We start from the raw sequence: 112,899 nt of genomic DNA on the forward strand, positions 1-112,899 counted from the left end.
TCAACAACCCGGATGGCAGGCGATAATGTGTCCACCATGTCCCCGTACATGTGTCCACCATGTGTCCGGTCCATACACCTATCTTTTTGTGTCGTTGCGGATCTCGCGATCTGTCTTTCGAAGATAACGCCAGTGCAGGCGCCGCCCCTAACTTTGCGACGTCAGGAAGGCGCCGTAGCGAGGGGACCCGTAGCGCAGCGGAGGGCCGGATGCAGGAGCAAGCGGTTTTGTGCAACATTTTCCAAGAAAAAAGTTGCCCGCCGTAAAGGCGGAAGGGGCCAGTAGCGCCGCTACACACAATGGATCAGCTCACGATCTAAATGCCAAGCCAAGCCAGCTCCCCCCGACAATCCAAAAAGAACCCGTTTTTGGCACAAGCGCGGCCTGCAGCCTGGGTTAACATCCTTGCCAGACCATCTTTCCCACAGGAGTGCCGCCCGTGTCTGACTACAGTGCGTTCAAGGTCGAACTGATCGACAGCATCGCCCATGTGCAGATCAACCGCCCGGACAAGATCAACTCGATGAACGCCGCCTTCTGGGAGGAAATCATCGCCATCTTCCGTTGGATCGACGACACCGATGCAGTCCGCGCAGTGGTGCTCAGCGGCGCCGGCAAGCACTTCTCCTCGGGTATCGACCTGACGATGCTGGCCAGCCTGGCCGGGCAGCTGGGCAAGGATGCAGGCCGTAATGCACGTCTGCTGCGCAGCACCATCCTGCGCATGCAGGCTTCGTTCACCGCCGTGGACAAATGCCGCAAGCCGGTGCTGGCGGCCATCCAGGGCTACTGCATCGGCGGCGCCATCGACCTGGTCTCGGCCTGCGACATGCGCTACTGCAGCCAGGATGCGCAGTTCTCGATCAAGGAGGTCGACATGGGCATGGCGGCCGATGTCGGTACCCTGCAACGTTTGCCACGCATCATCGGCGACGGCATCATGCGTGAGCTGGCTTTCACCGGGCGGCAGGTGGCGGCCGACGAGGCGTTGCGCATCGGCCTGGTCAACCGGGTCTATGATGATCAGGCCGCGCTGCTGGACGGGGTCTTTGCCATCGCCCGGGAAATTGCCGCAAAATCACCGATTGCCGTGGCCGGCACCAAGCAGATGCTGAGCTACATGCGTGACCATCGCATCGACGATGGCCTGGATTACATCGCCACCTGGAACGCCGCGATGCTGCAGTCCGAGGACTTGCGCGTGGCAGTGGCGGCGCACATGAGCAAACAGAAACCGACGTTCGCCGACTGACCGCGCGGGGGACGCGCAGTCAGGAAGCCGTTTTATGTCAGCACGTTGGACTACCGCAGTACTCGACCCGCAAACCCCCGGCGGCCTGGCCGTGGCCCGCAGCCCCGAGGGGTTCCTGGTCGATGGCAATGGTGCGCTGTTTCCACGCCAATGGCTCAAGGAGAGGGGGCTCGATGTACTGAGCGAGCATGGCATCGGCCATCTCGACGGTGAGCCGGTGTTCCTGCTCGAGCTGCGGGCTGCCGGCGAGGTGTCAGGCTGCAGCTGGCGTGGGCTGCGTGCGTTCATGCTGGAAGGCGACTTCGACACCTACAAGGTGTTGGGTTACGCAGCGCAGATCGGCACTTGGGCGCGCGAGCACCGCTTCTGCGGCAGTTGCGGCCAAGCCATTCACCAGATCCACTGGGAGCGGGCGATGTATTGCCAGGCCTGCGACCTGCGTAGCTATCCGCGCATTTCGCCGAGCATGATCGTGCTAGTGACCCATGGCGACGAGATTCTCCTGGCCCGCTCGCCGCGCTTCGTCACGGGGGTGTACAGCACCCTGGCGGGCTTCGCCGAGCCCGGCGAGTCGGCAGAGGATTGCCTGGTCCGCGAGGTCCGCGAGGAAGTGGCGGTCGAGGTCCGCAACATACAGTACGTCGGTAGCCAATGCTGGCCGTTCCCACATTCGATGATGCTGGGCTTCCATGCCGAGTACGCCGGCGGTGAGATCGTCATGCAGCCGGACGAGATCGAGGATGCCAAGTGGTTCAACGTGCGCGACCTGCCGCCGCTGCCGGCGGGGCGCTCCATCGCCCGCTACCTGATCGACTTGTATGTGGCCCGTCGCCTGGGCCAGCCTGAGCCGCAGCTGCCGCGCTAAGCGCCCTTGCCTAGGCCTGGCCGAACCAGTGCTGCCAGGCCAGGCGCACGGTGAGCGCCAGCACCACGCTGATGAAGACCGGACGGATGAACTTGCTGCCGCCGCTGATGGCCGTGCGCGCGCCGAAGAACGCGCCCACCATCACCGACAGGCCCATGCACAGGCCGACGATGTAATCCACCTGCCCAGAGGCGATGAACACGGTCAGCGCCGCGATGTTGCTGACGAAGTTCATGCTGCGCGCTACGCCGCTGGCGCGGACCAGATCGATGGGATAGAGCAGCAGGGTGCTGACCGTCCAGAATGCACCGGTCCCTGGGCCGGCCACGCCGTCGTAGAAGCCGAGGGTGAAGCCCTGCGGCGCCTGCCACTTCTTCTTGATCGGTGCGTCGGCATCCAGCGGCGCCTTGGGCGTGCCGCCGAACAGCAGGTAGATGCCGCAGGCGAAGACCACCACCGGCAGCATCTTGTTCAGCCACTCGGCGGGCATGTAATGCGCCACCACCGCGCCGATCAACGCACCGGCCAGTGTGCCGAACAGCGCGGGACGCCATTGCGCCGGGTGGAACAGCTTGCGCTTGTAGTAGGTGAAGCTGGCGGTGGCCGAGCCGAAAGTGGAGCTGAGCTTGTTGGTGCCCAGTACCAGGTGCGGCGGCATCCCGGCAGTGAGCAGCGCCGGGGTGGTGAGCAGGCCGCCCCCGCCGGCGATGGCGTCGATGAAACCGGCGACGAAGGCGACCAGGGCCAGGATCAGTAAGGTAAGCGGTTCTACGGTGAGTTCGAAAGGCATGGGGTTCAGGAGGGCAGGAGGAGGAGGCGCGACAAAGGGCCGCGCTGAAACGCTACATGTTAATCCTGGGACGGACGGGTTTCCAGTGTTGGCCTCATCGCCGGCAGATCGGCGATGAGGCCGCTGGCCTCAACTGCGAATGAACGCCAGCAAGTCGGCGTTGATCACGTCGGCATGGGTCGTCGGCATGCCGTGCGGATAGCCGGCGTAGGTCTTGAGCGTGCCGTTGGGCAGCAACTTGGCCGACAGCGGCCCGGCATTCTCGTAGGGCACGATCTGGTCGGCATCGCCATGCATCACCAGCACCGGTTGGCTAATACCCTTGAGGTCGTCGGTGAAATCGGTCTGCGAGAACGCGACGATGCCGTCGTAGTGGGCCTTGGCGCTGCCGATCATGCCTTGGCGCCACCAGTTGGCGATGACGCCTTCGGAAGGGGTGACGCCTGGTTTGTTGTAGCCGTAGAACGGGCCGCTGGGTACATCACGGTAGAACTGTGCCCGGTTGGTCGCTACCTGGGCCTGGAAGTCGTCGAAGACTGATTTCGGCAGACCGCCAGGATTGGCCGGGGTCTGTACCATCAGAGGTGGCACCGCTGCGATCAGCACCGCTTTGGCCACCTTGTCGCCAGGGTAGCGGGCCATGTAGCGCACCACCTCGCCACCGCCGGTCGAATGCCCGACATGCACCGCGCCCTGAATGCCCAGATGCTCGACCACTGCCGCGACGTCATCGGCATAGTGGTCCATGTCGTGGCCGTCCCAGACCTGGCTCGAGCGCCCGTGGCCACGGCGATCGTGGGCCACTACGCGAAAGCCCTGGCCGAGGAAGAACAGCATCTGCGCATCCCAGTCGTCGGCACTCAGAGGCCAGCCATGGTGGAAATGGATGACTTGCGCATCGCGCGGCCCCCAGTCCTTGTAGAAGATCTGCACGCCATCCTTCGTCGTCACGTAGCTCATGGTCCTGCTCCTCTGTACAGGTGGTATTGGCGAAGAGCTATTGAGAATAGGAGGTATTTGGCACGCCATTGCCGCTGATGCATCTGTGCCAGGGGAAAGCCGACGGTCGGCATCTGGCAGGGCCTTGTCCAGCAGACGGTAGCCAGCGGACAAGGCACTTGAGCAGGGTGTGCGAGGGTGTCTGGGGCCTAGGGCGCTTTGGCCAACTGCCGGACGGTCTGAGCATCGCTTGCCGGCAACTGGTCGAACTCACGCAAGCCATTCTTCGCATAGGGGTCGCCGATCCAGCGGGGCGCGGCCACGAACTGCTCGCTTACCAGACTCTTGGCGGGTTCAAAACCGTCATAGCTCAAACCGGCCAGGTCGGAGAGGGTGTGGATCAGGTGCGAGCTGCTGTAGGGCCGCGAACTTACCGCCTGCAGGTTTCGCGGGTGCGCCTGCTGCCAGCTCGGGGAGGTCCAGACCAGGAACGGAATGGTGTACATGGGGCGGGTCGGGGCGCCCTCGTTGCGGCCCAGACGATCGTGCTTGCCGCTGCTGTAGACGTCCTCGCCATGGTCCGACAGGTACACCAGGAAGCCGTTCGGGGCGGTAGCGGCATAGTGCTTGATCAGGTTCGACACCACCAGGTCATTGTGCAGCACGGCGTTGTCATAGGCGTTGTAGGTTTCCACCTGATCGTCGGACAGGCTCGACGGTGCGCCCTGACGGTCCTTGAACTGGGCGAGCTCCTGGGGATAGCGGTAACGGTAGTCCATGTGCGTGCCCAGCAGGTGCACGATGATCAGCTTTTTCGGCGCCGGGTCGGCCAGCACCTTGTCGAACGGTGCCAGGACCACATCGTCGTATTGGCGGGCATTCTGGTTGCGCTGGTTGTTCAGGTAGTACTGCTCGTCCGTCTGTTGCGAGAAGGTGGTGAGCATGGTGTTGCGCTTGGTCATCGTCTGCTGGTTGGTGATCCAGAAGGTCTTGTAGCCCGCCTGTTTCATCAGGTTGATCAGCGATGGCGAATCGAGGAAGCGGTCGGGGTGCTGTTCGTCGCCGAAGGTGAGGATTTGCTGCATCACTTCGATGGTGTAGGGCCGCGGCGACACCACATCCTGGAATACCGTGAGCTGATGGTCGGCGCTCGCCAGGGCATCGAGATTGGGCGTGGTCTGGCGCCCGTAACCGTACAGGTGCATGTGTTCGCGGGTGGTCGACTCGCCCAGCACCAGCACCAAGGTGCGGGGGGCGGTGCCACTGCTGTCCTTGAGATGGTTCAGCGGCGGCAGCGCGGCATTCTGGTCGAGCAGCTTCTGCATGTTGCCAAGCTGCTGGCGGTACTGGGCGTAGCCGACCGCCAACTGCCATGGCACCGCCGGTTCCATGCGCTGCTGCACCTTGTCCAGGGCATCGGCGAAGTTGCGGTCCTGGCCGACCATCTGTTTGTAGAACGGATACACCAGGTTCGCCGCCACCAGCACCACGGCCAGCGCCACGCGCGGCAGTGCCGGCATGCGCAGGGGCCGCACGCGACGCCACAGCAGTATCGCCACCAGGCTGTAGAGCACCAGGGCCAGGCACAGGCCAAGGCTGAAATACTGGCTGAAGTATTCCCCAGCTTCGGCGCTGTTCGATTCGAACATCACGAAAATGACGCTCTGGGAAAACTCCTGATGATAAATGCCGAAATAGCTCAGGCCGACCAGCGACGCAGCCCACAGCACCACGCCGATCACCGCCGCCACACCACGGGTGAAGCGTGGCAGCAGCAGTGCCGGTGCCAGCCACAGGCTACTGAGGAAGAAGGCGTCGCGGAAACCGGCGAAGCCGCTGGTGCCGCTGAACAGAATCAGCGCCTGGGTGACGCCGGAGAAGTACCAGAAGAACAGCAGCAGCCAGCCCAGGCCGGCCCAGTCCACCTTGCGGCGGGAAGGGGAGGAAGTCGACACGATTTATCCATATCCAGAGGGCCGCGGTGGTGCGCGAAGGCGCGTGCGGCCGAGGCGGGCAAAGCTAGCAATGGAATTGTGATGAAATCGTCAAAAATGCGTACAGAGATCGTCTCTGCAGACCTCTTCGCGGGCAAGCCCGCGAAGAGGCCAGAACAGAACGCCGTCGATCAGCCCTTCTTCAGTACCAAGGTCAGGATGTCGTAGCTGGCAACGATGTCCCCCAGCTGATTGGTCACCTCCACGTCCCAGGCCACCACGCCCTGGGGCTGTCCCAGAGGGCTGGTCTTGCCCTGGTCGATCTTGCGCTTGCAAGTCAGCCGCGCCTGAATCGTGTCGCCGATGCCCACCGGGTTGATGAAGCGCAGGGTATCGAGCCCATAGTTGGCCAGCACCGGACCTTCGCCCGGGGAAACGAACAGCCCGGCCGCTGCCGACAGCACGAAGTAGCCGTGGGCGATGCGCTTGCCGAACTGCGATGCCTTGGCCGCGATCTCGTCGAAGTGCATGTAGAAGTGGTCGCCCGACAGGCAGCCGAAGTTGACCAGGTCGGCTTCGGTCACGGTGCGGCGATGGGTCAGCAGCGACTCGCCGATGCGCAGTTCCTCGAAGTGTCGGCGGAACGGGTGGACCTCGGTCTCGATCACCTCGGCGCCGCGCACGTACTCACCGGTCACGGCGCTGAGCATGCTCGGCGATCCTTGTACCGCCGCACGTTGCAGGTAGTGCTTGACCGCACGCAGGCCGCCCAGCTCCTCACCGCCACCGGCACGTCCAGGGCCACCGTGCTTGAGTTGCGGCAGCGGCGAGCCATGGCCGGTGGACTCCTGGGCGGCTTCGCTGTCGAGCACCAGCAGACGGCCGTGCCAGGCGGCTGCGACCGGGATGGCCTTGGCCGCCACCGCACGGTCGGCGGTGACCAGGGAGGCGACCAGGCTGCCTTTGCCGCGTGCGGCCAGGGCCAGAGCCTCGTCCAGGTCGTCATAGGCCATCAGGGTGCTGACCGGGCCGAACGCTTCGATGTCGTGGGCACCGCCCTCGGCGTGCGGGTCGCGGGCCTGGAGCAGGGTCGGGGCGAAGAACGCTCCCTCGGCCACGCCTTCGCCACGTGGGGCGAAGCCATCGCTGGCACCGAACAACTGCTCGCAGCTTTGCAGCAGGCTTCGCACGCGCTCGCCGACGTCGCGCTGCTGATCGTGGGAGGCCAAAGCGCCCATGCGCACGCCTTCGACCGATGGATCACCGACCACCACCTTGCTCAGGCGCTCGCGCAAGCGGGTGGCAACGGCGTCGATGTGCTTGGCCGGCACGATGGCGCGGCGGATGGCGGTGCATTTCTGCCCGGCCTTGGTGGTCATTTCGCGCACCACCTCCTTGATGTACAGGTCGAACTCCGGGCTGTCCGGGGTGACGTCCGGGCCGAGAATGGCGCAGTTGAGCGAGTCGGCCTCGGCGGTGAACGGCACCGAGTTGCGGATCAGGTTGGGCGTGACGCGCAGCTTGGCGGCGGTGTCGGCCGAGCCGGTGAAGGTCACCACGTCCTGGCCGTGCAGGCGATCGAGCAGGTCGCCGGTGCTGCCAATCACCAATTGCAGGCTACCGGTTGGCAACAGCCCCGATTCATCCATCAGGCGAACCACAGCTTCGGTCAGGTAGCTGGTCGAGGTGGCGGGTTTGACGATGCACGGCATGCCGGCGAGAAAGGTCGGGGCGAACTTCTCCAACATGCCCCAGATCGGGAAGTTGAAGGCATTGATGTGTACCGCCACGCCTGCGCGCGGCACCAGGATATGGCTGCCGGCGAACTTGCCCTGCTTGCCCAGGGGAATGGCCGGGCCTTCGTGCACCAGATTCCCCGACGGCAGCTCGCGGCTGCCGATACCGGCATAGGAGAACAGCGTGGCATTACCGCCTTCGATGTCGATCCAACTGTCGGCGCGGGTCGCGCCACTGTGATGGGACAGGGCGTATAGCTGCTCCTTGCGCTCGGCCAGATACAGTGCCAAGGCCTTGAGGCGTTGTGCGCGTTGCTGGAAGTCCATGGCCAGCAGTTCGGCCAGGCCACGGGCGCGGGCGAAATCGACCGCCTCGGCGAAGTCCGGGCGCTCTTCGTGGCTGTAGGCCAGGACATGGCCGTCCAGGGCGCTGCGCAGGGCTTGCGCACCGTGTTGGCCGAGCCAGCGGCCGCCGATGAAGCTCTGCAGGGTAGGGGCGATAGACATGTGATTCTCCTCCAGGGGCGCGATTACCACAGCGCCAGGGTGTAGCCGATGATCAGGCGGTTCTCGTCCACGGCGTTGGTCAGGCCGTTGCCGGAACGGAAGGTGACGTTGCGCCAGCGCAGGCTGACGTCCTTGAATGGGCCGCTCTGGATGACGTAGGTCAGGTCGGTGTCGCGCTCGCGTTCGCGGCCATTGCTGACGGTCGCAGTTTCGCCATGACGGCCGTCGGTGTAGCGGGTCATGAAGGTCAGGCCAGGGATACCGAGGGCGGCGAACGAGTAGTCGTAGCGCAGTTGCCAGGAATCCAGGCCGGCGCGGGTGAAGGTGTTGTAGGTCACCAGGTTGACGGTGAACGGGTCGCCGCCATTGACGAACGGGAAAGCACTGTCGCCGGACTGCTGTTGCCAGGCGGCGGTGAATTTGTGGGCCCGCACGCCGAGGGTGAACATGGCGTTGAAGTTGCGGTTGTCGATGCTGCCGGCGCGTTCGGCGCCATCTTCGCGGCTGTCGAAGTAACGCAGGTCACTGCGCAGGCTCAGGCCTTCGCCCAGGGCGCGGGTATCGACCAGGCCGACGAACTGCTGGCGGTAGATGTCCTGCAGCTTGGCGTAGTAGTAGCTGACGCTGGTTTCGGGGCTGAGGGCGTAGCTGGCGCCGCCGAAGTCGAGGTGGTCGCTGACGGCGGCGCCGTAGCCCATGTCGTCGCGCCCTGACGAGTCACGCAGGTTGACCCGGCTCAGGCGCCCGGCGTTGACGGTCAAGCCGTCGATGTCCTGGCTGGTCAGCAGGCCGCCCTGGAAAGTCGAGGCCAGCAGGCGGGTATCGTTGTACACCACCACCGGCAGGTTCGGCTGCAGGGTGCCCAGGCGCAGGGTGCTCTGGCCCAGCCGCAGCTTGCCGGTCAACCCTAGCTCGCTGTAGTCGTCGACGGGCTCGTGGCTGTTCGGGCCGAAGGGCAGCAGGCCGGTGTTGCGGCGGTCACGGCTGGAGTCGAGCTTGATGCCGAGCTGGCCGAGGGCATCCACGCCAAAGCCCAGCGGGCCTTCGGTGAAGCCCGATTCGAACTTCGCGGTGAAGCCCTGGCCCCACTCCTCGGCCTTGGCCTGTGGCGCGTTGTTCTGGCGAAAATCGCGGTTGATGTAGTGGTTGCGCAGTTCCAGCTTGGCGTGACTGTCGCCGATGAAGTCCGCCAAGGCCGGCAGGGGCAGGGCGAGAGTGGCCAGGCAAGCGGCCGATGTGAGGTGCGTGCGGTTCATTGTTGTTATACCCGACAGGTTCATGGATCAGTGCTTGCTGGCGCCGGCGGCGCCGATACCGGTCATGGAGCGGATGAACTGGGCCAGGTAGCGACCCCGTTCCTCGGCCGCGCGCGCCGAACCATCGGTGACCGAGAACCCCCAGGCAGCGATGAACGCCAGGCTCATGGAGAACAGCGCCGGGTTGCTATAGGGGAACAGTGCCGTGTCGTTGTGCAGCACGTTGACCCACACCGCCGGGCCCAGCACCACCAGCACGATCGCCGAGGCCAACCCGGCCATGCTGCCGCACACCGCGCCGCGGGTGGTCAGGCCCTTCCAGAACATCGAAAGCAGCAGCACCGGGAAGTTGACCGAAGCGGCCACCGCCAGCACCAGGCCGGACAGGAATGCGATGTTCTGCGACTCGAACGCCAGGCCGAGCAGCACCGCCAGCAGGCCGATCACCAGGGTGGCGATCCGCGACACGCGCATTTCTTCGCGCTCGCTCGCCTGGCCTTTGCGCACGACGCAGGCGTAGAGGTCGTGGGATACCGCCGAGGCTCCGGACAATGCCAAGCCCGCCACCACCGCCAGGATCGTGGCGAACGCCACGGCCGAGATGAAGCCGAGGAACAGGTTGCCACCCACCGCTTGGGCCAGGTGCACTGCGACCATGTTGCCACCGCCGATGATCGCGCCGCTGGCATCGCGGTAGGCCGGTTCGGTGCCGACCATGACGATGGCGCCGAAGCCGATGACGATCAGCAGCAGGTAGAAGTAGCCGATGAAGCCGGTGGCGTAGAACACGCTCTTGCGCGCTTCCTTGGCGTCGCTGACGGTGAAGAAGCGCATCAGGATATGCGGCAGGCCGGCAGTGCCGAACATCATGCCCAGGCCCAGGGAAATCGCATCCACCGGGTTGGACAGCAAGCCGCCCGGCGCCATGATCGCCTGGCCCTTGGCATGTACCGCCACGGCATTGGCGAACATCGCCTCGGTGCTGAAACCGAAGTGCTTGAGCACCATGAAGGCCATGAAGGTGGTGCCCGAGAGCAGCATCACCGCCTTGATGATCTGCACCCAGGTGGTGGCGAGCATCCCGCCGAAGGTCACGTAGGCGACCATCAGCACGCCGACCAGCATCACCGCGTACAGGTAGTCGATGCCGAACAGCAGTTCGATCAGCTTGCCAGCGCCGACCATCTGCGCCACCAGGTACATCAATGCCACGGCCAGGGTGCCGAAGGCCGAGCTCAAGCGTACCGGGGTCTGCGCCAGGCGGTAGGAGACCACGTCGGCGAAGGTGTACTTGCCCAGGTTGCGCAAGCGTTCGGCGATCAGGAACAGGATGATCGGCCAGCCGGCCAGTACGCCCAGGGCATACAGCAGGCCGTCGTAGCCGTTCATGAACATCATCGCCGAGATGCCGAGGAAGGAGGCGGCGCTGATCATGTCACCGGCGATCGCCAGGCCGTTCTGCATACCGGTCAGGCCGCCGCCGGCGGTGTAGAAGTCGCTGGCCGAGCGGGTGCGCAGGGCGGCCCAGCGGGTCACCAGCAGGGTGAAGCAGACAAACACCATGAACATCGAGATGGCAGTCCAGTTCATTGCGCGCACTCCTGCTTGACCTTGTCGTTGAGCGGGTCGAGCACGTTGTTGGCGCGGTGCACGTAAAGGCCGGTGAGGGCGAAGGACAGCAGCACCATGAGCACGCCGACCAGCATGCCGACGGTGGTCACGCCGCCGCTGAGCGACTGGCCGAGGGTGCTGGGCGAGAAGGCCACCAGCAGCACGAAGCCGTAGTAGCTGACCAGCATGGCCAGGGTCAGGCTGCCGTTGAGGCGGCGCTTGCGCCGGACCAGGTGCTGGAAGTCGGGGTGGTTGGCGATGCTCTCTATGCGTTCGGGGGTCATGGGTTGCGATCTCGGAGTGTTGTAGTTGTTGTGTTGAGGTCACGCGGGTGTTGCGATGAGGTCTCAAAGCTGGTCGAAATCCAGGACCACCTTGTCGCTCACCGGGTAGGTCTGGCACGACAGCACGTAGCCGGCAGCCACTTCGTAGTCTTCCAGGACATGGTTGCTGTCCATCTCCACCTCGCCCTCGATCACACGGCATTTGCAGGTCGAGCAAACACCGGCCTTGCACGAATAGGGCAGTTCGGCACCGATGGCGTTGCCGGCGTCGAGAATGTTCTGGCTGTTGCGTGGCAGGTCGAAGCTCAATGCCCGCCCGTCGCTGATCACGGTGATGTGGCTCAGCGCCGAGTCCACCTGACGCGCCGCTTCACGCGCTTCGCGCCGGGCGCTGTTGTCGGCGGCGGCGAACAGCTCGAAGTGAATACGTTCCTTGGCCATGCCGTTGGCTTGCAGGCTGTCGCGCACGGTTTCGGTCATCGCCTGGGGACCACAGATGAACGCGGCGTCCAGGCCCGGTACGTCGAGCCAGCGGGAGAACAACTGGCCGCACTTGTCGGCATCGATGCGGCCGTTGTACAGGTCGACGTCCTGCTGCTCGCGGCTGAACACGAAGATCAGGTTCAGGCGGTCGAGGTAACGGTTCTTCAAGTCTTCGAGCTTGTCGCGAAACAGCGCGCCGGAGCTCGAGCGGTTGCCGTAGAGCAGGGTGAAGCGGCTGTGCGGCTCGCTGGCCAAGGTACTGGCGACGATCGACAGGATCGGCGTGATGCCGCTGCCGGCTGCCACGCCCAGGTAGTTGCCCTGGCGCGCCGGGTCGAGCGGCACGAAGAAGCTGCCTGCAGGTGGCATCACTTCCAGCTGCTGGCCGGCCTTGAGCACTTCATTGGCGAAGGCCGAGAAGCGCCCGCCCGGTACACGTTTGACCGCCACCCGCAACTCGCCGTCCTGCACAGCACTGCAGATGGAATAGGAGCGGCGGACTTCCTCGTCGTCCAGGCGGGTGCGCATCACCAGGTACTGGCCCTGGGTGAAGCGGAAGGTCTGCTGCAGGTGCGGGGGCACGTCGAAGGCGATCGATACAGCATCGCGGGTTTCGTTGCGCACTTGCTTGATGGTCAGGCTATGAAACTGGCTCATGGTGATCTCCACGGCTCAAATGCATTTGAAATAGTCGAACGGCTCCAGGCACTCGCGGCAGCGGTACAGCGCCTTGCAGGCCGTGGAGCCGAACTGGCTGAGCAGTTCGGTGTGGGCGCTGCCGCATTGCGGGCAGCACACTTCGGGCGCTTCGCCGAGCAGGCTGCGCTTGCTGGCGCTGCCGTGCGGCGGAGCGATGCCATAGGCGCGCAGGCGTTCACGGCCCTCGGCGCTGATCCAGTCGGTGCTCCAGGCCGGCGTCAGCCGGCGTTCGAGTTCCGGGGCGGCGAAGCCGGCGCGCTCCAGGGCCTGGCGGATATCGCCCTCGATCACCTCGGTGGCCGGGCAGCCGGAATAGGTTGGGGTAACGACCAGGTGCAGGTGCCCGGCGCGCCAGTCGACGTCGCGCACGATGCCCAGGTCGACCACGCTGACCACCGGTACTTCCGGGTCCATGACTTCGCCCAGCACCGCCCAGGCCCGTGCCAGGTCGTCGCCACGGGCTGCACGGGCGCCGCGATCACCGGCGATCAATTCACCAGGTTGCATCGGGGTAGGCCCTTGGCAAGAACTGCATCTCGGCCAGCAGCAGGCCCAGGTGCTCGGTGTGCAGGCCCTGGCGGCCGCTCAGGTAGAAATGACTGGCGGCTTTGGGCAGGGGCAGTTCGACCGAATCGAAAATGGCCGTGACCTGTTCGAGCCAGGCCGCGCCGACCGCCACCGGGTCGGCAGCGATGCCAGCCGCGGCCAGTTGCACTTCGTTGTCGCTGCCAGTGGTCAATTCGACGGTGAAGCGCCACAGCGCCGGAATGGCGGCGAGCATGCGCTGACGGCTTTCGTCGGTGCCGCCGCCCAGGCGTTGCACCCACTCGCTGGAACGACGCAGGTGGTAGGTGACTTCCTTCAGCGCCTTGGCGGCGATACCGGCGATGCGTTCGTCGCAGGACTCGCTCAAGCCTTGGAGTACGGCGAAGTGCCAGGCGTCGTAGAAGAACTGCTTGGTCATGGTCACGGCGAAATCGCCATTGGGTTGCTCGACCAGCAGCAAGTTGCGAAACGCCCGCTCATCACGGCGAAACGCCAGGGCGTCGGCGTCGCGGCCATCATCGGCCAGCTCGGCGGCGTACTCGAGCCAATTGCGGGCCTGGCCGACGAGGTCGAGACCGACGTTCATCAGGGCCAGCTCTTCTTCCAGCGCCGGCGCGTGGCCGCACCACTCGCACAGGCGCTGGCCCTGGATCAGGGCGCTGTCGCCGAGCAGCAGCAGGTAAGGGATCAGATCGTGCTTGTGCATGGCCAACCTCACATGTGTCCGACTTCGTCGGGCAGTTCGTAGAAGCTGGCGTGGCGATAGACCTTGTCGTCCGAGGGCGCGAACAGCGGGTCTTTCTCGTCGGGCGAGGAGGCGGTGATCAGTGCCGAGGGCACCACCCACAGGCTCACGCCCTCGCTGCGGCGGGTGTACAGCTCACGGGCATTCTCGATGGCCATGGCGGCATCGGCGGCATGCACGCTGCCGACGTGCTTGTGGTTCAGGCCGTGCTTGCTGCGCACGAACACTTCGTAGAGGGTCCAGGTTGACATACTCGATCTCCGCATCGGTCGCCGTTCAGGCGGCGTTCTTGTTCTGTTGCTTGCGTGCATAGGCCACGGCCGCCTCGCGTACCCAGGCGCCATCCTCGATGGCCTGGCGCCGGGTGGCGACGCGCTCCTGGTTGCACGGGCCGTTACCCTTGATGACTTCGTAGAATTCGTCCCACTGGATCTCGCCGAAGTCGTAGTGGCCGCGTTCGGCGTTCCACTTCAGTTCCGGGTCCGGCGCGGTGCAGCCGAGCAGTTCCAGTTGCGGTACGGTCTGGTCGATGAAGCGCTGGCGCAGTTCGTCGTTGGTCTGGCGCTTGATCTTCCAGGCCATCGACTGAGCGCTGTTGGGCGAATGTTCGTCGCTGGGGCCGAACATCATCAGCGCCGGCCACCACAGGCGGTTGATGGCGTCCTGGACCATGTCCTTCTGCGCCTGGGTACCGTGGCGCATCATGGTCAGGAGCATCTCGTAGCCCTGGCGCTGGTGGAAGCTCTCTTCCTTGCAGATGCGGATCATCGCCCGGGCATAGGGGCCATAAGAGGTACGTTGCAGCACCACCTGATTGACGATGGCGGCGCCATCGACCAGCCAGCCCACTGCACCCATGTCCGCCCAGCTCAGGGTTGGGTAGTTGAAGATGCTCGAGTACTTGGCCTTGCCGCTGTGCAGCTTGGCGACTTCTTCGTCGCGGTCGGCGCCGAGGGTTTCCATGGCGCTGTACAGGTACAGGCCGTGGCCGGCTTCGTCCTGGATCTTGGCCATCAGTTGCAGCTTGCGCTTGAGGCTCGGGGCGCGGGTGACCCAGTTGCCTTCTGGGAGCATGCCGACGATTTCCGAATGGGCGTGCTGGGAGATCTGCCGGATCAAGGTCTGGCGGTAGGCCTCGGGCATCCAGTTCTTGGCTTCGATCTTGATTTCGGCGTCGATCTTTTCCTGAAAGTTGCGCTCTTCGGGCGACATTTCTTCCAGCGACTTGACGCGCTTGACTCCGGTTTCCACTAGCTGTGCGTACATGGCTCGACTCCTGCGAAAGCATGAGTCATTTGTAAGCGATACAAAATTAAACGTCAAACATAATTGTGTGTATCGAATAGAATTTGTGTATCGCTTTGGGTTGGGATGTTTAGGGGGGCAGAAATCGAGCGCCGCGCGGGCGGCGCTCGATCTCACATACCCTAAAAAACCTTCGCCAAACGCTCAGCCAGCCAACCGCTTGTCGAACACATGGCACGCCTTGCCCTCGGAGCGCTTCAGCGTGCCGCAAGGCTGCAGGCGCACCTGGGTGCTGATGCCGATGTAGGTCTTGATCTGCTTGCCCAGCTCGGCTGTCAGCAGCTTGCACTGCGCGTCGTCGAGCCCGCGGCACTCGGCACGCAGTTCCACGTGCACCTCGACGCTGTCCAGATTTCCATTGCGATACAAATGTATCTCGTATAGCTCTGAAAGCTGTTTTATTTTAAGAACCTGCTCCTCGATCTGCGTCGGGAACACGTTCACGCCGCGGATGATCAGCATGTCGTCGCTGCGTCCGGTGATCTTGCCGATGCGCCGCATCGGTCGCGCCGTGCCCGGCAGCAGGCGGGTCAGGTCGCGGGTGCGGTAGCGCACCATCGGCAGCGCTTCCTTGCTCAGCGAGGTGAACACCAGCTCGCCCAGTTGCCCGTCTGGCAACACGGCACCGGTCACTGGGTCGATGATCTCGGGGTAGAAGTGGTCTTCCCAGATGGTCGGGCCGTCCTTGGTCTCGATGCACTCCATGGCCACGCCCGGGCCCATGATTTCCGACAGGCCATAGATGTCCAGGGCATCGATGCCCAGGCGTTGCTCGATGGAGCGGCGCAGCTCGTCGGTCCAAGGCTCGGCGCCGAAGATGCCCAGGCGCAGCTTGAGGTCCTGCGGGGAGATGCCCTGGCGTTCGATCTCGTCGGCCAGATTGAGCATGTAGGAGGGCGTGACCATGATGATGTCGGGTTGGAAGTCGCGAATCAGCTGGACCTGCTTCTCGGTCTGGCCGCCCGACATCGGGATCACCGTGCAGCCGAGGCGTTCGGCGCCGTAGTGGGCGCCCAGGCCGCCGGTGAACAGGCCATAGCCGTACGACACATGCACCTTGTCACCCTTGCGCCCACCAGCGGCGCGGATCGAGCGGGCCACCACGTTGGCCCAGGTGTCGATGTCGTTCTGCGTGTAGCCGACCACGGTCGGCTTGCCGGTGGTGCCGCTGGAGGCATGCAGGCGCACCACTTCCTGCTGGGGCACGGCGAACATGCCGTAAGGGTAGTTGTCGCGCAGGTCGTTCTTGCCGGTGAACGGGAACTTCGCCAGGTCGTCGAGGGTTTTCAGGTCGTCGGGGTGGGCGCCGCATTCGTCGAAGCGTTTACGGTACAGCGGTACGTTGTCATAGGCGTGTTGCAGGCTCCAGCGCAAGCGCTCCAGCTGATGCTGGCGCAGGGCATCGACACTGGCGGTTTCCATCGGGTCCAGCAGGGCACGATCGGCATCATGGTACATGTTCATGGCTTCACTCGAATTGTTCTTGTACGTCGGCCGCCCGATGTGCCGGACGGCTTACCGTGAGTGTCATGGACGCAGCATAACCGGCGGCGTCGCGTTCAGTAACAGGCCATTGGTCAGAGGCGTTCGATGACCATGGCAATGCCTTGGCCGACGCCGATGCACATGGTGCACAAGGCGTAGCGGCCGGAGGTTTCCTCCAGCTGATGCAAGGCCGTGGTGACCAGGCGCGCACCGCTCATGCCCAGGGGGTGACCCAGGGCGATGGCTCCGCCGTTGGGGTTGACCCGTGGATCATCGTCGGCCAGTCCCAGTTCGCGCAGCACGGCCAGCCCCTGGGCGGCGAAGGCTTCGTTGAGCTCGATGACGTCCATGTCGGCCAGCGACAGGCCGGTCAGCTCCAGCACCTTGCGCGTGGCCGGCACCGGACCGATGCCCATGATCCGCGGTTCGACCCCGGCCACGGCCATGCCGACCACGCGGCCACGGGCCTTCAGACCATGGCGGCGTGCCGCTTCGCTGCTGGCCAGCAACAGTGCGCAGGCACCGTCGTTGACGCCAGAGGCGTTGCCGGCGGTGATGCTGCCGCCCTGGCGGAACGGCGTGCCGAGTTTGGCCAGTTGTTCGAGGGTGGTGTCGGCGCGGGGATGCTCATCCTGCTCGACGCGAAGGGGCGGGCCTTTGCGCTGCGCAATCTCCACCGCCACGATCTCCCGGGCCAGGCGGCCACTGGCCTGGGACGCGGCGGCTTTGTGCTGGCTACGCAAGGCGAAGGCGTCCTGGTCGGCACGCGAGATGGCGAATTGCTCGGCGACGTTCTCGGCGGTTTCCGGCATCGAGTCGATGCCAAACTCGGCCTGCATCAGCGGGTTGACGAAGCGCCAGCCGATGGTCGTGTCGAACAGCTCGGCACTGCGACCGAAGGCCTGTTCCGACTTGCCCATGACGAACGGCGCCCGCGACATCGACTCGACGCCGCCGGCCAGCATCAGCCCGGCTTCGCCGCAGCGCAGGGCGCGGGCGGCGTTGCCGATGGCGTCCAGGCCCGAGCCACACAGGCGGTTGAGCGTGGTGCCCGGCACGCTGGTCGGCAGCCCGGCCAGCAGGCTGGCCATGCGCGCGACGTTACGGTTGTCTTCGCCGGCCTGGTTGGCGCAGCCGAGGATCACGTCGTCGATGGCTTGCCAATCCAGTTCCGGGTGGCGCTCGATCAGCGCCTTGATCGGCACGGCGGCGAGGTCATCCGGGCGTACCCGGCTCAGGGCGCCGCCGTAGCGGCCGATCGGCGTGCGCACGGCATCGATGATCAAGGCGTCGAAAGGCTTGTGGTCACTCATCTGTGGTCTCCTGCGCGAGCACCGTGCCGCGCACTTGGTAGGATTTGCCCCGGAACAGCGCGATCAGCTCGCCGCGCTGGTTTTCGATGCGTACGTCGTAAACCCCGGTGCGGCCTTTGCGGCTCAGCTCGACGGCGTTGGCGTAAAGCACGTCGTCGAGCAGTGCCGGAGCCAAGTAGTCGATGCTGCAGCCCTGGGCGACAGTGGCTTTGTCGTGGCTGTTGCAGGCGAAGGCAAAGGCCGAGTCGGCCAGGGCGAACAGAAATCCCCCATGACAAGTGCCGTGGCCCTGGATCATGTCGGCGCGCACCGGCATGCTCAAACGGGCCTGGCCAGGGCTGGTCTCCAGCAGGCGGATGCCCAGAGCCTGGGTAGCGCGGTCGCGGGTGAACATGGCGTCGGCGCAGGCCTGAGCCAGCGCCTCGGGGGTGCGTTGCAGGTCGGTCATGGTTTTGCGCTCTCGGTGACGGTCGCCGCACCCTCGGCGTGCAGGCGGCGCAGCAGAAGGGATGGGCGGTAGCGGCTTTCGCCGTAGCTGCGTTGCAGATGGTCCAGTACGCGCAGGCTGTGGCCGATGCCGATCTGTTCGGCCCAGACCAGCGGCCCTCGCGGGTAATTGACCCCGGCGCACATGGCCAGGTCGATGTCGGCGGCGCTGGCGACGCCTTGCAGCACAGCGTCGGCTGCTTCGTTGGCGAGCATGACAACCGTGCGCAGCACCACCAGCCCGGGCAGGTCGGCGACAGCGGTGACCCTCAGGCCTGCCTGTTGCAGCAGCGCCACGGCCTGGTCGCGAGCATCGGGTGCGGTGTCTGCGGACCAGCTGATGGCGATGCGCGAAGCGCTTTGATAATCCAGGGCCAAGTCGAGCAGCACCAGATTGCGCAAGCCATCCTCGACGGCGCGCTGGCTGGCCAGGCGGCCATCGGAGAGCGCCAGGGTCGCGTCGCCGACGCGGATCAGGCCACTACCGGCGCGTTCGGTGATGGTCACGCCGCTGTCCTTCAGACGTTGCACCAGCGGCTGCATGACGCCAAGGTGGCCTTCGATCACGCAGGCTCCTGCGTGCGTCTGGCTATGCATTTCGGCAACCGCGGGACGCTCGGCGTCGTCACTGTAGCGATAGAAACCTTGGCCGCTCTTGCGCCCCAGGCGTCCAGCGTCGACCAACTCCTTCTGCACCAGCGACGGCTGGAAGCGAAAGTCGCCATAGAAGGCCTCGAATACCGAGCAGGTCACCGCATAGTTGACGTCGTGGCCGATCAGGTCGGTCAGTTCGAAGGCGCCCATGCGAAAGCCGCCGGCATCGCGCAGCAGGGCGTCGAGGGTCGCACAGTCGGCTGCGCCTTCTTGCAGCAGGCGCAGGCTTTCGGCGTAGAACGGCCGGGCCACGCGGTTGACGATGAAGCCTGGCGTGGAGCGGGCGTGCACCGGCTTCTTGCCCCAGGCCTTGGCCGTTTCGTACAGCGTGTCGGCCAGTGAGGGCGCGGTGGCCAGCCCCGAGACGATCTCCACCAGGGCCATCAGCGGCGCCGGGTTGAAGAAGTGCATGCCGATGACCTGCTGCGGCCTCTGCAGGCCGGCAGCCAGGCTGGTGATCGACAGTGATGAGGTATTGCTGGCGAGGATGCAGTCCGCGGCGCACAGGTTTTCCAGCTGGCGCAACAGGTCTTGCTTGACCTGCAGGTTCTCGACGATGGCCTCGATGACCAGGCGGGCATCGGCCAGGGCTTCGATCGCTTCCACTGGCTCCAGGCGGGCGACGATCGCCACGCGAGCCTCGGCCTGCAGCTTGCCTTTTTCCACCAGGCGGCCGAGTTGGCGATCGATGCCGGCAATGGCCTGGGCCGCGGCGCCGGGGCGGTTGTCGTAGAGCTTCACTGGATGACCGGCCTGCGCCGCCACCTGGGCAATGCCGGCACCCATGGCGCCAGCGCCGATCACGGCGACCTGGGCGTTGCTGTCGAGTGCGTTCATGGTCAGCGGCCCTTGAAGACGGGGGTGCGTTTGTTCATGAAGGCGCTCACGCCTTCGCGGTAGTCCTCGCTGCGCCCGGCCAGGCGCTGCAGGTCGCGCTCCAGTTCCAGTTGCTGGTCGAAGCCGTTGTCGAAGCTGGCGTTGAGGCTGCGTTTGATCAGGGCAAGGCCGTAGGTTGGCTGGCTGGCCAGATGGCGAGCCAGGCTGAGTGCCTCGTCGCGCAACGCGGCATCGTCGACCACCCGATGGATCAGCCCCCAGCGTTCGGCCTGTTCGGCGCTCAGGCGCTCGCCGAGCATGGCCAGGGCCTTGGCTCGCGCCATGCCGATCAGGCGTGGCAGCAACCAGGTGCCGCCGGAGTCCGGCACCAGGCCGATCTTGCAGAACGCCTGGATGAAGCTCGCCGAGCGAGCCGCCAGCACCAGGTCGCAGGCCAGAGGGAGGTTGGCGCCGGCCCCGGCTGCCACGCCGTTGACGGCGCAGATGACCGGTAGCGGCAGATCGCGCAGGGTGCGCACCAGAGGGTTGTAGAACTTCTCGATGGACTCGCCCAGATCCGGCATATCGGCGCCCGGTGCGACATTGCGGTCGGACAGGTCTTGGCCGGCACAGAAGCCGCGGCCTTCGCCGGTCAACAGCAGTACGCGGGCTTCGTCGCTCTGGCGTACCTGCTTGAGGGCCTCGCGCACTTCCAGGTGCATTTGCGTGTTGAAGCTATTGAGTTGCTCGGGACGGTTCAGCGAGAGGAGGGCGACACCGTCCTCGATGGAAAACAGAATGTGCTCGAAAGTCATGGCGGGCTCGCTCGGTCAGTCGATGGGAAGGGCTCAGCAACCTTTGAAGTGCGCCGGGCGTTTTTCCTGGAAGGCGCGGATGCCTTCGTCGCGGTCGGCGGTGCCGGCCAGCAGGGTGAAGGCGTGGCGCTCGAAGCGCAGGCCGCTGGCCAGGTCGGTGTCGCCGGCCTTGAGCACTGCTTCCTTGGCCAGGCGCACCGCCAGCGGCGCCTTGGCGGCGATGGCGCGGGCCACTTCGAGGGCGCGTTCGACGGTGAACTCGGGCTCGGTGGTTTCGCTCACCAGGCCGGCCTGCAGGGCATGCCGGGCGGTGATGGCTTCGCCGCTGAGGATCATCTGCATGGCCAGCGGCTTGCCCACGGCGCGCAGCAGGCGCTGGGTGCCGCCGGCACCAGGGATGATGCCGAGGTTGATTTCCGGTTGGCCGAAGCGGGCGTCGGTGCCTGCGATCACGATATCGGCGCACATCACCAGTTCGCAGCCGCCGCCGAGCGCGTAGCCGTTGACGGCAGCGATCAGCGGTTTGCTGAACGCGGTAATGCGCTGCCAGTGGACGATGCGAGGGTCGTTGAGGATGCCGACCAGATCCCGCTCGGCCATTTCGCGGATGTCGGCGCCGGCGGCGAAGGCCTTGCGGCTGCCGGTGATGACCACGGCGCGGGTGTGCTCGCAGTCTTGGGCGGCGCTCAGTTCGGCGGCGAGTTCGGCCAGCAGTTCGGTGCACAGAGCGTTGAGCGCTTCCGGCCGGTGCAGGGTAACCAGGCGAACGCCGTGTTCGGGCGGCTGTACTGCGATGAAGCGTGGCATGTCGGGTTCCTCTGGCTGCACGCACGGCACGGGTTGGCCGGCTTTTCTTGGAGTTGTCTGCAGGGGGCAGCGCCGAGCGCGCCCAGGTGGGATCAGTATAATCATTATGCGATACAAAAAATCAACATCAGCTATGCATAAATGTATCTCTAGAGTTGTCAGGTATTTTCGGTTCATCTGGGTTTTCCAGCAAAATTAAGGGCTTTGGCTGGATTGACGTCGGGATGTATTGCGATACAAGATCGCTGAAGATATAGAATCATTTTCGGAGATTGACCATGCCTTGCTACCGCCTCGATGGCCTGACCCCGGTCGTCCACCCCAGCGCCTACGTGCACCCGAGCGCCGTCCTGATCGGTGATGTGATCGTCGGCCCAGGTTGTTACGTAGGCCCATTGGCCTCGCTGCGCGGCGATTTTGGGCGGATTGTCCTGGAGGAGGGGGCGAACCTGCAGGACACTTGCGTGATGCACGGCTTTCCAGGCGGCGACACGGTGATAGAGCGCAACGGCCACGTCGGGCATGGCGCGGTGCTGCACGGTTGCCGGGTGGGTGAGGATGCGCTGATCGGCATGAATGCGGTGGTAATGGACGGCGCCCATATCGCGCCACGCTGCATCGTCGGGGCCACGGCCTTCGTCAAGGCTGGCTTCGAGTGCCCGGAGCAAAGCCTGGTGATGGGCGCCCCGGCCCAGGTCAAGCGCCCGCTGAGCGAGCAGGAGCTGAGCTGGAAGCAGCGCGGCACTGCCGAATATCAGCGCCTGAGCGAGCGCTGTATGGCCAGCATGGTCGAGTGCTCGCCGCTTACCGAGGCCGAGGCCCAGCGCCCGCGCATGGGTGACGACGGTTTCCGGCCCAAGGGCGAGGCAGGCGCATGAACCTGCCTGCGTCCCACCATGGCCAGGCGACCCGCCGCACAGGTATAGTCGGGACTTTCTCCGCGCACAGTTCCTCCATGAGCAACCTCGCCCCGCTGAATACCCTGATCACCCGCTTCCAGGAGCAGACCCCGATCCGCGCCAGTTCGCTGATCATCACCCTCTATGGTGATGCCATCGAGCCCCACGGCGGCACGGTGTGGCTGGGTAGCCTGATCAACCTGCTGGAGCCGATCGGCATCAACGAACGGTTGATCCGCACGTCGATCTTCCGCTTGACCAAAGAAGGTTGGCTGACCGCCGACAAGGTGGGCCGGCGCAGCTACTACAGCCTCACCGGTACCGGCCGGCGGCGTTTCGAAAAAGCCTTCAAGCGTGTCTACAGCCCCAGCCAGCCGGCCTGGGATGGCGCCTGGACCCTGGTGCTGCTGTCGCAGCTCGATGCCGCCAAGCGCAAGGCGGTGCGCGAAGAGCTGGAATGGCAGGGCTTCGGCGCCATGGCGCCCAACCTGTTGGGTTGCCCTCGCGCCGATCGTGCGGACCTCGCGGCGACCCTGCGAGAGTTGGAAGCCAGCGATGACAGCATCGTCTTCGAAACCCATACCCAGGAGGTACTGGCGTCCAAGGCCATGCGCGCGCAAGTGCGTGAGAGCTGGCGTATCGACGAATTGGGGCAGCAGTATAGCGAGTTCATCCAGTTGTTCCGGCCGTTGTGGCAGGGGTTGAAAGAGCAGGCCGAGCTCGATGCCCGGGACTGCTTCCTGGCGCGCACCCTGCTGATCCATGAATACCGCCGGTTGTTGCTGCGTGATCCGCAACTGCCCGAGGAGTTGCTGCCCGGGGATTGGGAGGGCCGGGCGGCGCGGCAGTTGTGCCGGAATCTGTATCGGTTGGTGTGCGCCAAGGCGGAGGCGTATCTGGGCAGTGCGCTGGAGACGGCGGATGGGCCGTTGCCGGATGTGAACGAGAGTTTTTATCGGCGCTTTGGTGGGTTGAAGCTGGATTGAGTGGGGGCGCACTGCAAATCCCCAGTCATACCCCCTGGCCCACCGCGATCCCCCACCAACTACTTGCTGGCAACCGTCTGATTCGCCGCCGGGCAGCTCTGGGCATTGAGGAACTGCGATTTCTTCAGCCACTCCTGCTGCGGGTAATAGGCGAACACATAGCTGCCACGTTGCAGGGTATCGATCAATTTGCCGGCAATGGCTGGCCGAACGGCAGGGCAGCCTTGACTGCGCCCCAGGCGGCCGAGTCCGGGCACGACCTTGGGGTCGGCATAGGCAGCGGCATGCATGACGATGGCCCGCGACATGCTGTTGTCGTTGAAGCCCGGCTCCAATCCTTGCAAGCGCAGTGAGCGGCCGTGTTTGCCGCGGTAGGTCTGGCCGGTTTCGTACAAGCCGATGGAGGACTGGTAGCTGTTCGGGACGTTGGAGAACGTCGTCGGCACATCGGCGCCGCTGTTCTTGCCATGGGCAACCCACTCCTCGAACAGGAGCTTCCTGGCCTGCAGGTCGAACACCCACAGGCGTTTGTCACGCGAGGCCTTGGAGTAATCGATCACCGTGAGCAGCTTGTCTCCATCGCTCTGGCTGGCGCACTCGTAGGCAGTGAGCGCCAGGGTGAGGGCTGACAGGTTGGCATTGGGCGCCAAGCGTTGAAGTTCCGCGGCGCTTGGCAGCGATTGGGCGTGGGCGGCAGACCACGCACCGAGAAAAAGCAGGCCAAGGCTGGCCGCCGAGAGCCGCATGGCTCCCCACAAGGGTTCGAGCATCGACATGAATTGCCCCATTGGAAAACAGCCTGAACTCTGCACTGAGGATTAGCAGATTGCAGGCGAAAAGCCGCTACTTTGCTGGATTTTTAGTGAGTTGCCGATCACTTTTTGACCAATGGTTTAGCTTCTTCACCTTCTTCGCCGGTGATGACCGTGAATTTCCCGTTGCTGCGCGTCTCCCGGGTGGACGCCCAGTCGGTGATCACCAGTGTCGTGCCGACGTCCATCGCCTCGCGTAGATGTTGTCGGAAGTCCGGGGCCAGGGTCAGCTCCCCCAGTTGTTCATAAGGTGTATCGCCGTACTCCGGATTGCTCACCGCAACCGCCGACCAGCGCAGAGGCAGGGCAGCCTCGACTGGCAAGGCCGAGGGCTTTTGCAGCAGGGAATACACTGCCATACCGCTGCGATGGTGGCTGTTCTCGAGCGACAGGGCCGGCGCCGAGCCCACCAACTGGCCTGCGCGATAGACGTAGGCACGCAGGTCGGCGCGACTGATCAGGATGGAAAGCGGTCCCGCCGTTGGATCCGGATCGTTCCAGAACTGCTGGTTGCTCAACACCAGCGGGCCTTGGGGCTTGCCATCGCTGACGGTGGGCGCCAGCACGCCGGGGTGGGTGACCTCCACGGGGGCGCTATGGCTATCGGAAACGATGACGGTGGTGGAACTGAATCCGGTGACTTCGTAGAGCTTCTTGGCAAAGTCCAACGGCAGGCGCACGCACCCGTGGGAGGCGGGGTAGCCTGGCAGGTGGCCGGCATGCAAGGCGATGCCGTCCCAGGTCAGGCGCTCCATGTAGGGCATGGGCGCATCGTTGTAGAGGCTGGATTTATGTTCGACCTTTTTCTGCAGGATGCTGAAAACCCCGGTGGGGGTTTCCCGCCCTGGTTTGCCGCTGCTCACGGTACTGACGCCAATGGCGATGCCATTGCGATAGACGTAGGCTCGCTGTTCGGTGAGGCTGACCACCACGGTTACCGGCCCTACCGGCGAGACCTGCGGGTACCAGAGAAACTGACCAGGCTTGAGGCTTTCGACCTGAGTCCTGAGTTGGGTAGGGCCTGGGATGTGCAGCGGCGCTGCTTCGAGCAAAGTGGCGGTAAACAGCAGAGTCAATGCGAGCGTTGCATGCGACATCCAATCGATCCTCCTTGAACCCTGTCGCCAGCTTAGTCGCAACGCTCGCTCTCGGGCAAACCCGCACGTCAGCTGGGCTGCGCCGCCAGGTTGTTGCTCACGTTACGTCCCAACACCAGCACCGTGATCATTCCGCAACCGACCAAGGCAGTGGCCAGACTCAACAATACCGAGCTGCCCATCTGGTCGACGATACGTCCGCCGAAGAACGATCCCAGTGCGATGATCACCTGGAACATCGCCACGAACAGCGGCATACCGCGTTCCACGTCCTTGGGCGCGACGACGAACATCCAGATGCTGGCGCATGCCGGGAAGGCGCCAAAGGCGAAGCCCCAGAGCGCGATCAGCATCGCTGCGCCGGTCATGCCGGCGGCGAAGTAAGGGAACAGCGCAGTGCTGATGGCGATCATCAGCGCGACCAGCAGCAGGGTATGGCGCACGCTGCGGTTGGCGGCGAAACCGGCGAACACGTTGCCCAGCACCCCGGCCACGCCATACAGCAACAGCAGCGAGCCAATGGTCGGGCCATCGAAACCTGCGCGCTCCTTGAAGAACGGCGCGACATAGGTGTACGCGGCAAAGTGCGCCAGGCCGATCAGCAGCACGGCGATCAGGCCGACCCGTGCTTGCGGATTGATGAACAAGGCCGGCAGGTCACTGATGCGAATGGCCTTGTCCGGGTTCAGCCGCGGCAGCAGGAACACCTGCGCCAACAGCACCGGAATGCCCAGCGCCGCCGTGACCAGGAAGGTCATGCGCCAGCCCATCAGGCCGCTCAACCAGGTGCCGACGGGCACGCCGAGCACGGTGGCCAGGGTCACGCCGACCATGATGATCGAAGTGGCCTGCGCCACGCCCACGCCTCTGGGGGCCAGGCGGCCGCTGAGGGCGATCGCCGTGGCCCAGAAACCGCCGATGCTGATGCCTAGCAACACGCGCCCGAACAACAGCAGGTTGAAGTCGCTGGCGTAGGCTACCACTGCGTTGGCGATGATCATGATCAGCGTCAGGCCGACCAGCAGGTAGCGGCGGTCCAGCGCACCGATGCCCACCGACAGCAGCGGGGCGGCGAGCGCGGCCATGATCCCGGGCAGCGTCACCATCAGGCCGGCGTGGCCGGCACTGATGCCCAGGTCGGCGGCGACATCGTTGAGTACACCTACCGGCAGGAACTCGCTGGTCACCAGGGCGAAGGCGCCCACGGCAACCGAGAGAATGGCCAGCCATTGCTGTGCGACGCTTCGGTGGGGTGGATCGGGGAGGCGATGGGCCTGAGTGGGGCTTGGCATGGTATCGGGTTCCGAAGGGGTGTGCCTGTAACAGGCAGGTAGAGCGGGGGGAAATTTCGTTGGGATTATAGGGGCGGCCTTGGCCCGTACCGATGTGAGCGTTTCGATAGTAATCATCAGTGCAATCGATGGCGTCCCGTCTGACGCTGCAAACATGGACGCACAGCGGATCAGAGAGACTTGCCGTCACCCGTGCGCAACAAGGCCACGAACGCGCTCGCTGCAGGCGATGGCACCTTGGGCCAGACCGCGTAAAGAACGCGCTGCGGCGCGTCCTGCACCGGTACGGCCACGACACCGCGCAAACGCCCCGCCACCGACTCCGGCACCAAACCGACAGCCAGGCCGCGCATGACGAAGTCGGCCATCAATTCCACGTGGTTCACTTCGAAGCGTACCTGGTGGGCAAGGCCTGCGGCGGCGAACGCCTTGTCGGTCTGACGCCGGGCGCTGCTGTCCTGCGGATAGTCCACCAGCGGCAACGTCGACAATTGCTCGAGCTTCAAGCGCTTGCGCTTGGCCAGTGCATGTTCTGGCGGCAGGAGGGCAACCAGGCGTTCGCGGTTGATGGGCAGGTACGCCAGGTCGTCTATACGCTCATCCGGCCACAGGCCGACCAATGCCACATCCAGCCGTCCTTGGCGCAAGTGTTCGAGGGACATCTCGCTGCCGCGTTGGCTCAAGCGCACTTCGACCTGGGGATGACGGGCGTGGAACTGCGCGATGAGCGCGACGATATCGAGGCTGCCCAAGGCGCTGATACTGCCGACCGACAGCTGACCACGAACCTGCCCGGTGGCGGCCGCCACTTCGTCGGGAATCCGCCGTGCAGCTTCCAGCGTGAGGTAGGCCTGGCGCACGAACGCCTCGCCGGCCGGGGTCAGGCGAACCTGGCGCGAGGTGCGCTCGAACAGCGGGGCGCCGAGTTCTGCCTCCAGGCGTGCCACCTGATGGCTCAGCGCTGACTGGACCGTATGGCAGCGGCGTGCGGCGCGCGTGAAGCTGGATTCCTCGGCCACGGCCAAGGCGAATTCGATCTGTCTGAGATTCATCATCTATCTCTATTCAAGATGGATTGCATGAGAACAATACATTGGATTCATGGTTGGCTTGAAGCGAAGCTGAGGCAAATTCACTCAGGGAATGAATCATGAACGCGATATCCCAGCGTCTTCCCAGCAAGGCGCTTGCGACGCCATTGTTAGGATTGATGGCCGTGTCCACGGGCCTGGCCGTGGCCGGCAACTACTATGCGCAGCCGCTGTTGCCCACCATCGCTGCGCAATTCGGAACGACCGAAGCGGCGACCGCCAGCCTCGTCACCATCGCGCAGCTCAGTTATGGCGCCGGCTTGCTCCTGCTGGTGCCGCTAGCGGACTTGTGCGAGCGGCGCAGCCTGATCGTCTTACTGACCTTGCTGGCTGGCCTAGGGCTGATCCTCAGTGCCCTGGCGCCGAGTTTGCCGTGGCTGCTGATCGGCACTGCGATCACGGGTTTTTACTCGGTCGTGGCTCAGGTGCTGGTGCCGTTCGGTGCCACCCTGGCCACTGCAGAACAACGCGGGCGTGCTGTGGGCGCGCTGATGAGTGGTCTGCTGCTGGGTATCCTGCTGGCACGCACCGTGGCGGGCGGGTTGTCTTCATGGCTGGATTGGCGAGCCGTGTACGGGGTGGCTGCGGCTTCGATGGTGTCGTGTGCCTTGGCCCTGTGGCGGGCTCTGCCACAACACCACGCCCAGACCAGAGCCAGGTATGGAGCCTTGCTATGGTCGGTACTGACCTTGTTCGTGGAAGAGCCGGTGCTGCGTGTACGTGCCTTGCTGGGCATGGTGTCGTTCGCATTGTTCAGCCTGTTCTGGACGCCACTGGCGTTCCTCCTCGCTGCGCCTCCTTATGGCTATTCGGATGGGCTCATCGGCCTGTTCGGGCTGGTCGGTGCCGCTGGGGCGCTGGCGGCCTCCTGGGCCGGGCGGCTGGCGGATAAAGGCAAAGGAGCGATCGGTACCTGGTTGGGCTTGTTCGGGTTGCTGCTTGCCTGGTTGCCGCTGGGATTTGCCGAGCGCTCGCTGGGCGCGCTGATAATCGGGGTATTGGTGCTCGATCTGGCCGTGCAGCTGGTGCATGTGAGTAACCAGAATGCGATCTATGCGTTGCGACCGGAGGCGCGAAATCGGCTTAACGCCGGGTACATGACCTGTTATTTCCTGGGTGGGGCGGGGGGATCGGTATTGGCGGCTTGGCTTTACGCGAGTGCGGGGTGGGGTGGGATCGTGGTGGCTGGGGTCGGCATCGCGCTGTTGGGGATTGGCGTGGGGCTGTGGGCTGCGAAGCGCGGGTTGCGTTGAGCGCATCCGGAATCTTCAGGGGCCTCACCGGCCTTTTCGCGGGCAAGCCCGCTCCCACAGGATCAGCGCCGCGCTTTGGTTCGGCCCAGTGCCTGTGGGAACGGGCTTGCCCGCGAAGAGGCCCAGGAGGGCGACGCACGGTCGCATAACGCCTTTCGGAAGATGGCCTAAGCTCGTTGAGGCGTCCGCGGCAGCCCTGCCGTATCCCCGGTGAGTGTTCAGCGGGTTGGGCCACGCGACACAGGACAGCTATTCATTCAGGAGCTACCAACATGGCAACGATGAAGGCAGCGGTTTTCGTGGAGCCAGGTCGAATCGAACTGGCAGACAAACCCATCCCCGAGGTCGGCCCGACCGACGCGCTCATCCGCCTGACCACGACCACTATCTGTGGCACCGATGTGCATATCCTCAAGGGTGAATACCCGGTCGCCAAGGGCCTCACCGTCGGCCATGAGCCGGTGGGGGTGATCGAGAAGCTCGGCAGCGCGGTCAAGGGCTACACCGAGGGTCAGCGGGTGATCGCTGGGGCGATCTGCCCCAACTTCAATTCCTATGCCGCCCAGGACGGCGTGCCCTCCCAGGACGGCAGCTACCTGATCGAGCGCGGCCTGTGCGGCTGCCATGGCTACAAGGCCACCGCGGGTTGGCGTTTTGGCAACCTGATCGACGGCACCCAGGCAGAGTACGTGCTGGTACCGGACGCCGAGGGCAACCTGGCGCCGATTCCCGATGGCCTGACCGACGAACAGGTGCTGATGTGCCCGGACATCATGTCCACCGGCTTCAAGGGCGCGGAAAACGCCAACATCCGCATTGGCGATACCGTGGTCGTCTTCGCCCAGGGCCCGATCGGTCTGTGTGCCACCGCCGGGGCGCGGTTGCTGGGGGCATCGACCATCATCGCGGTGGATGGCAACGACCACCGGCTGGGCATCTCGCGCAGCATGGGCGCCGACATCACCTTGAATTTCAACCAATGCGACGTAGTCGACGAGATCATGAAGCTGACCAAGGGCAGGGGCGCGGACTCGTCCATCGAATGCCTGGGCCTGCCCAGCACCTTCGAGCAGGCGATCAAGGTGCTCAAGCCGGGCGGCACGTTCTCCAGCCTTGGCGTCTATTCCAGTGACGTGAAGATTCCGCTGGCGGCCTTCGCCACGGGGCTGGGCGATCACAAGATCAACACCGCGCTGTGTCCGGGCGGCAAGGAGCGCATGCGCCGGTTGATGAGCGTGATCGAATCGAATCGTGCCGACTTCGGCTCGTTGGTCACCCATCACTACGCGCTCGATCACATCGTCGAGGCCTATGACCTGTTCGCGCATCAGCGCGACGGTGTGCTGAAGATCGCCATCAAGCCATAGTGGAAGCAGAACCAGGATGATGTTGCAGTCGGTCCTGTTCGGCGTCATGGGTATCACAGTGCAACGCCATTTGGGTATCGTGGGAGCTGGGGCGCGAACGCTTTACGCCCCATTCCGAAGCCAGAGCGAGCCCCACAACAATGTCCTTGCGCGCCCTTCGTACACTGCTCGCCATCGCCCAGCACGGTTCGTTCGTGCGTGCCGCGGAGGCCGTACACCTCACGCAGTCCGCTGTCAGCCTGCAGGTCCGTGCGCTCGAGGAGGACTTCAACGCCACATTGTTCGACCGCTCCCGACGCTTGCCGGTGTTGACCGACGCCGGGCACGTTGCGGTGGAGCGAGCCCGGGAAATCATCGGCCTGTACGACAGCATCGCCAGCGAAATCGGCGGTGACACCGAGCTGCGTGGCCGCCTGCGCATCGGCGCGGTACCGACCGTGCTGGCCGGTGTGTTGCCCGCGGCGCTCGCGGCCCTTGGTCGAGAACACCCGCACCTGCGCCTCACCGTCAGCTCTGGCATGTCCGCTGAGCTGTCGACGCGGGTAGAGGCCGGTGAGCTCGATGTCGCCATCACCACCGAGCCGGTGAGGCCGCACCCCTACGGTTTGGTCAGCACCGTGCTTTATGAAGACGGCTTCTGGATCATTGCGCCCGCGAGCTATGCCGGTCAGGAACTGCAACCACTGCTGCAATCGCAGCCCTTCATCCGCTTCGAGCGACGCGCCTGGGCTGGGCGCACCATCGAACGCGAGCTACGCAAGATGCGCCTGCGGGTGCAGACAAGCATGGAGCTCGACAGCCAGGAAGCGATCATCCAGATGGTCGGCAACGGCCTCGGCGTGTCCGTGGTACCCATGGCCAGGGAACGTTTAGCCAGCCTGCCACAACTGGCTGCGCAGCCCTTTGGCACGCCACAGAAGACGCGGCGCCTGGTGTTGCTCGAACGCGAAGACCGCCCCGTGCGCAAGCTGGCGGCGGTGTTGGCGGAGGCGGTTCAGGCCCATGCGCCGCACTGACGATCCATGAGAAAAACTCGTGGATCACGAAAGTTTAAAACGATTTTCTTTGTAGGTTGCCCCCCGTATCGTGAAGCCTTCATCGACAAACAGAGGGCAATCGATGACCTACGCGCTGCTGATGGCTCTGTTGCCGATCGCGCTGCTGATTGCATTGGGCGCCTGGCTCAAGCATCGCCAGTTCGTGGCCGACAGCTTCTGGCCGCAGGCCGAGCGGCTGGGCTACTACGTTCTGCTGCCGTCTCTGTTCTTCCATGGGCTGGCGACTGCCAAACTCGATGGCGTGCCAGTCAAAGGCATGATCTCGGCGCTGGTGTTGTCGACCGTGGCAGTGGCGATCCTGGTGATCGTTACCAGGGCCTTGGTCAAGGGCGACGATGCCGCGTTCACCTCGGTATTCCAGGGAGGCGTGCGTTTCAATAACTACGTCGGCGTCTCGGCGGCGGCCGGCTTGTTCGGTGCCCAAGGCATCGCCCTGGCTGCGGTCGCCAACGCGGCCATCGTGCCCACTGTGAATATTCTCTGCGTGCTGGTGTTCGCCTGGTATGGCTCTGCGGGCCGCATGTCATTGGGCAAGGTACTCCGGCAACTGGCGATCAATCCCTTGGTAGTGGCCTGTTTCGCCGGCATCACCTTGCAAGCGTTGGGCGCCGGACTGCCACCTGGGATAGAGCCGCTGCTCAAGGCCCTGGGTCAGGCTTCTTTGCCGCTGGGTCTGCTGTGCGTGGGGGCGGCCCTCGAACTGGGCAGCGTGCGCCAGTGGTTGCGCCCGGTGGGCTATGCGTCGGTGGTGAAGTTCCTGATCATGCCGGTGGTCACCCTGTACGCATGCCACCTGTTCGGGCTGGACGGCAAGGCCGCCATCGCTGCGCTGTTGTTCCAGGCGCTACCGACGGCCTCATCGTCGTACATCATGGCGCGTCAACTGGGCGGTGACGCGCCATTGATGGCCGGTATCATCGCCTGCCAGACTGTGCTGGCGGCAGTGGCGCTCCCGGTAGCGGTGATTGCCCTGACGCCGTTGATCTGAGCGATCAGAGAACGGCGAGACCAGGCACATCGCTTCCCGTACGACTACACCCCAGAGCACGAGCGCGGCGATGACCGGCCAACGCTGGCCAACTCATCTCACCCCGCCGGTCAGCCCAGCATGGCACCTCGCTTTGAGGGGGCTATCTTTGCTGGTCTGGACAACGGCTACGGACTGAGGACGACGCCATGAATACCAGCGATCTACTCGAACAGCTGCTTCGGGCCGGGCAGGGCAGGCAAGCGCAACAAGGGAGCGGCGGCGTTTCATCGCAAGGTGGCCTGGGCGATCTGCTCGGTGGCCTGCTTGGTGGCGCCAACACTGCCGGCGGCGGCCTGGGGGATCTACTGGGCGGCTTGTTAAGAGGCGGTGCGGGCAGCGCAGGTGGTGCTGGCCAGGGCCGCTCCGCTGGAGGCATCAATTAGGCTGCCTTGGCGTCGTTGGGCATGATGGCGTTCAAGGCCTATCAAAGCTGGCAGCGCAGCCAGGCGACAGCCCCGCAACAGGCGCTGCTGACCGTCGATCAATTGTCCGGCCCCGAGGCTGAAGATCATAGCCATGCCATCTTGCGTGCGCTGATTGCCGCGGCCAAGGCCGATGGCCGTATCGACGAGCAGGAACAACAGTTGATCTACGCCGAGATCAAGCGTCACACCAGCGATGCACAGTTGCAGCAATGGCTGGATGAAGAAGTCAGCAAGCCTCTGGATGCTGCCGAGGTCGCTCAGTCGGCAAAAGATCCGGCCATGGCAGCGGAAATGTACCTGGCCAGTGTGATGCTGGTGGGTGACCAGCAAGGCGCGGAGCGCGCCTACTTGGATGAACTGGCCGCTGCGCTGCGCCTCGATCCGACCTTGCAGGTGCACTTGGAGCAGCAGGCCACGGGCGCTGCATCACCGGGCTGAGAGACCGGGCGCTGGATGGTCAGCCTTGTCGCGGCACGATTTCAGGGCAGCAGTGCCGGGAGCTGTGTCGAAATCAGGCCCGCTGCGGTGGCCTTGAGCATCGACGGACTGAGCTTGTCCCTGGGCACCCATCTGCACGCCACGATCTCGTTGGAAGCCACGGGTTTCTCGTCATCGTGAAAATGGGTGGTGAATATGTGGTGCACGGTCGTGCCGACTTTCAAGGTGCAGAGCGAAAGCAGGCCATGCCCTTCGATGGACGTTTCCTCCCGAAGCTCCCTGGCTGCGGCCGCGATCGGTGTTTCACCGGTTTCGATGACGCCCCCCGGAAAATTCCACTTGCCACCTTTCTTGCGCACCAGAAGCACCTTGCCGCTGCGCAGGCAGATGATCGTGGCCCTGGCTTTCAACCCTCGTTTTTTCTTGTCCTGCATGCACACACCCAGCTGGCAATCACTCGTTCGATATCCGTCTTGCCTGCTGCAAGATCAGGGCCTCTTCTCTCCAGACCCTTTTCTGTGACGACTCGTTCAACCGTTGAGCCACAGCATGGGCGGCGGCAGTCCTCGCTGATCGATTCGGCATCCTTGACGCCCCCGGTCGACGGAGGGCTTGCGCATTAAACCGTGAGATACCGCTCTTCGAAATCTTTCGCCAACGCCTGCAGCGTCACGCTCCCCAGCTTCTCCAACAGCAGCGCTTGCGCAGCATCGAAGGCGTCCGTCAGCGCTGCGTTCACCGCCTGTTCAACCAGGCATTCCGGGTGGTCGGTCGAAAGCCCGATGGCAAATATTGAAGCCCCGCCGAGTGCCCTATGGATATCCAGCAAGGTGATGTCCGCCAACGGCTTGGCCAGTCTCCAGCCGCCGTGATGCCCCTTCACTGAACCCACGTAGCCCTGTTCCTTGAGCAGCGCCATGGTCCGGCGCACTACCACCGGGTTGGTCCCGAGCATCTGCGCGATGGTTTCGGACGTTGCGGGTTTCTCGTGCCGCGCCATGTGGATCAGCACATGCAGCATGCGAGACAGGCGGGTGTCATTTCTCATCGGAACTTGGCTCTGGCAGAGGTTGCTGCCAGCCTCACATGAAACAACAAAAGTTACAAGATCGTTGACGGACGGGTTCATGTAACTTACGTTGTGTCATGAGTTCATGAGGCTGGCCTGGTGCCAGAGGAGGTTGATGTCATGTTTGAAGTGATCATCGTGGGAGGCAGTTATGCAGGTATCTCGGCGGGCATGCAGCTGGCACGGGCACATCGAAAGGTATTGGTGATCGATGCGGGTAACCGGCGTAACCGTTTTGCCGAGCATTCCCACGGTTTTCTCGGACAGGACGGGCGTAGCCCGGCGGTGATCGTGCAGGAGGCCCGTGAGCAGTTGCTGGCCTACCCAACGGTGCAGTGGATGGTGCAATCAGCTGTGTCGGCAGAGACGCTGGGCAATGGGTTCGTCGTCACTACCGCCGATGGCATGCAGCACAGCGGGCGGCGATTGATCCTGGCTGGCGGAGTGACCGATGAGTTGCCCGCGATAGCGGGGCTGCAGGAGCGTTGGGGGCGAAGCGTGTTCCATTGCCCCTATTGCCACGGCTATGAACTGGGTGGTGGCCCCATCGGCGTGCTTGCAGCCTCGCCGCTGGCCATGCATCACGCCATGATGCTGCCCGACTGGGGGCCGACCACATTGCTTCTCAATGGCGTCTTCACCCCTGATGACGACCAGTTGGCGCAGTTGCAGCGACGCGGTGTTCGGGTCGAACAGGAGGCCGTGGTGGCGGTGGCAGGGGAGCGCGCCGATATCACCCTGGCTAGCGGCAGGGTGATTGAATTTGCCGGTCTATTCACCCAGCCGCGCACGCGCATGGCCAGCACGTTGCCAGAGGAATTGGGTTGCGCCTTCGAGGACGGGCCACTGGGGCGCTTCATCAAGGTCGATGCAATGCGCGAGACCAGCGTTCCCGGGGTGTTTGCCTGTGGCGATGCGTCGGTGGCGGCGGGCAACGTGGCCATCGCAGTTGGGGATGGCGCGCGCACGGGCGGGGCCGTGCATCATTCGTTGATCTTTCGGTAGGAAAAAGCAAGGCAGCGAGTGAACATTTACCCGACACCAGCCGTCGTTAGCAGTGACCTGCCAATGCGAGAGCCGCCATGCGTATCTACCTTGCCTTGATCCTGGCCCTGGGGGGCGCCTGTGCCTTTGCCCAGCCAGCTCTGAAAGACAGTTGGACACTGCACGATCAGTTCGACCAGGCCTTCACCTTGAACGCCAGCACCCGGGTGGTGATGATCGCCCGCAGTATGTCCAGCGCGAAACTGGTCAACAGCGCGGTGGAACACACCCCTGACTGTTATCTGGATGAACGTGGTGTGGTCTTCGTCGCCGACATCGAACGGTTGCCATCGGTGGCGCAGGCGGTGTTGGTGCCTGCCATGCGCACGGCGCGCTATCGCATCCTGCTGGATCGAGAAGGCAGCGTCGCCCCGCGTTATGGCGGTGATCGCGACAGCGTGCAGTGGCTGGAGCTCGACCACGGCAAGGTGGCCCGGGAGCGGCGCTTCAGCGATCTGCCTAGCCTGCGCCAGGCGCTGGCCGGGCAGACGCCTGGACGTTGAGGCTGACGTTCAGCGAGCAGGCGTTCAGAGCGGCTGTTGCGCCAGCAGAAAGTCCACGAATACCCGCACCCGGGCAGGCATCGAAGGGCCGCCGACGAAGACGGCATGGATCGGCTCTTTGTCGCCGGGGTTGAAATCTTGAAGCACTGGGACCAGGGTGCCGCTGCGCAATTCGTCGACCACGGTGAATTCACCGATACGGGCGATGCCGGCTCCAAGCCTGGCCAGTTGCGCCAGCGCCTCGCCACTGCTGCAGGCGATGTTGCCATTGATCTTGAGGGTGAATGCCTCACCATCGCGACGGAACGGCCAGTCGGGAGAGGCTCGCCGAAAGTTGAAGCGCAGGCAGTTGTGCCGCAGCAGGTCTTCGGGTTGACGAGGCACGCCGCAGCGTTCAAGGTATTCGGGCGAGGCCACTATCACCTGACCGGTTTCGCCGATCCTGCGGGCGCTCAACGCGCTGTCCGGCAGGTCGCCGAAACGTATCCCGACATCCGCCTCGCCCCCCAGGATGTCGACCACTTCGTCGCCCAGCGACAAATCCACCACCACCTCCGGGTACAAGGCGCTGAACGCCGCCACCAGTGGCACCACCGTCAGCCGGCCATGGCCCAGCGCCGCACTGACCCGCAACCTGCCTCTTGGCACTCCTTGGTCGGCAACGGCCTGTTCGACCTCATCGATGTCCGCCAGGATCCGCCGCGCACCCCGTAAATAGGCTTCGCCTTCGGTGGTCAAGGTGATCGCCCGGGTGGTGCGCAACAGTAGCCGACTGCCCAGGCGTTGCTCGGCGCGGGCAATGATGCGGCTGACTGCCGAGGGCGTCAGCCCCAGTTCCCGCGCCGCGCCCGACAGGCTCCCTGCATCCATCACTCGCACGAAAACCGCCATTTCTCCCGATCGACCGATGTAGTCCATTTGTGCCTCATGCGCAAAGGTGATTGGCGTTAGCGCCGTCTAGTGCTTTCACGAAGGCGATCGTAGCATTCGCCGCATAGATAAGGAGTTATTACCATGCGTATCAATCTACCGCTGATAGCACTCGCCATAGGCGCCTTCGGCATCGGTGTGACCGAGTTCGCGCCCATGGGCATGCTGCCCAGCATCGCCACCGGCCTTGGGGTGTCGATTCCTGCTGCCGGACTGTTGGTCAGCGCCTATGCCTTAGGCGTACTGATCGGCGCGCCGCTGATGACCCTGGCCACGGTGAAGATACCGCGGCGCTATCTGCTGATCGGCCTGATGGCCATCTTCACCCTGGGCAACCTGATGTCTGCCGTGGCCAGCGATTATCTGAGTCTGATGCTGGCCCGTGTGGTCACTTCGCTGAACCATGGTGCGTTCTTCGGCGTGGGTGCGGTGGTGGCGGCCAGCGTGGTGGCCCCCGAAAAGCGCGCCGGCGCCTTGGCGGCGATGTTCATGGGGCTGACGCTGGCCACCATCGGCGGCGTGCCGCTGGCGACCTGGTTCGGTGAAATGTTCGGCTGGCGCACCGCGTTCTGGGGCATTGCAGGGCTTGGCGTGGTCGCGATGGCGACCCTCGCTTATGCCTTGCCTAACGTGCCCCTGCCCAAAGGTGATGGTGTCATGGCCGAGATCCGTGTGCTGGGCCGTGGCCCAGTCCTGGCGGCCTTGGCGCTGACCGTGGTCGGTTCCAGCGCGATGTTCACGGTCTTCACCTATATCGCGCCGATCCTGCACGACCAGGCCCAGGCGTCGACCCGCTTCATCACGGGCATGTTGGTACTGTTCGGGGTCGGCCTGACCTTGGGCAACATGTGGGGTGGCAAGGCGGCGGACCGCTCGATCGACCGCACCTTGATCGTCTCGCTGGTGGTATTGATCGCCGTGCTGCTGGTGTTCCCGCTGGTACTCGGCTGGGCCGTGCCGACGGCACTGGCGATTCTGCTCTGGGGCGCGGCGAGTTTCGCGCTGGTGCCGCCCTTGCAGATGCGCGTGATGGAAGCCGCCAAGGATGCGCCGAACCTGGCCTCTGCGGTGAACATCGGAGCATTCAACCTTGGCAATGCCGTGGGTGCGGCGCTGGGCGGGGCGGTGATCAATGCGGGCTTGGGTTACCCGGCGATCTCGTTTGCCGGTGCGACGATGGCGGCGCTTGGGCTAGTGATGGTGCTGGGCTTGGCATGGCGTTCGCGCAGTGCGGTGGTCGCCTGCAAAGCCGCAGCTTGAAGCCCGGGGCCTATCGGCGGTAATGCCGATGGGGATCGTCATAGTGGTGATCCATCGCCCGGTGATGGCGGCGCTGCCACTCGCGCTGGCGCTCGATCTCGCGGCGATGCTGCTCGCGGCGCCATTGTTCCCTGCGCCATTCTTCCCGGCGGTGATCCCAGCGGTGATCATGGCGATAGCGGTCGTCATGGGCCAGCAACGGTGCGGCGTGGTCGTTGGCCACGCTGGCCAGGTTCGGCCATGGTGTGGCGGGAGCCTGCTCCTTGGCCGGGGGGATGACCAAGGCAGGGCCCGTGGCCTGCATCTGCGTGGCTGAGGCCGAACCCACCGCCGCGAACGCGAACAGGCCAAACAGCACCATCCGGGGGACATGGAATTTCATAGGCGATGACAACCTCTTGCAAATTAATGGCTTAGCCCATTTTCTCCAGGCCTCTACATAGACCTGAAAATTCGAAAAAGTTCTGATCCCCCGTTGCCCCATGCCGAAGCGTTATGGGCGCGATCCGAAGACGCTATTTGTTGCCCTTTCGCCATCCTCCCTAATATCGGGCTGCACGCAGGTGCTCCTGCCCTGACGCTGCCCAGACAGACCTCAATTTCAAACAAAACCAAGAGGTTGATCGTGATAGAACCCATTGCGCGCAGTGGCCATCGTGTGCCGCTGGCTGCTTTCTGCTGCCTCGTTTTCAGCGCCTGTGCACAGGGCGCTTCCTTCCAGATCGGTGAGATCGACGGCCAGTTCGACTCTGCGCTGAGCTTTGGCGTCGGCGTCTCCACCGCCAACCCCGACAAGCTTCAGCTCCAAGCGGCCAACGGCAACGACGGACGCCGCAACTACCGCTCCGGCGATGTGTTCTCGGCGGTGTTCAAAGGCGTTCATGACCTCCAGCTCAGGCACGGCGACTTCGGCGTTTTTCTGCGCGGCACGTATTGGTACGACACCGCCCAGCGCGATCATAGTCAGCGCTTCGTCGACATCGACGACCACAATCGCAAGGCGTCGGCGAAGACCGCCGGCGGGCAGTTGCTCGATGCTTTCGGTTATTACCTCTATGACATCGACGGCGAGCCTGGCTCCGCGCGTCTGGGCAAACAAGTGGTGAACTGGGGCGAGAGCCTGTTCATCCAGGGTGGGCTGAATGTGATCAACCCATTCAACCAAGCGGCCTTGCGTCGACCAGGGGCCGAGGTCAAGGACGCCCTGGTGCCGGTCAACCTGTTCTACATCACCCAGAACCTCAACGAGGCGGTGTCGATCGATGCCTTCTACCAGCTCGATTGGGAGCAGACCCAGCTCGACAACTGCGGCACCTACTTCTCGGGTAATGACTTCATGCCCGATGGCTGCGTTGGCCTCGACGTCGGCGGCCGGCAGCTGAGCGGCCAGCGGGCGGCACAAGCCCTGGCGCCGTTTGGCGTGGAGTTGGTCGAGGAGGGCGTGCGGGTGCCCCGGGGCGGTGACGAGGATGCACGCAACAGCGGGCAGTGGGGGCTGTCGTTGCACTGGTACGTCGCGCAGCTGGACACCGAATTCGGCGTCTATGCCGCCAATTACCATAGTCGCGCGCCGTTTCTCGGCACGGTCAGCAGCCGTTACTTCAGCAACACCGATTTCGCCCCGCAACTCTGCACCAACCTCGGCGTGGCGTTGAGCAATTGCGGTGCATTCCTGAACTCGTCCAGCGGTCAGAGTCTGGCCGGCGCGCTGCGTATGGGGACTTCCGCCTACCGAGCGCAATACCCCGAGGACATTCGTCTGTATGGTCTGAGCTTCGCCACCACCTTGCGAACCGGCACGACGTTGCAAGGCGAGCTGACCTACCGGCCAAACATGCCGGTACAGCTCAACGGCACCGATATCCTGCAGTCGTTGCTCAATGTCGATAGCCGCAGCCCCTTGCTGGCCGACGGTCTGCGTCCTGAGGCCGACGAAGCGTTGTTCGACGGCTATCGGCGCAAGGAAATCACCCAGATGCAAGTGTCGGCCCTGCACGCCTTCAGTCGCGTGATGGGGGCCAACCAGTTGGTGCTGGCGGGCGAGATCGGCGCGACTTACGTCGGTGGCCTGGAGGGCCGGTTCGGCCCGCGCTACGGCCGCTCCGGCGCTTACGGCAGTGGCGAGTTGGAGGACAACAGCGTGTGCGAGGCGATTTCCCGCGCGCCCGAATACTGCAACGGCGACGGTTTCGTCACACCGTTCTCCTGGGGCTACCGGCTGAAGGCGACCTGGAGCTACCCCAACCTGATTCCAGGGGTGGATCTGCGTCCCAATCTGGCCTGGTCACACGATGTCAGGGGCTACTCGCCTGGCGATGGTTCGGCGTTCAACGAAGGCTCGCGGTCGATCGGCGTGGGACTGGATGCCTCGCTGGCCGGCAAGTATTCGTTCAGCATCGCCTACACCGATTACCGCGATGGCGACTACGGCGTTCGGGGTGATCGTGATTTTGTCTCGATCAGTGTTGGGGCGAGCTTTTGAATTTGATTTAGCGGCGGCTCGGTTAAGGCCTCCAGGTGCTTGTCTTGGGGGTTGAGGTGGTGCATGAATCGAGCGCCGCCCGCGCGGCGCTCGATCTCACAGCCGCCAAATCCCGCACGGCAGGCATGATAACGGCGGTATTGGCGGCGTTGCCGGGCGGATTGCCAGCTACACTCCTCGGCAAAGTGCTGGGTGAGGGCGGTGTCGCCTTTACCCAGCGCCTGGGCCTTGCCTCGGCGTCGCTAAGTTGGCAACCTTGGGCCGCTTGAAAAACGACCAGAAGGAAACCGCCTTTGAGCTGGGATAAAGTGGGAAAACTCCTTGTAGCCGTACTGCTGGGCATCATGGCCCTGCTGGTCGTCTACTCGGTGTTGCGCAGTAGCCCGCGCCTGGAGGCGTCGCTGACCTACGCCTATCTCACCTACCCCAGCCAATTCAGCGAGCGCATCAGCAGCGCCAGTGACGCACTCAAGTATGAGCATCTGCGTCCGCGCATCAGCGCGGTTGGCCAGGGGCGTCTGGAGCCTGAACAAGTGGACCGTCTGGTCGACCTCGCCCAAGCGCCCTATGTCCAACTGTTCGCCAAACCCTTCGAGGCCGGGTTGGTGGACCATCGCACCGGCCTGGTGATCGAACTGCACAATACCGGCGACTCGCCCGTGCGCGAAGTCAAGATTCGCCTGCCCGCCAAAGGGCTGGTGCAAGTGCGCGACGCCCAAGGCAACGACAGCATTCCGGACAACGCCACCGCCCTGGTGGAGATCCCCGCCATCGAGGCCGGCGGTGCCTGCAAGGTCTGGGTCTATTTCGACGCCGATTACTCGCAGATCCGCCAGGGTGGCATTGGTATCAGCCACGCCGACGGCGTCGCCGATATCCAGGTCTATCGCGAATTCAAAGGCTTCCCCGCACTGGTAGCGCGCTACAGTCGCGAACTGGTGGCGTTGCTCGGTGTCTTGCTGCTCAGCGTGCTGGGGCTGGGTTATGCCTGCCTGACTCGGCCGCGCGCAGCGGTGGCTTCGCGTTAGCCGCCTGGGTTGGCCCGGGGCGTTGATGGCGCCGGGCGATTCGCAGTACTCCCCACAACATTGCCAGCGCCACTGCTAGCCAGGCGCTGATCAGGCTGAAAAGGGTCATCGCAAGGCTCATACGGTCCTCCTTTGCTTTGCCGCCTTCCTGATAGCTGACTGCTATCGCGATTGGGGGACTCCCTGGACCGGCCATCTTCCGGATGAATGGTCGTCGTTCAACCGATGCCCGACCCAGCGCATTTCGGCATGGCCTGCATCCACATCTGGTATTACGCCACCGCGGCGGCGGCTGTTTAGCATCGTCCAGGTCTTACTGTCGACGAGAATAACAACGTGAACCTGGGAAACATCATCAGTCGAAGCGCAACGTACTGGCCCGACCGTGTCGCCGTTGCCGACGCCAACACCCGCGTGACCTTCAGCCAGCTCGAAGCACGCAGCAATCGCCTGGCCTCTGGGTTGGGTGCGCTGGGGGTCGCTGCCGGCGAACATGTGGCGATCCTGGCCGCCAACCGTGTCGAACTGGTCGAGGCGGAGGTGGCCTTGTACAAAGCCGCGATGGTCAAGGTGCCGATCAACGCGAGATTGTCGCTTGAGGAAGTGCTGCGGGTGCTGGAGGATTCCTGCAGCGTCGTGGTGATTACCGACGCCAGCTTCGCTGCCGCACTCGCCGAGCGTCGCGCGGTGCTGCCGCGCTTGCGCCATATCGTCGCCCTGGACGGCGATGCGGGTGACGTCAGCTATCCGGCGCTGCTCGAGCGCGGCAGCCCGGCAGCGGTCAACCTGGATCCGGCCGACGACACCCTGGCGGTGTTGCACTACACCTCGGGCAGCTCCGGCGTGCTCAAGGCCGCGATGCTCAGCTTCGGCAACCGCAAGGCGCTGATCCGCAAGAGTATCGCCAGCCCGACCCGGCGCGCAGCGCCAGGCGACGTCATGGCTCATGTCGGGCCGATCACCCATGCCAGCGGCATGCAGATCATGCCATTGCTGGCGGTGGGCGCCTGCAACCTGCTGCTCGAACGCTACGATGATCGCCTGCTGCTGGAAACCATCCAGCAAGAGCGAGTGACGCGCCTGTTCCTGGTGCCGGCCATGATCAACCGCCTGGTCAATTACCCCGGCGTGGAGCGCTTCGACCTGTCCAGCCTGCGCCTGGTCATGTACGGCGCTGCGCCGATGGCCCCGGCCCTGGTGAAAAAAGCCATCCAGCTGTTCGGGCCGATCCTCGCCCAGGGCTATGGCGCGGGAGAAACCTGCTCGCTGGTCACGGTTCTGACCGAGCAGGATCACCTGGTCGAGGATGGCGACTACCGCCGTTTGGCCTCGTGCGGACGTTGTTACTTCGAAACCGACCTGCGGGTGGTCAATGCGGCCTTCGAGGACGTGGCGGTCGGCGAAGTCGGCGAGATCGTCGTCAAAGGCCCCGACATCATGCAGGGCTATTGGCGCGCCCCCGAGCTCACCGCCGAAGTGATGCACGACGGCTACTACCTCACCGGCGACCTGGCCACGGTCGATGCCCAGGGCTACGTGTTCATCGTCGATCGCAAGAAGGAAATGATCATTTCCGGCGGTTTCAACGTGTACCCGAGCGAAGTCGAGCAGGTGCTCTACAGCTTGCCCGAAGTGTTCGAGGCCGCAGTGGTCGGCGTGCCCGACGAGCAATGGGGCGAAGCGGTGCGCGCCGTGGTGGTGCTCAAACCCGGCGCCCAACTGAGTGAAGCCGAGGTGATCGAGCGGTGTGGCCGCGCCCTGGCCGGCTTCAAGAAACCCCGTGCGGTGGACTTCGTCGGCGAACTGCCGAAGAACCCCAACGGCAAGGTCGTTCGCCGCCTGGTGCGCGACGCCTACTGGAAAGACAGCGACCGTCGTATTTGACTTGGAGCACTACCATGTACCAACCCAGTGAAAAAGCCCGCCAGATCATCGAAGCCATCGACGGCTTTATCCGTGACCAGGTCAAGCCGCTGGAGCAACGCGAACAGCTCAGCTGGTCGCGTCCGCATCCGCTGCCGGTGTTGCGCGAGGTATGGCGGCGCTCGAGCGAGCAGGGCCTGTACACCGTGATGTTGCCTGAGGCGCTCGGCGGTGCCGGCTTGAACGTGGCCGACCTCTGCGCGGTGAAGGAGGCCACCCATCTCAGCGGATCGATGCTGGCTGCGCACGTGCTCGGCGAGCTGTCCGGACCGCCGCGTATCGGCCACCTGTTCAAGGTCGCCAGCGCGCATCAGGTCGAGGCGTTCCTGCAGCCGGTGTGCCGCGCCGAGAAGGCCGTGTGCTTCGCCCTCACCGAAGCCGAGGCGGGTTCCGATGCCACGGCGATCACCACCCAGGCGCGGCGCGAGGGTGATCACTATGTGCTCAGCGGCGCCAAGCGCTACATCTCTGGGGCCAGCTATGCCGACCTGGCGGTACTGCTCGCAGTGACCGATCCTGGGCGTGGCGCGCAAGGTATCTCGGCATTCTTCGTCGACCTCAAGGCACCGGGTGTGAAGGTGCAGAGCGACTATGCGGTGATGTCCGGCGGCGGTGCCCATGGCGATATCCTGCTCGATGAAGTGCGCGTGCCGGTGGACAACCTCATCGGCGAGGAGGGCGCCGGCTTCAAGCTGGCCATGGGCCGGATCACCCTGAACCGTCTGCTGCACTGCCCGACGCTGCTGGGCATGGCCGGCCTGGCCCTGAACCTGTCGATCGAGCATGCGCGCACGCGCAAGCAGTTCGGTCAGCCCATCGCCATGTTCCAGGCGGTCAATCATCAGATCGCCGACATGGCCACCGAACTGCATGCGGCGCGCAGCATGGTCTACGCCACGGCAGCGCTCAACGATGCCGGTGGCGACATCCGCACCCAGGCGCCGATGTGCAAATTGTTCGTTTCCGAAGCAGCGTTCCGCATCGCCGACCGAGCCGTGCAGATCCATGGCGGAGCAGGGTTGATGCAGGGGAATCCGGTGGAGTGGATCTTCCGCGCCACCCGTATGATGCGCATCCTTACTGGCACCAGCGAGATCCAGCGAAATACCATTGCCAAGGGTGTGCTCATGCCGGGCTAGCCGATGCTTGCAGTCGCTTCATTACAGACAAAAACAATAAGGAAAGATAACCATGTCCACCCCCTCCACGCTGCCCAATCCGCGTAGCGCGTGGCTGATCGCCGCGATGCTGGCGCTGCTGATGCTGGTCAATTTCCTCGACAAGGTGGTGATCGGTCTGGTCGCCGTGCCCATGAGCGAAGAGTTGGGCCTGAGCCCCACCGAGTTCGGCCTGATCGGCGGTGCGCTGCACTGGTTCTTCGCCATCTCCGCTGTCGTCGGCGGCTTCATGGCCAACCGTCGGCCGACCCGTTCGCTGTTGCTCGGCATGGGGCTGTTCTGGGCGCTGCTGCAACTGCCGATGCTGTTCGTCACCTCGTTGTGGGCCATCGTCGCTTGCCGGGTACTGCTCGGCATCGGCGAGGGACCCGCTTCACCGGTGGCCACCCATGCCCTGTACAAGTGGTTTCCCAACGATCGCCGCAGCCTGCCGGTGGCGCTGTTGCATGCCGGCAGCGCCATGGGTCTGCTGGTGGCCGGGGCGATGATTCCGTGGATCAGCGTGCATTACGGCTGGCGCATGAACTTCATCGTGCTGGCCGTGATCGGCGGGGTCTGGTGTCTGCTGTGGTGGCGACTGGGCCAGGAAGGCTCGCTGGACCGGCTGCGTGCAGGGCAACCCAAGTCCCAGGAGGCCGCGCTGCCTTACGCGCGCCTGCTCAGTGACCCGACCGTGCTCGGCAACTATCTGTGCCACTTCGCCGCCAACTGGTCGCTCGCCCTGACCCTGACCTGGGTACCCAGCTACCTGCAGATCGGCCTGGGTATCGGGGCCCTGGAAACCGGTCGGCTGTTCGTCATGTTCGTGCTGGTGACCACGCCGCTGAGCTTGTTCATGGCTTGGTTGTCGCAGCGCCTGATGCGCAAAGGCTGGTCCTCGCGCAGCGCGCGCGGGGTCTTCGTCTCGGCATGCCTGATCGTTGCCGGTCTGTTGTCGTCGACCTTGATCCTGCCAGGGCTGAGCACCACCGAGCGGGTGATAGCCTTGACCTTCAGCGGCGGCCTGGCGCTGGTGATGTACTCGGTGGGGCCGGCGATGCTGGCAGAGTTCACGCCCAGCGGGCAGCGCGGCGCGGTGCTGGCCATCGGTAACGCTGTCGCTTCGCTGGCAGGGCTGGCCGCGCCGGTGGTCACCGGTTTGCTGGTGCAGGGCGCCGGAGCTGCGCACCCGGGCGGTTACGCCCAGGGCTTCCTGGTCTGTGGTGCGGTGCTGGTGTCGGCAGGCCTGCTCGGGCTGGTGACGCTCAATCCACAGCGCACGTTGGCTCGCCTGGGGGCCTCGGGGGCGTTGCCGCCGCAGGCCGCCGGGCAGCCTGCGATGCCTCATACGCCGAGCTGATCACCAGGCCAGACGCCAACCTTCGCCGCGTCCGAAGGCGTCCCCAAGGCCTTCGGCGTCGGTGATCAGTTCGCCTTGCCACTGTCCGCTGCGCACCAGGTCCACCAGCACGCCGCGGACCAGGTCGCGCATGCAGCCGGCAGCGAACGACAGCGGTTTGTGTCGGGAGTGGGCCAGCGCGATGGTGCGGCTGATGCCCGGGTCGACGATACGCCGAGCGCTGATCGGTGCCAGCAGTTCGAGCAGGGGCGGCCAGTTGCTGATGGTCGCCGCCAACCCTGCGCGTACCAGGCTGGCGATACCCGGCGCGGACTGCTGTTCGTAGGCGACATTCAAGGCCACGCCCGCTTCCATGGCCGCTTGCTCGATGCGCCTTCGCAGGTGCAACGCCCGGGGTGGCAGCACCAGGCGGGTTGCGGCGGCCTCGGCCAGGCTGATGGTCTCGGTGGTGCCCGGCGCCGTGCTGCCAACCCAATATAGGGCTTCGGTGAAGATCGGTTCGGCCGTCACGTGTTCGAGTTCTTCGGCATTGGGCACCACGCCGAAATCCACCTTGCCCAGCTCGATCGCCTGGCCACCTTCGCGGCTCAAGCCATCCCACACGGTCAGGGTCACGCCAGGAAAGCGCTGCTCGGCCTGGCGCAGAATCTCTGGCAGCAGCAGGGCTGCAGCCGTGGCCGGAAGAGAGATGGCCACATGGCCTTTGGGGTCGCCACGGCTGGACTTGAGCTCGTCCTTGACCGAATCGAGCTTCTGCACCACCTGCCGGGCCACTTCGTACAACTGGCGGCCGGCATCGGTGAGGGCGATACCGTCGTGCTGGCGGTCGAGCAACTGCATTTCCAACTCGCTTTCCAGCAAGCCGATTTGCCGGCTCAGGGCCGGCTGGGCGATGAACGAGCGGCGGGCGGCGGAGGAGAAACTGCCGGCCTCGACGATGGCGATCAAATAACGAAGTTGCTTCAGCGTCATGGGTGCTTCCAGGCTATGCCGAACTGATATGGCACGTATCCGAACACGTTATTTGTGGGGGTCGGAGCGTGGCTCCTAGTATCACCCGGAAGAGGCGTGGCGAGGCAAGCCCGCTTTCCAACAAGAGCCTGGGCGTCACTGATCGAGGACAATGCCATGAACAGGACCATCGCTGTACTGCTCGCCTGCGGGTGGGCCGCTGCCGTGTCTGCGCAGACCGAAACCTTACCTGCCACCTTGACCCCCATCGGCGCCGAACGCGCGGCCAGCGCGGACGGTGTCATTCCCGCCTGGAGCGGCGGCCTGCAAGCCGGGCAGGTATCGCTCTCGGTGAACGGCACGCCACTTGACCCCTACGCCGACGAGCAGCCGCTGTTCACCATCACCGCCGCCAATGCGGCGCAGTATCAGCAACACCTCAGTGCCGGGCAACTGGCCTTGCTCAAACGCTACCCCGACACATACCGCTTGCCGGTCTATGCCACCCACCGCAGCGTCGCGGTACCGGCCAAGGTGGCGCACTGGGCGAGCATCAACGCTGCCCACGCGCACCTCAGTGACGATGGCAACGGCTTGTCCGAGTTCGTTGGCGTGGTTGCCTTCCCGCAGCCTCGCAGTGGCCTGGAAGTGTTGTGGAACCATCTCACGCGCCCACGCAATGGCAGCTATTCCCAAGCTTCGGACAGCCTCATTCCGCGCGGTCCCGGGCAGTACGTGCTGACCAGCGCGCGCCAGGCCTTTGCCCGGCCCGACGCATTGCCAGGCTGGACGCCCGACCATCCCAGCGAGGTGCTGTACTACTTCAGTCACCAGATGACCGCACCGACGCGCCTGGCCGGTGAGGCGCTGGTGATGCACGAGACCCTGGACCAGGTGGCCCAGCCGCGCCTGTCGTGGCTGTACAGTGCCGCCATGCGCCGGGTGCGTCGTGCCCCTGGGGTGGACTACGACAGCATCACCCCAGGTACCGGTGGTCTGCGTACCGCCGACAGCCGCGACATGTTCAGTGGTGCGCCGGACCGATACGACTGGAAGCTGCTGGGCAAGAAGACCCTCTATGTTCCGTACAACAGCTATCGGCTGGCTTCGCCTGCTTTGCCCTATGCCGAGTTGATCGGCCCTGGACATGTGCCTGCGGCGCCCACACGTTACGAACTGCACCGGGTGTGGGAGGTGCTCGGTACCCTCAAGCCTGGCGCCGAGCATTTGTATGCCAGCCGCCGCTATTACGTCGACGAAGACAGCTGGGCGATTCTCGAGGCGGATTTCTTCGACGCTCGCGGAGCGCTGTGGCGCACGGCCCAGGCGCACAGCTACTACCACGTGGTGGGCGAGGCGCCGGTGAACGCCATGGAGGTCATCTACGACCTGCGCAGCGGCCGCTACCAGCTGTCGGGGCTGACCAACCAGCAGCCGCGGCCGTTCGACTTCAACGTGGCCACCACTGCGTCGCATTTCTCCCCCGGTGGGTTGCGTAGCCGCAGCGTGCGCTGAGGCGCGACACAGGCTGTCGGTGTCAATGGCAACGCCGCCATCGCGGTCCCGGTGATTCCACACGGGTCGCGATGGCGGCGTTGTTCGAGGTGACGCAAACTCATCGAGCCTGATCAAGGCGTGACGATATTGAACCGCGCCGGGGCTTCTTCCAACCCGCCCATGAAACGCAGGAACTTGCCCCGTGCGCCGTCGATGGTGATGCCGCCTGCCGTGGCTTCCTTGAGGAAGCCGGTCTGTTTCAAGGCGATGCGGTCCAGCGTCGCCTTGGACATGCTGACCTGCACATCCGCCTGGCGATGACGCTGGTGGTCTCGGTGGGTCAGCACGCCGTTGCGCACGGTCAGCGCATAGTCCTCATCCAGGTCGGTGAACCGCCAGTTGATGGTCAGGTCCTGATCGGCCGCCTTCGCTGCGTCCACACGAGTGCCCAGGTAATCGAAGAACAGCGTCGGTGTCAGCGCCCGGACCAGGTCGTCGGCGCTGCCGCCGGCGGTGGCGCTGGATACGCCATTGCGCAGTTCCTGGGCACCGCTGAGATAGGCATTGCGCCACGTGGCGTTCTCGGTCTGGTAGCCCAACTGCTCAAGGGCATCGGCCTGCAGCTCGCGGGCGGCGCCGTTGTCCGGCTGGGCGAACACCAGGTGGTTGGTGAGTTGCGCGACCCAGCGGTAATCACCTTCGGCATAGGCTTTGCGCGCCAGCTTCAGCACCTGCTCGGCTCCGCCCATGGCGGCAACGTAACGCTGCCCGGCGGCGCTGGGCGGCAACGGGTCGAGGTTGGCCGGGTTGCCGTCATAGAAGCCCATGTAGCGCTGGTACACCGCCCGCACGTTATGGCTGAGCGAGCCATAGTAGTCACGGCTGTACCAGGTGTTGGCCAGCCGTGGCGGCAGCGAGGTCAGTTGCGCGGCGATTTCGGTCGGGGTCAGGCCCTGGTTGATCAGGCGCAGGGTCTGGCTGTCGATGAAGGCATACATGTCGCGTTGGTCGGCCAGGTAATCGCGAATGGCCTGGCCACCCCAGGTCGGCCAGTGATGCTGGGCGAACACCACGTCGGCCTGGTCGCCATAGCGCACCAGGGCCTGATCGAGGTAGTGCGCCCAGACCTTGGCATCGCGCACCTCGGCACCGCGAATGGTCAACACGTTGTGTTGCACATGGCTGGCGTTCTCCGCCATGCACAGGGCCTTGAACTGAGGGAACCACAGGTTCATCTCGGCGGGGGCCTCGGTGCCCGGGGTGAGTTGGAACTCGATGTCCACGCCGTCGATACGCAGGCTTTCCAGTGGCTCGCTGATTTCCCGCGTCGGTGCGATCAGGCTGACGGTGGCATTGGTCGGCACGCCTTTGCCCAGGCCAGCATCGACCTGGCCGCGGGGGCTGCGAGGCAAGGGGGCGCCGTACATGTACTGGGCCCGGCGCCTCATCGCCGGCCCTGCCAACACGTTCTCGCTGACCGCGTGCTCGAAGAAGCCTTGCGGCGCGATCACCTGGACCTTGCCGGCGTGCACGTCCGCTTCGTCGATGACGCCGCGCACGCCGCCGAAGTGGTCCACGTGCGGGTGGGTGTAGATCACCGCGACCACGGGACGCTTGGGGCGGTGCTTGAAATACAGGTCCAGGGCGGCTCGGGCGGTTTCCACCGACAGCAGCGGGTCCATCACGATCAGGCCGGTGTCGCCTTCGATCAGGGTCATGTTGGCCAGGTCGAGGCCGCGGACCTGATAGATACGCTCACTGACCTTGAACAACCCGGCGATGGTGTTGAGCTGGGCGATGCGCCACAGGCTCGGGTTGACCGTGGCCGGCGCATTGCCGCCGAGAAAACCGTAGCGGCTCGGGTCCCACACCGTTTGCTGCTGGGCGTTGACGATGCGACTGTCGAATCGCTCGATCAGGCCACGTTGGGCCGCGTCGAAATCGCCGCGGTCGGCGAAGGGCAGGCGTTGCAACCATTGCTGATTGGCGTGCTCGGTGGTCGGGGTGGCGTCCTTGCTGGCGATGGCGGCATGGCTGGCCAGGGGCACCAGCAAGGCGAGGGCGAGCAGGCGGAATGGTGGGGGCATGGGACGTCCTTCTTGTTATGTGGAAAACGGGCTCAAGAGCCGGAACTCTAAAGAGCCGGCCCGGCGCCCAGCCAATACCAGAGCAGCATGCGCGCCATGCCGATGTGCTATGGCCTAGCGAATGTCCATGATCCGCTCGGCCAGCCAGGCCAGTGCGGGATCGTGCTGACGGTGTGCCAAGTGCACCAGTTCGAGTTGGAAGGGCGGCAGGGCGAACGGCAGTTCGAACACCTGCAGGGGCAACAGCCGGGCGAAGTGCCGGGCCAGCTGCGTGGGCAGGACCACGCCAAGGTCGGAGCTGGCCGCCAGATGTGCAGCCTGCAGGTAGTTGGGCGTGGTGTAGGCGATCTGGCGGGCGAGGCCCTGTTCGGCTAGCCACTGATCGACCATGCCACGGGTCTGCCCGCCATGCACCCACAGGTGGCGCACAGCCAGGAAAGTCTTCAGGTCGAGTTCGCCATTCACTTGCGGGTGCCCTTGGCGGACCGCGACCTGCAGGGTCTCGGTGCGCCACGGGCGTCGCTCGAAACGAGCCGGGACATCGTCGAAGCGACCCAGCACCAGGTCGAGCTCGCCACGATCCAGGGCATCGGCGGGCAAATTGGGCGTGAGGTGCACGACGTCGATGCGCAGGTGCGGGGCTCGATCCTGCAGCAAGTTCAAGAGTGTGGGCATGCACAACTGCTCGGCGAAGTCGGTGAGGGCCATGCGCAGTTGCCGACGGCTATGTTGCGGCTCGAAGCGCTCCGCACCACCGAGGGTCTGCTCGATCTGCAACAGCGCCGCGCGGATCGGGCCTTCCAGGGCCAGCGCCCGGGGCGTCGGACGCATGCGGCGACCGACCCGCACCAGCAGCGGGTCGCCGAGCAGGTCGCGCAGACGCGCCAACGCGTTGCTCACCGTGGGTTGGGTAAGGGCCAGGCGCTCGGCAGCTCGCGAAACGTTCTGCTCACGCAGCAACATGTCGAAAATCCGCAGCAGGTTGAGGTCGAAGGTCGAGATATTCATGGCTTGAATACATGGCATACGCAAAGAAAATTTCAAAAATACTAGGGCCCTGACTAGGGTGACGGCAATCCCCTAACAACAGGAGCAGCGTCCGTGAGCAATCCCTTCGACGTGCAACAGGCTGCCGTGATCGGCGCCGGGACCATGGGCCGCGGCATCGTCATCAGCCTGGCCCAGGCGGGCATTCCGGTGCTGTGGCTGGACAACGACCCACAGGCCGTCACCGCCGGGCTGACCATGATCGAGCAGATCTGGGCGCAGCAGGTGGCTAAGGCGCGCATCGACCAGGCCCAAGCCGAGGCCTGGCGCGGTGCGGTGCGCGGCGTCGACGGCTATGCCGATATCGCCGAAGTCGACCTGGTGATCGAAGCGGTGTACGAAAACCTGGCGCTCAAGCAGGAGATCTTCCGCACCCTGGATGCCACCTTGAAGCCCCAGGCGATCCTCGCCAGCAACACCTCGGCGCTGGACATCGACGCCATCGCTGCCGTCACCCGCCGCCCCGAGCAGGTGCTGGGCCTGCACTTCTTCAGTCCGGCCCACGTGATGAAGCTGCTCGAGGTGGTCCGTGGCGAGCGCACCTCGCCCGCCGTACTCGATGCCGCGATGGACATGGCCCGGCGCATGGGCAAGGAAGCGGTGGTGGCCGGTAACTGCCACGGTTTCATTGGTAATCGGATGCTCGCCACCTACGTCGCCGAGGCCCGCAAGCTGTTGCTTGAAGGTGCGCTGCCGCAGCAGGTCGATGGGGCGCTGCAGGCCTTTGGCATGGCCATGGGACCGTTTCGCATGTATGACGTGGTCGGCATCGACCTGGAGTGGCGGGCCCGGCAACTTGCCGGGCAGGGCATGGAGGCGCCCCTGGTACAGGTCGACAATGCCCTGTGTGCCCTGCAGCGCTTCGGCCAGAAGAGCGGCCAGGGGTACTACCGCTATGCGCCTGGCAGCCGCGAGGCGTTGCACGATCCGGCGGTCGATGCGTTGGTGCTCAAGGTGTCCCAAGACCTGGGACTGCGCCGTCGCGCGATCGAGGACAGCGAAATCGTCGAGCGCTGCCTGCTGGCGCTGGTCAATGAAGGCGCGAAGATCCTCGAGGAGAACATCGCCGCCAACAGCCATGACATCGACCGCGTGTACCTCAACGGCTATGGCTTCCCCGTCGTGGTCGGCGGCCCCATGCACTGGGCCGACGCCCAGGGGCTGGGCGCCATACTCGGTCGCCTGGAGCGCTTGCAGGGCTTGTTCGGCGAACATTGGCGCCCGGCTTCGCTGATTCACCGGCTGGTGGCCGCCGGCAAGAACCTGGCCGATGTGAAGGAGGGCCGGGTATGAGCTATCGCGCCCCTTTGCGTGACATGCGTTTCGTGCTGCATGAAGTCTTCGATGTGGTCGGCCACTGCCAGCAGCTGGACCTGGGACTGGATCGCGAAACCCTCGACGGGATTCTCGAACAGGGCGCACGGTTCGCCAGCGAAGTGGTGGCCCCGCTCAATCGCAATGGCGACGAGCAGGGTTGCCGCCTGCAGGACGGCAAGGTGCACACGCCGCAGGGCTTCCAGGCCGCCTATCAACAGTATGTGGAACAAGGCTGGGCGAGCATGACCGGCCCTGTGCAGTACGATGGCCAGGGCCTGCCGCAGATGGTGGCGGCGAGCTTCCACGAAATGCTCATGAGCGCTTCGCTGTCGTTCCGGATCTATTCCGGGCTTACCGAGGGCGCGGTGCTCGCCTTGTACCGGCATGGCAGCGAAGCCCTCAAGCGGACCTACCTGGGGCCGCTGGTCAGTGGCCGCTGGGCCGGTACCATGTGCCTGACCGAACCCCAGGCCGGCACCGACCTGGCGCTGCTGCGCACCCGTGCCGAGCCCCAGGCCGATGGCAGCTTCCGCCTCAGCGGCAGCAAGATCTTCATCAGTGGCGGCGATCAGGACCTGACCGAGAACATCGTGCACCTGGTGTTGGCCCGCCTGCCCGATGCCGCGCCTGGGGTGCGGGGTATCAGCCTGTTCCTGGTGCCACGCCAGGTGCCGGGCGAGCCGGGCGACAATGCGGTGAGCTGCGGTGCGCTGGAACACAAGATGGGGATCAAGGGCGCGGCGACCTGCGTGATGAATTTCGACGGCGCCCGAGGCTGGCTGGTCGGCGAGGCCGGCCAGGGTCTGGCGTGCATGTTCACGATGATGAACGACGCGCGCTTCCAGGTGGGTCTGCAGGGGCTGGGTATCGCCGAGGCGGCGCTGCAGGGCGCCTTGACCTATGCCGCCGAGCGCCTGCAGTGCCGTGGTCTGGCGGGGGCGGTGGCACCGCAGCGGCCGGCCGATCCGATTCTGCATCACCCGGACGTGCGTCGCATGTTGTTGACCCAGAAGAGCCTGGTCGAAGGTTGTCGCCTGCTGGCGGCCTGCACAGCCCGCGAGCTGGACCTCGAACATGCCGCGCCGGATGCCGAGAGCCGCCAGCGAGCGGCGCGTCGGGCAGCGTTGTTGATTCCCATCGTCAAGGCCTTCTTCACCGATGTCGGCCAGGAGGTCGCCAGTCTCGGTGTGCAGGTGTATGGCGGGCATGGCTACATCCGCGAATGGGGGATGGAGCAATTGATGCGCGATAGCCGCATCACTCAGCTCTACGAGGGCACCAACGGTATCCAGGCACTGGACCTGATCCGGCGCAAGGTGCTCGGCGATGGCGGCGCGGAGCTGCATCGCCTGATCGATGACCTGGCGACGCAGCCAGCACACCCGGCCCTCGGTGAAATGCAGGCAGTGGTGTCGCAGCGCCTGGCCGAGTGGGCAGCGCTGACCCGTGAGGTCATCGCCGCGTGCCACCGCGACCCGCAGGAGATCGGCGCTACATCGGTCGACTTCCTGGCCTACAGCGCCTATGTCTTGCTGGCGGCGCTGTGGCTGCGCGCTGCGTCCTGCGCCCAGGCGGCCCTGGACGCGGGCAGCGGGGAACGGGCGTTCTACCGGGCCAAGCTCAAGGTCGCGGAGTTTTACTGGCGACGGCTGTTGCCCCGTGCCGATGGGCATCGCCAGGCGTTGTCAGGCGGCGCTGGCTGCCTGATGGCGATGGATGAGCAAGAGTTCGGCCTGTAGCCACGGCTGGCCCCCTGCAGACAGGGGGCCGGCAGCACCTGCCATGGATAACGACAAGAGGAATGCCCATGCAGCCCTTCACCTTCAACACCACTGCGCAGTTGATCAGCGAATCCGGTGCGGCGCGGCGCCTGGCCGAGCTGTGTCGAGCGCGTGGCGCCCGACGCGTGCTGATCGTCACCGACCCAGGCATTGCGCGTCTGGGCATGCTCGACGACATCGTCCCCGGCTTCACCCAGGCCAAAGTGAGCGTGGCGCTGTTCACTGAAGTCAACGCCGATCCGACCGAAGCCTGCGTTCTCGCGGCCACCGCCCGCGCCCGGCATATCGGCGCCGACCTGGTGATCGGCTTTGGCGGCGGCAGTTCGATGGACGTAGCGAAACTGGTGGCGTTGCTCGCTCACCCCGAATGCAGGCAACCGCTGAGCGCGCTGTACGGCATCGACCGCGCCGAGGGCCAGCGATTGCCGCTGATCCAGGTGCCCACCACTGCCGGCACCGGCTCGGAAGTGACCGCCGTGGCCGTGGTCACCACCGGCGAGACGACCAAGATGGGGGTGATCTCACCGCTGTTGCTCCCGGATCTTGCCCTGCTCGACGCCGATCGTACCTTGGGCTTGCCACCGGCCATCACCGCCGCCACCGGCATCGACGCCATGGTCCATGCGATCGAGGCCTACACCAGCAAGCTCAAGCGTAATCCGCTGTCGGCGATGCTGGCCCGCGAGGCCCTGCGTCTGCTGGCGAGCAATATCGATCAGGCGGTGCACAACGGTGACAACCTGCAGGCGCGCCAAGCCATGCTGCTTGGCGCCTGCCTGGCCGGCCAGGCGTTCGCCAACGCGCCGGTGGCCGCCGTGCATGCACTGGCCTACCCATTGGGCGGCCACTTCCATGTACCCCATGGCCTGGCCAACGCTTTGGTACTGCCCCATGTACTGGCGTTCAATCGGCCCGAGGCGGTGACCGACTACGCCGTGTTGGCCAGCGACCTGCTGGGCCCGCGCCTGCGCCCTGGCGATGCCTACGCCCAGAGCCAACAGTTGATCGACGAACTGGCCGAACTGGTTCCGCGCTGCGGGCTGCCCAACCGCCTGCGCGAGGTGGGTGTACCGCGGCATTGGCTCGAACCGTTGGCCGAGGATGCCTTCAAGCAGCAGCGGCTCCTGGTCAACAACCCGCGCGAAGTCAGCCAGGCCGATGCCCTGGCCATCTACCAGGCGGCGTACTGAGCATGGCCAGGCAACCACCGCAACGCGGTGAGTACCGTCAGTTCGTACCGATCACCACGCGCTGGCACGACAATGACGTCTATGGCCACGTCAACAACGTGGTGTACTACGGCTACTTCGACAGTGCGGTGAATACCTGGCTGATCGAGCGCGGCGGCCTGGATATCCGCGGCGATCGCGTGGTGGCCTACGTGGTGGGCTCGAGCTGTGACTATTTTGCCGGTGTCGCCTTTCCGCAGCGGCTCGAAGTGGGCCTGGCGGTGGAGCGCCTGGGGCACAGTTCGGTGCACTACGCCTTGGCGGTGTTCGTCGAGGGCGAGGACCAGGCCAGGGCGGCCGGGCGCTTCATTCATGCCTACGTCGACCGCGACCTGGAGCGTGCCGTGGCGGTGCCGGACGCGGTGCGCGATCTGCTCACGCCATTGCTGCGCGATGCCTGAGCGCTGATGCAGACCCGGGTGGATGGCACAGGCGTAGCCGGTCCCATCCACCGCGTTGGTTCATGGTGTGTTGCCTCTGCGCGACGTTCCCCGAAGCCGCTCGCCGTGTGTACCACCTTGGTGCGCGGCGCCTCAAAATAGGGTAAAAAGCACACCCAGAAGCCCATATCAAAGTCAGATAAGTGCACTCTGCACATACATCATCATGCCCAACGCCCGCTTTTGCCCCGTTGTTCAACCAATCGCCACTCGGCCCGCATATTGCTCTAGCTGCTCCACCTTCCACCCGGAGCACCACTCGAAATGACTGCCCCCAGCGAATTCCCACTGACCGAAGCGCCTGCCAGCGCGCGCAAGGGCCTGCTGCCCATCGCCATGGTCCTGTTCAGTTTCACCTTCTTCACCGGCACCATGTTCGCCGGCGGCAAGCTCGGCATGGCGTTCAACTTCGTCGACATGCTGTGGATCGCCGCCATCGGTAATACCTTGCTGGCCTTGTATGCCGCGGCACTGGCGTTCATCGCATCGCGCAGTGGCCTCAACACGGTACTGATGGGGCGCTTCTGTTTCGGTGAGGCGGGCAGCCGGCTGTCCGACTTCATCCTGGGCTTTGCCGAACTGGGCTGGTACGCCTGGGGCACCGCCACGGTCGCCATCGTGCTGGTGAAGATGCTCGGTCTGGGTCAGGGCTTCACGGTGCCGCTGATGGTGCTGTTCGGCCTTGGCTTCAGCCTGACCGCGATCATCGGTTTCAAAGGACTGGACCTGCTTTCGCGGGTCTCGGTGCCGCTGATGTTCGTCCTGCTGGTAATTTCCATGATCATCGCCACCCAGCACGTTGGCGGCTTGCAGCAACTGGCTGCCCTGGTGCCGCACGAGGCCATGAGTTTTTCGGCGGCGGTGACCATGGTCTTCGGCACCTTCGCCAGTGGCGCCACCCAGGCCACCAACTGGACCCGCCTGGCACGTAGCGGGCGGATCGCGGTGATCGCCAGCATCGTCGCCTTCCTGCTCGGCAATGGCCTGATGGTGGTGGCCGGGGCGTGGTGCGCGATGGTCTACCAGCAGGCCGACATCGTCGAGGTGATGATCCTCCAGGGCCTGTCGTTCGCGGCGGTGATCATGCTCTGCCTGAATCTTTGGACCATCCAGGGTCCGACCATCTACAACGTCTCGGCGGCCGCCTGTCACCTTCTGCGCAGCGAGCGCCGGCGCACGATGACCCTGGCTGCCGACGGCGTCGGCATCGTTCTGGCGGTGGGCGGCATGTACGAAATGCTGATTCCCTTCCTGGTGCTGCTGGGGTCGATCATTCCGCCGGTGGGCGGGGTGATCATGGCCGACTTCACCTACCGCCATCGCGGTCGCTACCCAGCCTTGGCTTCGGTACGCCTGCCACGCTACAACCTCATCGGCCTGGTCGCCTATGCCGTGGGCGCGGTGCTGGCCTACTGGTCGCCCTGGGTCGCGCCGTTGGTCGGCATCGGCGCCTCGGCGCTGTGCTACATCGTACTGCTTGAGCTGACCGGCCAGGGCCGCTTCGTGGTCCGGCAGCCGGCTGAATCGTGAGCCTGGCCCTCGAAGAGCTGTTGGCCCTGCCGGGGCTCGAGGCCATGGCGGTGCGCGCCGGTGCGCGCAATCTGCAGCGCACCGTGCGATGGCCCTACGTGGCGGAGAACGAAGGCATCGCCGAGTGGGTGATGGGCGGCGAACTGGTGTTCGTCACCGGCATCAACCACCCGCGCGAGGAGGCCAACCTGCTGCAACTGGTCGAGGATGGCGAAGCGGTGGGTATCGCCGGATTGGTGATCCTCACTGGCGAGTGCTACATCCAGCGCATCCCGCCCAAGGTGATCGAGCGCTGTGAGCAATTGGGCCTGCCGCTGATCGAGCAGCCCTATGCGCTGAAGATGGTGGTGGTCACTCACTTGATCGGCACGGCGCTTGTGCAGATGGCCCAGACCCGTCGTTCGCGTCATGACATTCTCGGCCAACTGCTCAGTGGCGATTACCCCAGCCTGGCCATCGCCCGGCAGCGCGCGGCACACCTGCAACTGCCGCTGGACGAGCCACGACGTCTGGTGGCGCTGCGCCTGGCGGCGGTGAGCGGGTTGTTCGAGCGACATGGGCCGGAGCAGGGCGAGCGCTTGTGGCAACAGGCCCGGCAAGCCCTTGAAGAGCACCTGGAGGCTTGGTGCCGCCGTTTGCCGGGGGCGCTCAGCGCGCAGTTGCCGGGCGACCTGTTCGTCCTGCTGTTACCCGAGCAGACCGACCTGCGCGCGCTGCTGGCCGCGCTGCATGGTCAGTTGGCCGAGCCTGCCGGGGAAATGCAGATATTCATGGGGCTTTCGTCCACCGTCAGCGACTGCGGCCACTACCGTAGAGCGCTGAACGAGGCGCGCCAGGCGCTGGAGGTGGCCCAGGACCTGCGCCCGGCCAGCGGCCTGTGCGACTTCAGCGAGCTGGGCGTGTTGCGCCTGTTGCAGGGCATCGGCGATCGCACGGTCATCGACGCCTTCGTCGCCCAGACCCTCGGCCCGCTCATCGAGACCGGCCGCAAACACCCCCATACGCTGGTCCACACCCTCGACGCGCTGATCAACGAGAACGGCAATGGCCAAAGGGCTGCGCAGCGTCTCGGGCTGCATCGCAATACCATCAACCAACGCATGCAACGTATCGAACAATTGAGCGGCCTGTCGCTGGACGACCCGCTGTTTCGCATGAACGCCTCGGTGGCGCTGCTGATCTGGCGCATGACCGAAGCGAACGACAAGGAGTAACGCCTGATGAACATCATTAACGCCCGCCTGCGCGGCAAACCTGGGCTGTACCGCATCGAATTGAGCGGCGAACGCATCGCCGCCATCCATGCCCAACAGGATGTCGCCGTACCTACAGCCGACAGCGACATCGACGCCGGCCAGAACCTGGTCACCGCACCCTTCGTGGAACCGCACATTCACCTCGATGCCACGCTCACCGCTGGCGAACCGGCCTGGAACATGAGCGGCACGCTGTTCGAGGGCATCGAGCGCTGGGCCGAGCGCAAGGCCTTGACCACCCACGACGACATCAAGCGCCGCGCTACCAAGACCATCGGCATGCTGGTGGACCATGGCATCCAGCACGTACGGACCCACGTCGATGTCACCGACCCGACCTTGACCGCGCTCAAGGCCATGGTCGAAGTCCGTGAAGAAGTGCGTCACCTGGTCGACCTGCAAATCGTCGCCTTCCCCCAGGAAGGTATCGAGAGCTATGACAATGGTCGTGCGCTGATGACCGAGGCCGTGGCGCTCGGGGCCGATGTGGTCGGCGGCATTCCGCATTTCGAGAACACCCGCGACCAGGGTGTGTCGTCGATCAAGTTCCTGATGGACCTGGCTGAGCGGACCGGCTGCCTGGTGGACGTGCACTGTGACGAGACCGACGACCCGCAGTCGCGCTTCCTCGAAGTGCTTGCCGAAGAGGCGCGGGTACGCGGCATGGGCGCGCAGGTGACCGCCAGCCACACCGTGGCCATGGGCTCGTATGACAATGCCTATTGCTCCAAGTTGTTCCGCCTGCTCAAGCGTTCGGGCATCAACTTCATCTCCTGTCCAACCGAGAGCATCCACCTGCAAGGCCGTTTCGACACCTGGCCCAAGCGCCGTGGGGTGACCCGCGTGGCGGAACTGGATCGCGCCGGCATCAACGTCTGCTTCGGCCAGGACTCCATCGTCGATCCCTGGTATCCGCTGGGCAACGGCAACATCCTGCGCGTGCTCGAAGCCGGGCTGCATATCTGCCACATGCTCGGCTATGAAGACATCCAGCGCTCCCTGGACCTGATCACCGACAACAGTGCGCGCACCCTCAACCTGGGTGAGCGCTACGGGATCGAAGTCGGGCGACCGGCCAACCTGTTGGTGCTGTCGGCGCCCGACGACTACGAGATGATCCGTAGTCAAGGGCATGCACTGGTGTCGATCCGTGGCGGCAAGGTGTTGATGCGCCGCACCCCGGCGCAGGTAGAGCGTTTCGCCTGAGGTGTGGTGAGGCGTGCCCAAGCGCCTGACGTGGCGCCCAAGTGCCGAACGACGCGGCACCTGGGCACCGCAGGCGCTCAGTCGGCAAAGCCCAGGCCAGCGGACAGGTCGGTTTGCGCCGGTCGCGCACCCGCGCTCGGGTCGGGCTTGTCGCGGGCCTGCTCCATGCCCTGTTGCAGCGTGTCCTTGGCCTGCTGGGCGTTGCTCTTCAGGCTGTCGGTGACACGATCACTGGCTGCGCCGAGCAGCTGATCCTCCTTGCGTGTCGAAGGCAGCGCAGCACCCAATGCCGCGCCGAGCGCAATGCCCAGCGCCGCCAGCACCAGAGGCTGTTCCTTGAGCAAGTGCTCGACCTGGCCCTTGAGTGCACTCGCCTGGTCACCGGCAACCTGAGCCCCCTGGCGCAAGCTGTCGGCCGAACCATTGAGCGAATCCCGGGCGTCATGCCCCAGTTCGCTGGCTTTGTCGCGAAGGTCGTGGGCTTTGTCGCGCACGCTGTCGGTGGCTGCGTGCAGCGTGTCGCCGGCCTGGGCGAAAGCGCCCTTGACGCTGTTCACAGCCTCGCCGAGCTTGCCCCCCAGCCCAGGGCCGTGTTGCACCGGACCTGGGTTGAATGGGCGATTCTGATTGATGGCCAGCCACGCCAGGCCCAGTGCGGTGAGGGTAGTCGGCACCGGGTTGTTCTTCAGCGTCGTACCCAGGTTGTGGCAGAACTCGCCGCCGTTGCCCTTGGTGTAGGCCAACACCTGATCGACCAGTTGGCCTGGACTCAGCCGTTGCTCCAGAGCGTCGACCAGGTCGCTGATGCGGTCGCGTTTGGCGTTGATTTCCTGTTCCAGGGTATCGGGGCTCTTTTGCGCTTCGTGTTCGAATGACGTGCTCATGGCAGCTTCCTCTTCAGCGTGTCCTTGTCTTGCTGCATGGCGTGCAGGGTGCGGTCAGGCGCCAGGTGGGTGGGCTCGAACTGCTTCTTGCCCGCCTGCAGCATGAGGAAGCCGACGATCACCGTGATGCCTCCGACCAACAGTGCCGCGAGCCAGGGCTCGACCACCGTGGCCAGCCCATACACCGCCGCCAGCAGCAGGATGATCAACCCGGCCAACAGCACGATGGCGCCCCCGGCGACGGCCGCGGTGCCGGCCTTGAGGGTGTTGAGGTTGTGCTGCAGTTCCGCCTTGGCCAGGGCCAGTTCCTTGGTGAACAGTTCGGGCACTTCGCGCATCAGTTGGCGCAGCAGGCCACCGACGCCCAGTTGGTCATCGACATGGGGAGCGGGGCGCGGTGGGATGGGTTGGAGTGGGTCGTTGTTCATCATTCACCTCCTTTGAGCGGATCACGGTACAGCGGGGTGTCGGCGGTTGGGCTGTGTGTGCCAGGTTTCGCTGGATCGACCGGCTCGGGATCGACCGGTGTGAAGGGCGCGTGGGTCGAGACATCGCTGGAGCGGTCTGGCGTGGGCGGGGTGGAGTGATAGGGCTCGCTCGCCCCGTAGGCCGCTGGCGGGGTGGACCCGGTGGTCGCCGTGGCGTGCCGGGCGCTGGCGCCGAGAAAGCGTGACAGGCCGAAGCCGATCGCCACGCTCCCGGCCAGAAACAACCCAGGATTGTCGCGGGCCAGTCGCGAGCCTTTGTGCAGCAAGTCTTCAGCGCTCTGGTGGCGCATCTGTTCGGCGAAGCTGCCCAGGCATTCGGCGGCTTGTGCCAGGTATTGGGACAAGCCCAGGCTGTCCTTGTCTTCCAGCGCCCGGGCAGCCGACTGTGCGCCTTGCTTGAGCGAGTCAAGCTGTTCGGCGGCGGCATCGCGGTAGTGGCTGTACTGCTCGGCGCCTTGGGCCTTGGTCTCGTCGAGCAAGGCACCGGCCTCGTCGGCGATGCCGTGCAGGTGATCCCGGGTGCTGCCGGGCGGTGCTGAGCCCGGGGTGTTGCGGTCGCTGCTGTCCATGATCGTGTCCCTCGATGAGTGGATATCCGGTACGGGCCGGCTCATTCAGGTGACGGAGCAGCGAGCGGGGGAGTTCAGTTGAATGGATGATCGACGTTTACTGCACGTTCCCAACAAAACGTACGATGTTGTTCGGCGTTCAAAACATTTGGGTCGTAAGGGAGAATTGTCGCAATGTCTGGTGCGACAGGCTCACTGCAAACTGCCCCGCAGCGCCTCGATGAATACACTTTCCGCCCGGCTCATGCGCTGATCACGGTTCCACAGCAAATGGATGTCGACATCGGCGATGCCCTCATGGGGCGGCAGCTTCCACAGCAAGCCCGCCGTTACGTCATCGGCCACCACATGCTCGGGCAGGCAGCCGATACCGAAGCCTGCGATGACCAGGCGACGTACTTCCTCCAGGCTCGGTGACGAGGCCACGATACGCCCGGAAAACCCCTGCTGGTCGCGGAAGATGGTCAGCGGAGAGAGCATGCCGCCGATCTGGTCGCTGCTGAAGCTGACGAAGTTCTCTTTCTGCAAATCGCCTTCCTGGCAGCCGAACAAGCCATGGTGACGACCGCAGAAGAACGCGTACCGCTGGCGTTGGAACAACCGCTGTTCCAGACGGGTCTGCGCCTTGCGGTTCAGGCTGAGCCCGGCGGTGGCGGTCTTTTCCTGCAGTGCCGCGACGATGTCCGAGCTGCGCATCACGTCGATCTGCAACTCCACCCGCGGGTGCTGGCGATGAAAGCCGGCGAGGAACTCGTCGAGACGCTCGTTGACGATGCGGCTGATCATCAGCAGGCGCACCTTGCCCACCACTTCGTCCGCCGGGTGCTCCAACAGGCCACCGATCTGGGACATCTGCCCATACACCTCGCCAGCCAGGGCGAACAGTTGCTCACCCACCTCGGTGAGCACGAAGCGTGGCCCGCGGCGGGCGATCAATTGACGTCCAAGTTGTTCTTCGAGGCGCTTGAGCGCCTGGCTCACCGCGGGCTGAGTGAGGTGCAGGCGTGCGGCGGCGCGGCTGATGGACAGTTCCTGGCCGATGACCCGGAAGGTGCGCAGCAGGTTCCAGTCGAGGCGATCGTTGAGCAGGCGGTCGGACATGGTTGGGGCTCGATGATAAGCGTGGCTAATAGTGCGAATAATAAATAGAAAATTGACTAATCATAGCCTGGAGCCGATAAATCGTTCTTATCGAGACGGGTTTGTCTGTGCTCGAACAAGCGCCATCAGAGCGCCCAATGACCTGTCCACTCCTGCCAGAAAAACAAGCAAAGGAGCCACCATGAAGCCAGACGCTTCGTCCCAGCCGCGCCGTGCCGCTGCCGCCGCGTTCATCGGTACCATGATCGAATGGTATGACTTCTACATCTACGCCACCGCCGCCGCCTTGGTGTTCGGCGCCTTGTTCTTCCCCTCGGACGACAGCCTGTTCAGCACCATGGCGGCATTCGGCACCTTCGCTGTGGGCTTCTTCGCCCGCCCGTTGGGGGGCATCATCTTCGGCCACGTGGGCGACCGTATCGGGCGCAAGAAGTCCCTGGTCATCACCCTGCTGATGATGGGCGTGGTCACCGTGTGCATCGGCTTACTGCCGACCTACGCGCAGATCGGCGCTACCGCGCCGGTGCTGTTGATTCTCCTGCGCATCGTCCAGGGCATCGCCGTGGGCGGGGAGTGGGGTGGGGCGGTGCTGATGGCCGGTGAACACGCGCCCAAAGGCCGTCGGACCTTCTTCGCCTCGTTCGTCCAACTGGGCAGCCCGGCGGGCCTGATCCTGTCGCTGCTGGCCTTCGGCGCGGTGACCCGCCTGCCGGAAGCCGAGCTGATGAGTTGGGGCTGGCGCGTGCCGTTCCTGGCCAGCGCCTTGTTATTGCTAGTCGGCCTGGCGATCCGCCTGGGCGTCAATGAATCCCCTGAGTTCCTCGCCAGCCGCGAGGCCGCGCACAAGGCCCAGCGCCAGGAGCAGGCGCCGGTGTTCGAGGTGCTGCGCAGCGCCTGGCGTCCGCTGCTGTTGTGCATCGGGGCCAATACCCTGGGCATCGCCGGGGTCTATTTCACCAATACCTTCATGATCAGCTACACCACCCAGCAATTGCACCTGGAGCGCTCACTGATCCTCGAATGCCTGTTCTTCGTGGCGATCATCCAGTTCTGCGTCCAGCCGCTGGCCGCCTGGTGCTCGGAAAAACTCGGCGCGACACGCTTTCTGGCATGGGTGGCGGTGCTGGCAATGGCCTCGCCGTATCCGATGTTCGTCCTGGTCAGCAGCGGTGAAGGGCCGATGATCGTGCTCGGCATTGCCTTGGCAGCAGCGTGCATGGCGTCGTTCTACGCCGTGATCGCCGGTTACGTCAGCGGCATGTTCGCTACCCGCGTGCGCTACACCGCTATTTCCCTGGCCTATCAGGTGTGCGGCGCGATCGCCGGGGGCCTGACCCCGCTGATCGGTACCTGGCTCGCCCACAGCTTCGTCGGCCAGTGGTGGCCGATGGCGCTGTTCTACACGCTGATTGCCAGCATCTCGCTGGTCTGTGTGCTGGCCCTGGCGCGCCAGCATGCCCACAGTCAACGCCTGGAGCTGGCCTGATCCAGCCCCGTTCAAGGAGACCCCATCGATGTTGAAAAGCAACGGCGACCGCCTCTGGGCGAGCCTAATGGCCATGGCCGAAGTGGGCGCTACCGCCCGTGGCGGCAGCTGCCGCCTGGCGCTCAGCGACGAAGACAAGGCTGGCCGCGAGCTGTTCAGCCACTGGTGCCGCGAAGCCGGGCTCAGCCTGTCGGTGGATGCCATCGGCAACCTGTTCGCCCGCCGCGCCGGTAGCGACCCTGACGCCGCCCCGGTGATGATCGGCAGCCACCTCGACACCCAGCCCGAAGGCGGTCGTTTCGATGGTGTCTACGGCGTACTGGCCGGCCTGGAGGTGGTGCGCCGCCTCAACGACCTTGGCATCGCCACCCGCAAGCCGCTGGAAATCGCGGTGTGGACCAACGAAGAGGGTGCACGTTTCACCCCGGCCATGTTCGGCTCGGCGGTGTTCACCGGCAGCCTCGGCCTGGAGCAGGCCTTGGCGATTCGTGATGCTGATGGCATCAGTGTCGCCGACGAGCTGCAGCGCACCGGTTACGCCGGTGATCGCCCACTGGGCGGCAAGGTCGATGCCTACTTCGAGGCGCATATCGAGCAGGGCCCGATCCTCGAAGACAACGCCACGTCGATCGGTGTGGTCAGCGGCGGCCAGGCCATTCGTTGGCTCGACGTGAGCGTCGAAGGTATGGCCGCCCATGCCGGCACCACCCCGATGGCACTGCGCAAGGATGCCCTGTACGACGCTGCACAGATGATCCAGGCGGTGGAGCGACTGGCCGCCGACTTCGCCCCGCAGGGCCTGACCACGGTGGGCGAGCTGTCGATCGCCAAGTCCTCGCGCAACACCATCCCTGGCCAATTGCGCTTCACCGTGGACCTGCGCCATCACCGCGACGAGGCTATCGAGGCGATGGAGCGTGAGCTGGATCAGGCGCTGCAAACGATCGCCAGCGAGCGAGGCCTGCAGGTGCGCATCGAGCGTCATTGGGTCAGCCCGGCGACACCGTTCGATGCCGACTGCGTGGCGGCGGTGCAGCAGGCCGTCGACGGCTTGGGCTACAGTCAGCAGCGCATCGTCAGCGGAGCCGGCCACGACGCCATCCTGCTTGCCCGCTACTGCCCGACGGCCATGGTGTTCATCCCTTGCGTCGGCGGCCTGAGCCACAACGAAGCCGAAGACGTCCTGCAAGACGATGCCCGCCAGGGCGCCGATGTATTGCTCAATGCCGTGCTGGCCCGCGCTGGCCAAGTCGAACGAGGAGATGCCTGATGCGTTGCTACTTCCACCCCGAACAGCTGCTGCACCACCCGCGCAGCTACTATTCGCGCGGCGCCATGCGCACCCCCCAGGAAGTCCCGGAGCGTGCCCAGCGCCTGCTGCAGGCGGCCAAGGACCTCGGCATGGACATTCGTCAGCCCGAAGACGCCGGTCTCGCGCCGCTCAAGGCCGTACACGGCGAAGCCTACCTGACCTTCCTCGAAGAAGCCCATGCACGCTGGAAGGAAGTGCCCGAAGACTGGGGCGACGAAGTGATGTCGAACATCTTCGTGCGTGAGCCCAACGCCCTGCGCGGCAGTCTTGCCCAGGCCGGGCGCTACCTGGCCGATGGCAGTTGCCCGATTGGCGAAAACACCTGGCGGTCGGCCTACTGGTCGGCGCAGAGCGCGGTGGCCGCTGCCAAGGCGATCCTCGACGGCGAACCGGCCGCCTACGCCCTGTGTCGCCCCCCAGGTCACCATGCGCGCTTCGATGCCGCCGGTGGCTTCTGCTACCTCAACAGCGCCGCGGTGGCCGCGCAAGTGCTGCGCGGCCGTTATGGCCGGGTGGCGATTCTCGACACCGACATGCACCACGGTCAGGGTATCCAAGAGATTTTCTACGCTCGCAACGACGTGCTGTACGTCTCGACCCATGGCGACCCGACCAACTTCTATCCCGGCGTGGCGGGATACGAGGATGAGCGCGGCGTTGGGGCGGGGGAGGGTTACAACATCAACCTGCCGATGCCCCATGGCGCCAGCGAGGCCGACTTCCTGGCGCAGTTGGATGTGGCCCTGGCGGCTGTGAAGGACTTCGGCGCCGAGGTGCTGGTGCTGTCGCTGGGCTTCGACATCTACGAGCTGGATCCGCAGACCAAGGTGGCGGTGACCACAGAAGGGTTCGCCATGCTGGGCGAGCGTATTCGCGGCTTGGGCCTGCCGTGTCTGATCGTGCAGGAGGGCGGGTATCACCTGGAGAGCCTGGAGAGGAATGCGCAGGCGTTCTTTGCGCAGCCGGCGGATTGGCATCGGTAGCGTCCAGCTCTGGTCGCTTAAAGCGGACTCGAGACTTGGCCCACTGTGTGTTGATTCACTGTATGCCCGCCCTTACCAAAGAACGCGCGCACCTGGCGATAGGCTGTTTCTCTTCCGGAAGTCAGTGACTCCACCCCCTTGGCCGTACCTTCAACGGTGAAGTAATACACCTCATTGAGGCCGATGGTGGCGAGCACTGCGGACAGGTAAGGGCGTAGAAAGTCGGGTTGACGGGAGATGTAGCCACCGCTGGCTATAGCGACGTAAACAGGACGATCAGCCAGTGTGCCGACTTTGCCTTGGGCCGTGCTCAGAAACGTTTTGCCCACACGTACCACCTGGTCGAGGCGTCGGTGACGATGTACACCTCGTAGCCGGCTTCCATGGCTTCCAGGGCCGGGAAGGTCAGGCACACCTCCGTCCACAGCGCGGCCATGACCAGTTTCTTGCGGCCGGTGGCTTTCACGGCTTCGACCAGCTTGGCGTCTTATCAGCCCGCGACGAGCCAGGCGGCCGTCGTGCTTCCGCCTTTGGTGACGGCCCGAGGTTTCAAGGAATTCTTCGAGCCCCGCAGCCAACGCCTCACCGAGATGGCCGTGATCGACCAGTGGGCACTGGGTGAGCGTCCTCAATTGGACTACTCGAGCGCTGACCGCAAAGCACTGAGCGAGCGTATTCGCAATCTGTACACCTCGGATTACATCGATACCTGGCGGCGATCTTTGACGGCATTCGTCGTGACCGATTTTCAGGACCTGGACCATGGCGTGTCGGTTTTGCAACAGTTGACAGGCCCGGCTGCACCCTTGCTTCGTCTGCTCGAAACCGTGAGGGACAACACCGAGCTCCAGCCTTTGCCGATTGCTGAAGGTAAAGAGAAGCAACAGTATCGGCTCGATATCCGCCGTGCCTTCTCGGGATTGCACGCTTTGTTGGAGCCCAAAGGCACTCAACCCAGCTATTACGCTGAAACCCTGAATGCAGTGACGGCGGTTTACGACTACGCAAAAGCCGTGCAAGACAGCTCCGATCGTGGCAAGGCCGCTCTGCATGTGGTGCTCCAGCGCTTCTCGATGACCGGTTTCGATCCGATCGCCAACCTGCAAAGGGTCGCTTCTGGGCTCCCGGAGCCGCTCGATCAACAGGTCAGAAAACTTGCCGAGCAGACCGCTCGTGTACTCAATGTCGAGGCACTGCGGGAGCTGGAGCGGCGGTGGGATACCGAGGTCTACAGTTTTTTCCAGCAACGGTTGGCGGATCGGTATCCCTTCGTTGCCCACGCGCCTGATGCGTCCCTGGAGGATTTCGAAGCGTTCTTCGGCCCCAAGGGACGGTTGCGGCAGTTCCAGGACCGCTACCTTGAAGTCTTTCTCCAGGACAATCCAGAGGCGCTGGGCAATCAACAGGGCGGCTCGCTGATCCGCAGCGACGTCCTGGAGCAATTGGCAGCAGCCGAGCGGATCAGGGAAACCTTCTTCGACCAGCGAGGAAATCTGAGTGTGCAGTTCAGCATCGAGCCGATGGGGCTCAGTGGCAACCAGCGCACCAGCCTGCTGGATCTGGATGGCCAATTGGTTTCATACACCCACGGACCTCGCCAGATAAGCGGCATCATCTGGCCCAACACCCTGGGCCCTCAGGTGCGTAGCAGCCTCACGTTGCTCAGGCGAAACGGCAACAGCAATAACCTGGATTACCGGGGCCCCTGGTCCATGTTCCGACTCCTGAGTCGGGGCGCGCTCAACGGGCGCACCGCCACCAGCGTCGATCTGAGCTTCAAGGTAGGTGACGGGGTGATGCGCTATCGCCTGAATGCCGAAAAAGCCTTCAATCCAATCACCCAACAACCTTTCAAGGGTTTCATACTGCCAAGAGGCCTTCTGCAGGTGCGCTCGACTAAAGGTGACTGAAGGCACAAGCGCCTATCGTCATGGCTTCGCAGCAGGCTTGAGGCGGAAGCTGACACCCATACGATTGAAAGCATTCATGGCTGCGATGGCTGTGGTCAGGTCAACCAGGTCCTTCTCGTCGAATGTGGCCGATGCCGCTGCGTAGGCCTCGTCCGATACATGCGTCTCGCTGACCCGGGTGACCTCTTCCGACCACGCCAGCGCCGAGCGTTCTTGATCGGAGAACAGGTGCTTCGCCTCATGCCACACCGGCACCAGGACCAGCTTTTCAACAGACATGCCTCCTTTTAGAAGGTCCCGCGAATGCAGGTCGATGCAGTGCGCGCACCCATTGACCTGGGAGACCCTGAGAAATACCAGGTGAATCAGTTGCGCCGGTAAATTCGTCGCGGTGGTCACGAAGTGATGCAGGGCTCCAAGGGCTTTCGCTGCGCCAGGTGAAGCCTCGAACCAGTTCAGGCGTTGCATGATGTCTTTTCCTCTCGAGTGCGCGCTCTGATCGAGCCGTGATGGGCATATTGTGGCGGCGCGTCTTATCGATCGCTTGGAGTGACCAGTACCGTCTCGCTGCTATCGAGCACGAACACGGCCATCAGTTTTGCAGGCTTACTGTCGCTGGCATTGGCGCTCACACCGTGGAATGCACCGGGTGCCTCGTACCAGTTTTCACCTGCCTTGTAGGTGTGGGGCGGCTCACCATCGACACTGCTTCGCACTTCGCCTTCCAGTACCGTGGCGTATATGAATGCGGACTTGGGGTGTCGGTGCGCGGGGGAGGCGGCGCCTGGGGCGTAGTCGACAATCACCCCGCGCATGCTCTTGCCTGGCACGTTCGGCAGTGGTTGGTAGAAGACCACAGTGACCTTGCTGGCCGGATCTCCGGCGGCGAACACGGGAGTGATGGCCAGCGCAGTGAGCGCTAGGGTCATGAGAGTGCGGCTGAACATGGCGTTGCTCCTATGCGGGGTGGGGAAGTGCAGGGTTGCTTCACTGGCGTGCCAGCCAATCCTCGAAACGGGTGGTGCCAAGTCGCGCGCCGCAGTCAGGCGTCAGCGATCTGTCATCGAGCACGGCGCCGAAATAGCGTGCATGCACATCTGCCACGACCTTGCGCGGGTCGCCGCTCAGGCGACAGAAGCGACGCACCAGCTCATCGAGCGGCAGTGCTTCAGGTCCGGCTATTTCAAGGATGTCGTTGGCCGCTGGCGCGAGCGCGACATCGATCAGCGCCGCGACCACATCGTCCGATGCGATGGGCTGCACCAGCGCTGGCGACAGGCGGAGCTCATCACCCACTTGGCTGAGGTGGGCAATTGCAGAAACGAATTCGAAGAATTGCGTGGCGCGCAGAACGGTGTAGGGCGCTCCAGCGCGTCTGATCAGCGCTTCTTGCGCGACCTTGGCGCGAAAGTACCCGTTGTCCGGCAGGCGATCGCAACCGACGATCGACAACGCCACGTGATGCCGGACCCCAGCCGCCTGCTCGGCAGCCAGTAGATTGCGGGTGGCCGTTTCAAAGAACTCGAACACCGCCTGGTCCTCCCAGGACGGAGCGTTGGCGACATCCACTACCACGTCAGCACCGTCCATAGCCTGCGCCAGGCCTTCGCGGGTGATGCTGTTCACCCCGGTGCTCGGCGCCGCCGCGATGGCTTGGTGGCCGCGCGCTCGCAGGCCGTTGACGAGCTTAGCGCCAATCAGGCCCGTGCCTCCGATGACCACGACTTTCATTGTGGTTTCCTCGCGTGTTCGACCGCAACCGTTGCCGTCTTCAGGGACAAGCATGCTCCGCAGGCCAGGGTCGTGTCCTTGTCGACGGACTGGGTTTGTCTTCAGGCGAGCTTCAATTTCTGTCCAAACGGTTCGGCCAACGCCTGGGCACGTGCCAGCGACGAGCGGCTGCCGTATCATCGAACCGAACCGATCAATAAGCGCCTCGACTACACAGCTTGAGCGTACGCAGGGGGCATCCATCGTGCCATTTGAGTTTGATGACTACATGCTCGACGAGCAGCGCAGGGAGCTGACCCGGCACGGAGCACCCGTTGTCATCGGCCCGCAGGTGTTCGACCTGCTCGTGCACCTGGTCAGCCACCGCGAGCGGGTGATCGGTCGCGACGAACTGCTGGCGCGTGTCTGGAATGGCAAGATCGTTTCAGAGTCGACCATCACCAGTCATATCAATGCCGTGCGCAAAGCCATCGGCGACTCCGGCGAGCAACAGCGACTGCTGCGTACGGTGGCCCGCAAGGGCTATCGTTTCGTGGGACAGGTCCGTGCAGCGTCTGGCCCCCTCGAAGCGTTATCTGAGGCGGGGTACACCGTCAGCGGGCCTGCTCTGCCCGACAAACCGTCGATTACCGTTCTACCCTTTCAGAACCTCAGTGGTGACCCAGAGCAGGACTACTTCGCCGATGGCGTGGTCGAGGACGTCATTTCTGCCTTGTCACGCATCCGCTGGTTGTTCGTCATTTCGCGAAACTCCAGTTTCACCTTCAAGGGCCAGCGTGTAGACGCACAGCAGGTGGGGTTGGCACTCGGCGTGCGCTATGTGCTCGAAGGCAGCGTGCGCAAGGCGGGCAGCCGATTGCGCATTACCGGCCAACTGATCGACGCGATCACGGGCGAGCATCTGTGGGCCGAGCGTTTCGAGGGGCAAATCGATGACTTGTTCGAGCTTCAGGATCAGGTCGCGCAGAGTGTGGTCGGGGCCATCGCACCCCAGTTGGAGCGTGTCGAAATCGAAAGGGCCAGGCGCAAGCCTACCGACAGTTTGTGCGCTTATGACTACTACCTGCGAGGCATGGCGAAACTGCATCTTGGTACCCATGAAGCGATCGAACAGGCATTGCCGCTTTTCTACAACGCTATCGAGCGTGACCCGGAGTACGCTTCTGCCTACGGCATGGCGGCGTGGTGTTATTTCTGGCGCAAGCTCAATGGCTGGATGGATGATCGCGCCTCGGAAATCGCCGAAGGGATTCGACTGGCACGTATGGCGGTCGAATTAGGACGAGACGATGCGGTGGCGTTGACCCGAGGCGGACACACCCTGGGCCACCTGGCAGGCGATCTGGACGGCGGTATGGCGTTGCTCGAACGTGCGCGCCTGCTTAATCCCAACCTGGCGCCCGCGTGGTTTCTCGGCGGAATCTTGCGTGCATTGCGAGGTGAGACACAGGCCGCGATCGAAGACCTCAGACACGCTGAACGCCTGAGCCCGCTGGACCCTGAGATGTTTCGTTTGCAAGTGGGAATGGCGTTGGCGAACTTCTTCGCTGCGAAGTATGACGAAACCGTGATGTGGGCGGAAAAGGCCCTTGGGAATGTGCCCAGTCTGCTTGCCGCAGTGGCATTGCTGGCCGCCAGTCACGCGCTGAGTGGACGCCAGCAAAGTGCCCAGGTCGCGATCGCGCGCTTGCAGGAACTGGACCCTGGATTGCGAGTGTCGGCGTTGAGCCAGTGGTTGCCTATCTATCGTGATGAGGATCTTTCGAAGTTTGCCGAGGGGCTGAGGTTGGCGGGATTGCCGGAGTGAGGGACATCTTGTATGCCGGCCTGCTCCCCACACGTCACCGCGTATGTCGTGCATCGCACCGGTCTGTGTGAGGGGCAGTCGATACCACGGCTTTCTCAATAGTTCCAGAACCCCGCGACCCAGCGGAACCCTTCACCGTCGATTGCCACCCGTCCTACGGAAGGGAATGGCAAGTGCGTGGCGACGAACAGTTCGCCACTGGCGGCGGCAGCGTGCAGCAGCGCCATCCTCACCCGCACCGACTCCTCTGGGTCGTGTTCGAAACCGTTGTGCCAATCCGGGTGGTCAAAGGCCACCGGGAATAGTGCGTCGCCGGCGAAGGTCAGCCGCTCTGCGCCTGAGTTGATGTACACCACACAATGCCCTGGGGTATGGCCGCCGGTGAGGCTGGCGACCACACCGGGCGCTACTTCGCGGTGCCGGTCAAAGGTGCGGATCTTGTCGGCGTAGGTTTGCATGAACGCGTTTGCCGTGGACCGCAGCACGTTCGGTACCGGTTGCGGCATGTCTGTTTGCGAGAAGTCCGGTGCAGCCCAGAAGTCCATTTCGGTCGCGCTGACGTGGATCTTCACGTCCGCATCCAAGCGGTTCCTCACCTCGTCCACCAACAGACCGCCGATGTGATCCATGTGCAAGTGGGTGATGACGATATCGGTGATCGACTCCAGCGCGATGCCGGCTGCCGCCAGCCTTTTCGGGAACAGCCCGGCCCGTGGGAAACCAGGGAACTGGCCACCCAGCCCGGCATCCACCAGGATGACCTGTTCGCCGCTGCGCACCAGCAACACATTCAGGGCCCAGTCGAAGGTGTCCGGTCCGAGGAACATGTCCTTGAACCACGCCGCCCGGGCGGCAGGATCGGCGTTGGTCGACATGGTTTCGGTGGGCAGCGGCAGTACACCGTCACTCACCACCAGCACTTCTATGTCGCCGACTTTCAAGGCGTAGCGCGAGGGTACCAGTTCTTCGGTCAGGGTCGGGACGAGATCGTCGATTGGCATGGTCATGGTCGTTCTCCTGGTGCAAGGTCGTGCGAGGCTCACGCCACGGGAATGGATGGATCGGCAGAGGCCAGGGCGGTGGCGCGATCGGCTGCAGGTGGGTAGATCCACACGGTGTTGATCTGGGTCTTGAGCTCTTTGGCTTCGCCTTTGACCAGCTTCAACTGGCGGTCCCAGCCCTCGCTGTACACGGCGCCCCACGTGCCCAGGTCCAGGCAGGTCACGTACTTGGGCTGACGGTAGGTCGTCGGTGCCACACCCAGCAGATCGGCGGCGGCGTTGTTGCCGGCGTGGCGTCCGAGGCTGATCGCGTGCTGGCAGGACATCACCGCGAAGTTGCCGATCTCGTCGGTGGCGGCGTAGGCGACATCTCCTGCGGCAAATACATGGTCCAGGCCGCGCACCTTGAGATGGCCGTCCACATGCAGGCGGCCCTGGTGGTCGCGTGCGCTGGTCAGCTGTTCGGTCAGGGGGCTGGCGCGCATACCTGCGGTCCAAACCACGGTTTGGCTCTCGATATGTCGGCCATCAGCCAGCGTCACGCCATTGGCATCCACCGCCGTTACGCTGGTACCGACGACCCATTCGATACCCAGTTGCTGCGAGGCTTCGATGATTGAAGGTCGGATACCTTCACCCAGGGCTGCCCCGATGCGCTCGCCACGGTCAACGAGGATCACTCGGACCTTCGCCTCTGCGCCCAGTGCTGCGCGCAGTCGGGCAGGCATCTCGGTCGCGGTTTCGATGCCGGTGAAACCGCCGCCGGACACCACCACGGTATTGCGGGCGGCGCTTTCTGGGCGCTTGCCCAGCGTCATCAGGTGTTGTTCAAGACGTGCTGCCGACTCGATCTGATCCACGTCGAAGCTGTATTGGTCCAGTCCAGGCACGGGAGGACGCGCGAGCTGGCTGCCACTGGCCAGAATCAGGCGGTCGTAGCCCAGTTGCGCTTGTTGGCCAGCGTCGCCACGGTAGCTGACGGAGCGAGCCTGTTCGTCGATGCTTTCGGCGCGACCCTTGACGAAGCGCACGTCAACAGCGTCGAACAGCGCCTGGAGTGGCGCGAACATGCTGTGCACGTCGGCTTCATAGAAACGCGGACGGATGCGCAGTTCGGCCTGGGGCGCAAGCACGGTGATCTGCACGTCCTGCCGGCCATGCATATCGAGCAGGCGCGCGGCGCTCAGGGCGCTCCACAATCCGGCGAATCCTGCGCCGATAACCAGAAGTTGCTGTTTCATGTTCGTGCTCCTGACGTGAACGGTGAGGGTGCTGTACATCAGCCTTGGCGAGACGCTGTCGGGCCAGTCGTTCGCTGTAGGTCGATGTTAGGCAGGGGCAGGGACGGAAACACTTCTCCATGGGTGTGCAATGCCGTACACATGGGCGTAGCCGCGCTATACCAAGGTATCGAAAGTACCGTTCAGCGCTGCAGTACGGACTCGATGCAGTCCAGCAAATGCTGGGCCTCGAATGGTTTGGGCAGACAACTAACCACCCCGGCCATGCCTGGGGTGATGCGCGAGCGTTGGCCGGGGTGGGCGCTGATGAAGATTACCGGGATGTCGAACCCCCGTGCCTGTAGTTGCGTCAGCAGTTCGACTCCGCACATGCCTGGCATCTGAATGTCGCAGATCAGGCAGTCGGCCTGCCCCAGGCTATCGGAGGCGAGGAAATCGCTGCCGCTGCCAAAGGTGCGCGCCCGGTAGCCCGTGGCGCGTAGCAGACCATCGAGCGCAACTCGCAGGGGTTCGTCGTCGTCGACAACGGCAATCAGGGTTGCGGTGGGCTGCTTCATGCGCGATCTGCTCCTGGTGGCCGATGCCGTTGATCCAAGATACGCCGTCGCGCAAGTGGCAGAAGTATACCTAGGTATAACCGGAGCATACCTGCGTCTGGCATTGGTAGTTTCCAGTGGCCAAAGCGGTGAACCTTGCCCAACAATAGGCTAGATTGCTTACCTGCCAGCAGCACGCGGCGTCACGGCTGAAGGAGCGCAAATGGCCGTACAGAGTACCCATGGCCCGAATGAACCGGTGGTTTACATCGTCGATGACGATGCGTCCATGCGCGTCGCCTTGGACGGGCTGTTCCGTTCGGTCGGGCTGCAGGTACAGAGCTTCGCTTGCACCCAGGAGTTCGTGGACTTCCCGCGCAAGTCCGTGCCCGGTTGCCTGGTCCTGGATGTGCGTCTGCGCGGCGAAAGCGGCCTGTCGTTCCAGGCCCAGATGGAACAGGGCGGAGTGCGCATTCCGGTGGTATTCATGACCGGGCACGGTGATATCGCCATGTCGGTCAAGGCCATGAAGGCTGGCGCGATAGACTTCCTGACCAAACCGTTCCGTGACCAGGACATGCTCGACGCAGTGGCCAATGCCCTGGCCCGCGACCGCGAGCGTCTGGCCGATGAGCAGGCCGGCGGGGTATTACGCGGCGCTTTCGAGACCCTGACGCCCAGGGAGCGTCAGGTACTGGCCTTCGTGATCGCTGGCTTGATGAACAAGCAGATCGCCGCTGAGCTGAACCTCAGTGAGGTCACCGTGAAAGTGCATCGTGGGCAGATGATGAAGAAACTCGGCGCCCGCTCTGTTGCCGACCTGGTGCGCATGGCCGAGGCGCTGGGTGTCGAGCCGCTGGGTCGAACGGTCTGACGCAGTCTGTTTTCTCCCAACCCGATGAAGGGGGCCGGACCCATGTCAAGTAGACAGCAAGTGCTGTGGAACGATGGCGATCGCCTGTTTTGCAGGCTACGTCGGCCAGATGGCAAACACGTGTTGCTGATGCGACCTGCCAACGAGCAACCTGCGCCCGCCACCGTCGACCGCTTGGCGCATGAGTACGGCCTGCGCCAGCAACTCGAGAGTAGCTGGGCATTGCAGCCTCAGGCATTGGAGCGCATCAACGGCACGCTGCGCCTGGTGCTGGGCGATCCGGGTGGGCAACCGTTGTCGACTTTGCTGGTGTCGCCGCTGGGCATCGAAACCTGTCTTGAACTGGCGGTGGCAATCAGCGTTGCGGTGGGGCACCTGCACCTGGCCGGGCTGGTACACAAGGATCTCAAACCGCATCATATTCTGGTCGACTGCGACGACGGCAACGTCCGGCTGACCGGCTTTGGCCTGGCTTCGCGCTTACCCCGCGAGCGGCAAGCGCCCGAGCCGCCGGAGACCATCGCCGGCACCTTGGCCTATATGGCGCCTGAACAGACAGGGCGGATGAACCGTTCCGTAGACTCTCGCAGTGACCTTTACGCGCTGGGGGTGAGCCTGTACCAGATGCTCACCGGTTCGCTGCCTTTCAACGCCACAGATCCGATGGAGTGGGTGCACTGCCACATCGCTCGCAAACCGCTGCCACCTTGCGAACGGGTCGCCACCGTGCCGCAGCTGCTGTCCCAATTGGTGATGAAACTGCTGGCCAAGACCGCTGAAGATCGCTACCAGAGCGCCGCGGGCCTTGAGCAAGACCTGCGCCGATGCCTCGCCCAATGGCGACAGAACCGGAGCATCGCGGCCTTCAGCCTGGATGAACAAGGCACCGCCGACCGCCTGTTGATTCCGGAAAAGCTATATGGCCGTGAGCACGAAGTGCAGATTCTCGAGGAGGCCTTTACCCGCATGGTGCGCAGCAGCGTGCCGGAACTGGTACTGGTCAGTGGCTACTCGGGCATCGGCAAGTCCTCCGTGGTCAACGAGTTGCACAAGGTGCTAGTACCGCCCAGAGGGCTATTCGCCAGCGGTAAGTTCGATCAGTACAAGCGCGATATTCCTTACTCCACGTTGGTGCAGGCGTTTCAGGGGCTGGTGCGCACGTTGCTGGGAAAAAGCAGTGAGGTGCTGGCCGGATGGCGCACTGCCTTGCAGACGGCGTGCGGGCCCAACGCAAGACTGATGACCGACCTGATTCCGGAACTGCGGCTGATCATCGGCGAGCCGGCGCCGGTGCCGGAACTGGATCCGCAACAGGCGCAGCGGCGGTTCTTGCTGGTATTGCGGCGCTTTATCTCGGTGTTCGCCCGCGCCGAGCATCCGCTTGCCCTGTTTCTGGACGACTTGCAGTGGCTCGATGCGGCGACCCTCGATCTGCTGGAGGAACTGCTCACTCATCCGGAGCTGCGCTACATCATGGTGGTAGGGGCCTATCGCGATAACGAGGTCGATGCCCTCCACCCGTTGACTGCCAGGCTGCAGGCGATTCGCAGGGCTGGCGCGCCCGTGCGTGAAGTTCGCCTTGTGCCCCTGGCCCGTCCGCATATCGAACAACTGATAGCCGAGTCGCTGCATTGCCCGGCGCCCAGCGTGATGGGCCTGGCCAAGCTGGTCCAGGACAAGACCGCTGGTAATCCGTTCTTCATCATCCAGTTTCTTCACGCCCTGGCCGAGGAGTCGCTTCTGGCGTACGACCACGTGGCGCGGCGCTGGCAGTGGGATTCCCAGCGTATCCATGCCAAGGGTTATACGGATAATGTGGTGGATCTGATGGTTGGCAAACTGGCCCGTCTGCCGTTGGCAACCCGTCAGGCACTTCAGCACCTGGCCTGTTTGGGCAACGTGGCGGATGCGCAGACGCTCGCTCTGGTTCTCGATCTGCCGATGGAGCGAGTCCAGGCGACTCTCTGGGCGGCGATTCGACTGGAACTGGTGGTACACCAGGACGGCACCTGCGCGTTCGTTCATGACCGCATCCATGAGGCCGCCTATTCGCTGATCGCCGACCGCGACCGCGCTGCCATGCACCTGCGCATCGGTCGCTTGCTGGCCGATCACGTGTCGGCCCAGCACCGCGATGAAGCCATTTTCGAGATCGTCGGACAGCTCAACCGCGGCGCGACCCTGATCGATGCTCGCAGTGAGCGCGAACGGCTGGCCGAGCTCAACCTGTTGGCCGGGCGTCGAGCCAAGGCCGCATCGGCATACGAATCGGCCTTGAGCTACCTGAGGGTGGGCGAGCGATTGCTGGAAGGGCGGTGTGCCGCTTCCATGCACGAGTTGAGCTTTGCCCTGGCGCTCAACCTGGCGGAATGCGAGTTTCTCACCGGTCAGCTCAGGCTCGCGGATGAGCGCCTGATTGACCTGGCGTTGCGCGCCAGGACCACGGCTGAAGGCGTTGCGGTGGCGTGCCTGCATATGGATGTGTGCCTGATGCTCGATCGCAGCGACCGTGCGGTGGCGGTTTGCCTGGCGTGGTTGCGCCAAGTGGGTATTCACTGGATCGCGCAGCCGAGCGACGACCAGGTACGGGGCGAATATGACCAGATCGCGGTGCGGGTCGGCAGGCGCAGCATCGAGCAGTTGATCGACCTGCCGCTGATGCAGGACACGACCTCCCTGGCCATCCTGGACGTCTTGTGCAAACTGTTCGCACCGGCCCTGCAAACCAATGCCAACCTGGCCTGCCTGACCATCTGCAAAGCCGTGAGCTTGAGCCTTGAACATGGCAATTGTGATGCATCTTGCATGCTCTACGCCAATGTCGGACGCGTGTCCCGGCGCTATGGCGATTACCAGACCGGTTATCGTTTCGGGCGTCTTGCTTGCGAGCTGGTCGAACAGCGGGGGTTGCAACGTTTCGAGGCCAACACGTTCTTGTGTTTCTCGATGTTCGTGGTGCGCTGGATGCGGCCGGTCAGCGAGTGCCGCGAGTTGCTGCGGCGGGCCTTCGTCGCGGCCAACAGGGTCGGTGACCTGCCGTACGCCGCTTATGTCGGCAATGGGCTGATCTCTGATCGGCTGTTCATTGGCGAGCCACTGGGCGGCATGCAGACCGAGGCCGAGCAAGGCCTGGCCTACGCCGAAAAGGTGCATTTCGGGCTGGTGATCGATTTCATGAACACGCAGTTGGCGCTGATCCGGACGTTGCGGGGGCAAACGCCATCGTTCGGTTGCCTGGATGATGAACACTTCAGCGAGGCGCGTTTCGAGCAGCACCTTGACGCTGCCCCGGACTTGGCTCTGGCGGCCGGCAAGTACTGGGTTCGCAAGTTGCAGGCGCGCTACCTGGCAGGTGACTATGCCGCTGCCTCAGCTTGCGCTGCCCGGGCCAAGGCACTGACCTGGGTGATCGCCTCCTTTTTCGAGGAGGCGGAGTATCACTTCTTTGCCGCACTGACGCTGGCGGCTGGGGAGGGCGTTGATCAAGCCACCTTGCAGGCATTGGCCGAACACCACGAGATGTTGGCGATCTGGGCCGGCCAGTGCGCGGAAACCTTTGCCAGCCGACAGGTCCTGCTGGAGGCAGAGATCGCGCGGCTGCAGGGACGCCTGGTCGACGCTGAGCACCTCTATGAGCAGGCTATCCAGCTCGCGCGTGATAGCGGCTTCGTGCATGTCGAGGCACTGGCCAATGAGTTGGCATCGCGCTTCTACGGCAGCCGCGGACTGGCCCGGATTGCGCGGGTCTACCTTCGTGACGCACGCTATGGCTACCTGCGCTGGGGTGCCGATGGCAAGGTGCGCCAGTTGGACAGTCGCCATCGTAACCTGCGCAGTGTCGAACCGGAGCCTGGCCCCACCGCGACCATCGCCACCCCGGTCGAGCACTTGGACCTGGTAACAGTACTCAAGGTGTCCCAAGCCGTCTCTGGCGAAGTCGACCTGCAGAAGCTGATCACCCAAGTGCTGCTCACTGCCATCGAGCAAGCCGGAGCCGAAAGAGGCGTGCTGGTGCGCGTCCGAGGGGGGGAGGCGCTTATCGTCGCGCAGGCAGGTGTGGGGGAGTGCGAGGTGGTGCTCTGCAGCAAACCGGTGAGCAACACGCTGTTGGCCGAATCCGTGCTCTACCAGGTACTGCGTACGGGGGACAGCCTCTGTCTGGACGACGCCATTGGCGAAGCTGCGTTCATGGCCGATGATTACATCCGCCGCTGCAGCGCCCGGTCGCTGCTATGCCTGCCGCTCAGTCATCAGGCGCGGGTGATCGGGGCGCTGTATCTGGAGAACAATCTCAGCGCCGGTGTGTTCGATCCTGGAAGGATTGCCGTATTGCGTCTGGTGGCATCACAGGCGGCTATCTCGCTCGAAAACGCCAGGCTGTATCACGAGGTGGCGCAACGGGAGGCGAAGAACCGACAGGTACAGGCCGAGCTTGCCCATGCCAACCGTGTCGCGACCATGGGCCAACTTGCCGCTTCGATCGCCCATGAAATCAATCAGCCAATTGCCGCTACGGTCACCAATGCCAATGCCGCCATTCGCTGGTTGAACGCGCAGCCACCGGTGCTGGATGAAGTGGGCCTGGGCCTGGGACGAATCATCAACGATGCCAACCGCGCGGCTCAGGTTCTGGGCCGTATTCGTGAGCTGATTCGCAAAGCTCCGCCGCAAAAACAGGTAGTGGACGTCAACGCCGTGGTGCTGGAGATGGTCGACTTCATCCGTGGCGAGGCGATCAGGGCCGGGGCTCAGGTGCAGACCCTGCTCGCCGACGGAATGCCGCAGGTCCTCGCTGACCGCGTGGAGTTGCAGCAGGTGCTGCTGAATCTGATCCTCAATGCGCTGGAAGCAATGTCAGAGGTGGAAGGTGCTCGTACGCTGCAGATAAGCACGGCCATCGACCAGGAGGGTGTACGGGTAACGGTGGTGGACAGCGGGCCTGGATTCGTAGCGGCAAACGTAGAGCAGGTTTTCGAGCCGTTTTACACCACCAAGGCGGCAGGACTGGGCATGGGGCTGTCGATCTGCCGCTCGATCATCGACAGCCACGGCGGGCGTTTTTGGGCCAGCGCCGGGCACAGCCCCGGCGCTGAAGTGCAGTTCACCTTGCCGGTGCTTAGCGAAGCGGGTGCGTGAAGGCCCGTTCAGCGCGGCACACGACTGCCTACTGCGCCGCGGGTGGGAAGTCGATCTCGGTCGCGGCGATATTGTTCAGGTAGTTGGTCAGGGTCAGCAGTGTCGTCTGCGCCACCACCTCGATGATCTTGCCATCGGTAAGGCCGGCTTGGCGCGCTGCAGCGATCTGATCGTCGCTCAACTGGCCGCGGCTTTCGGTGATTTGATGGGCCAGCGCTGCGATCGCGCTGAGTGTGCCGTTTCGGGCCTGTGCGATGGCCTCATCGCTCAGACCCGCCTTGGCGCCGAAAAAGGTGTGGGCAGCCAGGCAATAATCGCAACCGTTGATTTGCGAGGTAGCGAGTGCGACGACCTCGCGTTCGGCGGCGCTCAGTGAAATCTTGCCCAGGGCCTGGGCGAGGCCCAGGTAAGCGTTGAGTGCAGCCGGGGAGTGGGCCAGGGTCTTGAAGGTGTTGGGAATGAAGCCCAGGCCTTTCTGGATGCCTTCGAGGGCAGCGCGCGAGCCAGCAGGGGCTTGGTCGAGAGAGAGTGCGTCGATACGAGTCATGGTGGTTCTCCAAAGGTTGATTCAATCGGCTTGTCGTTCAAGCTTGGAGCCCATTCTAGGGAGACGGTCTTCTCTTTCGGATCCAGATCGTCGATTCTATGCAACAGATCGTCTAAATCTGAGCGCGCTATGGATCGATTATCGACATTGCTCAACCACTTCAATCTGCACGCCTCCACGTTCCATGCAGGCGGGTTCTGTGGCACCAGCGAGCTTTACGGGCAGCACAGCGTGGGCCACGCCCATTTGCTCCGCGCTGGCCGCCTGGTCTTCAAGGACAAACATGGTCAGCTCATCGAACTGAACGAGCCCAGCGTGATTCTGGCGGTGCGTCCACAGGAGCATCGGTTGCTGGCCGCAGAAGCCGATCAAGCGCAGTTGGTGTGTGCAACCTTGCAGTTCGAGGGCGGTGCCAACAACCCGCTGACCTTGGCCCTGCCGGACTTCATCATCAAGCCTCTGCGCGAGTTGCCCGGTCTCATGGGCACCCTCGACTGGCTGTTCGAAGAAGCCTCGGGCGACGAATGCGGCAGGGAGGTCATGCTCAATCGGCTGTTCGAACTGATGGTGATTCAGCTGCTTCGCCACCTTATCGCCAGCCGTAGCATTGCCTCGGGGATGATGGCCGGCCTGGCCAACGCCCAGCTCTCCCGGGCGCTAGTCAGCATCCACGACGAACCTCGGCGCAATTGGTCGGTAGCGCAGTTGGCCGATCGCTCCGGGATGTCGCGCGCAAGCTTCGCCGCGCACTTCCGCCAGACCGTGGGGATGACACCGGCGGACTATCTGGCGAACTGGCGGATCAGTCTGACTCAGAAACGCCTGCGCGAAGGCCGACCGATCGCCCTGATCGCCGATGAGGTCGGTTATGAAAGCCCCTCTGCATTGGCCCGCACCTTTCGCCGCAAGGTGGGCACAAGCCCAAGGGAATGGCTGCAGCACAACCGCCTGAAGGAATGAGCGGGGCCCGACATCCTCGCCACGCTCTTCAGATTCCCTTCAGATTGACCCTCGATACTCCCCCCATCGAACCCAGCGGGGGGACTCCCATGACCCAACTTCCCTGGAGCAGCCTGCTCCCACTGCCCATCGGCTGCCATGCCGACCATCACGCCCAGCTGTCTTTGGTGCTGGAGCAGGATGCCGGCCGTGTCGAGCTGGAAGGTTTCATCCATGCCTGTTTCGCTGCGGTGCACCATGCCGATGTGCACCACTACCTGCCGGAGCTGCTGTCGCTGCATGACAGCCATGGGCGCTTGATCGCGGCGGCGGGCATGCGTCTGGCCGGCAACAATGCCTTGTTTCTCGAGCACTACTTGGACGAGCCATTGGAAAGCGCGGTTTCCCGCCTGACCGGTGGAGTCCACGCGCGTGAAGGCATGGTCGAAGTCGGCAACCTGGCGTCGCTCAGTGCCGGGAGTGCGCGAATCATGATCATCGCGGTCACCTGGCTGCTCGCCTCGCGGGGCTTGCAATGGGTGGCGTTCACCGGTGCTGCCACATTGCTCAACAGCTTCCAGCGCCTGGGCCTGGAGCCCGTCGTACTGGCAGAGGCCGACCCCGAGCGCCTGAACGGGGAGCGCGCGCAGTGGGGCACGTACTACAGCCAGCACCCACAGGTGTTTGCCGGCAACATCCAGCAGGGTTTTCAACGCCTGAGTGCGGCAGGGGTGTTCCAGCGCCTGGGATTGCCATTGGTCGACCAGGAAACGGGGCATGCCGCATGAGCGCGAGCGGTCGTGCGGTGGGATAATCTCGATGCTTTACTCAAGGCCATCAGGTAATAACAGGATTGAACATGCGGCTGCTGCTGGTTGAGGACGATACCGCCTTGGGCGAGGGGATCTGTGATGGGTTGCGTCAGGAGGGCTACACCCTCGACTGGTTGCGCGACGGAGTGAGCGGGCTACATGCCCTGCAACATGAGGCATTCGACCTGGCGATTCTCGACCTAGGTTTGCCGCGCATGGATGGCATCGAGCTGCTGCGCCGCCTGCGCGCCGGGGGCGACAGCCTGCCGGTGCTGATCCTCACTGCACGCGATGCCACCGAAGACCGTATCACCGGTCTGGATGCCGGGGCCGACGACTATCTGGTCAAGCCATTCGACCTCGACGAGCTCAAGGCGCGCCTGCGTGCCTTGCTCAGGCGCAGTGCCGGCCGGGCCAAGCTGGTCATCGAGCATGCCGGCGTGAGCCTCGACCCCAGCACGCAACAAGTCCATTACAACGGCGTCCCGGTGGTGTTGACGCCAAAGGAGTACGTGCTGTTGCACGAGCTGCTGGCGCAGCCTGGCAAGGTATTCACCCGCGACCGTCTGACCCAATTGCTGTACGGCTGGGATGAGGAGCCGGAAAGCAACACCCTGGAGGTGAATATCTATCACCTGCGCAAGAAACTGTTCAACGGCCTGATCCGCACCGTGCGCGGTATCGGCTACCTGGTCGAGGGCAAGGCATGAGTTCGCTGCGCCAGCGCACGTTGTGGCGGGTGATGCTGCTGCTGTTGTTGGGGACCGGTCTGCTGGCGCTCTACAACTTCCACGACAGCCGTCACGAGATCAACGAGGTCTATGACGCGCATCTGGCCCAGAATGCGCGTCTGTTGCAAGGCGTGATGAGCCTGCCGGTGCAGGAGGGCAACCGCGAGCAATTGTATAAAGCGTTCAACGAGGCGCTGAGCCGGGCCGGTCGGCACCGGGTGGGCCATCCGTACGAAAGCAAGCTGGCGTTCCAGATCTGGGATGATCGGGGCGGTTTGCTAGTCCACACCCCTAGTGCACCGGCGTTGGGAACGCCGCCTTCGGCGCCTGGCTTTGCCGATTTTGTGCTGGGTGGCGACCGCTGGCGCGGGTTCGTTCTGCCGGTACCGGAAAAGCACTGGGTCATCTGGGTTGGCGAGCGCAACGATGTGCGCTATGACCTGATCGACCGTATCGTACGCCATACTTTGATGCCATTTCTGCTCGGCAGCCTGGCCCTGGCCCTGCTGGTATGGGCAGCGATCGGTTGGGGGCTGCGGCCCTTGCAGAACATGGCCAACGTGATCCGCGCACGGCATGCCGAATCGCTCGAGCCGCTGCAACTGGTACCGCTGCCGTCGGAGCTAGAGCCCATGCAGGCGTCCATCAACCGCTTGCTGGCGCAGATCAAGGATCTGCTGCGTCGCGAGCACCGCTTCATCGCCGATGCGGCCCACGAAATGCGCACCCCGCTGGCCATCCTCCGGCTGCACGCGCAGAACGCCCAGGCCGCGAACAACGAGGCTGAGCGGCAAAAGGCCCTGGGCTTCCTGATCGGCGGTGTCGACCGGCTGACACGGGTGGTCAATCAGTTGCTGACATTGGCCCGCGTCGAGCCACGTCTGGGCCAACGTGCCACCACCGCGGTCGACCTCGGCGAAGTGGTGACCGACATCCTGGCCGAGCTCACGCCCTGGATTCTGGACCGAGGCCTCGAGCCTTCGCTGGTCATCGACGAAGCCGATCATCACCTGGCCGTCGATGCCGGGGTATTGGGTATCGCCTTGCAGAATCTGGTCGCCAATGCCGTCGAGCATTCGCCCCCGGGCGGGCGCGTCACGGTATCGCTCAGGCGTCGGGCGACTGCTTTCGAGCTGGTCGTCGAGGACGAAGGCCCAGGCCTGGACGAAGAGAGCCGGCAGCGGGTGTTCGAACGCTTCTACAGTCGCAATAGTCCCAACGGGGCGGGGCTGGGGCTTTCCATCGTGGCCACCATCATCGACCGTCTCGGCGGTCAGGTGCAGTTGGACAACCGTGATAGCGGCGGTCTGGCGGCTACGTTGTCGATTCCCGTCTCCTGAGGCAGACAGGTAGCGCCGTCCAGCGCAAGCACAGGAAAAATATGCTCAGGTCCCAGGTAAATCCTCGCGCCAGCGCCCCTGCACAAGCATCCTGCGCAAGGTAAAGTGGCGAAAAGATCCCCACGGCGCGGTTAGCGGCGCCACAGAGGTGCCCATGGCTTCCTATACCCTGCGTCAACTCAAGTATTTCGTCACCACGGTCGAGGCCGGTAGCGTCGCCGAGGCCTCGCGCCAGCTGTACATCGCCCAGCCGTCGATTTCCACGGCGATCAAGAGCCTGGAAGAAAGCTTCGGCGTGCAGTTGTTCATTCGTCATCACGCCCAGGGCGTGTCGCTGACGCCGAGCGGCAAGCGCTTCTACGCCAAGACCCGGGCGCTGTTGCAGATGGCCCATGAGTTCGAGCAGAACGCCCTGGCCGACAACGACACCGTGGCCGGGCAGATCGACATCGGTTGCTTCGAGACCGTGGCGCCGCTCTACCTGCCGCGGCTGATCGCCGGATTTCGTGAGCGCTATCCGGGCGTCGACATCCGTCTGCGCGATGGTGAGCAGCAGGAGCTGATCCAGGGCCTGACGGCGGGCAGCTTCGACTTGGCGTTCCTGTATGACCACGACCTTGACGGCACCATCGAGACCGAGCCGCTGATGCCGCCGCAAAAGCCCTATGTGCTGCTGCCGGAAAAGCATCGCTTCGCCAGCCAGGCCCAGGTCTCGCTGCGCGACCTGTGCCCGGAGCCGATGATCCTGCTGGACGTGGCGCCCAGCCGTACGTACTTCGTCAGCCTGTTCAACGAACTGGGATTGACGCCGAACATCGTCTTCAGTTCGCCGTCGATCGAGATGGTGCGCGGGATGGTCGGGCAGGGGTTCGGTTTCTCGCTGCTGGTGACTCGGCCCCATTCGCCGTTCACCTACGACGGCCAGCGCCTGGCGATGGTCGACATCGCCGAACCGGTGGCATTGTCGGGGCTGGCAGCGGCACATTTGAAGCGAGTACAACTGACCAAGCCGGCGCAGTTGTTCGTCGAGTTCTGCCGGGAAGAGTTGGCGAAGCTGTGACAGCTTCGCCGGGGTCTACTGCGAACAGGGGCGCCAAGCGCCCCGAGCGCACCGGTCGTTACGCCTGATCCGGCACTACCGCGATCACATCGATCTCCATCAGCCACTCAGGCTGGGCCAACCCGGCTACCACCAGGCCGGTGGAAATCGGGAACACCCCCTTGAGCCACTTGCCGACTTCCTTGTACACCGGCTCGCGGAAGCGCGGGTCGGTGATGTAGGTGGTGGTCTTGACGATGTGCGACAGGTCCGAGCCGGCTTCCTCGAGCAACTGCTTGACGTTCTTCATGGCCTGCTCGGCCTGCGCCCGAGGATCACCCAGGCCGACCAGCCGGCCTTCGAAGTCGGTACCGACCTGGCCACGTACATAGATGGTGTTACCGGCCCGCACGGCCTGGCACAGGTCGTTGTCCAGGGTCTGGTTGGGGTAGGTTTCCTTGGTATTGAACATGCGGATGCGAGTGTGGGTAGGCATCAGTGGGCTCCGAGGGTGCTGACGTTGCGGGTCGTGGTGGCTGGTTGCTCTGCGGCGCGCTGGTCGCGGTCGCGGTAGGCCAGGTAGGTACGTTGGGTGGCGATGTGGCCGGCGACGTGCTTGGCGTCGTGCCATACCCCCCAGATGAACGACGAGCCACGGCGCGACAGCCACGGCAGGCCGAGGAAATACACGCCGGGCTCTTTGGCCACGCCGCGTTGATGCTGCGGCTTGCCGTTGGCGTCGAAGGTGTCGACCTGCAGCCAACTGAAGTCGACGCCATAGCCGGTGGCCCAGATGATGCTGGTGACACCCGCCTTGGCCAGGTCCAGTTCGAGCAGCGGGTTGCTGACGCACTCCGGGTCGGGCAGGCGTTTGCGGGCTTCGGGCTCTTCCGGCAGGTCCAGGCCGTTGCGCTCGATGTAGGCATCGGCGGCATCGAGCAGAGCCAGGTAGTTGTCGTCGCCGCGGTTGAGGTTATCGGCCAGGTTGTTCTGGAACCGCGCCACGCCGTTGTCGAAGGAGTCGGTCAGGCCGACCAGGGTCATGCCCTGATGGGCGAGAGCGCGGAAGTCCACGGTGTGGCCACCACGGGCGCCGGAGACGGCGATGGTCACGTGCTCGCGGCCGGGCTTAGCGATTTCCGCATCCCACTCGCCGAGCACCCCCAGCCACCAGCAGAAATCACGGTTGCGATAGCTGCGCGGCGGGCGGTCGTGGGCGCCGACCGACAGGTACACCTGGCGACCGGCGCGCATCAGTTCTTCGGCGATCTGTACGCCGGAGGAGCCGGCGCCGACTACCAGCACTGCGCCTTCGGGCAGTTGCTCGGGATTGAAGTAGGCGGCGGAGTGGATCTGGTGCAGGTTGGCGTCTTTCGGCGCGATGGCAGGAATGACCGGTTTCTGGAACGGACCGGTGGCCGCCACCACACGGTTGGCGCGAATCACGCCTTCGTTGGTCTCGATGATGAAGCCAGGGCGGTCGCTATTGCGCACCACTTTCTTGACTTCGATGCCGGTGCGCACCGGCAGGTTGTAGGTGCGCACGTACCGTTCGAAGTAGTCGGCGACCTGGTCTTTGCCGGCGAAGGCGTCGTCGTCGAGGTCGAATTCCAGGCCCGGGAAGCGGTCATGCCAGACCGGACCATTGGCCACCAGCGAATCCCAGCGGCCGGTACGCCAGGCTTCGGCGATGCGGTTGCGCTCCAGTACCAGGTGCGGTACGCCAAGCTTGCTCAGGTGTTCGCTCATGGCCACGCCGGCCTGGCCGGCGCCGACTACGAGGGTGTCGATTTCGATGTTGTTCAGTGTCATTTCCGAGCCCTTGTTCAGGCGGTTGTTGTCAGGTCGGTTCGATGGACCGCCGTTGCCTGGGGCCAGACTAGGGAGGGGCGCAAGATCGCGAAAATAGTATTTAGCTGGGGCTTGCCGATAAATTGCCGAAGGGTGCCGGGGTCAAGGCTCGGCGCCAGAATCGGCAGGGCTTTGCCGGGGCCTTAGGTTTTTCCTTGGCAATGCCGAGGAAAATGTTGGTTTCGTCCCTGACGGGGCTTGCAGAGAATCCTGTTGAACCCGAACAGGAGCTGCACCATGACTTTCTCCATCATTGGCCGCTGCCAGGAAACTGGCCAGGTCGGCATCGCCATCAGTTCGTCGAGCATCGCCGTTGGGGCACGCTGCCCATGGGTGCGGGCCGGCGTGGGGGCCGTATCGACTCAGAACATCACCTTGCCGGCGCTCGGCCCGCAGATCCTCGATGCCCTCGAGCGTGACCAGATGCCGCCGGCAGCGGCATTGGACAAGGTGCTCAGCGCCAACGGCTGGAGCGAATACCGGCAGGTGACGGTGATCGACAACCAAGGCCAGGTGGCGCTGTTCACCGGCAAAGAAGCGCTCGGCGTGCACAACGCTGTGGCTGGCGAGCAATGTGCAGCGGCGGGTAACCTGCTGGCGTCGCAGGCGGTGATCGAAGCCATGGTCGCTGCCTTCGAGCAAGCCGGTGGCCACCTCGCGGACCGCTTGCTGGCGGCGATGCATGCAGCCATGGCGGCCGGGGGCGAGGCAGGGCCTGTGCATTCGGCAGCCCTGAAGGTCGCTGGCGAGCACACCTGGCCGTTGGTCGACCTGCGCGTCGACTGGGCCGAGCACGACCCGATCGGCGAACTCGACCGCCTTTGGCAGGCTTACCGACCACAGATGCAGGACTACGTGACCCGCGCCCTGAACCCCACCGCAGCGCCAAGCTACGGGGTACCGGGCGATGAGTGAAGTGTCCAGCCGTGCGCTGCTCGAGCGCCTGGTGGGCTTTGCCACGGTCAGCCGCGACTCCAATCTCGAACTGATCGGGTTCATCCGTGACTACCTGGCCGGGCTGGGTGTGCAAAGCGAGTTGTTTCTCAACGACGCAGGCACCAAGGCCAATCTGTACGCCACCATCGGTCCAGACGACCGAGGCGGCGTGGTGCTCTCCGGCCACACTGACGTGGTGCCGGTGGACGGCCAGGCATGGACGGTCGACCCGTTTCGCCTTACCGAGCGCGAAGGCCGTCTGTACGGTCGTGGAACCGCCGACATGAAAGGCTACATCGCTTCGGTATTGGCGGCGGTTCCGGCGTTTCTGGCCGAGCCGCTGACCATGCCGGTGCACCTGGCCTTCTCCTATGACGAGGAAGTCGGTTGCCTGGGCGTGCGCTCGATGCTTGAAGCCTTGCAACAGCGCCCGCACAAACCACGGCTGTGCCTGATCGGCGAGCCGACCGAGCTCAAGCCGGTGCTCGGCCACAAGGGCAAGCTGGCCATGCGCTGCCAAGTGCACGGCGCGGCCTGTCATTCGGCCTACGCGCCCTATGGTGTCAATGCGATCGAATATGCCGCCCGGTTGATCGGCAAGCTTGGCCAGATCGGTGACGAGTTGGCCCTGCCTGCGCATCACGACGAGCGTTTCGACCCACCGTTCTCGACCGTGCAGACCGGAGTGATCAAGGGCGGTCGGGCACTGAACATCGTGCCCGAGGAGTGCGAGTTCGACTTCGAGGTGCGTGCCTTGCCCGGTTTCGAGGCGCAGCGCGTGGCCGATCAATTGCAGACATACGCCGAGACGGAACTGCTGCCGCGCATGCGGGCAGTCAATGCCGCCAGCGATATCCGCCTGCGACCGCTGAGTGCGTATCCGGGGCTGGCGACTACCGCAGACAGCGAGGCGGCGCGGCTGGTGGCGTTGCTCAGCGGCTCCGATGCGTTTGGCACGGTGGCCTTCGGTACCGAGGGCGGGTTGTTCGACCAGGCCGGCATTCCCACGGTGGTCTGCGGGCCGGGGAGCATGGACCAGGGGCACAAGCCGGACGAGTTCGTCAGCATCGCGCAACTGCACGGCTGCGATGCGATGTTGCAGCGTCTGGCCGTGTATCTGCGTCAGGCGTAAGCGAGGCGGCCTTCACGAGGCGCAACGAGAAGGCCGCCGGCACGTGCAGGTTCACCCTATCGGGTGATTTTCCAGGACACGGACTCATGGGAACATCCCCTTAACAGAGCAACGATGTCGCCTCATGCCAGGCAGTCATTTCAGGTGGATGCAGACGTGAACAGTGCGCAACTCACTTCGATGCAGTGGTACGAGACGATGGCCAAGGTGACCGCGGCCATCGGCGCATCGGGCTTCGCTGCAGCATTGATCGAGGCATTGGCGAGCATCGGTCCGGTGAAGGCCACCACGGTGTATCTCTACCCGCATCAAGGCTTGCCGTCGGCCTGGTTCGAGTGCGACGGGGCCGGGCCCTGGGCGCCGGAAGGCAACGTACGGCGCTACCTGTCGGGCTTCTACCTGCTCGACCCTTTCTACGAAGCCAGCATCGAGGGCGTGCCGTCGGGCTGTTATGCGTTGGACCAGGTGGCCCCTGATCACTTCAAGCTCAGCGAGTACTACCTGGCGTTCTACCGCCATTCGTACCTCGAAGACGAGATCAACTACATCCTGCAGCTCGACAACGGCTTGAGCCTGGCGGTTTCCCTGGCCTTCACCGACGAACTCGATGACGACACCCGAGCCCGCTTCACGTGCATCAGCCCTTGGGTGTTGGCTGTGCTGGCCAAGCACTTCGACGGTTATCAGGGCCGCGGTGGGCGGATCGAAACAGGTTGGGAACAACGGGTCCACGCCGCGCTGAGCAACTTCGGCTCGTCCTTGCTCACCGAGCGTGAGTGCCGCATCGCCCAACTCATCCTGCGCGGCCACTCGACCCGCTCGTTGGCCGAGCGCCTGGGCGTCTCGGAAGACACCATCAAGTCCCACCGCAAGAATGTCTACGCCAAGTTGGACATCGGCACGCAGTCGGAACTGTTCTCGCTGTTCATCGACGCACTGGCCAACGCTCAGGGCGTGCTGGGCCGAGATCCGCTGGAAAGCTACATGGGCAAGCTGCGCTGAGCGCAGTTGCCTCGCTCCACCCCATACCAACAAGGAACACCCGCCATGAATGCGCCTTTCGTACCGCAACGCCAGACCCGTGACTATCAGGCCAGCGACGCCGCCCACCACATCCATGCCTTCCTCGACCAGAAGGCGCTCAACGCCGAAGGTCCACGGGTGATGGTCGGTGGTGAGCGGCTGCATCTGTGGGACAGCGAGGGCAAGCGCTACCTGGACGGCATGTCGGGGCTGTGGTGTACCCAGCTCGGTTACGGGCGCAAGGACCTGACCGCCGCCGCTGCCGCGCAGATGGACCAGTTGGCTTACTACAACATGTTCTTCCACACCACCCACCCGGCGGTGATCGAACTGTCCGAACTGCTGTTCAGCCTGCTACCGGGTCACTACAGCCACGCGATCTACACCAACTCAGGCTCCGAGGCCAACGAGGTGCTGATCCGCACCGTCCGCCGCTACTGGCAGGTGGTTGGCCTGCCGAGCAAGAAGATCATGATCGGTCGCTGGAACGGCTACCACGGCTCGACCCTGGCCGCCACGGCGTTGGGCGGCATGAAGTTCATGCACGAGATGGGCGGTATGATTCCGGATGTGGCACACATCGACGAACCCTACTGGTACGCCGCTGGCGGCGAGCTGTCGCCGGCCGAGTTCGGCCGCCGCTGTGCCCTGCAGCTGGAGGAAAAGATCCTCGAACTGGGCGCCGAGAACGTTGCCGGCTTCATCGCCGAGCCGTTCCAGGGTGCGGGCGGCATGATCTTCCCGCCAGAGAGCTACTGGCCGGAGATTCAGCGGATCTGCCGCCAGTACGATGTGCTGCTATGCGCCGATGAAGTGATCGGGGGTTTTGGCCGTACTGGCGAGTGGTTCGCCCATGAGTACTTTGGTTTCGAGCCCGACACCTTGTCGATCGCCAAGGGTCTGACCTCGGGTTATGTGCCCATGGGTGGCCTGGTGCTGAGCAAGCGCATCGCCGAGGCGCTGGTGGAGCAGGGAGGAGTGTTCGCCCACGGCCTGACCTACTCCGGTCACCCGGTGGCGGCGGCGGTGGCCATCGCCAACCTAAAGGCCCTGCGTGACGAAGGGATCGTGCGCCAGGTGAAGGATGACACCGGGCCGTATCTGCAGCGAATTCTGCGTGAGGTGTTCGCCAACCATCCGCTGATCGGCCAGGTGCAGGGCGCCGGGCTGGTGGCAGCGTTGCAGTTCGCCGAAGACAAGACCACCCGCAAGCGCTTTGCCAACGAGAACGATCTGGCCTGGCAGTGCCGCACCTTTGGTTTCGAGGAAGGCGTCATCATTCGCTCGACCCTCGGACGGATGATCATGGCGCCGGCGCTGGTGGCCAGCCATAGCGAGCTGGATGAGTTGGTGGAGAAGACCCGCATTGCGGTAGATCGGACTGCCAGGTTGGTGGGGCGCTGATTTTTCGATTGTGCGCTTGAGGGGGGGCGGCGCTCGATATGCGCAGCACCACACCCCTCAAGCGAACACCCCGAGCCCCACCTTCTCTTCAAATCCCCCCCAGCCAAACCCCATCCCAAAACCGACAAAAAACCGTCTCAAGCGCCCTCGGAGCCCTCCATGCAAACCCTGCAATTCTGGCAACAACGCGCCTCCACCCTCACGCTCCCCAACAAGGCCCTGATCGAAGGCCGCCAACTGAGCGCCAGCGACGGCGTAACCTTCGCCGCCATCAATCCGGCCACCCAGCAACTCCTCGCCCAGGTAGCCTCCTGCGCCCAAGCCGAAGTCGACCTCGCCGTCGCCAGCGCCCGCCAGGCATTCGAACATGGCCCCTGGCCGCGTATGGCGCCGGGCGAGCGCAAGAAAGTATTGCTGCGCCTGGCCGAGCTGATCATGGCCCATCGCGAAGAGCTGGCCTTGCTCGACTCGCTCAACATGGGTAAACCCGTGATGGATGCCTACAACATCGATGTGCCAGGCTCCGCCCATGTCTTCGCCTGGTACGGCGAGGCACTCGACAAACTGTACGACCAGGTCGCGCCGACCGCAGCCAACGCGCTGGCCACCATCACCCGCGAAGCGCTCGGCGTGGTCGCCGCCGTGGTGCCATGGAATTTCCCCCTGGACATGGCTGCCTGGAAGCTCGCACCCGCCTTGGCTGCGGGCAACAGCGTGGTGCTCAAGCCGGCCGAGCAGTCGCCGTTCTCAGCGTTGCGTTTGGCCGAGCTGGCCCTGGAAGCCGGCCTGCCGGAAGGTGTGCTGAACGTGGTACCGGGCCTGGGCGAACAGGCCGGCCGCGCCCTCGGCCTGCATCCGGATGTGGATTGTCTGGTGTTCACCGGTTCGACCCAGGTGGGTAAGTACTTCATGCAGTACTCGGCGCAGTCCAACCTCAAGCAAGTCTGGTTGGAGTGCGGTGGCAAGAGCCCGAACCTGGTATTCGCCGACTGTCAGGACTTGGATCTGGCTGCGGAAAAGGCCGCCTTCGGTATCTTCTTCAACCAGGGCGAAGTCTGCTCGGCCAACTCGCGCCTCTACGTGCAGCGCTCGATCCATGACGCGTTCATCGAGCGCCTGCAAGCCAAGGCCCATCAATGGCTGCCAGGCAATCCACTGAACCCGGCCAGCCGCGCCGGCGCCATTGTCGATGCCGAACAGACCGCACGCATCGCCCGAGCCATCGGCCGGGCCAAGGAGGAGGGTGCGCGCCTGGTGTGTGGCGGTCAGCGACTGACCATCGATGGCAGTGACAATTACATCGAGCCGACCATCTTCGCCGAGGTCGGGCAGGGCATGAGTCTGGCGCGTGAGGAAGTGTTCGGCCCTGTGCTGGCGGTGAGTGCCTTCGACACCGAGGAACAGGCCATCGCCCTGGCCAATGACAGCATCTACGGTCTGGCCGCTTCGGTGTGGAGCGACGATCTCAACCGCGCCCACCGCGTCGCCAGGCGGTTGAAAGCGGGTACGGTGTCGGTGAATACGGTCGATGCCCTGGATGTGAGCGTACCGTTCGGTGGTGGCAAGCAATCCGGTTTCGGGCGTGACCTGTCGTTGCATTCGTTCGACAAGTACTCACAGCTCAAGACCACGTGGTTCCAGCTGCTTGGCTGAGGTGCCACGGCGCTCCAGATGAACTCAAGAAAACGCCGACGATCACTCGTCGGCGTTTTTGTTCATGGCTGCCGCAGTAAAGCGACCTATACGGTCAGTCGGCCATCTGCAGTTCAGGCAGCTTCACTCGAAATGCCCGCGTCAGCCCCAGCAAGAACAGCAGGCCCGCGCCCATCCAGCACAAGCCGATGGTGAAAGACAGGCTCGACAGGCTGGTCCACAGCCATATCGTGCTGAGGAACCCCAGCCCCGGAATCAAGCCGTAGCGCAGGGCATCGCGGGTGCCACGCAACTTCTGGTCGATCAGGTAATGTTTGACCACGGCCAGGTTGACCGCCGAGAAAGCGAACAGCGCGCCAAAACTGATCATGTTGGCGACCGTATCCAGGCTGATGACCAGGGCGGTCAGCGAAACCAGCCCGACCACTAGGATCGCGCAGGCCGGCACACGCTTTTTCGTCACCAGTTGGCCGAATACCCGAGGCAGGGCGCCATCGCGTCCCATGGCGAACAGCACCCGCGACACGCTGGCCTGGGACACCATCGCCGAGGCGAAGCAGCCGGCGACGTAGGTCGCGGTGAAGGCACTGGCCAGCAGTTGGCCGCCGGTGCTGCGCATCACTTCCACCGGTGCCGAGTCGGGGTCGGCGAAGCTGCTCCAGTCCGGATGCACCAGCTGTGCGAAGTACGACACCAGCAGAAACAGCAGTCCGCCGCTCAACGATACCGCCATGATCGCCTGGGGGATGCGGCGCTTCGGGTCGCTGGTTTCCTCGGCCATGGTCGACACCGCGTCGAAACCGACGAATGACAGGCACAGTACAGCTGCGCCGGCCATGATCGCCGAAGCGCTGAATCCTTCGTGGTAGAACGGTGAAGTCAGCGATACCGGGTGCGCCTGACCAGACACGGTCTGGATCGACAAGGCCACGAAGACCACGATGAACACCAACTGGGCGACCACCAGAATCCAGTTGACCCGGGTTACCGACTCGATGCCGATCAGGTTGAGAAAGGTCACCAGGCCGATCGAACCGAGCACCCACACCCAAGGGTGAATATCCGGGAAGTATTCCGACATATAGATGCCGATCAGCAGATAGCTCAGTAACGGCAGGAAGATGTAGTCGAGCAGTAGCGTCCACCCGGCCATGAACCCCGCGCAGGCCCCGAAGGCTTTGCGCGTATAGGTGTAGACGGAGCCGGAGTAGGGATGGGCCTGCACCATCCGGCCGTAGCTGTAGGCGGTGAACAACATCGCGCCCAGGGTCAGCAGGTAGGCGGTGGGCAGGTGGCCTTTGGTCATCTGGGCCACCAGGCCATAGGCGGAGAACACCGCCAGCGGCACCATGTAGGCAAGGCCGAAGAGCACCAAGGCAGTCATGCTCATGGATTTGCGGAAACGGCCGGTGGTGTTCGAGGCTGAAGGGGAATGCGCGGGGGGCGTGGCGGTTGTGCTTGTTGTATGCATTGCGAACTCCTGATGTCGGATGCAGGACGCCGCGGTAGGCGAGCAGGCTCGATACCGTTAGGGATGTCTGGAGCGGACGATTGGGCAGGAAAGGTGGGCGAACGTTGCCCAGGTGGAGCGAAAGGGACTAGCGGATGCGCCCGGTATTGCCATGTGCAGGGAAAGGCGGACCGCACAGGGCGGGCTGGGCGAGGGATGCGTTCATGTCATTGTTCTCTTTTTTATCAAGGCACGAAGGATAAGGCCGCTCATTGGCTTCTCGAAGCCGTTGCAACGGTTGAAGCCAACGGGCCTTGACGAATGCTCCCACACTGCCAGGGCAGGGGAAATCACCCCTTGGGGTGAGGGCGATGGCTCGGTTTTTTCGCACAGGACCGTGAACACACGGGTGACGTCCAGGCGGTGCTAGCGGTATCGTTAGCAAAACAACGAAAACTGCATCGCCATCAATGTGGGGCTCATGGCATCGACTTCTGCAACCCGCGGACTGAGCGCGCGCCATGGGCATGGTCGGCGGCCTGTGCGCGACCGCGCCGCTTGGCCGGCGACGTGGACGTTGATCCTGCATCGCTGTTCGCTACGCGCGAGCATCCTCGGCTGGACGCTGATGACCTTGCTGACCGCGCTGGTGCTGGTCGCCTGGCCCGATGGTGCGGTGGTTGCCTACTCGTTCAGCCCGGCCGTGCCAGTGACGGACACGAACCGGGACTCAATGGGGACAGGAAAAAGCATCGGCCAGGCCGGATCAGAAACCTTCCAACACGATCTTGCCCCGGGCTTTTCCGCTCTCGATCAGCGCATGGGCGCGCTTGAGATTCTCGGCGTTGATGGCGCCGAAGTGCTCGCCCAGAGTGGATTTGAGCACGCCTTGATCGATCAGCGTCGACACCTGTTCCAGCAGTTGATGCTGCTTGATCATGTCCTCGGTTCGGTACAGCGAGCGGGTGAACATCAGCTCCCAATGCAGCGACAGCGATTTGCGCTTGAGTGGCATCACATCGAGCTGCGCCGGGTCATCGATCAATGCCAGCTTGCCTTGCGGACGAAGCACCTCCACCAGTTGCGGTAGGTAGGTGTCGGTGTGGGTCAGGCTGATCACGTAGTCGACCGGGTTCTGCCCCAGGGCTTGCAGCTGGAGTGGGATCGAGCTGGCATGGTCGATGACGTGATGGGCGCCCAGTTCCTTCACCCAGGCCTGTGTCTGCGGGCGTGAGGCGGTACCGATGACGGTGAGCTGGGTGAGGGTGCGGGCCAGTTGAACCAGGATCGACCCCACTCCGCCACTTGCGCCGATCACCAGCAGGCGCTGGCCCTGGCCACCGTGCTGTTCGATACCCAGGCGGTCAAACAGCAATTCCCAGGCGGTAATCGAGGTCAGGGGCAAGGCGGCGGCGCTGGCGTAATCCAGGCTGCGCGGTTTATGTCCGACAATGCGTTCATCCACCAGGTGAAATTCGCTGTAGCTGCCAGGGCGATCGATCGCCCCAGCGTAAAACACTTCATCGCCGGGCTGGAACAACGTCACCTGCGCACCGACTTCGCGGACGACGCCCACCGCATCCCACCCCAGCACCTGAGGTTGGTCGCCCCCTCGGCTCGCTCTGATCTTGGTATCGACCGGGTTGACAGCGATAGCCTTGACTTCGATCAACAAGTCGCGGGGGCCTGGACTAGGCGTGGGCAGTTCGCTGTCGACCAAGGATTGGGGATCGTTGATCGGCAAGCCGGGTTGGGTATAGACGACGGCCTTCATGGCGGTACCTCGAGGAATTGAACGTTGGTATCAGGCTAACTGCTTCGATTGCTGATAAAAAGCGGCGCAATCGAGCAGGACTTTCACTACTGCAGTGAAAATGACCGATAGATTCGTCACTGGCTGTAGCGCGGGGCGAGCTGGCTATTCGAGAGCAGGCCTGCCAGAGCCTGGCGACTGGCTTCGTAGGTCTGGTACGGCACGAGGTCGTGCAAAGATGGTATCGACACCAGGACGCCTTGATCGAAATCCTTCAGGGCCCCGTCGACCAGGTCGCCGGCCGTCATCACGATGCGCGGATCCAGATGGGCCAGGGGCAAGCCGCCGATTTCCCACAGTTCGGTGGCGGTGGCCCCGGGGAGCACGGCCTGGATCCGAATGCCTTGGGGGGACAACTCCTTGTGCAGCGACTGCGTGAACGCCGTGACATACGCCTTGCTGGCACCGTACACGCCATTGAGCGCCTCGGGAGTGAGGCTGAGGACCGAGGAGATGTTGATCACCGCCCCCTGCTGGCGGGCGACGAGGCCTGGCACCGCCGCATAGGTCAGGCGGGTGAGGGCGGTGACATTGAGGCTGATCATCTCGACCATCCGTTCGACGTCGCTGTCGAGCAAGCTAGTGTGCGTGCCGATACCCGCGTTGTTCACCAACAGGGTGATGCTCGCGTCCTCGCGCAGCTTGTGCTCGACCTTGGCGAGGTCGCCTGGGTTGGCAAGGTCCGCAGGAAAGACCTCGACGCTTCTCCGGGTTTCGGAGGTTATGCGGCTGGCGAGGGCGTTGAGACGGTCTCGGTTGCGAGCGACCAGGATCAGGTCGTAGCCCCGGCGCGCCAGGCGCTCGGCGTAAATCGCGCCAATTCCACTGGATGCGCCAGTGACCAGTGCAGTGCCTTGATGCAAGTTGTTCATGATCCAGCTCCGTGGATGGGTACTGGCGTTCATGATGCTGTGGAACTGGCCTGTCTCAAATGAAGTTTATGGTAGTGTTTTGAGACATTCTCAGCAGGTGTCCAGCCATGCATCGTGTCGGTTATCTGATTCCCGAAGGCTTCCAGGTAATGTCCCTGGCAACGCAGACCGTGTTCGAGTTCGCCAATATCGTTGCCGGCGAAGCGGTGTACAGGATCCAGAATTTTTCGCTCGAAGGCGGCACGGTGCGGTCTTCGCTCGGCATGCACATCGACACCTTGCCACTGGGTGCACCAGGGCTGGCTGATACCTGGATGGTCGCCGGTACCTTGACGCCGTTGACGCCACCGCGGGAGGAGGTACTGCAACGCGTACGAGCGTTCGTGGGCGGTGCGCGACGCACCGCTGGCCTGTGCACCGGCACGTTCGTCCTGGCCCAGGCGGGAGTGCTGGACAACCGGCGCGCCACTACCCACTGGGCCTACGCCAAGGCCCTGCACAAGCAGCATCCGCGCATCGCGGTCGAGCACGATCGGATCTTCATCGTCGATGGCCCGATCTGGACTTCGGCAGGCATGACCGCAGCGCTGGACATGGCGTTGGGCATGGTCGAGAAAGACCTGGGCGTAGAACTCGCCAGGTCCGTGGCGCACAAGCTGGTGATGCACCAGCGGCGCTCGGGTGGGCAGTCGCAGCATTCCGAACTGCTCACCCTGGCGCCGAAGTCGGACCGCATCCAGATCGCCTTGGAATACGCCCGCAAGCATCTGGCCCGCCCCCTCACTGTCGAGGAGCTTGCCGAGGCCGTGCACTTGAGCCCGAGGCAGTTCACCCGCGTGTTCTCTGCAGAAACCGGGCAGTCACCGGCCAAGGCGGTGGAAAGCCTGCGCCTGGAGGCTGCCCGCCTGATGATCGAGCAGAGCCGCCACAGCCTGGATGTGGTGGCGAAGGAAACCGGGTTTCGCGACCGTCGCCATCTGCGCGAGGTGTTCATCCGCGGTTTTGGCGTGCCTCCGCAGGCTGTGCGCCGGGATGCCAGGCGGATGCTCTAGCAGCCTTCGCACCCCAGTTCGGCAGATGGATAACCGCGCGCACGCTGCGCGCGGTGGATCAGGCCTGCCAGGCAGATCACTCCGGCGAGCCAGGCTTTGCTGTCGCCGCCGGGCTGGGGCTGGCCAGTTGGCCGAACCAGTGGCGGTCGTGGTCGGAAGGGCGGCGGGTCGCTTCGGTCAGCAGTTGCGCGTCCAGCATCACGTCAAGCTGCTGCAGGCGTACTGCGGTTGGAGGGTGGCTGTCGAACGGGTGCGGTACCGCGCGGCCAAGCACTTGTTCGCTCAAGCACAGGGAATGCCCGCGCAGGTGCGCGGCCAACGCCTGGATGAGGTCCGGTTGGCGGCGCTGGTGCAACAGTGCAGCGATGGCGTCGTCCAGGGCGATGACCCGCAACAGAGCTTGGCAGAACAGGCGAGGCCCGGCGATCTGGGCGCCGGCGCGATCGGCCACCAGCTCCTGAGCACGGCTCCAGTGCTGCACGGCGATCTGGAAGTGATACAGGAAGCGCTCGGCCATCCAGATGGCGGGGCGTTCAATCCAGGAAGGCGGGGTCCCTTCGCCGGTGATGAGCGAGAAATGCAGGCACATCATGTTGAACCGCGCGACCGCCTCGCTGCCCCGCTCGGTGTCGCGGCTGCTGAAGTGCCCCAGTTCGTGGCCAACCACCGAGGCCACTTCGTCCTGGCTCATGCACGAGAGGTAGGTCAGCGGAAGGTACAGGGTGCGGCCCTTGAGCACGTGTCCGGAAGGTTGCAGCATGACCTCGACACTGGTGACGAAGAACGATTGGTCGATGCCGACGACGATATGATCGGGCACCGGCGCACCGGTGGACTGGGCCAGCGATTCGACCCACGCCCACAAACCGGGGGCGTCGGTACGACCCAAGGCTCGGCCGAGAAAGGTCGAGCAAGGTGCATCGAGGACCTGCCAGTGCTGGCGCAGACGCAGGATGAGCGCTGCACCGACGCCCAGTACCGGCACCACCGGCAAGCACATCAGCAGCATCGCCAGCTTGCCGGCCTGGGGCGTGCTATGGGCCCAGCTCAGTTCGTAGAGCAGAGCCAGCCCGAGCGAGCCCATCAGCAGTGCCGTGTGTACCATCAGGCATTGGCTCAGCACACGCCAGCGGGTGGACAGCCGGTCGTGCAGGAAGTCCCGCGAACGCACCGCCCGCCAGGCATCCACCCGCAGTTTCAGCCAGGTGGCGGGCCCGGTCAGCAGGGCGGCGATGGCCAGCCAGTGGCTCAGCGTGGCCAGTACCTGTCGCAGGTGCAATGCGCCGCGGTCGGCCTCGGTCTGTTCGACCATGCGCTGGAAGCGTTCGCGCCGATGTTGCTCGTCGATCACCAGCTTGCGTTCGTCTCGCGGCAGTTGCCCGAGCAAGGCTTCGCTGGGGTTGGCCAGCCATTGGCGCATGATCTGCGCCTCGCCCAGTGCACTGTCCACGCGCCAGCTTTGCAGGCTACTCCAGCCCATCAGCAACAGTGGCAGAACCAGCATGGCCAACAATACCCAGGCCAGCCGTTTCACACGCGCCATGGCTCACTCGGCCTGCAGGTAGTCGGTGAGAAATGCCTGGGCATCGCCCTGGTTGGACAGGTTCGGGTCGTAGCCAACGAGGATTTCCTGGGTCTCATTGGGCAGGTAAAGGGTGCCCCAGCCGTTCTGCAGAATCAGTACCACGAACTTCTTGCCGTCGACGGTGGTGGAGTAGCGGGTGTCCTTGGCGGTTTTCTCCACGGACATTTTCTGGATGCGCATGTCCCAGTCATGATCGATCCCGCCGATCTGAACCAGTGCCTCGTTGGCGCTACGCTCGCCGATACGCAGGGTCCAGACCTTGGCGCCTTGCTGGCCCGAGTAAGCGACGACTTTGTCGGCTACCGGCGGACGTTCGGCAGCGTGGCAGACGCCGCCGAGCAGGGCCAGGGAGGTGGTGAGCACTGCTGCCCATTTACGCAGGGATGACATCGATGGAGCTCCTTGGAGGGTAAAACGCGCCATTGAAGTCGCTGCACGGCGAACTGCCAACCATGCTGGCTGCGGAACACAACGAAAAGTCCAATGGTCACAATCGCTGACGCTCGGTTTGTGTTCGCGTTAACATTCCGGGCCATGCAAACCACACCCGAGAGAATACCTATGGAAGGGTGGAACCCTTATCTGGATACGGATTTCCGATTCGACCAACCGGGGAGTCTGGAACAGGCCGGTGTGTTGCAGTCCAACACCGGGGCAATCACAGGCAGTTCGGTGGGGCATTACCGAGCCCGCACCGTGCGCCCGCACCTGCAGTATTTCGATTGTGACCTGCAGTTTCCCGAGCCGCTGCGTATGCACAAGGTGCTGCCAGGTAGCCTGTGCATCGTGCAGGTGTTCGACGGCCAGTGGCAGCATCGCGTCGACGGCCGGCACAATGCCTATACCACCGGTGCCCCCCATACGCTGGGTTTGAGCGAGAGCATGGAGGCCGTGGACCAGTTGCCCGCCGGGAGCTACGTGCGCATGGCCGGTCTGCGCATTGCCGGCGACTACCTGCATGAGCTGGCCGAAGAGGATGCGTCGCTGCAACCGTTGCTCGACTTGCTGCGCGACGGCGTGCAGTTTGCTGAACTGCACCGCTGTCAGGCCTTGGGCAATCTGTTCCGACGCCTCTACCACTCGCCTTACCATGGCGCCCTGGAGCGCCTGAACCAGGAGAGTCTGAGCCTGGCGATACTGGTCGAATTGGCGCAACACCTCAAGCACCAGCCTGGCAAGCCTGCACTTTCGCTACGTGGCCAACGCGACCTGGCCCACGAAGCGCGCCGCCTGCTCGATGCGCAACTGGCCGAGCCACCCGGCAGTCAGGCGCTCGCGGTGCAACTGGGGGTGGGCGAGACCACACTGCGCCGGGCCTTCGCCCAGGTGTTCGGGCAGTCGATGCTGCAGTACGTGCGCAGTCAGCGTATGGAGCTGGCGCGTACCCTGCTGCGCCAAGGCAAATGGCAGGTCGCACAGATCGCCTACCGTATGGGCTACGCCAACCCGGCAAACTTCAATCATGCCTACAAGGCGTATTTCGGCCATCCGCCGGGCGCGGAGCGCTAGCGGGACATTTGTCTAGGCCATCAGGATCGCCGCCAGCTCCAGAGCACACAGTCCGGTTACGCACAGGGCCAGCAGCAGGTTGGTGCAGACGCTGGCAGGTAGCGCCTGCGCGCTCAGCCCGGAAGCCGCCAGCTGGTAGCGTTTCTTCAGACCCAACCAGGCCAGTAGCGCGGTGATCATGCAGGCCACGGCGGGCAATACCGCAGACCAATGGTGATGCGGCACCCAACGCAGGAAAAAGCAGCTGCAGACGACCATCGCCAAGATCGTCCGACGCCATGCCAGCAAGGTGCGTTCAGGCTGCAAGCCTTCGTCGGCGGGACTAAGCACGGAAGAACACCGCATAGGCGAACACCACCATGACCAGTGACACGCCGATCGACAAGGCGGGGGCGATCAACGGGAAAGGCAGCGGCCGTTTCAGGCGCATGGCCCGCTCCACGTTCAGCCAGCGCACGAATGCCGGCAAGCTCAGCAGCAGGGCCAGCAGGATCAACGACACGGCCAGCAGGCGGCGGGTACCGGAAGAAAAGATCTCGGCGGTGAACATGTCCACGGCGATACCGCTGGCCAGCAGCGCCAGCGCGGTGCGGATCCAGGCGAGGAAGGTGCGTTCGTTGGCCAGGGTGAAGCGTGGATCCGGCTCCTGGCCTTCGGCCAGGAGTTTGCTGGCGAGCCAGCCGCGCGATCGGTCGTCGGGTGAATCCATAAGCAGTCTCCTCGTTGTCAGGTCGTACCGCGGGGGTGGACTTGCCAGTGTTGATCGGAAAACCGGTGGATGTCCATGCTTTGACGCAGACGGCGAGCGGGCTGGTTCGAAATGCAGTGTCCTCAGGCGCGCTGTTCCTCCCTACGGTATGCATAGGTCTCGGCAAAGCGCGAGAGCATGTATGCGCTGCATGACACAGCGGGATACTTGGGTGGGTTCTCGCCGTCGGAGCAGTTGGGCAGGCAACTGATCTCGGTGTCCGGATGCGGTTCGGCGAAGAATGGCATCGAATAGCGATCGACACCCAGCGGGCTGATCACCCGGTGCGGCGTGGACATGTAGCGGTCGTTGCTCCAGCGGGCCATCATGTCGCCGATGTTGACCACGTAGGTACCCTCGATGGGCGGTGCGTCGATCCACTCGCCGTCTAGGCTGCGCACCTGCAAGCCACCGGCGTTGTCCTGATACAACAGGGTCACGCAGCCATAGTCGGTGTGCGCGCCGGCCCCTTGTTGGTCGGCGCTGCTGGCCGTCTGGCGCGGTGGGTAATGGATCATGCGGAACACACTGATGGGCTCGGCGAAGCGTTGGTCGAAAAAGTCCTGCTCGATGCCCAATGCCTCGGCCATTGCCCGTAGCAAGGTCAACGACAGCTCATGCATGTCCTGGTAATGCTGTTGCATCAGGGCTTCCCACCCGGCGATCGCCGGGTGGCGGTTGGGGCCGCGCAGGGGTTTTGCGGCAATCACGTCGGGGTGCTCGGCGCTCATGTGCAAACCCATGTCGAAGGTTTCCTTGAGGTCGCTCGGCCGGTTGGGGTCGAGCTGCTCGGTGGCGATGGCGCCGTAGCCGCGGTGGTGCGCGCTTTGGGTGATGTCGATGCGCAGTTTTTCCTCGGCCGGGCGGGCGAAGAAGTCCTGCGCCGCCGCTTGCAACTGGGCGATGCGCGTGGCGGGGATCGGGTGGCCCTTGATGTAGTAGAAGCCCCATTGCCGGCAAGCGGCGTCGATCTGCTGCGCCACGGCGCGGCGGGCGGCAGGATCGTCCTGGTAGAGCGGGGCGATATCGATGATCGGCAGGCTGTTCATGACGGGCTCCGGGTCACTTCGGCAGTTGCGCGGTGATGCCTTTGACGTAGTAGTTCATGCCGGCCAGCTCGGCGTTGCTGGCCACGGCGCCCTCGGCGATGCGCAGCGTACCGCTCTGGTCGAGGATAGGACCGGTGAACGGGTGGAACGAGCCGTCCTTGATGCTCGCGATGATCTGTTCGGCGCCGCTTTTCACATCGGCCGGAACCAGGTCGCTGATCGGCAGCTCGATGGTGCCTTCGGCCAAGCCACCCCAGTAGTCCTGGGGCTTCCAGGTGCCGTCCATGACTGCCTGGGTGCTCTTGATGTAGTGCGGGCCCCAGTTGTTGACGATCGAGGTCAGCACTGCTTTCGGACCGAAATGGGCCATGTCCGAAGCGTAGCCGACCGCATAGATGCCACGGCGCTCGGCGGTCTGGATCGGTGCCGGGCTGTCGGTATGCTGGAACAGCACGTCGACACCTTGGTCGATCAGGGCGTTGGCAGCGTCGGCTTCCTTGCCTGGGTCGAACCAGGAGTTGACCCACACCACCTTGATCTCGGTACCGGGGTTGTACTTGTCCAGGGCCAGCTGGATGGCGTTGATATCGCGCAGTACTTCCGGGATCGGGAACGAGGCGACGTAGCCGATCTTCTTGGTCTTGGTCATCTTCGCCGCAAGGTAGCCACCGACGTAGCGGCCTTCGTAGGAGGTGGCGAGATAAGTGCCGAGGTTCTTGTCCTGCTTGTAGCCGGTGGCGTGTTCGAAGGTGACCTTGGGGAACTGCTTGGCGACCTTGGCGGTGGGATTCATGTAGCCGAACGAGGTGGCGAACACCAGGTCGTAGCCGCCCTTGGCCATGTTGCGCAGCACCCGCTCGGCGTCGGCGCCTTCCGGTACGTTTTCGACGAAGCTGGTCTGGACCTTGTCGCCGAACTGCTTGATCAAGGCCTGGCGGCCCTGTTCATGCTGGTAGGTCCAGCCGTGGTCGCCAATCGGGCCGATGTAGACGAAACCGACCTTCAACGGGTCGGCGGCGGAGACAGACAACGCGCTGGTGAGGCCGATGGCGGCGGCCAGGGTGCGCAGCAGGTTCTTGGTTTTCTTCTGATGCATCTGTAAGTGGCTCCTGTGGGTCTTTTCTTGTGGCCGTGTCGGGCTGTTCAGGTATTGCAAAAAGCTGACCAGGTGGGCAAAAAACTGCATTTCGTGGGGTGCCGGTGGTTTGGCCACGGCGGGGTGGAGCAGGTCTGGTGCGTGATGCTTGCGTGGGTGCACCTGGCTGGTGCGCAGGTGCTGATGGCCCTATCGCCTGGTCACCGCCCGGCCTTCCACGGCTGGCCGAGGGATACCGGTGCATACAAACGGGTCTTGAGCGCATTGCGCGACAGCACCACCAGCACCAGGATCGTCGCCACGTAGGGCAGCATCGCCAGCAGGTTGGCCGGGAAACTCACACCGATGCCCTGGGCGACCAAGTGGAGGATGCTCGCCAGGCCGAACAGGTAGGCACCGAGCAGCACCCGGAACACCCGCCAGCTGGCGAACACCACCAGCGCCAGGGCGATCCAGCCGCGCCCGGCAGTCATGTTCTCCGCCCACATCGGCGTGTAGGCCAGCGACAGGTAGCCACCGGCAAGCCCGGCCAATGCACCGCCGAACAACACCGCCAAAGTGCGCACACGCAGGACGGGCAGGCCCATGGCGCTGGCGGCATCGGGATTCTCGCCGACGGCCTGCAGCACCAGGCCGATGCGGCTTTTCAGCAGCACCCAGGCAATCAGTGCGAACAACGCAAACGACAGGTAGACCAGCACATCCTGGTTGAACAGCATGTGACCGACTATCGGCAGGTCGGCCAGCAGCGGCAGGGCTACCGGCTCGAATCCGGTCAGCGGCTTACCGACCCAGGCGCTGCCGACGAAGGACGACAGGCCGACGCCGAAGATGGTCAGAGCCAGGCCCGTGGCGACCTGGTTGGCCTGACAGCCGAGCGCCACCAGGGCGAACAGTGCCGACAGCAGCATGCCGGCCAGACACGCCATCAACACGCCGAGCCACAGGTTGCCAGTGGCGAAGGCGGCGATGAAGCCCACCACCGCACCGAACAGCATCATGCCTTCCTGGCCGAGGTTGAGTACGCCGCTCTTTTCGCAGACCAGTTCGCCGAGTGCGACCAGCAGCAGTGGGGTGCCACAGCGCACCATGGCGTAGAGGATGTTGCCCAGCAGATCGAGATCCATAGTCGAAGCCTCAGCCTGCGCGCCCTGGGCGGCAGGCAAACGAGTAGGTCAAGGGGGGTCAGGCGCTGGCGGTTTCCGCCAGCGGCGCGCGGCGGCGCCATTGCAGGTTCAGGCGCGGTCGGTAAAGGATCAGTACGTCGCAGGCCAGCAGGTAGAACAGCATCATTCCCTGGAACAGCCCAGTCAGCGACTGCGGCAGGTTGAGGGTCATCTGCGCGTTCTCGCCGCCCAGGTAGAGCAGCGCCATCAGCAGGCCGGCAACCAGAATGCCGAGTGGGTTCAGGCGCCCGAGAAAGGCCACGGTGATCGCCGCATAGCCGTAGCCGGGCGATACCTGCGGCACCAGTTGGCCGATTGGTCCGCTGACTTCGCAGACCCCCGCCAAGCCCGCCAGGCCGCCGCTGATCAACAGCGCCAGCCAGACCAGGCGCTTTTCGCGAAAGCCGACGAAGCCGGCGGCGCGCTGGTCGAGTCCCAGCACCTTGATCTGGAAGCCCAGGAAGCTTTTGTGCAGCAGCACCCACGACGCCACCAGGGCCAGCAGCACGAAATACAGGCCCACGTGCAGTCGGCCATCCTCGAACAGTGCAGGCAGGCGGCTGGCATCGCCGAACATCGCCGACTGCGGGAAGCTGAAGCCGTCCGGATCTTTCAATGGACCATGCACGAAGTACAGCAGCAGGTTCAAGGCGATGTAGTTGAGCATGATGGTGGTGAGGATTTCGTTGGCGTTGAAGTGGGTGCGCAGCCAGGCGGCGAGCGCCCCCCACAGTGCCCCCGCGACGGTGCCGGCGGCCAATACCCAGAACAACGCCCAGCGGCTGTCCCAGTCGATGATCTGGATCGCCAGGGCACTGCCGGCCAACGCGCCGATCAGCAATTGGCCTTCGGCGCCGATGTTCCAGATGCGCGCCTGGTAAGCCACAGCCAGTCCGAAAGCGCAGAGCAGGATCGGCAAAGCCTTGAGCAGCAGTTCGCAAAGGCCGTAGAAATCGCTGATCGGTTCGATCAGCAAGGTGTGCAACGTCAGCAGCGGATCATGCCCCAAGGCGCTGAACAGCAGGGCGCCGCTGACCAGGGTCAGCAGGCCGGCAAGCAGCGGAGACAGCAGCAACATGGCGCGCGATTGCTGGGTACGGGGTTCAAGGGATAGCAACATGGCGGGCTCTCGTCAGGCAGCGTCTTGCGGGGTATCGAACTGGCCGGCCATCCAGCCGCCGACCTCCACGGTATGGGTCTGGGCGGTGGCCTTGAGCGGCGAAAGACGTCCGCTGCACAACGCACCGATACGGTCGCTGATCTGGAACAGCTCATCGAGGTCCTCGGAGATCACCAGGATCGCCGCGCCAGCGTCACGCAGGGCGATCAAGGCGCGGTGGATGGCGGCGGCGGCACCGACGTCGACGCCCCAGGTGGGGTGGGCGGCGATCAGCAGCTTGGGGTTCTGCAGGATTTCGCGACCCAGGATGAATTTCTGCAGGTTGCCGCCGGACAGGCTACGTGCAGTGGCCTGGGTGTCGGGTGTCTTTACCGCGAAGCGTTGGATGATCTGCTCGGCCAGTGCCTGTACCTTGCTCGAGCGGATCATCCCGTGGCTGAGCAGACCTTGCTGGAAGGCGCTGAGCAGGGCGTTGTCGGCCAAGGTCATGTCCGGCACGGCACCGTGACCCAGGCGTTCGGCCGGCACGAAGGCCAGGCCCAAGGCGCGACGGGCATCGGGGTAGAGGTGGGCCATCGGCTGGTTGTCCAAGGTGATGCGCTCGCGCTCGCCGGTGGGCAGGCGGGTTTCACCACTGAGCAACGCCAGCAGTTCGTCCTGGCCATTGCCGGCGACCCCGGCGATACCGACGATTTCACCACTACGTACCTCCAGGCGCAGGTGCTCGAACGAGGTGCCGAATGGGTCCTCGTTGCGCCAGCACAGGTCGTCCACGCGCAAGCGCGGCAGGCCTCCTGCACGTTTTTCATAGCTGGCCTCCAGCCCTTCGGCGTCGCCGACCATCAGCCGCGCCAGTTCCAGGTCGCTGCATCGGGCCGGCTCGCAGTCCCCGGAAACCCGTCCGCCGCGCAGCACGGTGGCACTGTGGCAAAGAGCGCGGACCTCGTTGAGCTTGTGGCTGATGAACAAGATGCTGCAGCCTTCGGCGGCCAGCGCGCGCAAGGTGACGAACAGCTCGTCGACCTCCTGTGGCGTCAGTACCGAAGTGGGCTCATCGAGAATCAACAGCTTGATGTCTTGCATCAGGCAGCGAACGATCTCCACCCGTTGACGCTCGCCGATCGACAGGCTGTGCACCAGGCGCTCGGGGGCCAGGCCCATGCCATAGCGCTGTGAAACCTCGCGGATACGTGGCGCCAGTTGCCGCGGCGTACCGGCTTCGCGACCTAGGGCCAAAGCGATGTTTTCCGCCACGCTCAGGGTTTCGAACAGGGAGAAGTGCTGGAACACCATGCCGATACCCAGCTGGCGGGCCTGGGCGGGATCGCGTACCTGTACCGGACGGCCCTCCCACAGTACCTGGCCGGCGTCCGGCGCGGTGACGCCGTAGATGATTTTCATCAGGGTGCTCTTGCCTGCGCCGTTCTCGCCGAGCAGGGCATGGATTTCGCCGGCGGCGATGCGCAGGTCAATGCGGTCGTTGGCCAGCGTGCCTGGATAGCGCTTGGTGATGGCGCGCAGTTCCAGGCGCAGGGGCGAGGGGGATTCGGACATGAGGCTGCTCGAAGTGAAGGGGTTGAGCAGCCTGGAAGCAAAAACATGGCCAAGTGGTCAGATTATTGTGCAAGGCCCCGTGTTAAAGGGTTTGGCTATGCAGGGTCGTGGTCGCAACAGGGCAATGCCAGGGATGGATGGGCGGTTTTGGGGCGCCATGGCGGTCAAAGTGGTGCGAGGTGTTCGCTTGGCGTTTGCGGCGGACACCCCCACGGGCAAGTCACTGGTTCAGGGCGAACGCCACCGCGGCCCGGGCGTGCAGCTCGGTGGTATCGAGCAGGGGCACGCGGCTGTGCTCGGGTTTGATCAGCAGGCCGATTTCGGTACAGCCGAGGATGATCGCTTGAGCGCCGCGGGCCGCGAGCGATTCGATGACGGCTTGGTAGGCCGTGCGTGAGGCCGGATCGATGATCCCCACGCATAACTCGTCGTAGATGATCCGATGCACCGTCTGCCGCTCGGCGGCATCCGGCACCAGGACCTGCAGCCCCATGTCGCGCAGGCGGCTCTTGAGAAAATCCTCTTCCATGGTGAAGGCGGTACCCAGCAGACCGACTGTCGTAGCCCCGGTCGCGAGCGCCGCCTGGCCGGTTGGATCGGCAATGTGCAGGAACGGGATGCTGACTGCAGCCTGAATCTGCGCCGCGACCTTGTGCATGGTGTTGGTGCAGAGCACCACGCAATCGGCCCCTCCGGCTTCCAGGCGCCGCGCCGCATCCACCAGGATCGCCGCAGCGTCATCCCAGCGTCCGGCGTGCTGAGCTTGCTCGACAGGCCCGAAGTCGACGCTGTAGATTAGCGCTTGCGCTGAGCGCAGGGGGCCCAGGCAGTCGCGCACCTGTTGGTTGATGAGGCGATAGTATTCGGCGCTGGATTCCCAGCTCATGCCGCCGATAAGGCCGATGGTGCGCATGCGGTGCTCCCGTTATGGTCGATCGTTCACCCGGGAGTGTCCGATGCAAGCAGCGGATGGTCTATCAGGAAATTTCAGATGTTGAGTCACAGCCTGCTGGACGACAGACTCTGCCTGCAGCTGCTCCCGCGCGCGGCGTACAGTTCCCGCGATCCGGTGCGCTGGGCCTCCTTGGGCATTACCCTGGAGCGGCAACAGGGGGTGCATGCGATCGATTCGGACCGCCGGGTGGATTTCGATACCTACGCCGGCGTGCTGGCCCAGACGCCGGTCGGCGTCGATGTGTTTTCCGAGTCCGCCAGGGGAGGCGAGTACCTGGTGCTGCGCCTGGAGACGACGCTGGCCCAGCAGTTGCTCCCGGCGAGCACTGGGCGTGTCCAGGCCAGCGGGCAGCGCCGCGCCTTGCAGCAAGCGATGGCGCTTCGACGCTTGCTGCTCGCCCCACGAGCCGATCGCCTGGCGCTGGAGGAGGCTGCGATGGGCTTCATCGCCCAGGCGAATGCGCCTATCCTGCCGTCGAAGGTCGAGGCTGGGGCATTGAGCCAGGTGCTGGACCGAATCGGCGATGAACATCATCAGCCTCTGAGCCTGGCGCAGCTGGCCAGTACGTACGGGCACGACGCGCTTCGGTTCCTGCGTGATTTCACCCAGGTTATGGGCGTCACGCCCCATGCCTATCTGGTGCAGGTCCGCCTGCAGACCGCCCGGTGCCTGATCGAACAGACCGACCAGCCTCTGGCCTCCATCGCGCTGGAGGCAGGCTTTGCGCACCAGTCGCACATGGGCAGTGCGTTCCGCAAGCATCTGGGCATGACACCTGGACAGTACCGACTGCGGATGGGGTCGTGTTCGCCGCCATAGCCAAACCAAAAAATGCAGCGAAAGCACCCTCCGGTCAATTACCCTATTTCCCCCTCTCATCTCGCCGGAGCCCATCCATGAGCAACACCTCATTTCGCCACCCCATCGACCAAGATGCCGAGCGCTGCTATGCCATCGAAATCGGTGCTTATGAAGGTGACGAAGCCGCAACCCTGGAAAAAATCCGTACCCGGATCGCTCACTATCCCCAAGGCTTCCTGCTGCTGGAAGCAGCGGATGAGATCGTGGGCTTCATCAACAGCGGCTGCGCCCACGAGGTGGTGATGTCCGACGAGGACTTCAAGGAACTGATCGGCCACGATCCGCAGGCGCCGAATGTGGTGATCATGTCGGTGGTCGTCGACCCGGCCCACCAAGGCAAGGGCTACGCCAAACAGCTGATGGATGAATTCATCGCCCTCATGCGCGCCCAGGGCAAGGCGACCATCCACCTGATGTGCAAGGAACGCCATGTCGACTTGTATCGCAAGCTGGGCTACCAGTACGTGCGGCCCTCGCCCTCGGACCACGGTGGAATGGCCTGGCATGAAATGCTCATGACCCTGTAATCAGCCACCCACGGCGTGTGTAGACTGTGACCCTGATCGACGACAAGGACATCGTGATGCTTCCCAACCAGTCCGATATCGACGCGCTGTTGCGCTTTCTGCCGCTTCTCTACCCTGGTGGAAAGGCCATCGAAGCCTACACCTTCAAAGAAGGGCAATCTTGGCCGATCTACGCCAAGGTGGTCGACGACTTCTACCAGGAGGCATGCAAGGATTGCTGGCTCGCCCTCGACTACCGTTCCACGGCCGATCGCCTGGTCAGTGAGCCAGACGCCATCGAGCAAGCCAGTCTTGAGCAGTTGCAAAGCCTGGTCACCTACTACGTGAGGGGTGAGCGTTTTTGCGATGGGCACTGGGGCGCGATGATCGCCAAGGGCTATGTACGACGTCTGTTCGCCCGTCTGGCGCAACTGCGTGAGGCGATGTAGGACGTTTTGCACAAACCCCTTGGATCTGCTTCTTGACGTAAATTAGAATCAGTCACATTTACGTTTCCGCAGAGCCTTCCCCCATGACCGAAGCCGCGCCGTCCCAGGAGCACAATCTGCCAGCCCTCTATCGCGATCACCGCGGCTGGCTGGAGACTTGGCTGCGGCGCCGCCTGGGTAATGCCTGGGATGCCGCCGACCTCAGCCAGGATACCTTCTTGCGGGTGCTGGCCAGTACCCAGCCACTGGCCGACATCCGCGAGCCGCGGGCGTACCTGCTCACCGTGGGCAAGCGCCTGCTGAGCAACTTCCACCAGCGGCGCAGCCTCGAACAGGCCTATCTGGACGCGCTGGCGCAGCTACCCGAACAGAACCAGCCATCGCCAGAACAACGCTGGATCCTGTTGGAAACCCTGCAGGCTCTGGATGAATTGCTAAACGGGCTAAAGGCCCCAGTGCGCAAGGCGTTTCTCTG

At 64.0% G+C, this 112,899-nt stretch carries 102 protein-coding genes and 4 pseudogenes (1 of these 106 only partly in view); 48 read left to right on the plus strand and 58 right to left on the minus strand.

Annotated features, from left to right (window positions below; genetic code table 11):
• The first annotated feature begins 439 nt into the window (after nucleotides 1-439).
• The gene (locus tag KY379_RS15650) at nucleotides 440-1,252 is read left to right on the plus strand and encodes a crotonase/enoyl-CoA hydratase family protein (protein WP_133331580.1); all 813 of its coding nucleotides are present in this window, start codon (nucleotides 440-442) and stop codon (nucleotides 1,250-1,252) included.
• A gap of 34 nt (nucleotides 1,253-1,286) precedes the next feature.
• Nucleotides 1,287-2,117, plus strand: a complete 831-nt coding sequence (gene nudC, locus KY379_RS15655; RefSeq protein WP_261240739.1) for an NAD(+) diphosphatase — start codon at nucleotides 1,287-1,289, stop codon at nucleotides 2,115-2,117.
• 10 nt (nucleotides 2,118-2,127) lie between these two features.
• On the opposite strand, the gene KY379_RS15660 is transcribed toward nudC, so the two are convergent.
• From KY379_RS15660 to paaF, 18 genes and pseudogenes are all read right to left on the minus strand, one after another.
• Complete coding sequence (locus KY379_RS15660) at nucleotides 2,128-2,907, minus strand: TSUP family transporter (RefSeq protein ID WP_133331582.1); 780 nt, start codon at nucleotides 2,905-2,907, stop codon at nucleotides 2,128-2,130.
• A gap of 129 nt (nucleotides 2,908-3,036) precedes the next feature.
• Entirely contained in the window at nucleotides 3,037-3,867 is an 831-nt protein-coding gene (locus KY379_RS15665; RefSeq protein WP_133331583.1) for an alpha/beta fold hydrolase, read from the minus strand.
• A gap of 188 nt (nucleotides 3,868-4,055) precedes the next feature.
• A complete protein-coding gene (locus tag KY379_RS15670) occupies nucleotides 4,056-5,801 on the minus strand; it encodes a phosphoethanolamine transferase CptA (protein ID WP_409977277.1) in 1,746 nt (581 codons plus the stop codon).
• Nucleotides 5,802-5,971: 170 nt separating this feature from the next.
• A complete protein-coding gene (gene paaZ / locus KY379_RS15675) occupies nucleotides 5,972-8,023 on the minus strand; it encodes a phenylacetic acid degradation bifunctional protein PaaZ (protein WP_261240741.1) in 2,052 nt (683 codons plus the stop codon).
• A gap of 23 nt (nucleotides 8,024-8,046) precedes the next feature.
• A complete protein-coding gene (locus KY379_RS15680) occupies nucleotides 8,047-9,279 on the minus strand; it encodes an OprD family porin (protein WP_133331586.1) in 1,233 nt (410 codons plus the stop codon).
• Nucleotides 9,280-9,306: 27 nt separating this feature from the next.
• A pseudogene (locus tag KY379_RS15685) lies at nucleotides 9,307-10,875 on the minus strand (cation acetate symporter); the annotation flags it as partial.
• Nucleotides 10,866-11,174 (minus strand): DUF485 domain-containing protein, encoded by a 309-nt coding sequence (locus KY379_RS15690; protein WP_133331588.1) that lies wholly within the window; start codon nucleotides 11,172-11,174, stop codon nucleotides 10,866-10,868. The pseudogene KY379_RS15685 and the gene KY379_RS15690, both read right to left, overlap by 10 nt.
• Nucleotides 11,175-11,237: 63 nt before the next feature.
• Nucleotides 11,238-12,314, minus strand: a complete 1,077-nt coding sequence (gene paaE, locus KY379_RS15695) for a 1,2-phenylacetyl-CoA epoxidase subunit PaaE (protein ID WP_261240742.1) — start codon at nucleotides 12,312-12,314, stop codon at nucleotides 11,238-11,240.
• Nucleotides 12,315-12,329: 15 nt separating this feature from the next.
• Entirely contained in the window at nucleotides 12,330-12,863 is a 534-nt protein-coding gene (gene paaD / locus KY379_RS15700; protein WP_133331590.1) for a 1,2-phenylacetyl-CoA epoxidase subunit PaaD, read from the minus strand.
• Entirely contained in the window at nucleotides 12,850-13,608 is a 759-nt protein-coding gene (gene paaC / locus KY379_RS15705; RefSeq protein ID WP_133331591.1) for a 1,2-phenylacetyl-CoA epoxidase subunit PaaC, read from the minus strand. Before paaC ends, paaD begins: the two co-directional genes overlap by 14 nt.
• 8 nt (nucleotides 13,609-13,616) lie before the next feature.
• Complete coding sequence (gene paaB, locus KY379_RS15710; protein WP_133331592.1) at nucleotides 13,617-13,898, minus strand: 1,2-phenylacetyl-CoA epoxidase subunit PaaB; 282 nt, start codon at nucleotides 13,896-13,898, stop codon at nucleotides 13,617-13,619.
• A 25-nt stretch (nucleotides 13,899-13,923) separates the two neighbouring features.
• Nucleotides 13,924-14,913, minus strand: a complete 990-nt coding sequence (gene paaA, locus KY379_RS15715; protein ID WP_133331593.1) for a 1,2-phenylacetyl-CoA epoxidase subunit PaaA — start codon at nucleotides 14,911-14,913, stop codon at nucleotides 13,924-13,926.
• Between the two features lie 183 nt (nucleotides 14,914-15,096).
• Nucleotides 15,097-16,416: a phenylacetate--CoA ligase PaaK gene (gene paaK, locus KY379_RS15720; RefSeq protein ID WP_261240746.1), complete on the minus strand. Its 1,320-nt coding sequence runs from the start codon at nucleotides 16,414-16,416 to the stop codon at nucleotides 15,097-15,099.
• Between the two features lie 113 nt (nucleotides 16,417-16,529).
• On the minus strand, nucleotides 16,530-17,750 hold the full coding sequence (pcaF, locus tag KY379_RS15725) for a 3-oxoadipyl-CoA thiolase (protein WP_261240748.1): 1,221 nt from the start codon (nucleotides 17,748-17,750) through the stop codon (nucleotides 16,530-16,532).
• Nucleotides 17,743-18,198, minus strand: a complete 456-nt coding sequence (gene paaI / locus KY379_RS15730; RefSeq protein ID WP_133331596.1) for a hydroxyphenylacetyl-CoA thioesterase PaaI — start codon at nucleotides 18,196-18,198, stop codon at nucleotides 17,743-17,745. Before paaI ends, pcaF begins: the two co-directional genes overlap by 8 nt.
• Nucleotides 18,195-19,727 carry a 3-hydroxyacyl-CoA dehydrogenase PaaH gene (gene paaH / locus KY379_RS15735; RefSeq protein ID WP_261240751.1) on the minus strand — a complete coding sequence of 511 codons (1,533 nt, stop codon included), beginning with the start codon at nucleotides 19,725-19,727 and terminating at the stop codon, nucleotides 18,195-18,197. The genes paaI and paaH overlap by 4 nt, the downstream gene beginning before the upstream one ends.
• 2 nt (nucleotides 19,728-19,729) lie before the next feature.
• On the minus strand, nucleotides 19,730-20,521 hold the full coding sequence (gene paaG, locus KY379_RS15740) for a 2-(1,2-epoxy-1,2-dihydrophenyl)acetyl-CoA isomerase PaaG (RefSeq protein WP_133331598.1): 792 nt from the start codon (nucleotides 20,519-20,521) through the stop codon (nucleotides 19,730-19,732).
• A gap of 33 nt (nucleotides 20,522-20,554) precedes the next feature.
• On the minus strand, nucleotides 20,555-21,328 hold the full coding sequence (gene paaF, locus KY379_RS15745) for a 2,3-dehydroadipyl-CoA hydratase PaaF (protein WP_133331599.1): 774 nt from the start codon (nucleotides 21,326-21,328) through the stop codon (nucleotides 20,555-20,557).
• Nucleotides 21,329-21,606: 278 nt separating this feature from the next.
• On the opposite strand from paaF, the gene paaY reads away from it, so the two are divergent.
• Entirely contained in the window at nucleotides 21,607-22,206 is a 600-nt protein-coding gene (gene paaY / locus KY379_RS15750; protein ID WP_133331600.1) for a phenylacetic acid degradation protein PaaY, read from the plus strand.
• 77 nt (nucleotides 22,207-22,283) lie between these two features.
• Complete coding sequence (paaX, locus tag KY379_RS15755; RefSeq protein ID WP_196172262.1) at nucleotides 22,284-23,213, plus strand: phenylacetic acid degradation operon negative regulatory protein PaaX; 930 nt, start codon at nucleotides 22,284-22,286, stop codon at nucleotides 23,211-23,213.
• Nucleotides 23,214-23,272: 59 nt separating this feature from the next.
• Here paaX and KY379_RS15760 read toward each other — a convergent pair whose 3' ends face one another.
• From KY379_RS15760 to KY379_RS15775, 4 genes are all read right to left on the minus strand, one after another.
• Complete coding sequence (locus KY379_RS15760; protein ID WP_133331602.1) at nucleotides 23,273-23,989, minus strand: murein L,D-transpeptidase catalytic domain family protein; 717 nt, start codon at nucleotides 23,987-23,989, stop codon at nucleotides 23,273-23,275.
• Nucleotides 23,990-24,087: 98 nt separating this feature from the next.
• Nucleotides 24,088-25,122, minus strand: a complete 1,035-nt coding sequence (locus KY379_RS15765) for a L,D-transpeptidase (protein ID WP_261240753.1) — start codon at nucleotides 25,120-25,122, stop codon at nucleotides 24,088-24,090.
• A 68-nt stretch (nucleotides 25,123-25,190) separates the two neighbouring features.
• Nucleotides 25,191-26,414 (minus strand): MFS transporter, encoded by a 1,224-nt coding sequence (locus KY379_RS15770; RefSeq protein ID WP_261240754.1) that lies wholly within the window; start codon nucleotides 26,412-26,414, stop codon nucleotides 25,191-25,193.
• A gap of 170 nt (nucleotides 26,415-26,584) precedes the next feature.
• Nucleotides 26,585-27,469 (minus strand): LysR family transcriptional regulator, encoded by an 885-nt coding sequence (locus KY379_RS15775; protein WP_306466549.1) that lies wholly within the window; start codon nucleotides 27,467-27,469, stop codon nucleotides 26,585-26,587.
• Nucleotides 27,470-27,564: 95 nt separating this feature from the next.
• On the opposite strand from KY379_RS15775, the gene KY379_RS15780 reads away from it, so the two are divergent.
• The 5 genes and pseudogenes from KY379_RS15780 (at nucleotide 27,565) to KY379_RS15800 (ending at nucleotide 33,076) form a co-directional block, all read left to right on the plus strand.
• Nucleotides 27,565-28,758, plus strand: coding sequence for an MFS transporter (locus tag KY379_RS15780; RefSeq protein WP_261240755.1), 1,194 nt, complete (start codon nucleotides 27,565-27,567; stop codon nucleotides 28,756-28,758).
• Nucleotides 28,759-29,030: 272 nt separating this feature from the next.
• On the plus strand, nucleotides 29,031-30,125 hold the full coding sequence (locus KY379_RS15785; RefSeq protein WP_261240756.1) for an NAD(P)-dependent alcohol dehydrogenase: 1,095 nt from the start codon (nucleotides 29,031-29,033) through the stop codon (nucleotides 30,123-30,125).
• A 140-nt stretch (nucleotides 30,126-30,265) separates the two neighbouring features.
• The gene (locus KY379_RS15790; RefSeq protein WP_133331607.1) at nucleotides 30,266-31,141 is read left to right on the plus strand and encodes a LysR family transcriptional regulator; all 876 of its coding nucleotides are present in this window, start codon (nucleotides 30,266-30,268) and stop codon (nucleotides 31,139-31,141) included.
• Between the two features lie 103 nt (nucleotides 31,142-31,244).
• Nucleotides 31,245-32,171: an AEC family transporter gene (locus KY379_RS15795; RefSeq protein WP_261240757.1), complete on the plus strand. Its 927-nt coding sequence runs from the start codon at nucleotides 31,245-31,247 to the stop codon at nucleotides 32,169-32,171.
• A gap of 188 nt (nucleotides 32,172-32,359) precedes the next feature.
• A pseudogene (locus KY379_RS15800) lies at nucleotides 32,360-33,076 on the plus strand (tellurite resistance TerB family protein).
• A gap of 41 nt (nucleotides 33,077-33,117) precedes the next feature.
• Here KY379_RS15800 and KY379_RS15805 read toward each other — a convergent pair.
• Nucleotides 33,118-33,510: an NUDIX domain-containing protein gene (locus KY379_RS15805; RefSeq protein ID WP_133331610.1), complete on the minus strand. Its 393-nt coding sequence runs from the start codon at nucleotides 33,508-33,510 to the stop codon at nucleotides 33,118-33,120.
• 185 nt (nucleotides 33,511-33,695) lie between these two features.
• Nucleotides 33,696-34,124, minus strand: coding sequence for an RrF2 family transcriptional regulator (locus tag KY379_RS15810; protein ID WP_133331611.1), 429 nt, complete (start codon nucleotides 34,122-34,124; stop codon nucleotides 33,696-33,698).
• 141 nt (nucleotides 34,125-34,265) lie between these two features.
• Between KY379_RS15810 and KY379_RS15815 the strand changes: the two genes are divergently transcribed.
• The gene (locus tag KY379_RS15815) at nucleotides 34,266-35,150 is read left to right on the plus strand and encodes an NAD(P)/FAD-dependent oxidoreductase (protein WP_261240758.1); all 885 of its coding nucleotides are present in this window, start codon (nucleotides 34,266-34,268) and stop codon (nucleotides 35,148-35,150) included.
• A 77-nt stretch (nucleotides 35,151-35,227) separates the two neighbouring features.
• Complete coding sequence (locus KY379_RS15820) at nucleotides 35,228-35,692, plus strand: hypothetical protein (RefSeq protein WP_261240759.1); 465 nt, start codon at nucleotides 35,228-35,230, stop codon at nucleotides 35,690-35,692.
• 24 nt (nucleotides 35,693-35,716) lie between these two features.
• Here the strand turns inward: KY379_RS15820 and KY379_RS15825 are convergent, their stop codons facing one another.
• Nucleotides 35,717-36,610 (minus strand): LysR family transcriptional regulator, encoded by an 894-nt coding sequence (locus tag KY379_RS15825; protein WP_261240760.1) that lies wholly within the window; start codon nucleotides 36,608-36,610, stop codon nucleotides 35,717-35,719.
• Nucleotides 36,611-36,706: 96 nt separating this feature from the next.
• Here KY379_RS15825 and KY379_RS15830 point away from each other — a divergent pair, with 96 nt between their 5' ends.
• Nucleotides 36,707-37,882, plus strand: a complete 1,176-nt coding sequence (locus tag KY379_RS15830) for an MFS transporter (RefSeq protein WP_261240761.1) — start codon at nucleotides 36,707-36,709, stop codon at nucleotides 37,880-37,882.
• 10 nt (nucleotides 37,883-37,892) lie between these two features.
• Here the strand turns inward: KY379_RS15830 and KY379_RS15835 are convergent, their stop codons facing one another.
• The gene (locus tag KY379_RS15835) at nucleotides 37,893-38,264 is read right to left on the minus strand and encodes a hypothetical protein (protein ID WP_133331616.1); all 372 of its coding nucleotides are present in this window, start codon (nucleotides 38,262-38,264) and stop codon (nucleotides 37,893-37,895) included.
• A gap of 246 nt (nucleotides 38,265-38,510) precedes the next feature.
• On the opposite strand from KY379_RS15835, the gene KY379_RS15840 reads away from it, so the two are divergent.
• Together KY379_RS15840 and KY379_RS15845 are read left to right on the plus strand one after the other, a co-directional pair.
• Entirely contained in the window at nucleotides 38,511-40,364 is a 1,854-nt protein-coding gene (locus KY379_RS15840; RefSeq protein ID WP_409977279.1) for a DUF1302 domain-containing protein, read from the plus strand.
• A 293-nt stretch (nucleotides 40,365-40,657) separates the two neighbouring features.
• Complete coding sequence (locus tag KY379_RS15845) at nucleotides 40,658-41,392, plus strand: hypothetical protein (protein WP_133331617.1); 735 nt, start codon at nucleotides 40,658-40,660, stop codon at nucleotides 41,390-41,392.
• On the opposite strand, the gene KY379_RS15850 is transcribed toward KY379_RS15845, so the two are convergent.
• The gene (locus tag KY379_RS15850) at nucleotides 41,328-41,513 is read right to left on the minus strand and encodes a hypothetical protein (RefSeq protein ID WP_133331618.1); all 186 of its coding nucleotides are present in this window, start codon (nucleotides 41,511-41,513) and stop codon (nucleotides 41,328-41,330) included. The two genes, KY379_RS15845 and KY379_RS15850, sit on opposite strands and share 65 nt — an antisense overlap.
• Before the next feature lie 215 nt (nucleotides 41,514-41,728).
• On the opposite strand from KY379_RS15850, the gene KY379_RS15855 reads away from it, so the two are divergent.
• Genes KY379_RS15855 through KY379_RS15865 form a run of 3 tightly spaced genes read left to right on the plus strand, consistent with a single transcriptional unit; the run spans nucleotide 41,729 to nucleotide 45,832 of the window.
• Nucleotides 41,729-43,276: an AMP-binding protein gene (locus KY379_RS15855; RefSeq protein ID WP_261240763.1), complete on the plus strand. Its 1,548-nt coding sequence runs from the start codon at nucleotides 41,729-41,731 to the stop codon at nucleotides 43,274-43,276.
• 14 nt (nucleotides 43,277-43,290) lie between these two features.
• Complete coding sequence (locus tag KY379_RS15860; RefSeq protein WP_261240764.1) at nucleotides 43,291-44,454, plus strand: acyl-CoA dehydrogenase family protein; 1,164 nt, start codon at nucleotides 43,291-43,293, stop codon at nucleotides 44,452-44,454.
• Nucleotides 44,455-44,506: 52 nt separating this feature from the next.
• Entirely contained in the window at nucleotides 44,507-45,832 is a 1,326-nt protein-coding gene (locus KY379_RS15865; RefSeq protein ID WP_133331621.1) for an MFS transporter, read from the plus strand.
• On the opposite strand, the gene KY379_RS15870 is transcribed toward KY379_RS15865, so the two are convergent.
• A complete protein-coding gene (locus KY379_RS15870) occupies nucleotides 45,833-46,804 on the minus strand; it encodes a LysR family transcriptional regulator (RefSeq protein ID WP_133331622.1) in 972 nt (323 codons plus the stop codon).
• 156 nt (nucleotides 46,805-46,960) lie between these two features.
• Here KY379_RS15870 and KY379_RS15875 point away from each other — a divergent pair, with 156 nt between their 5' ends.
• Complete coding sequence (locus KY379_RS15875; RefSeq protein ID WP_196172274.1) at nucleotides 46,961-48,298, plus strand: DUF1329 domain-containing protein; 1,338 nt, start codon at nucleotides 46,961-46,963, stop codon at nucleotides 48,296-48,298.
• 113 nt (nucleotides 48,299-48,411) lie between these two features.
• Here KY379_RS15875 and KY379_RS15880 read toward each other — a convergent pair whose 3' ends face one another.
• Both KY379_RS15880 and KY379_RS15885 read right to left on the minus strand, forming a co-directional pair.
• On the minus strand, nucleotides 48,412-50,367 hold the full coding sequence (locus KY379_RS15880; RefSeq protein WP_261240766.1) for an alkyl/aryl-sulfatase: 1,956 nt from the start codon (nucleotides 50,365-50,367) through the stop codon (nucleotides 48,412-48,414).
• A 114-nt stretch (nucleotides 50,368-50,481) separates the two neighbouring features.
• Nucleotides 50,482-51,393: a LysR family transcriptional regulator gene (locus KY379_RS15885; RefSeq protein ID WP_261240767.1), complete on the minus strand. Its 912-nt coding sequence runs from the start codon at nucleotides 51,391-51,393 to the stop codon at nucleotides 50,482-50,484.
• Nucleotides 51,394-51,468: 75 nt separating this feature from the next.
• On the opposite strand from KY379_RS15885, the gene KY379_RS15890 reads away from it, so the two are divergent.
• From KY379_RS15890 to codA, 7 genes are all read left to right on the plus strand, one after another.
• Nucleotides 51,469-52,707 (plus strand): 3-hydroxyacyl-CoA dehydrogenase, encoded by a 1,239-nt coding sequence (locus KY379_RS15890; protein WP_133331626.1) that lies wholly within the window; start codon nucleotides 51,469-51,471, stop codon nucleotides 52,705-52,707.
• Nucleotides 52,704-54,470, plus strand: a complete 1,767-nt coding sequence (locus tag KY379_RS15895) for an acyl-CoA dehydrogenase C-terminal domain-containing protein (protein WP_261240768.1) — start codon at nucleotides 52,704-52,706, stop codon at nucleotides 54,468-54,470. Before KY379_RS15890 ends, KY379_RS15895 begins: the two co-directional genes overlap by 4 nt.
• Before the next feature lie 68 nt (nucleotides 54,471-54,538).
• A complete protein-coding gene (locus KY379_RS15900; RefSeq protein WP_261240769.1) occupies nucleotides 54,539-55,702 on the plus strand; it encodes an iron-containing alcohol dehydrogenase in 1,164 nt (387 codons plus the stop codon).
• Between the two features lie 2 nt (nucleotides 55,703-55,704).
• A complete protein-coding gene (locus KY379_RS15905; RefSeq protein ID WP_133331629.1) occupies nucleotides 55,705-56,142 on the plus strand; it encodes an acyl-CoA thioesterase in 438 nt (145 codons plus the stop codon).
• 303 nt (nucleotides 56,143-56,445) lie between these two features.
• Nucleotides 56,446-57,711, plus strand: a complete 1,266-nt coding sequence (codB, locus tag KY379_RS15910) for a cytosine permease (protein ID WP_261240770.1) — start codon at nucleotides 56,446-56,448, stop codon at nucleotides 57,709-57,711.
• Nucleotides 57,708-58,925 (plus strand): PucR family transcriptional regulator, encoded by a 1,218-nt coding sequence (locus KY379_RS15915; protein ID WP_133331631.1) that lies wholly within the window; start codon nucleotides 57,708-57,710, stop codon nucleotides 58,923-58,925. Before codB ends, KY379_RS15915 begins: the two co-directional genes overlap by 4 nt.
• Before the next feature lie 6 nt (nucleotides 58,926-58,931).
• Nucleotides 58,932-60,173, plus strand: coding sequence for a cytosine deaminase (codA, locus tag KY379_RS15920; protein ID WP_133331632.1), 1,242 nt, complete (start codon nucleotides 58,932-58,934; stop codon nucleotides 60,171-60,173).
• Nucleotides 60,174-60,250: 77 nt separating this feature from the next.
• Here the strand turns inward: codA and KY379_RS15925 are convergent, their stop codons facing one another.
• The 4 genes from KY379_RS15925 to KY379_RS15940 form a co-directional block, all read right to left on the minus strand.
• A complete protein-coding gene (locus KY379_RS15925; RefSeq protein WP_261240771.1) occupies nucleotides 60,251-61,057 on the minus strand; it encodes a DUF3618 domain-containing protein in 807 nt (268 codons plus the stop codon).
• Nucleotides 61,054-61,485 carry a phage holin family protein gene (locus KY379_RS15930; protein WP_409977278.1) on the minus strand — a complete coding sequence of 144 codons (432 nt, stop codon included), beginning with the start codon at nucleotides 61,483-61,485 and terminating at the stop codon, nucleotides 61,054-61,056. The genes KY379_RS15925 and KY379_RS15930 overlap by 4 nt, the downstream gene beginning before the upstream one ends.
• Entirely contained in the window at nucleotides 61,485-62,114 is a 630-nt protein-coding gene (locus KY379_RS15935; RefSeq protein ID WP_261240773.1) for a hypothetical protein, read from the minus strand. The genes KY379_RS15930 and KY379_RS15935 overlap by 1 nt, the downstream gene beginning before the upstream one ends.
• 192 nt (nucleotides 62,115-62,306) lie before the next feature.
• A complete protein-coding gene (locus KY379_RS15940) occupies nucleotides 62,307-63,215 on the minus strand; it encodes a LysR family transcriptional regulator (RefSeq protein ID WP_133331636.1) in 909 nt (302 codons plus the stop codon).
• A gap of 181 nt (nucleotides 63,216-63,396) precedes the next feature.
• Between KY379_RS15940 and KY379_RS15945 the strand changes: the two genes are divergently transcribed.
• The 3 genes from KY379_RS15945 to KY379_RS15955 are packed head-to-tail and all read left to right on the plus strand — an operon-like array spanning nucleotide 63,397 to nucleotide 66,996.
• Entirely contained in the window at nucleotides 63,397-64,701 is a 1,305-nt protein-coding gene (locus KY379_RS15945) for an MFS transporter (RefSeq protein WP_261240775.1), read from the plus strand.
• A 28-nt stretch (nucleotides 64,702-64,729) separates the two neighbouring features.
• Nucleotides 64,730-65,971 carry a Zn-dependent hydrolase gene (locus tag KY379_RS15950; protein WP_261240777.1) on the plus strand — a complete coding sequence of 414 codons (1,242 nt, stop codon included), beginning with the start codon at nucleotides 64,730-64,732 and terminating at the stop codon, nucleotides 65,969-65,971.
• Entirely contained in the window at nucleotides 65,971-66,996 is a 1,026-nt protein-coding gene (locus KY379_RS15955) for a histone deacetylase family protein (protein ID WP_261240778.1), read from the plus strand. Before KY379_RS15950 ends, KY379_RS15955 begins: the two co-directional genes overlap by 1 nt.
• A 17-nt stretch (nucleotides 66,997-67,013) precedes the next feature.
• Here the strand turns inward: KY379_RS15955 and KY379_RS15960 are convergent, their stop codons facing one another.
• Nucleotides 67,014-67,325, minus strand: a complete 312-nt coding sequence (locus tag KY379_RS15960) for an NAD(P)H-dependent oxidoreductase (protein WP_261240779.1) — start codon at nucleotides 67,323-67,325, stop codon at nucleotides 67,014-67,016.
• Nucleotides 67,326-67,339: 14 nt separating this feature from the next.
• Nucleotides 67,340-67,483: pseudogene (locus KY379_RS15965) on the minus strand (isochorismatase family protein); the annotation flags it as partial.
• Nucleotide 67,484: 1 nt separating this feature from the next.
• On the opposite strand from KY379_RS15965, the pseudogene KY379_RS15970 reads away from it, so the two are divergent.
• Nucleotides 67,485-68,906, plus strand: a pseudogene (locus KY379_RS15970) (ImcF-related family protein); the annotation flags it as partial.
• An 18-nt stretch (nucleotides 68,907-68,924) separates the two neighbouring features.
• On the opposite strand, the gene KY379_RS15975 reads toward KY379_RS15970, so the two are convergent.
• From KY379_RS15975 to KY379_RS15985, 3 genes are all read right to left on the minus strand, one after another.
• Nucleotides 68,925-69,374, minus strand: coding sequence for a carboxymuconolactone decarboxylase family protein (locus KY379_RS15975; protein ID WP_133328975.1), 450 nt, complete (start codon nucleotides 69,372-69,374; stop codon nucleotides 68,925-68,927).
• 65 nt (nucleotides 69,375-69,439) lie between these two features.
• Entirely contained in the window at nucleotides 69,440-69,853 is a 414-nt protein-coding gene (locus KY379_RS15980) for a cupin domain-containing protein (protein WP_261240780.1), read from the minus strand.
• A 40-nt stretch (nucleotides 69,854-69,893) separates the two neighbouring features.
• A complete protein-coding gene (locus KY379_RS15985) occupies nucleotides 69,894-70,637 on the minus strand; it encodes an SDR family oxidoreductase (protein WP_261240781.1) in 744 nt (247 codons plus the stop codon).
• Between the two features lie 244 nt (nucleotides 70,638-70,881).
• Between KY379_RS15985 and KY379_RS15990 the strand changes: the two genes are divergently transcribed.
• Nucleotides 70,882-72,444: a winged helix-turn-helix domain-containing tetratricopeptide repeat protein gene (locus KY379_RS15990; RefSeq protein ID WP_133328981.1), complete on the plus strand. Its 1,563-nt coding sequence runs from the start codon at nucleotides 70,882-70,884 to the stop codon at nucleotides 72,442-72,444.
• 95 nt (nucleotides 72,445-72,539) lie between these two features.
• Here KY379_RS15990 and KY379_RS15995 read toward each other — a convergent pair whose 3' ends face one another.
• From KY379_RS15995 to KY379_RS16005, 3 genes are all read right to left on the minus strand, one after another.
• Nucleotides 72,540-73,451, minus strand: coding sequence for an MBL fold metallo-hydrolase (locus KY379_RS15995; RefSeq protein ID WP_261240782.1), 912 nt, complete (start codon nucleotides 73,449-73,451; stop codon nucleotides 72,540-72,542).
• 32 nt (nucleotides 73,452-73,483) lie between these two features.
• A complete protein-coding gene (locus KY379_RS16000) occupies nucleotides 73,484-74,686 on the minus strand; it encodes an NAD(P)/FAD-dependent oxidoreductase (protein WP_133328985.1) in 1,203 nt (400 codons plus the stop codon).
• Between the two features lie 182 nt (nucleotides 74,687-74,868).
• Nucleotides 74,869-75,243, minus strand: a complete 375-nt coding sequence (locus tag KY379_RS16005; protein WP_133328987.1) for a response regulator transcription factor — start codon at nucleotides 75,241-75,243, stop codon at nucleotides 74,869-74,871.
• Between the two features lie 202 nt (nucleotides 75,244-75,445).
• Between KY379_RS16005 and KY379_RS16010 the strand changes: the two genes are divergently transcribed.
• Both KY379_RS16010 and KY379_RS16015 read left to right on the plus strand, forming a co-directional pair.
• Complete coding sequence (locus KY379_RS16010) at nucleotides 75,446-76,096, plus strand: response regulator transcription factor (RefSeq protein ID WP_133328989.1); 651 nt, start codon at nucleotides 75,446-75,448, stop codon at nucleotides 76,094-76,096.
• Nucleotides 76,097-76,138: 42 nt separating this feature from the next.
• Nucleotides 76,139-81,232: an AAA family ATPase gene (locus tag KY379_RS16015; RefSeq protein WP_261240786.1), complete on the plus strand. Its 5,094-nt coding sequence runs from the start codon at nucleotides 76,139-76,141 to the stop codon at nucleotides 81,230-81,232.
• A gap of 28 nt (nucleotides 81,233-81,260) precedes the next feature.
• Here KY379_RS16015 and KY379_RS16020 read toward each other — a convergent pair whose 3' ends face one another.
• Nucleotides 81,261-81,779 (minus strand): carboxymuconolactone decarboxylase family protein, encoded by a 519-nt coding sequence (locus KY379_RS16020; RefSeq protein WP_133328993.1) that lies wholly within the window; start codon nucleotides 81,777-81,779, stop codon nucleotides 81,261-81,263.
• 129 nt (nucleotides 81,780-81,908) lie between these two features.
• Here KY379_RS16020 and KY379_RS16025 point away from each other — a divergent pair, with 129 nt between their 5' ends.
• The 5 genes from KY379_RS16025 to KY379_RS16045 all read left to right on the plus strand — a co-directional run bounded on the left by KY379_RS16025 (nucleotide 81,909) and on the right by KY379_RS16045 (nucleotide 86,661).
• Complete coding sequence (locus KY379_RS16025) at nucleotides 81,909-82,739, plus strand: AraC family transcriptional regulator (protein ID WP_133328995.1); 831 nt, start codon at nucleotides 81,909-81,911, stop codon at nucleotides 82,737-82,739.
• An 89-nt stretch (nucleotides 82,740-82,828) separates the two neighbouring features.
• The gene (locus KY379_RS16030; RefSeq protein ID WP_133328997.1) at nucleotides 82,829-83,506 is read left to right on the plus strand and encodes a thermostable hemolysin; all 678 of its coding nucleotides are present in this window, start codon (nucleotides 82,829-82,831) and stop codon (nucleotides 83,504-83,506) included.
• Nucleotides 83,507-83,577: 71 nt separating this feature from the next.
• Nucleotides 83,578-84,240 carry a response regulator gene (locus KY379_RS16035; RefSeq protein WP_196172298.1) on the plus strand — a complete coding sequence of 221 codons (663 nt, stop codon included), beginning with the start codon at nucleotides 83,578-83,580 and terminating at the stop codon, nucleotides 84,238-84,240.
• A complete protein-coding gene (locus KY379_RS16040) occupies nucleotides 84,237-85,601 on the plus strand; it encodes a sensor histidine kinase (protein WP_261240787.1) in 1,365 nt (454 codons plus the stop codon). The genes KY379_RS16035 and KY379_RS16040 overlap by 4 nt, the downstream gene beginning before the upstream one ends.
• Nucleotides 85,602-85,755: 154 nt before the next feature.
• Complete coding sequence (locus tag KY379_RS16045) at nucleotides 85,756-86,661, plus strand: LysR family transcriptional regulator (protein ID WP_133329003.1); 906 nt, start codon at nucleotides 85,756-85,758, stop codon at nucleotides 86,659-86,661.
• Nucleotides 86,662-86,719: 58 nt separating this feature from the next.
• Here KY379_RS16045 and KY379_RS16050 read toward each other — a convergent pair whose 3' ends face one another.
• Nucleotides 86,720-87,136, minus strand: coding sequence for a RidA family protein (locus tag KY379_RS16050; RefSeq protein ID WP_133329005.1), 417 nt, complete (start codon nucleotides 87,134-87,136; stop codon nucleotides 86,720-86,722).
• Entirely contained in the window at nucleotides 87,136-88,452 is a 1,317-nt protein-coding gene (locus KY379_RS16055; RefSeq protein ID WP_133329007.1) for a flavin-containing monooxygenase, read from the minus strand. The genes KY379_RS16050 and KY379_RS16055 overlap by 1 nt, the downstream gene beginning before the upstream one ends.
• Nucleotides 88,453-88,728: 276 nt before the next feature.
• Here KY379_RS16055 and KY379_RS16060 point away from each other — a divergent pair, with 276 nt between their 5' ends.
• From KY379_RS16060 to KY379_RS16080, 5 genes are all read left to right on the plus strand, one after another.
• Complete coding sequence (locus KY379_RS16060; protein ID WP_196172300.1) at nucleotides 88,729-89,406, plus strand: DUF1028 domain-containing protein; 678 nt, start codon at nucleotides 88,729-88,731, stop codon at nucleotides 89,404-89,406.
• Nucleotides 89,399-90,559 (plus strand): acetylornithine deacetylase, encoded by a 1,161-nt coding sequence (gene argE, locus KY379_RS16065; RefSeq protein WP_261240788.1) that lies wholly within the window; start codon nucleotides 89,399-89,401, stop codon nucleotides 90,557-90,559. Before KY379_RS16060 ends, argE begins: the two co-directional genes overlap by 8 nt.
• A gap of 180 nt (nucleotides 90,560-90,739) precedes the next feature.
• Nucleotides 90,740-91,561 carry a helix-turn-helix domain-containing protein gene (locus KY379_RS16070; protein WP_243744067.1) on the plus strand — a complete coding sequence of 274 codons (822 nt, stop codon included), beginning with the start codon at nucleotides 90,740-90,742 and terminating at the stop codon, nucleotides 91,559-91,561.
• Nucleotides 91,562-91,606: 45 nt separating this feature from the next.
• Nucleotides 91,607-92,986 carry an aspartate aminotransferase family protein gene (locus KY379_RS16075; protein WP_133329015.1) on the plus strand — a complete coding sequence of 460 codons (1,380 nt, stop codon included), beginning with the start codon at nucleotides 91,607-91,609 and terminating at the stop codon, nucleotides 92,984-92,986.
• Between the two features lie 159 nt (nucleotides 92,987-93,145).
• A complete protein-coding gene (locus KY379_RS16080; RefSeq protein WP_261240789.1) occupies nucleotides 93,146-94,639 on the plus strand; it encodes an aldehyde dehydrogenase in 1,494 nt (497 codons plus the stop codon).
• 94 nt (nucleotides 94,640-94,733) lie between these two features.
• Here KY379_RS16080 and KY379_RS16085 read toward each other — a convergent pair whose 3' ends face one another.
• The 3 genes from KY379_RS16085 to KY379_RS16095 form a co-directional block, all read right to left on the minus strand.
• Complete coding sequence (locus KY379_RS16085; RefSeq protein ID WP_196172304.1) at nucleotides 94,734-96,110, minus strand: APC family permease; 1,377 nt, start codon at nucleotides 96,108-96,110, stop codon at nucleotides 94,734-94,736.
• Between the two features lie 745 nt (nucleotides 96,111-96,855).
• On the minus strand, nucleotides 96,856-97,863 hold the full coding sequence (locus tag KY379_RS16090) for a zinc-binding alcohol dehydrogenase family protein (RefSeq protein ID WP_196172306.1): 1,008 nt from the start codon (nucleotides 97,861-97,863) through the stop codon (nucleotides 96,856-96,858).
• A gap of 116 nt (nucleotides 97,864-97,979) precedes the next feature.
• Nucleotides 97,980-98,774: an SDR family NAD(P)-dependent oxidoreductase gene (locus KY379_RS16095; RefSeq protein ID WP_133329025.1), complete on the minus strand. Its 795-nt coding sequence runs from the start codon at nucleotides 98,772-98,774 to the stop codon at nucleotides 97,980-97,982.
• Between the two features lie 107 nt (nucleotides 98,775-98,881).
• Between KY379_RS16095 and KY379_RS16100 the strand changes: the two genes are divergently transcribed.
• The gene (locus KY379_RS16100; protein WP_133329027.1) at nucleotides 98,882-99,826 is read left to right on the plus strand and encodes a GlxA family transcriptional regulator; all 945 of its coding nucleotides are present in this window, start codon (nucleotides 98,882-98,884) and stop codon (nucleotides 99,824-99,826) included.
• A gap of 76 nt (nucleotides 99,827-99,902) precedes the next feature.
• Here the strand turns inward: KY379_RS16100 and KY379_RS16105 are convergent, their stop codons facing one another.
• Both KY379_RS16105 and KY379_RS16110 read right to left on the minus strand, forming a co-directional pair.
• On the minus strand, nucleotides 99,903-101,369 hold the full coding sequence (locus tag KY379_RS16105) for a M48 family metallopeptidase (protein ID WP_261240790.1): 1,467 nt from the start codon (nucleotides 101,367-101,369) through the stop codon (nucleotides 99,903-99,905).
• Nucleotides 101,370-101,372: 3 nt separating this feature from the next.
• Nucleotides 101,373-101,801 carry a hypothetical protein gene (locus KY379_RS16110; protein WP_133329031.1) on the minus strand — a complete coding sequence of 143 codons (429 nt, stop codon included), beginning with the start codon at nucleotides 101,799-101,801 and terminating at the stop codon, nucleotides 101,373-101,375.
• A gap of 171 nt (nucleotides 101,802-101,972) precedes the next feature.
• Here KY379_RS16110 and KY379_RS16115 point away from each other — a divergent pair, with 171 nt between their 5' ends.
• Nucleotides 101,973-102,920 carry a helix-turn-helix transcriptional regulator gene (locus tag KY379_RS16115; RefSeq protein ID WP_261240791.1) on the plus strand — a complete coding sequence of 316 codons (948 nt, stop codon included), beginning with the start codon at nucleotides 101,973-101,975 and terminating at the stop codon, nucleotides 102,918-102,920.
• A 12-nt stretch (nucleotides 102,921-102,932) separates the two neighbouring features.
• On the opposite strand, the gene KY379_RS16120 is transcribed toward KY379_RS16115, so the two are convergent.
• The 8 genes from KY379_RS16120 to KY379_RS16155 all read right to left on the minus strand — a co-directional run bounded on the left by KY379_RS16120 (nucleotide 102,933) and on the right by KY379_RS16155 (nucleotide 110,566).
• Nucleotides 102,933-103,250 carry a DUF202 domain-containing protein gene (locus KY379_RS16120; protein ID WP_207955635.1) on the minus strand — a complete coding sequence of 106 codons (318 nt, stop codon included), beginning with the start codon at nucleotides 103,248-103,250 and terminating at the stop codon, nucleotides 102,933-102,935.
• Entirely contained in the window at nucleotides 103,243-103,629 is a 387-nt protein-coding gene (locus tag KY379_RS16125; RefSeq protein WP_133329037.1) for a YidH family protein, read from the minus strand. The genes KY379_RS16120 and KY379_RS16125 overlap by 8 nt, the downstream gene beginning before the upstream one ends.
• Before the next feature lie 122 nt (nucleotides 103,630-103,751).
• The gene (locus KY379_RS16130; protein WP_133329039.1) at nucleotides 103,752-104,717 is read right to left on the minus strand and encodes a 2-oxoglutarate and iron-dependent oxygenase domain-containing protein; all 966 of its coding nucleotides are present in this window, start codon (nucleotides 104,715-104,717) and stop codon (nucleotides 103,752-103,754) included.
• 13 nt (nucleotides 104,718-104,730) lie between these two features.
• Complete coding sequence (locus KY379_RS16135) at nucleotides 104,731-105,813, minus strand: BMP family ABC transporter substrate-binding protein (protein ID WP_133329041.1); 1,083 nt, start codon at nucleotides 105,811-105,813, stop codon at nucleotides 104,731-104,733.
• A 200-nt stretch (nucleotides 105,814-106,013) separates the two neighbouring features.
• Nucleotides 106,014-106,940 carry an ABC transporter permease gene (locus tag KY379_RS16140; protein WP_133329043.1) on the minus strand — a complete coding sequence of 309 codons (927 nt, stop codon included), beginning with the start codon at nucleotides 106,938-106,940 and terminating at the stop codon, nucleotides 106,014-106,016.
• 58 nt (nucleotides 106,941-106,998) lie between these two features.
• A complete protein-coding gene (locus tag KY379_RS16145) occupies nucleotides 106,999-108,099 on the minus strand; it encodes an ABC transporter permease (protein ID WP_196172309.1) in 1,101 nt (366 codons plus the stop codon).
• Between the two features lie 12 nt (nucleotides 108,100-108,111).
• A complete protein-coding gene (locus KY379_RS16150; protein ID WP_261240796.1) occupies nucleotides 108,112-109,653 on the minus strand; it encodes an ABC transporter ATP-binding protein in 1,542 nt (513 codons plus the stop codon).
• Between the two features lie 220 nt (nucleotides 109,654-109,873).
• Complete coding sequence (locus tag KY379_RS16155; protein WP_261240798.1) at nucleotides 109,874-110,566, minus strand: aspartate/glutamate racemase family protein; 693 nt, start codon at nucleotides 110,564-110,566, stop codon at nucleotides 109,874-109,876.
• Between the two features lie 78 nt (nucleotides 110,567-110,644).
• On the opposite strand from KY379_RS16155, the gene KY379_RS16160 reads away from it, so the two are divergent.
• The 4 genes from KY379_RS16160 to KY379_RS16175 form a co-directional block, all read left to right on the plus strand.
• Nucleotides 110,645-111,427, plus strand: a complete 783-nt coding sequence (locus tag KY379_RS16160) for a helix-turn-helix transcriptional regulator (RefSeq protein WP_261240799.1) — start codon at nucleotides 110,645-110,647, stop codon at nucleotides 111,425-111,427.
• A gap of 77 nt (nucleotides 111,428-111,504) precedes the next feature.
• Complete coding sequence (locus KY379_RS16165) at nucleotides 111,505-111,996, plus strand: GNAT family N-acetyltransferase (RefSeq protein ID WP_196172313.1); 492 nt, start codon at nucleotides 111,505-111,507, stop codon at nucleotides 111,994-111,996.
• 26 nt (nucleotides 111,997-112,022) lie between these two features.
• A complete protein-coding gene (locus KY379_RS16170; protein ID WP_261240800.1) occupies nucleotides 112,023-112,424 on the plus strand; it encodes a DUF6508 domain-containing protein in 402 nt (133 codons plus the stop codon).
• A gap of 83 nt (nucleotides 112,425-112,507) precedes the next feature.
• Nucleotides 112,508-112,899, plus strand: the 5' portion of a protein-coding gene (locus tag KY379_RS16175; protein WP_261240801.1) for a sigma-70 family RNA polymerase sigma factor. Its footprint extends 118 nt past the window's final position; the window shows 392 of its 510 coding nt (coding positions 1-392); the start codon lies at nucleotides 112,508-112,510; its stop codon lies beyond the right edge, outside the window.

The sequence above is a fragment of the Pseudomonas sp. HD6422 genome (assembly GCF_025377065.1).
GTDB lineage: Bacteria > Pseudomonadota > Gammaproteobacteria > Pseudomonadales > Pseudomonadaceae > Aquipseudomonas > Aquipseudomonas putida_U.

Bases quoted from the DNA above. Each gene is read 5' to 3' on its own strand.
- nudC (WP_261240739.1), top strand. From the start codon at position 1,287: ATGTCAGCACGTTGGACTACCGCAGTACTCGACCCGCAAACCCCCGGC.
- KY379_RS15660 (WP_133331582.1), bottom strand. From the start codon at position 2,907: ATGCCTTTCGAACTCACCGTAGAACCGCTTACCTTACTGATCCTGGCC.
- KY379_RS15665 (WP_133331583.1), bottom strand. From the start codon at position 3,867: ATGAGCTACGTGACGACGAAGGATGGCGTGCAGATCTTCTACAAGGAC.
- paaZ (WP_261240741.1), bottom strand. From the start codon at position 8,023: ATGTCTATCGCCCCTACCCTGCAGAGCTTCATCGGCGGCCGCTGGCTC.
- KY379_RS15680 (WP_133331586.1), bottom strand. From the start codon at position 9,279: ATGAACCGCACGCACCTCACATCGGCCGCTTGCCTGGCCACTCTCGCC.
- KY379_RS15690 (WP_133331588.1), bottom strand. From the start codon at position 11,174: ATGACCCCCGAACGCATAGAGAGCATCGCCAACCACCCCGACTTCCAG.
- paaE (WP_261240742.1), bottom strand. From the start codon at position 12,314: ATGAGCCAGTTTCATAGCCTGACCATCAAGCAAGTGCGCAACGAAACC.
- paaD (WP_133331590.1), bottom strand. From the start codon at position 12,863: ATGCAACCTGGTGAATTGATCGCCGGTGATCGCGGCGCCCGTGCAGCC.
- paaC (WP_133331591.1), bottom strand. From the start codon at position 13,608: ATGCACAAGCACGATCTGATCCCTTACCTGCTGCTGCTCGGCGACAGC.
- paaB (WP_133331592.1), bottom strand. From the start codon at position 13,898: ATGTCAACCTGGACCCTCTACGAAGTGTTCGTGCGCAGCAAGCACGGC.
- paaA (WP_133331593.1), bottom strand. From the start codon at position 14,913: ATGTACGCACAGCTAGTGGAAACCGGAGTCAAGCGCGTCAAGTCGCTG.
- paaK (WP_261240746.1), bottom strand. From the start codon at position 16,416: ATGAACATGTACCATGATGCCGATCGTGCCCTGCTGGACCCGATGGAA.
- pcaF (WP_261240748.1), bottom strand. From the start codon at position 17,750: ATGAGTGACCACAAGCCTTTCGACGCCTTGATCATCGATGCCGTGCGC.
- paaI (WP_133331596.1), bottom strand. From the start codon at position 18,198: ATGACCGACCTGCAACGCACCCCCGAGGCGCTGGCTCAGGCCTGCGCC.
- paaH (WP_261240751.1), bottom strand. From the start codon at position 19,727: ATGAACGCACTCGACAGCAACGCCCAGGTCGCCGTGATCGGCGCTGGC.
- paaG (WP_133331598.1), bottom strand. From the start codon at position 20,521: ATGACTTTCGAGCACATTCTGTTTTCCATCGAGGACGGTGTCGCCCTC.
- paaF (WP_133331599.1), bottom strand. From the start codon at position 21,328: ATGCCACGCTTCATCGCAGTACAGCCGCCCGAACACGGCGTTCGCCTG.
- paaY (WP_133331600.1), top strand. From the start codon at position 21,607: ATGCCTTGCTACCGCCTCGATGGCCTGACCCCGGTCGTCCACCCCAGC.
- paaX (WP_196172262.1), top strand. From the start codon at position 22,284: ATGAGCAACCTCGCCCCGCTGAATACCCTGATCACCCGCTTCCAGGAG.
- KY379_RS15760 (WP_133331602.1), bottom strand. From the start codon at position 23,989: ATGTCGATGCTCGAACCCTTGTGGGGAGCCATGCGGCTCTCGGCGGCC.
- KY379_RS15765 (WP_261240753.1), bottom strand. From the start codon at position 25,122: ATGTCGCATGCAACGCTCGCATTGACTCTGCTGTTTACCGCCACTTTG.
- KY379_RS15770 (WP_261240754.1), bottom strand. From the start codon at position 26,414: ATGCCAAGCCCCACTCAGGCCCATCGCCTCCCCGATCCACCCCACCGA.
- KY379_RS15775 (WP_306466549.1), bottom strand. From the start codon at position 27,469: ATGATGAATCTCAGACAGATCGAATTCGCCTTGGCCGTGGCCGAGGAA.
- KY379_RS15780 (WP_261240755.1), top strand. From the start codon at position 27,565: ATGAACGCGATATCCCAGCGTCTTCCCAGCAAGGCGCTTGCGACGCCA.
- KY379_RS15785 (WP_261240756.1), top strand. From the start codon at position 29,031: ATGGCAACGATGAAGGCAGCGGTTTTCGTGGAGCCAGGTCGAATCGAA.
- KY379_RS15790 (WP_133331607.1), top strand. From the start codon at position 30,266: ATGTCCTTGCGCGCCCTTCGTACACTGCTCGCCATCGCCCAGCACGGT.
- KY379_RS15795 (WP_261240757.1), top strand. From the start codon at position 31,245: ATGACCTACGCGCTGCTGATGGCTCTGTTGCCGATCGCGCTGCTGATT.
- KY379_RS15805 (WP_133331610.1), bottom strand. From the start codon at position 33,510: ATGCAGGACAAGAAAAAACGAGGGTTGAAAGCCAGGGCCACGATCATC.
- KY379_RS15810 (WP_133331611.1), bottom strand. From the start codon at position 34,124: ATGAGAAATGACACCCGCCTGTCTCGCATGCTGCATGTGCTGATCCAC.
- KY379_RS15815 (WP_261240758.1), top strand. From the start codon at position 34,266: ATGTTTGAAGTGATCATCGTGGGAGGCAGTTATGCAGGTATCTCGGCG.
- KY379_RS15820 (WP_261240759.1), top strand. From the start codon at position 35,228: ATGCGTATCTACCTTGCCTTGATCCTGGCCCTGGGGGGCGCCTGTGCC.
- KY379_RS15825 (WP_261240760.1), bottom strand. From the start codon at position 36,610: ATGGACTACATCGGTCGATCGGGAGAAATGGCGGTTTTCGTGCGAGTG.
- KY379_RS15830 (WP_261240761.1), top strand. From the start codon at position 36,707: ATGCGTATCAATCTACCGCTGATAGCACTCGCCATAGGCGCCTTCGGC.
- KY379_RS15835 (WP_133331616.1), bottom strand. From the start codon at position 38,264: ATGAAATTCCATGTCCCCCGGATGGTGCTGTTTGGCCTGTTCGCGTTC.
- KY379_RS15850 (WP_133331618.1), bottom strand. From the start codon at position 41,513: ATGAGCCTTGCGATGACCCTTTTCAGCCTGATCAGCGCCTGGCTAGCA.
- KY379_RS15860 (WP_261240764.1), top strand. From the start codon at position 43,291: ATGTACCAACCCAGTGAAAAAGCCCGCCAGATCATCGAAGCCATCGAC.
- KY379_RS15865 (WP_133331621.1), top strand. From the start codon at position 44,507: ATGTCCACCCCCTCCACGCTGCCCAATCCGCGTAGCGCGTGGCTGATC.
- KY379_RS15870 (WP_133331622.1), bottom strand. From the start codon at position 46,804: ATGACGCTGAAGCAACTTCGTTATTTGATCGCCATCGTCGAGGCCGGC.
- KY379_RS15875 (WP_196172274.1), top strand. From the start codon at position 46,961: ATGAACAGGACCATCGCTGTACTGCTCGCCTGCGGGTGGGCCGCTGCC.
- KY379_RS15880 (WP_261240766.1), bottom strand. From the start codon at position 50,367: ATGCCCCCACCATTCCGCCTGCTCGCCCTCGCCTTGCTGGTGCCCCTG.
- KY379_RS15885 (WP_261240767.1), bottom strand. From the start codon at position 51,393: ATGCCATGTATTCAAGCCATGAATATCTCGACCTTCGACCTCAACCTG.
- KY379_RS15895 (WP_261240768.1), top strand. From the start codon at position 52,704: ATGAGCTATCGCGCCCCTTTGCGTGACATGCGTTTCGTGCTGCATGAA.
- KY379_RS15900 (WP_261240769.1), top strand. From the start codon at position 54,539: ATGCAGCCCTTCACCTTCAACACCACTGCGCAGTTGATCAGCGAATCC.
- KY379_RS15905 (WP_133331629.1), top strand. From the start codon at position 55,705: ATGGCCAGGCAACCACCGCAACGCGGTGAGTACCGTCAGTTCGTACCG.
- codB (WP_261240770.1), top strand. From the start codon at position 56,446: ATGACTGCCCCCAGCGAATTCCCACTGACCGAAGCGCCTGCCAGCGCG.
- codA (WP_133331632.1), top strand. From the start codon at position 58,932: ATGAACATCATTAACGCCCGCCTGCGCGGCAAACCTGGGCTGTACCGC.
- KY379_RS15925 (WP_261240771.1), bottom strand. From the start codon at position 61,057: ATGAGCACGTCATTCGAACACGAAGCGCAAAAGAGCCCCGATACCCTG.
- KY379_RS15930 (WP_409977278.1), bottom strand. From the start codon at position 61,485: ATGAACAACGACCCACTCCAACCCATCCCACCGCGCCCCGCTCCCCAT.
- KY379_RS15935 (WP_261240773.1), bottom strand. From the start codon at position 62,114: ATGGACAGCAGCGACCGCAACACCCCGGGCTCAGCACCGCCCGGCAGC.
- KY379_RS15940 (WP_133331636.1), bottom strand. From the start codon at position 63,215: ATGTCCGACCGCCTGCTCAACGATCGCCTCGACTGGAACCTGCTGCGC.
- KY379_RS15945 (WP_261240775.1), top strand. From the start codon at position 63,397: ATGAAGCCAGACGCTTCGTCCCAGCCGCGCCGTGCCGCTGCCGCCGCG.
- KY379_RS15950 (WP_261240777.1), top strand. From the start codon at position 64,730: ATGTTGAAAAGCAACGGCGACCGCCTCTGGGCGAGCCTAATGGCCATG.
- KY379_RS15955 (WP_261240778.1), top strand. From the start codon at position 65,971: ATGCGTTGCTACTTCCACCCCGAACAGCTGCTGCACCACCCGCGCAGC.
- KY379_RS15975 (WP_133328975.1), bottom strand. From the start codon at position 69,374: ATGCAACGCCTGAACTGGTTCGAGGCTTCACCTGGCGCAGCGAAAGCC.
- KY379_RS15980 (WP_261240780.1), bottom strand. From the start codon at position 69,853: ATGTTCAGCCGCACTCTCATGACCCTAGCGCTCACTGCGCTGGCCATC.
- KY379_RS15985 (WP_261240781.1), bottom strand. From the start codon at position 70,637: ATGAAAGTCGTGGTCATCGGAGGCACGGGCCTGATTGGCGCTAAGCTC.
- KY379_RS15995 (WP_261240782.1), bottom strand. From the start codon at position 73,451: ATGACCATGCCAATCGACGATCTCGTCCCGACCCTGACCGAAGAACTG.
- KY379_RS16000 (WP_133328985.1), bottom strand. From the start codon at position 74,686: ATGAAACAGCAACTTCTGGTTATCGGCGCAGGATTCGCCGGATTGTGG.
- KY379_RS16005 (WP_133328987.1), bottom strand. From the start codon at position 75,243: ATGAAGCAGCCCACCGCAACCCTGATTGCCGTTGTCGACGACGACGAA.
- KY379_RS16010 (WP_133328989.1), top strand. From the start codon at position 75,446: ATGGCCGTACAGAGTACCCATGGCCCGAATGAACCGGTGGTTTACATC.
- KY379_RS16015 (WP_261240786.1), top strand. From the start codon at position 76,139: ATGTCAAGTAGACAGCAAGTGCTGTGGAACGATGGCGATCGCCTGTTT.
- KY379_RS16020 (WP_133328993.1), bottom strand. From the start codon at position 81,779: ATGACTCGTATCGACGCACTCTCTCTCGACCAAGCCCCTGCTGGCTCG.
- KY379_RS16025 (WP_133328995.1), top strand. From the start codon at position 81,909: ATGGATCGATTATCGACATTGCTCAACCACTTCAATCTGCACGCCTCC.
- KY379_RS16030 (WP_133328997.1), top strand. From the start codon at position 82,829: ATGACCCAACTTCCCTGGAGCAGCCTGCTCCCACTGCCCATCGGCTGC.
- KY379_RS16035 (WP_196172298.1), top strand. From the start codon at position 83,578: ATGCGGCTGCTGCTGGTTGAGGACGATACCGCCTTGGGCGAGGGGATC.
- KY379_RS16040 (WP_261240787.1), top strand. From the start codon at position 84,237: ATGAGTTCGCTGCGCCAGCGCACGTTGTGGCGGGTGATGCTGCTGCTG.
- KY379_RS16045 (WP_133329003.1), top strand. From the start codon at position 85,756: ATGGCTTCCTATACCCTGCGTCAACTCAAGTATTTCGTCACCACGGTC.
- KY379_RS16050 (WP_133329005.1), bottom strand. From the start codon at position 87,136: ATGCCTACCCACACTCGCATCCGCATGTTCAATACCAAGGAAACCTAC.
- KY379_RS16055 (WP_133329007.1), bottom strand. From the start codon at position 88,452: ATGACACTGAACAACATCGAAATCGACACCCTCGTAGTCGGCGCCGGC.
- KY379_RS16060 (WP_196172300.1), top strand. From the start codon at position 88,729: ATGACTTTCTCCATCATTGGCCGCTGCCAGGAAACTGGCCAGGTCGGC.
- argE (WP_261240788.1), top strand. From the start codon at position 89,399: ATGAGTGAAGTGTCCAGCCGTGCGCTGCTCGAGCGCCTGGTGGGCTTT.
- KY379_RS16070 (WP_243744067.1), top strand. From the start codon at position 90,740: ATGCAGTGGTACGAGACGATGGCCAAGGTGACCGCGGCCATCGGCGCA.
- KY379_RS16075 (WP_133329015.1), top strand. From the start codon at position 91,607: ATGAATGCGCCTTTCGTACCGCAACGCCAGACCCGTGACTATCAGGCC.
- KY379_RS16080 (WP_261240789.1), top strand. From the start codon at position 93,146: ATGCAAACCCTGCAATTCTGGCAACAACGCGCCTCCACCCTCACGCTC.
- KY379_RS16085 (WP_196172304.1), bottom strand. From the start codon at position 96,110: ATGCATACAACAAGCACAACCGCCACGCCCCCCGCGCATTCCCCTTCA.
- KY379_RS16090 (WP_196172306.1), bottom strand. From the start codon at position 97,863: ATGAAGGCCGTCGTCTATACCCAACCCGGCTTGCCGATCAACGATCCC.
- KY379_RS16095 (WP_133329025.1), bottom strand. From the start codon at position 98,774: ATGAACAACTTGCATCAAGGCACTGCACTGGTCACTGGCGCATCCAGT.
- KY379_RS16100 (WP_133329027.1), top strand. From the start codon at position 98,882: ATGCATCGTGTCGGTTATCTGATTCCCGAAGGCTTCCAGGTAATGTCC.
- KY379_RS16105 (WP_261240790.1), bottom strand. From the start codon at position 101,369: ATGGCGCGTGTGAAACGGCTGGCCTGGGTATTGTTGGCCATGCTGGTT.
- KY379_RS16110 (WP_133329031.1), bottom strand. From the start codon at position 101,801: ATGTCATCCCTGCGTAAATGGGCAGCAGTGCTCACCACCTCCCTGGCC.
- KY379_RS16115 (WP_261240791.1), top strand. From the start codon at position 101,973: ATGGAAGGGTGGAACCCTTATCTGGATACGGATTTCCGATTCGACCAA.
- KY379_RS16125 (WP_133329037.1), bottom strand. From the start codon at position 103,629: ATGGATTCACCCGACGACCGATCGCGCGGCTGGCTCGCCAGCAAACTC.
- KY379_RS16130 (WP_133329039.1), bottom strand. From the start codon at position 104,717: ATGAACAGCCTGCCGATCATCGATATCGCCCCGCTCTACCAGGACGAT.
- KY379_RS16135 (WP_133329041.1), bottom strand. From the start codon at position 105,813: ATGCATCAGAAGAAAACCAAGAACCTGCTGCGCACCCTGGCCGCCGCC.
- KY379_RS16140 (WP_133329043.1), bottom strand. From the start codon at position 106,940: ATGGATCTCGATCTGCTGGGCAACATCCTCTACGCCATGGTGCGCTGT.
- KY379_RS16145 (WP_196172309.1), bottom strand. From the start codon at position 108,099: ATGTTGCTATCCCTTGAACCCCGTACCCAGCAATCGCGCGCCATGTTG.
- KY379_RS16150 (WP_261240796.1), bottom strand. From the start codon at position 109,653: ATGTCCGAATCCCCCTCGCCCCTGCGCCTGGAACTGCGCGCCATCACC.
- KY379_RS16155 (WP_261240798.1), bottom strand. From the start codon at position 110,566: ATGCGCACCATCGGCCTTATCGGCGGCATGAGCTGGGAATCCAGCGCC.
- KY379_RS16160 (WP_261240799.1), top strand. From the start codon at position 110,645: ATGTTGAGTCACAGCCTGCTGGACGACAGACTCTGCCTGCAGCTGCTC.
- KY379_RS16165 (WP_196172313.1), top strand. From the start codon at position 111,505: ATGAGCAACACCTCATTTCGCCACCCCATCGACCAAGATGCCGAGCGC.